Here is a 102,507-nt window from a genome sequence, read left to right as displayed (position 1 = left end):
CCGGATCACAATAAGCGTCAGTGCCCGGACCAGAAGGTGTTTGCATTGATGGCGGCGCGACCTGAAGATAAGTCAACGATTTGATATTGTTCTGTCCGGCCGCGGAATAAGAGCATGAGGAGACTTCAACGAACTGTTCCGTATCCATTTTTCTGTCCACCAAAGCCTGCCCGTATTGATCGGGCAAAGTGCCGTAGTAGAACGCAAAATCCGAATCGCTTGGAGACAAGCCATTGATCTGCTTCGAATATACATCCATGTTTTGGTATTTGTACAATTGATCGGTCCAAGCCTTGTCATTGCCGAAATTGTCTTCGAATTCTCCCAACTGATCGCACAGCATCTTGCCTTCGGCCAAGTACACCTCGTCTTTGGCCGCGGCTTCGGTCAGGCGTTCTATCGAAGTAATGGCATTACCGGTCTGATTTGACGGGACTTGCCATTCATGCAAATAAGTCTCGATATAATCGGCTATGCCCACCGGACCGGACGCACCATTCGCTTGACTATTGGCCAAAACCAAATAATTATCGATGATCGGAGTTTTTTGCACGCAATATCTGTACAACGGGACAAGGAAATCAAAATTTTTATTTTGCCAGCCATGCTCGGCGTCAGCTATGTTCCAAATCTCGTTTATCTTAACCCCATCCTTATATTCATCAAGCGCGGTTTTGTCCGAATCCAGCACTACCGTCTTGTTTCTCAAATCCCAAAAATATCCATTTGTGCCCATCTGACTTCTGCTGAGCTGGAACAAATAATTGGTTATTGTTTCTTTTTTATTCGAATAATTCGGCCAAGGTTCAGCGCTATCTTCCAACTCTCCGGGATTGGCAACGGCAGTTGGGTAACTGACATTAAAACCAAAATCGACAGCTGTGACCAAGTCGTAAACGGTATCTACCCGAGTGTCATTGGCGACTGAACACAAACCCGTGATACCGTTCGACGCGGAATTATCAAAACACGCGTTGTTCCAAGAATTACTGCCCGACGAGGATTCTTGTCTGACGTTTTTGGCCACCAACTGCGCTCCGCGCGTAAAATGAGGTTTGCATTCGGCGCCATTTAAATCCATGATATTGTTTATTCCATATGAACTTTGCCATTTCGCGGCTTCGTCCGTAGAAATTTGAATTTCGGAATTGAACGGCACGCAGATGACACCCGATCTTTCCTCATTGCTGGTGGAATATTCGTAACCCGGATAATCTTGCCAAGCTCCGCAGGGAGCAAAGACCGGGAAATACCCTTCCGGACAAGACGACTTGGATTCATTGCCGTCAACGTTCGTAATATAATAACTGACCAAGGATCGATGCACCTCGAGTCTGTCACCGCCGACGTGAAGATCTATCGAACCTGTTGGAGTGTCAAAACCATTTATAATAACTTCCGAATTTGAGAAAAAGTTGCCGAATTCCTCGGCGATGGCAAATAATTTTTCATCCGGAGTTTGAGCGTCCGTGGTCGGCGAATCAACCGCTTCATCAATAATGTCTCTCATTTTTACGGTCCAGACTTCCTTGTTTCCCGTGCCTTGACTGTTGCAATTGCCATAATCGCCAGCCGCGCCCCAAGAATAAGTGCCGCCCAGATAACCGCCATCGGAAAAATAAGCCTTTTCCTGCAAATACGGCCTCGCGGTCAAGCAATAAAAAGGCTGGTCCCCGCTGTTGTAGCCGGCCGTGACGTATTGATTGAAATAATCCGACAAACCGGCCGCCAAATCAAGCGGATACCAGCTCAAGCACGGATTTCTTTTATCGTCATTGTACAAACCTATTGATTCATCTGTTTCCAAACAATAGCCTTCCCAACCGTAGATGGTCGAGATGCTCAAATCTTGTTTCAAACAAGAATCTCCGCCCGGACAATCCGAATTGGTGCAATACGCTTTGGTCAAATCCTCGCCGGTGGCGCATTCGCATTCCAAATGACTGTCTTCGCAAATTCTCTGCGGAGCGGCTTTGGACAAAGGCAAATGAATTGTCACTCGCTTGCCGCCGTAGGTGTAATCTTTGTAATTACAGCCGTAATCGGTTTTTCTTTCCGTCTCGTTCATGTCATTGAGCAAATCAAAACCGAAATATTCGGCATAACGATATTTTTCCCATCTTTCTTCGGAGACTTTTTCATCGATATTGGAAATGGTTTTGAAAACCGCGCTGGCCGGAAACGGCGTGTTCTCGCGCGGATAAGCGCGGCAACTCTTTGAATCCGGCAAACTCGTAATATCTTGAGTCCTCAAATTTTCCTTATTGCTCTTCGGCTGATAACACTGGCCGCCCACGCACAAACCTTTGGCGCCGCAGGCGGTATCCTCGGAGCAAGCCACCCCGTCCGGCACGGCCAAAATATAATAATCGTCCGTCAATTGGCTGACGTTCTTTTCGATATTGACCGGCTTGATGAATTGCGTCGGATAATAATCCGGAATGGCCAGACCCGCGTATTCGGGCGTGTAAAGATCGTAATATTTATCCAAAAAGTCGAATTTGAGAGAATGCCTGCTAATGTAATCGTCGGCCGTGAAATAATCTTTTTGGCTCATCGGCGAAGAATCCTCCACCCCTTCGACCACCACTTTGCTGCAATAAGCGGCGCCGCCCTCGCGTTCGTATTGACTGCACAATCCGATGTATTCGCAGACTTGCGTCCAATTGCTTTTGTTCTCATCCCAAACCATGCTCGGTCCGATGCAAGTGTACCAGCGAGAGCATTGCCTGTCCTGAACGACTTTCAGCACTTGATTGGAATCATTGAACATGGTGTAAGCGTCCGTATTGGGATCATTGTCATGATCGATCAAAGCGACATATTGGCCGGCTTCGAAAGAATTGAATCTTTCCGAAATATCGACCAAGCCGCTGATGTTCTGTCCCGAACCCTGCGCCACCGAAGCTTTTACCACCGTAGTGGCCTGCGATAAATCCTCGCTGCTGTGCTCATCTATCAATCGACGAAGATCGGTTTGCTTTTCCGGTTTGATGACAATCGGGTCAACGCCCCTTCCCAAACTGGACGCTTCCAGATACGTGGCGTCCGCGCTCCAAGTGGACAGCTCGTCTTTGGACATATCCTGAAACAGCATGCAGCCTTCCAGCGGATTTACCACGCCATTGCACGAATCGCGGTCTATTTTGTCGTTGTTTTTATAATAATAAGTCTTGCCGATCGGATTATCGGCTTTGTCCGCGGGATCAATGAACGCGGCGCAAGTGTTTTGATTGTTCGGGCATTGAGCCGACCAGCCGAGAGTCTCGCTGGCTCCGTACAAGGGAGTGTTCACATAACCCGTGTAATAATAAGGCAAAACCTTTTTATTGCCGTCTCCATAAAGGTCAATCGTATCGCATAAAACGAGAGGATCCGAACCCGCCTCATACCAAGCGTCGCCATACGGCCCGGGTTGATACACGCAGTATTTAATGCCCGGGTTTTTGAAATAATAAACGTTTTTACTCGAATCAACGTACTGCTCGCAATTCAATTCGGAATTTTTGCAAATCTTGTTGTCCAAATTATCCGGATCTATTTTCAAATAAGTTTGCGCCCAATCGACAATCGCTTCATCCGTATTGAACAGCGCCTGACCCACTGCGGTACAGCCTTTGTCCTGAGCCGAACATTGATACTGCTGCGAATTGACCAAATAAATGTAATCATCGGCCGCGACTTGATACCAATCGAGCGAGCTCGACGGCACGCACCCAACGCCATCTTCCCACTGCGCATCCATGTTGGACACGGCTTGCAATTGATTACAGACATTTTTTTCAAGCTGGCTGTCATCCGTTTCATAGCCGTCAGCGCAAGATTGCGTATCGCAAAGCATATTAACCATGCGATTTTTGCAAATGTCTCCGGAAACAGTGCGCTTAACCTCAATACTTCTCACCACCGAGTCAGCGCAAAGATCAAGGCCTTCTTTATTGTAAATCTTGGATTGATAAGTGGCTGAATTTTTCGTGTCGATCAAAGACCGGCAACCCACGACCGAACTGTCGCAAAAATTATTGAACGAGCGCAAATAATTCAAATTGCCCGCGCGATCTCGATATTCGCGGCAACCGAGCATGGCTTGCGGCAGACTTTCATCAATCGTATCCAAACGCAAATCGCAAGACTGCGGGGTGGACCATGAATTCTTGATCAAATATTCCACATCCTGAATTTTCGTCACTTTAATGTTGTCGATATAATACCCCATCGTGCCCGGATTCGGTTGCTTTGGTTTGACCGCGTTTTCAAAAGTCATTTGATACAAATCTATCGGCGCGGTCGGATCAATAATAATGCCGTAGGATTGCCAGTCCAGGCTTTCCAAACTTGTTCTGACTGTGGTGTTGCCGACGCCGATGGCCACTTCATAATCCAGCAAATCCTGCAAAGAATTGACCTGATCATTATCAACGTCAGCTGTATTTGGTTTCAGCCAAAAAGACAAGGTGTAGCGACTGCCCGGCTCCAGCGTGTAAACCGGCTCATCGGTCGATGAGACAACTTCATAGCGCACCGTCTGTTGGGTAAAAGAATTTTTGGTTACATTAAACGAATGGCCGCTCAGATTCAAAGCCTCCGAAGACAACGAGCCCGCTCCGCTCCAATCGGCGCTGTCGAAATTGGTTCCTTCAAAATCCTGATTGAGCAGAACTTGAATGTCGCCGGCCACGTTGCCCCGATATTCTCGGCAACCCGCTTCTTGAGTCGGGCAAGAGATGGCTTCGGAAGGAATTATATTGTAAATACAGCGATTGGTTAAAGAATCCCAGGTCCCGCCCGTGCCCGAGCACTGCGTTTGCGCTTCGTCTCTGGCGTCAACTTCGTAATCCACGTCCAATCTGAACGGATGGCAATCCTCCGAACAAGTGATGGTTTTCGATATCAAATGATACGAAATAATGGTGGCGCCGGCTTGGCTGGCGCCGTAAAACTGACGGCAATCGGGATTGGTTTGAGCGTTGTATTCGGCTTCATCGCAATCTTGGGTCGCTTGAATGGTCATGTCAGGCTGGCCGTCTTTCTTGGCATCGACCAAGCTGTGATTTTGTATTTGATAACCGGACACGTCCGAACCGGTCCAAGTGTAAAAAACCGCGCATTTGACGTCATCGGGTTTGGAGCATTGTTTGATGGATTTGAAATAATAAACGGATTCCGCGCCTGACGCCAAAGCGTCCAAATTGGTGTACGCTTGGCAACCGACATTTTCCGCGGAACATGAAGTCGCGGTGGACGGAATGAAATATACGGGGAATTTATCCGGTTCAAAGAATGTCCCCTCTTGGTAAAAAGTTTGATAACCGTTGCATTCGGCCGGACAATAATTTTCCCTGCCCACCACGGAATTGACCGCGTCGCCGCCGTCGGTCGGCGTGAATGTTTCGCAACCGACATCTTGCGCCTCGCACATGTGCGCGAAATTGGCGCAATTGGCATGGCTGGTGTTGGGATTGCCGTCATAGCAATTGTAATAATCCGGAGCTTTTTTCAAATACACCGCGTTGGTCGCGCCGTACGGAGTGTAAGCGGCCGCGCTGGTCGGATCCAAAACTTCTTCGAGTTGCAAATCATCGAAGTATGCGTCTCCTCCCCGCGCGTGGCAATTCACTCTCATGTTTTTGATCGCGTCTCCACCGATTTCCGGCTCCATTCTAAACAACCAGTAATACCTGTTCCAAATTCCGGAAACCGTTTGAGAAGCCGTGGCCGAAGAATTGAACGATTCCAAAGTCGTCCACGAAGTCGTGGAGCCCACGGTAGCGCTCGAAGTCACTTGCAAAGAGCAAATCAGTTCGGTTTCAGTGGCGACTTTATTGGCGAAAGAGTTCAAAATATAATAACGGTAATAATCTTTTTCCACCACGTTGATCGCCGAACCGGTAAAGCCGTTGCTGCTGGTATAAATTGGAGTATACTTCGGCGGCTGTCCGGGAACAGAATCATCTTTTTTTACGAAAGCGCTGTTGTTGCCGCTGTTGCTTACTTCCGTTGATACCGGAAAAACTCCAATAACTCCGAGAACCTCATCGCTTTGCCACTCATAAACACTCGTGCCGTTCAAAACGGAAAAAGTATCTTCAAAACTCGAATTTTTAATCAAATTGGTGCCGATTTCCGGAGAGGTGTTGATAAATCTGGAGCAACCTTCGCTCGATGGCGCGCAAGTGTCGTTTTCCGAATTTTTATTCAAAAATATCCAGCTCGAATAATCGGCCGCGACATGCTCGGACAAAGTGGACGCGACCCAGGAACCGGCATCCTTCCACAGACTGTATTGTTTGCAACCCACGCTGGACGGACTGCAACCCAAAGGATCCAAAGTATTTAAAATCCAGCTTTGCTTGCCGCCGTTTCTGTCCTGCAAAGTGGCGCAATCAGCGAACTGAGCCTCGCAAGTGTCGCCTTCGAGGCGCCAAGTTCTTTTTTCTTCCGCGCAATAACCATAGCCGCCGAGACATTCTCCGCCCGGCGTCTCGTCAACGCAAGTGCGATAATCCGCGCACACGTCCGAACGAGTGGATGTGCCGCTGCCGATCAAATCCGGTCCGCTGACCTCGGCGCGGCATTGAGTCAAAGGCTCTTTCAAAACCCAATTCGGGTCGACCAATCGATACCAAGGCGAGTTCGGCTCGTCGAACGCGGCCATCAGCTCGTTAAGAGTTTGATTGCCGTAATCGGCTGTTTTTTCCGCCGCGATTTCCCAGCCGATCGGCAAAATGCGAGCCGCGCGCAATTTTTTCAAATTATTGTAGCAATAACCTTCTTTGTAACAACTGACATTGGTGTTTTCTTCATCGCCGGGTCCGTAAAAAGGTTTGCTGCCTTTAAGCAATCCCTGCTCAACGGCTTCCGCCACCGTGAGCGGCGTGTCCGTGTCCGCTCTCTTGACCGCTTCGGCGAAATTCAGATCCATCACGCAATCGCTGACTCCCCTCGGAATGCCCGGAGTGCTTTCCTGCGGACAATTCACGAATTGATCGACCGTGCTGATATCTCGCGGTTCATAAGAAAAATCGACGCCGACGGACAAAACTTCTTTGGAAACTTTTTCCGAAGATTTTTGATATTCGTAAACTTGCTGCTGGGGATTATAGCTTTCCGATTTTTTCACCAAACCGGTCAAGACGCGCTTAAATAAAGCCGTCGCCATTCTCTTGGCGAATGACTTGGAAATAAACACGGATAAAACCGCTTCCGGAATTTCGGTAATCACATCGCCGGCCGCTTTCAATTCGTCCGTTTGCGCTGCCTGCGCTTTTTCCAAACTGCCTTCGGTCGTTTTTTGCAAAGTGCTCTTCGGCGTCAATACCACGCGGTCAACCAATGACTTCGGCGACTCGATTTCCGTGGTGATCATTCTGTCATCTTTTTGCGCCGCGTACTCGTCGGCCGCCGCGCTTAAAACATCATCTCTTATTTTCATGAACGCTCCGAAATCGTTTTCTCCCGGATTGTAATTCAAAGATACCGCTCCCAAAGCGGCGTAAGTCGCGTCGAGCGCGTCGCCGGCGGTGTTTTGAACCTGGGAAATGAAATCGTCCCAATTGCCGGAAATGGCTTTATAATTGCAACGCGGGCCGGTCTTGCCCGGACATTTTTGGCCGGGTTTGCATTTTTGATTGGCTATGTCTTTTTGAATCAGCATCTTCACCTCGAAATCGGGATCGCAAATATCGAAATTCAAATTTTTCCAAAGTTCACCCGACAAAGAATCAAGCGTTTCATTGATGACGGAACTAACCACGTCGTCTTTGTATTTCGCGAAAGTTCTCTGCTCGAACATGGGACGCTGGCCCCAATTGCCCGTGGCCAAATAATCAACCGCGTTATTGGCCGCGTTCTGCGCGATTTGCACCAAAGTGTTTTTCAACTGCACTGACGCGGTGCGCACCAATGATTTGAATAATCTATCCAAGACTTTTTCCACGTTGACATTGGTCAAAGCCGTGACTTTCTCATCAATCGCCTGCGCGATTCTGGTGCCAAGCCCCGCTTCCACGGCCGGAACCGAAACCACGCCTTGCGTTCTGCCCTCTTTTACAAAAATACCCCAAAAACCTATTTGGGAAAATATAAAAATCATTATCGCGCTCAAAATCAAAATTTTTGTTTTTTTTCTCAAAGAATCCATAGAAATTTACCGGGACTTGGAATGTTACGAATTACAATATTCTATTAAGCTTTCAGGTTATTTGTTACGTATTACAATCGACTATTAAACTTTCAGGTTATCTGTTACGTATTACAATCGACTATTAAGCTTTCAGGTTATCTGTTACGTATTACAATCGACTATTAAACTTTCAGGTTATTTGTTACGTATTACAATCGACTATTTGGCTTTCAGGTTATCTGTTACGCCTGCCTGCCGGTCTTCGACTCACGTTCGGCCACGAGCTCACGGCCGAGTGGCGAGCTCAGACTCGAGGAGCAGGCAGGAATTACATTCATCTATTATAGCTATATGCCTTAGAATCTTGTACTTCGTAACATTACTGTCCTTCTTCAACCGCCTTCAAAGCCTCATTGTACAAATCCATCAAAGTGGAGTCATCCACTGAATTGATAATATCTTCTTCCAGCCCGCCTTCTCGCAACATTTCTTTAATCTCTTCAATCGATACGGCCGCGGGATTTGAAAGTTCAGCTTCGGCAGCGTCAAATATATTGCCGGTCGTCCCTTCGGTTACGCCGAGTTCTTTGTAAACTTGAATCAAAGTTTCATCGTCAATGCCGTTCAAAGTCGCTTCATCTATAACCCCCAAAGACAAAAGTTGGGCGCGCAAAGCGATGGGGTCTATTTCCGGAATCTGAGTATTTTGAACGGCTACCGGTTCCCCTGTTTGCTGTTCGCTTTCGCCCGCAAGGTCGCTGAAACAATTTTCGCCGGCCGGACAATTGGGATCATACCCGTTTTGTATTTCCGCTTGATCACTGTATCCGTCGCTGTCCGAATCTTCCAAATACGGACTGGTCAAATATACGTAACTTTCGTCATAATCGTTTAAACCGTCATTGTCGGTATCCAAATTCTTGAGCGTGTCGTCTCGCAAGCCTTCGGTGGCCGCGACCTGAGCGTTGCTTTCATTGCCCAGTTTCGGAAAAGGCACGCCGATCGAGCCGTTGAATCTCCAAAAACCGAAAACCAGCACGCCAACACCGATCAGCGAAATGGCCGCGATCGATATTTTTTGTTGCTTGTCCAATCGATGAGATTCTTCCGCCGGAATTTCAATATTTTCCGAAGGATTTTCAAATTCCCGATAGTTCAAATCCATAAATATAATCCAAATCCTCCGAACAGAGAATTCGGGTCATTCGGATTATCTTTATTATAACATAAAATATCGTCTGATCTAAACAAAAAATAGCGGACTTATCCACTACGTTACAAATAACTACGGCTATAAGGACAAGCTAGGTTTTGGCCTTGTCTGTTTTGTTACAAATATGGGCTTCAAAATAGCTTAGCTTGGCGATAAAAACTGATGTTACAAATGACTGCCGCTATTAGGACAAGCTAGGTTTAGGCCTTGTTTGTTTTGTTACAAATATGGGCTTCAAAATAGCTTAGCTTGGCGATAAAAACTGACGTTACGAATAACTGCTGCTATGAGGACGAGCTAGGTTTAGGCCTTGTCTGTTTTGTTACAAATATGGGCTTCAAAATAGCTTAGCTTGGCGATAAAAACTGACGTTACGAATAACTGCTGCTATGAGGACAAGCTAGGTTTAGGCCTTGTTTGTTTTGTTACAAATATGGGCTTCCAAATAGCTTGGCTTGGCGATAAAAACTGATGTTACAAATGACTGCCGCTATTAAGCTATCCTTGGTTTTGGCCTTTTCGATTTTATTACAAATAGTTACAAATTAGCTTGCCTTAGCCTAAAAAAAGTTGTCATCTCGACCGGAGCGTAGCGCAGTGGAGAGATCTTTTCCTAACTGACAATGACATTGCTCCCCATAGCCTATTTTAACAGCTTCGCCTTAATCAATTCTTTATACAAGGCCACCCAATCGCCCATTTCCAATTCTTGCGCCCTTGCCTCCGGCTTTTGACCGACTTTTTCGATTATTTGAGCGATTAACGTTTTTTCCGCTTGAAATCCGCTAACAAAATTATTGCGCAGCTGTTTTCTCTTCGAAGAAAAGCCCACTCGAACCATTCTGAAAAACATTTTCTCATCGACTTTCGGCTTATCTTTGCCTATCTCGGCGAATTTGATAATGGCGCTCGAGACTTTGGGTTTGGGGAAAAAAGCGAACGGAGGCACCATCTCGATTATTTCCGGCCGGCTGTAAAATTGCGCGGAAATGGACAATAAACTGTGATCGCCGACTTTGGCGCAGATTCTTTTGGCCACTTCCAGCTGAACCATCAGAATCATTTCCTCCGGCGGAAAATCAGCGGTCAAATAATTTCTTAAAAAATGGGAAGTGATTTGATACGGCAAATTGGCCACGACTTTATAGCTTTCGCCGCTAAAATTATTTTTCAACCTATGATAATCGAATTTCAAAACATCTTCTTTGATCAGCTCCAGCTTCTTTTGGCCGAAAAATTCTTTTTTCAAAAGGAAAAAAAGACTTGGGTCGATCTCCACGGCCACCACTCTTTTGGCTTTTTTCAATAATTCACGAGTTAAAAAGCCCAAGCCCGGGCCGACTTCGAAAATATTGTCCTGAGTAGTGATTTTCGCCGCGGAAATTATTTTCGCCAAAACTTGATCATCAATTAAAAAATTCTGTCCCAAAAACTTTTTTGGAGAAAGATGATACTTCGATAATAGCGTCAGTACTTTGTTTTTCATAAAATTAAATTTAATCAGGCCGACCTGGCCAATAAGTCCGAAAGCCCTTTTTCCAGCGGTCCGGAATTCCAATACGGCTGCCAGCTCCCCTCTCGCCAGCCGTAAATCAGCCAACGAGAACCACTCTCGTCATCGATTAACAAATTAAAATCGGTTTGACCGTCATTGTTTGAGTCGGCCAAAAATATTTTGTTAACTCGCCAATCCGCGAAGCTTTGCCAGCTCAAAGCGTTGTCTTCGACAATATAGGCTTTGTTGTTTTTCAAATAAAAATATTCTGTCGCGCCGTTTTGATTGATATCCGCCGAAAGCAAATTTTCATTTTTTTCTTCAAAAACGCTGAGTGCGGTTGGCTTTATTTTTATTTCATCTCCCTCGACGCTCAGCCAAACGGACTCATCGAAATCAAAAGCCATTCTGGCCAAAACATTGTCTCGATCAATATCCGGCGCCGCTTGCGGCTGCGCGAAATCGTAAATTTTTAACGGATAATATTCCAAGCGGGAAATTTTATTTTTGTTAAAATACGCTTTAACGGCCAAACCGCGAGTCGTATCGGCCGACCACATTTGATCGAAAATGAAATTACCCAGACTGAACATGATATAGCCGTCTTTGTATTTTTCTATTTTTTGAACAACGTGCGGATGATGGCCGACAACCAAGGTCGCGCCCGCGTCAATGGCGGCCTGCGCGAAACTTCGCTGCTCGTTCGATATTTTTTCCGTGTATTCGACGCCGGCATGCATGGAAACGAAAACCTGATCAACATCTTTTTTCAAACGAACCACGTCTTTTTTCATCTGCTCGATATTCATGGGAGCCGCGCCCGGACGCGTCGAACTCGCGGTCGATGAACCGTAAGCGTACGCCAAAAAAACGATTCTAATGCCATTGACTTCAAACACCGCGCCCTGATTGTCCACGGCCTCTAGATTTTCTCCGGCGCCGACATATTTGATATTGTTTTGATTTAACACTTCAAATGTTTTTTTAAAACCCGCGTCGCCCGCGTTGGCCGCGTGATTGTTGGCCAAGGACAACACGTCAAAGCCGGCATTTTCCAAACTTTCGGCGACTTTCGGATCCGCGTCAAAGCTGAAACTTCCTTGCGGCACGTATTTGCCCGAATAAATCGGCGATTCCAAATTGCCGAAAGTGATATCCGCTTCATTCAAAAATCCACTCAATTTTTCAAAAGGATAAAAATAATTATCGTAAGCTTTCATTTTGTCATTGACCGTTCGAGACAACATGATGTCGCCGACAAAAATCGCGCTGGCTTCGGCGTTGTTTTCAGCGAAGTCGCTTACTTCATCCAAAATCTCGGAGCTTTCCCGCAAATAAAAACTTTGCGCCAAAACGTCATGGCTGGAGAGCTTTATCAAAGCGCCGTTAAACCAAGAATCAACGAACCGAATCTCCGGCAAAGGCCGGGTCGCGCCCGCGGAAAACGAAAACAGCCCGGCTTCAAGAGCCAGGGCGAAAATCACCAGTGACGCTAAAAATAATTTTATGGATTTTTCGTTTATTTGCATGTAAACAGAAATCAGTAAATGGTAATTAGTAAAAAGAAGTTGTCATCTCGACCGCCTGCCTGCTCCTCGAGTCTGAGCTCGCCACTCGGCCGTGAGCTCGTGGCCGAACGGGAGTCGAAGACCGGCAGGCAGGAAGTCGTCCGAAGCGTTAGCGAAGGATGACGAAGTGGAGAGATCTGCTATCTCCTTTTAAGCAGATTTCTCCGCTCCTCCTATCGTCGTCGGTCGAAATGACAAAAATAATTTCCATCTTCTACACCTCAACCTCAATCCCGGCTTCATAATATCACTCCTCATTCGACAAGCTTTCCAACATCGTTGATCGCTCTTGCCGAGCATTGGATTCGGCTATTCTCGAGTCCCGCCAAAAATAAACGCTGGCGCCGATCGCGGCGGCGGAAACGGTTAAGATGGAGATGACGACTATTTTTTCAATATTATTCATATTGTTACGAATTACAAAATTCTATTTAGCTTCTAGGTTATCTGTTACGAATTACAATCGACTGTTTGGCTTTTAGGTTATTTGTTACGAATTACAAGATTCTATTTAGCTTCTATGTTATTTGTTACATATTACAAGATTCTCAAACATAAAGCCATGGATGAATGTAATTTGTAACATATATTAATCGGCCCACTAGATGATTGTAATTCGTAACAATGCTACATGTCCTTCAATTCTTCAAAAATAAACCCATCCAAATCCCCATCAAGCACTTTATCCGTGTCTTCCACGGTAAAACCGGTGCGATGATCTTTTACCTGATGATACGGATGCAAAACATAAGAGCGGATCTGATTTCCCCAAGAAGCGTCCGTGAATTCTCCTCTGATTTCTTTTTTCTCGTCTTCTTTTTCCGCTTCGAAATATCGTTTCAATTTGGATTTCAAAATTTTAAACGCGGTTTCTTTGTTTTGCGCTTGAGATCTTTCATTTTGACAAGCGGCCACAATGCCGGTCGGCAAATGAGTGATGCGAACGGCCGAATCCGTGGTATTGACACCTTGTCCGCCATGGCCGCCGGATTTAAAAGTATCGATTCTCAAATCCTTTTCATCAATATCAATGTCAGCGTCGTCTTCCAACTCCGGCATCACTTGCGCCATGGCAAAAGAGGTGTGACGCATTTTTTCCGCGTCAAACGGAGAGATTCTCACCAGGCGATGCACGCCTCGCTCGGCTTTCAAATGACCGTAAGCCAGCGGACCTTCGATCAAAATCGTGGCGTATTTTATGCCCGCTTCTTGACCGGGAGAAATTTCAATAATTTCGGTTTTCCAATTTTTCGATTCCGCGTAGCGCAAATACATGCGAAGCAGCATTTCCGCCCAGTCTTGCGCGTCAGTGCCGCCGGCGCCCGCGTAAATGCTCAGCAATGCGTTGTTTCGATCATATTTGCCGGAGAACAAAGCTTGCAAACGAAGTTCTTCATATAATTCTTCAATTCGGCCGGTATTCGCCGAACTCTCGGCCAATTTTTCCAATTCAGCTATTTTATCCAAAGTCTCTGTAATAAAGCTGGCTTTCTTGGAAACCTGCGCCGCTTTTTCCCGATCAATCCAAAACGCCGGAGAAGACATTTGCTCCTCCAGCTGTTTTTTTCCAATCGCCAACTCATCGGCTTTCAAAACTTCTTTCAATTCTTCAATTTTGGCCGACCAACTTTTTTCCATAATTATTATTCTTTTCGTTCTTCAAGCTGTATTTTAACATCTTTTTCTTCGCCTTTGTGAAATATCTTTAAGGTAATCCTATCGCTTGGAGAGTATTTTGACAACTCAATCGCCAAAACATGATCCGCGTCCAATTTTTGGCCGTTAAGTTCCAAAATAATGTCATTTTCCACCAAGCCCGCCTTATCGGCCGGACTGCCCGGCGCCACGGCCAAATCAGCCGTATTTTGACCGGGCGCGATCAAGGCGCCATAGTCGTAATTTAAGCTATTTGCCTTTGAAATGGCCTGATCGAGCTGAACATAGCGCACTCCAAGCCATGGCCTTACTATTCTACCATATTGTCTGACACTTTCAATAACGCTCTTGACCGCGTTGATGGGAATTGAAAATCCCACGGACTGGCCTTGACTGTCAATGGCCGTGTTTATACCGATCACTTGGCCGTATAAATTCAGCAGCGGGCCGCCGGAATTGCCCGGATTGATGGCCGCGTCCGTCTGAATCGCTTCTTTAATCAATTCGGATTGTCCGCGGCCATCGCCGGCCGTGACTTCGCGATTGATGCCGGAAATCACGCCTTTGGTCACGGTGTTGCTGTATTCGGCCAAAGCGTTGCCGATAGCCAGCACGGTCTGCCCTATTTCCAGATTATCCGAATCACCCAATTCCACTTCGGGCAAATTGTCCGCGTCTATTTTAATCACGGCGATATCGTTCAGCGAATCTCTGCCCAAAACGGTCGCTTCATGTTCCGAACCGTCGCTTAAAATAACGGTGTAGGTGGCTCCGTCGTCCGCGACCACATGCCTGTTGGTTAAAATCAATCCATCGCTTGAAATGATAAAGCCCGTGCCGCCGCCGATCGTCTGTTTGACTTTCGGTTCATTGGGATCGATCATTCGGTTGTTGCCATTGAAAAAATTATCGAAGAAAAAATCAAACGGGCCGGTGGCATTGTAATAATTATCCAGCTCTTTGGAAATCACAATGCTGACCACGGATGGCGCCACGTCTTTGGCGACCTTTATCGTTTCCGAATCCTCGTTGATTTGCAAAGTCAAATTTTTATTTTTATTCAACAACTCGGAACCCCAAGTCGTTTTCATCAAATACGGCCCGGCCAAACGCGAGCCCCAAATCGCGCCCGCAAAACCCAAAAACGCGCCCACCGCGCTGCCGAAAAACAAACTGATGATAATCGCGATGACGATGAACTTTTTCGAGTATGTTTTCTTTTCCGTCATAAATTCAAATTTAATTGTTAATAGCAGCTTGTGGCTTATTAGCTGGTAGGTTGTAGGTGGCCAATACGCCAGCCGCTTTTAATAATACAATCTTGTTTTTGATTCCTTTCGAGAACCTGCCGGCAGGCAGGTCCGCCCAAACGCCCGTTTGAACAAATCACTCGGTGACAAGGAATTATGTCCTTTTTGGAAACGCGGGATAGAAAAGAATAATTGTTGGCGTTTAAAATCCGGCTGACCGCTCGGCACGCTTTGGACCGGCCGCAGGCTTTGGCCAAAATTTTGTAAGTGGTCTCGCGGCCGACCGGGATTTTTTTGATCATTGCCAAAACAAGCGCTGAAAAATCTTGGCCATAAATATTGATGAGCAGAGAGACAAGCTCTCTGCTGGGTTTGTAGAAAGATTGCCTATTTTTTTATCCAGCGGAGAGCTTGTCTCTCCGCTCATCGTAATTTTTTCCTTAATAAAAAGATTATTCGTAGCTTTCATCGCCAAGCTAAGCTATTTGGAATTCTGTATTTGTAACAAAACAAACAAGGCCTAAACCTAGCTTGTCCTAATTTAAATAGATATTCGCGATTTTCTAGGCCAAGGCAAGCTAAACAGCTTTAGTAATTCGTAACTAAAACAGTTAAACCTAAACATAGCTTGTCCTATCGGAAGTAGAGATTCGTAATTTCCAGGCCAAGGCAAGCTAAACAGCTTTAGTAATTCGTAACCAAAACAGATAAACCTAAACCTAGCTTGTCCTATCGGAAGTAGAGATTCGTAATATTCAAAAACCGCCAAACATGTCGGCGGTCTTTTTCTTATCGAATCAGCTTGTCGTAAAAAATTCCGCCGGCCCCGAACAACTCTTTGTATTGTTCGAAAAACTCTCTCAAAAACGACGGCAGATAAATCAAAGCCAAAATAATCGGAAGAAGAATGATCAAAAGTTTTATTAAATTTATAATTTTAATCCACAAAACATACTTCTGCGTCTTTTCCGCCAATTCCAACGCTTTTCTGGTATACTCCGTATTTTGCTTAACCATGGACTTTATCTGCAGCATTTCTTGCTCCAAATTTTTATTGTTTTTACCCTCCATAAATTTTATTTTACGCCGTATGTTATAAATTTTCTCTGATCTGACAAACTTCAAACCACTGTTTTATTTGATTTTTTATTTTTTGCAAATCAACGCTTTTGTATGACACCGCGTTTTTGTATTCCTTATCTACCATTTTAGCAAATGGTTTGAATTGTTGTAAATAGTAACGCTTGGCTCCTTTGATCTGCCGAGCCATGGCGATCAAGTCTTCTTTCTTGTGCAAGACCGGCAAAACCGTACTGCGAAACTCATAATCCACACTGCCGGATAACAATAAATGCGCGCTTTTTTTAATTTGAACAATGTTTACTTTGCGCCCGACGACCTGTTCGTATTTGTCCCACGGCGCCTTGATATCCATGGCCACGTAATCGATTTTCTTTTGATTGATCAAATCGCCGAGCATTTTGTAATTCGTGCCATTGGTGTCGAGTTTCACCTTAAAACCCATTTCTTTTATTTTATCGATAAAATCCGGCAGATCCCGCCATATGGTCGGCTCGCCGCCAGTAATGCAGACTCCTTCCAAAAACTCGCGCCGGCTTTGCAAAAAATCGAAAATTTCTTTGGCATTGAGTTTTTCAGCGGCCTCATCGCCCAAGACCAGCTCGGGATTGTGGCAGAAATGACAACGCAGATTGCAACCCAGCAAAAAAATCGTCGCCGCCACCGCGCCGGGGTAATCAATTAAGGTTAAGGTTTGCATGCCGCCGATTTTCATCATATCTCTATGAAAAACTTAAGACCGCTTGCCGCGGCCTTAAATCCATTGGAGCCTGACAGGCTCATGGTAACGGGACTCCCCGCTATTTTGACAATGTCGCGTCGTACATTTTTCTATCGGCAAACTCCGCTTTTTTACCTTTGTTCCAACGTTGCACCGGGCTAAGATACCCGACCACGCGAGTATAAATTTCACATTTCGTTCTCTCGAGCTTTTGTGAAGCCATATTTTTATTTTAATTATTTTTTATTTAAATTATTAATTTTCCGTTTTTTCAGCTTTTTTTTCACCGCTCCAATCGATCAACGGACTTTCCAAATAGCCCATTTCTTCATCGCACTTCGGACAATACTCATGTTCCCCTGACAAATAGCCGTGCTGGGGGCAGACGCTGAATGTCGGCGTGATGGTGAAATACGGCAAATGAAATGTCTCCGCGATTTTTTTCACCAAATTTTTCGTGGCTTCAATCGACGGCATTCGCTCACCTATAAATCCGTGAAAAACCGTGCCGCCCGTATATCTGGTCTGCAGATCATCTTGAATTTTCAACGCTTCCAACATGTCTTCCGTGTAATCCACGGGCAACTGGGTGGAATTGGTGTAATAAGGCTCAGCGCCTTTTTCGCAATAATCTTTTTCATTGGCGCAAATGATGTTCGGATATTTTTCTTTGTCGATTTTGGCGAACCGATACGACGTGCCCTCGGCCGGCGTGGCTTCCAGATTGTACAAATCCGAACCGCCCAATTGATACTGATGAATTCGCTCTCTCATGAAATCAAGTATCTGCGTGGCGAATTTATGGCCTTCCGGACCGGTAATATCTTCTCCCAAAAGATTTTTACAAGCTTCGTTGACGCCGTTAAGGCCGATGGTATTGAAATGATTTTTCCAAAAATAACCGAATCGCTCCTTCACCGAGGACAAATAATATCTGGAATACGGGTAAAGCCCGCCTTCGGTGAATCTTTCCAAAACATCTCTTTTGATTTTCAAACTGTCTTTGGCCAAATCCATCAGCTCCGCGACTCTTTGAAAATACGCCTCTTTGCTTTTGGCCGTATGGCCGATTCTGGCCATGTTCAAAGTCACCACGCCGATCGATCCCGTCAGCGGATTGGCGCCGAAAAGTCCTCCGCCGCGCTTTTGCAATTCACGATTGTCCAGACGCAAACGGCAACACATGGATCTGGCGTCTTCCGGATTCATGTCGCTGTTGATGAAATTCGAAAAATAAGGAATGCCGTATTTCGCCGTGATTTCCATGATGCGATCAATGATGGTCGACTCCCAATCCCAGTTTTTGCTGACATTGTAAGTCGGAATCGGGAAAGCGAACACTCGTCCGCGGCTGTCGCCTTCGAGCATCACTTCCACCAGCGCCTCATTGAACAGGTCCATTTCTTTTTGAAATTCTTTGTATGTTTCCCGCTGAGGCTTGCCGCCGATAATGACCGGCTCCTCCGCCATGTTGCCCGGCACGAACAAATCAAGCGTGATATTGGTGAATGGCGTCTGAAAACCCACCCTGGTCGGCACATTCATGTTAAAAAGGAAATTCTGAAGCTGTTGCTTGACGCCTTTGAAATCCAAGCCGTCATATCTGATAAACGGCGCCAAAAACAAATCAAAACTGGAAATCGCTTGAGCGCCCGCGGATTCACCTTGCAAAGTATAAAAGAAATTCACCAACTGTCCCAGCGCGGTGCTCAAATGTTTGGCCGGAGAGCTGGCTACCTTGCCGTGAACTCCGCCAAAGCCCCTGATTAAAAGATCCCGCAAATCCCAACCCACGCAATAAGCGGAAAGCAATTGCAAATCATGAATATGAAAATCGCCGTTGACGTGCGCGTCTCTTATTTGAGGAGGATATATTTTATTCAACCAATAATGCGAGCTGATGGTCGAGGCCACGTAATTATTCAATCCTTGCAATGAATAATCCATGTTGCTGTTTTCTTTGACCCGCCAATCCACTTTTTTCAAATAGCTTTCCATCAATTCATCCGAATTGATCATGGACTTTATTTCGCGCATTTTCGAATGCTGATCGCGATAAATGATGTAAGCTCTGGCCGTCTTGAACAAGTTGTTGGACATCATGACCTCTTCGACAATATCCTGAATTTCTTCCACGGCCGGAATGGAGCGTTCATGAAACCTTTTGTTCAATTTCTCCATCACGTCGTCAGACAAACGATCGGCCAGCTCCTGACTGCCCTCGTCCACCGCTTTCATGGCCTTAAAAATGGCCGCGGTGATTTTTTCCGGATAAAAATCCACGATGCGATCGTCTCTTTTGCGAATTTGAAGAATTTTATTGTCTTCGTAAGGCATAATAGTGGGAATAATAATAGGGTTAAAGGTTTTTGGGGGAAATAAAGAAGACTTAAATTCAGCGCCCACGCCCGAGCCGGCACTTTTTTAGTCTTCCTCACAAAAAAAATGTAACTTTTGTTTTAAGGCCTTTGCCTCGCTTTAGAAATTTCTTTCCTTGATTTAATTATAGCATGATTTCAAGATCTCCTCAAAACAAAATACTGGGCTAAAACCTGGGAAAATCAAGCGTCATAAAACCGATTCGATCCGCTGTGGATAAATTCATCTCTTCATACCGAAAAAAAAACGGAGAGTCCTGCCTGCCGGCGAGCTCTCCGCTTTTTTTCAATAATATTTTATAAGCATGAATTACATCATTTTCCTTCGAATAAACGCCGGAATTTCCAGGTCCTCATCATCGCTGTCGCTCTCTTGAGCCCGGAACTGCTCCTTGCTCTTCGGTTGAAAGATATCTTCATCAGCGGCCTGATATGTCTCCTGTTCGATAATTTTCGAATCATCCCTTCTTGTTTCCGGCTGAAAATAATTTTTGGTGACCGGCGTGACGCTGTGAGTTATCCTGTTTTTCGATTGAAAAGCCGCGTCCGGATCAAAACCCGTGGCCACCACCGTTATTTTTATTTCATCTTTCAATTCTTCATCCACCACCGCCCCGAAAATGATCTTGGCTTCAGGATCCACGCTTTCGGTAATGACTTTGGCGGCCTCGCTGATTTCATACATGGTAATGTCATTGCCCCCGACAATGTTGAACAAGATGCCTTTGGCGCCATCAATGCTCAATTCCAGCAAAGGACTGGAAATGGCCGCCTTGGCCGCCTCAATGGCGCGATTTTCGCCCGTTGCTTGGCCGACGCCCATCAAAGCCGATCCCGTGTCTCGCATGATAGTTTTCACGTCCGCGAAATCCACGTTGATCAGACCGGGCAAAGTGATTAATTCGGCAATGCCCTGCACGCCTTGGCGCAAGACCTCGTCCACCACGCCGAATGCTTCGAGCAAAGGCGTTTTTTTATCGATAATTTGCCAAATACGGTCATTGGGTATGGTGATCAAAGTATCCACCTGGCCGCTCAAATTGGCCAAGCCTTCATCGGCTATTTTTCTTCTTGGAGATCCTTCAAAAGAAAAAGGTTTGGTAACCACGGCAATGGTCAGCGCGCCTTGTTCTTTCGCCAATTCGGCGATAATCGGTCCGGCGCCCGTGCCCGTGCCTCCGCCCAAACCATAAGTGATAAAAATCATGTCCGCGCCTTTAAGCAATTCTCTCAATTCGTTCTGGGATTCTTCAGCGGCTTTACGGCCGATATCGGGATTCATGCCCGCGCCAAGACCTCTGGTCGTGGTGCGACCGATATGGATTTTCTTTTCCGCCAATGAATGCTGCAAAGCTTGCAAATCCGTGTTAATGGCAATAAATTCAACTCCTTTGATTTTTTGCTGTATCATTCTGTTTAACGCGGATCCTCCCCCTCCTCCTATGCCAAAAACCTTTATTTTGGCAAAAGTTTCAATTTCAGGTTTAACTTCTCCCATAGATTTATGATATTAGTGACTTGAACCAATTTTTTATTCGGCCTGCTGACGCCTTTATTGTCTCAAATTTATTGGAAAATCCCATTTTCTTGCCGCTTTCCTGATTCATCTGATAGCCCCATAAGACCAACCCGAGCGCCGTGGCGAAGGAAACGTCGGAGACGTTGTCCACAGCTGTGGTGAACGTCTGCAATTTGCCGATTGAGACGGGCAACATGGTTTTTTTCTTGCCCACTTCCACCAAACCCGACAATTTCGCGCCGCCGCCGACCAAAACTATACCTGCTGGTAGTAAACCACTCCTGTTTATTTTTTGCAACTCAATGTCGATTTTTTCAAACATTTCCTCGGCGCGCGCCTCGATTATCTCGGAAATATATTTTCTGGAAAATTCCTGATTGTCTCCGCCCACGTCTTGCAGATTAACAATGTCCTTTTTTTCAAAATTTTTGGGCAAAGCGCTGCCGAATTCCAGTTTCACTTTTTCCGCGATATCGATCGATGTCTGCAAGCCGATGGCAATATCGGACGTGATATGGTCCGAACCGATCGGAATAACGCAGGTATGCAAGACATCGCCTTCTTCAAAAACGATAATGTTGGTGGTGGCCGCGCCTATATCAACCAAAGCCACTCCCAATTCCTTTTGCCGGACGGACAACACCGACTCGGAAGCCGCCAAGGAAGCCAAAATTATGTCATTGATATCAAGGCCGGTGCGATAAATGCTTTTGGTCAGATTTTTGATATGAGAAGACAGTCCTCTGATGACCTGTGTCGTCACTTCGAGCCTGATGCCGGACATGCCGACCGGGTCTTTTACCCCCGATTGATTATCGATCGTAAACGCTTTGGGAATTACGTGCAAAACCTCATAATTCACCGGAGCGGCCACCGAACGAGCGGCTTCAATCACTCGATCCACATCATCATCTTGTATTTCACCGCTGGTTCTGGAAATGGCGATAACTCCGCTCGATTCCTGGGACGTGATATGCGTGCCGGAAATGCCGATCCAAGCATTATCAATCGGCAAGCCGATCATGCGCTCGGCATTTTCCAAAGCGTTTGAAATACTGGAAACCGAGTCTTCAATACTGATGATCGAGCCTTTGCTGACGCCTTGCGCCGGCACCTCAATAACGCCGATGATATTCAGCTGCTCTTCGTTCGCTCCTCTGGCCAGCTGCGCCACCACGATTCTGATGGTCGCGGTGCCAATATCGATTCCGGTGATTAAATTATCTGCCATAAATTTTTGTTTTTGCAAAACAAGCGAATATTCAAAGAAGGGATTAAATTTCCCTCCCGATCGCTTGTTCCATTATAATATAAAAATTCTCAAATTCCAAATTAAAGCCGGCTCAAAAACTCCCGCAGATACGGAACAAAAATCAATAAACCTATAATGATCGAGAAAATGGCGGCCACCAAAACGGCCGCGGACATGACATCTTTGGCTTCCATGGCCAAATTGCTCACTCTCGGCTTAAGCATATCCACCACCCGCTCGAAAACCGTATTGACGATTTCCAATAACAACACAAAAAATATCACCAATAAAAGAGCTACCCATTCCCACGGCCTGATCTGAAACGACAAACCCAAAATAATGACGATCAAAGCGATCACGAAATGTATTCTGAAATTTTGTTCTTTCAAAATAACGGTCGAAAGGCCTCGCCAGGCGTATGAAAAACTCCTTTTTAATCTTTTAAATTTGAAAATCATAATTTGGCCATTATTTTTTCCTGCAATGCTTCCATTTTAAAACGATCGTTCTTTTTTATGTGGTCATAACCCAGAAGATGCAACAACCCGTGCGTCAACAAAAATTGTATTTCCTTTTTCAAGGAATGACCGAAATCCTTGGCCTGAGCCTTTGCTCTAGGCAAGCAAATCAACACTTCCCCGATCGAGGCGTCTTCGCCGGCAAAAGACAGCACGTCAGTCACTTTATCTTTTTTACGATAAGCTTTATTCATCATTTTAATGGTCTGCTCATCAACCAAGGCCACGGACGCCTCCTTTTTCGATTTGATTTTCAAAACCGACGAAACCATTTTCGCCACTTTCAATAGCTCGCTTTTCCGTGCCGGATAAGCCGTCTGATTATTGATTTCGATATTTATCATCCTCTTTCGCTAACTATAAAATTAAAACTTTCGATCATCAATTTGAACACGTTCGGATAATCCGCCCGATCTTTCAAACCGATATTGTAATGAACGATATAAACGAATCCGTCTTTGACGAAATACGCGGTGAAACCGTCAGGGCTCATCAAACCGGACAACCCGTTTTTATTACCGAATTCGGTCAAATCATCAAGATTCGCTTCGGGCGCTTGTTTTTTGTACCAATCGGAAAGAGACAATCGACCGATGTTTTCTTCAACCCAAACGGACACGAACTCGCCGTTATCGGAAGAAAAAACAACTTCCAAGTCGGATTTGTCAGTGCCTTTGGCGAACCAAGACGCCGGATATAAAACGGTGTAATCGTAATTATCATTAACGTACGTTTTGACCGAATTGGTGTCTTTGAGCAATTTCCCGTCAGCGTCCTTTGGACTGTATAAATTAGCCACTTCATCGCCATCGGAATAACCGTCCGAATCCGAATCAATGTTCTGCACCCCCGTGCCGAACAATTTTTCCTCTTGATCGGTCAGTTTGTCGCCATCGCTGTCTTGGGAATAAGCCATATCAAGCTTCAAGTCGCCGGTCGCTCCATAATCAAAATCATTCCTCGAGCCGATCATTATTTCCGGCAGCGCTTCGCTCGTAGCCGGAGAAATTACGCTCTCTTTCGTGGCCGGAGTGGTTGCCGGTTCAATAATCTCGGATGTCGCGGGAAAAACAGCGGTTGGTTGCTCCGTCGCTTGTTCATTTTGCGTATTGGTCGCGGTATTTTCTTCTTTAGGCATATAAGCGCTATAAAGAAAATATCCGGACGCGGCCAGCAGAGCCACCAATAAAATAGCCAATACGGCCTTGGTCCAACCCTTTGACCCTTTGGGCTCTTCCAACGTCGGTTTGTCCATGGATGAGACCGGAGCGGTCGCTCGCGGCGGCATGGCCGCCGGACTGGAGGGACTGACGGTGTGAATCCCCGATGATTTGGGCATGACGTGAATTTCTTCATCAATATTGTTTGGTGTCATAGTATTCTAAATTATGTATATTCTTCCCTCCCCAATTATTTATTCAACGGCTGAAGGTAAAACCGACGGCAATCCGGACAACTTGGCGCCGGCGGCGGGATTTAGAGGATCATAACCGCCGGAAACTTCCTCGCCGTCTTTATAACCGTCATCATCCGAATCCGGATCCAGCGGATCCGTCTTATATATTTTAACCTCTTCATAATCCGTCAAAGAGTCCTTGTCGCTGTCAACGGCTTCGGGATCCGTACCTATTATCTTTTCTTCGCTATCGCTCAGCCGATCATTATCCGTATCAATTTGATTAACCGTGGCGGAAGGCGTGGCCACCGGCAAAACAACTGTCGTTTCCACAGTGGCCGCCTCCGGCACAACCGTCGGTTGGGTCGGCGTCGGGGTTGGGGTCGCTGGAGGCGCTATCGGTATCTGATTTTTTATGGGAGTTACGGCTGTTTCCGGCACAGCCAAATATCTGTCATAAACAACATATCCGATAACTATGACAATCGCCAAAAATATGATCATTAAAAAAATGACTAAAATCTTTTTTCCCCCATTCGCTTTGCCGGGCGCGGCCATTTTGGCGGGCGGCGCCGCGGGAGACATGCTATTTGAAGCCGGGACCGGCGCCGAATGATCTATTTCCGCGAATATATCCTTTGGCTGCTCGGAAGCGGCTGGCGAGTTAGTTGATGCTTCTGGCATACATTTTTTATTTTTATTAGTAAAAAGTAATGGGTAATCGGAAACCTGAAATCAGAAACTGGGGAATTGATATTTGAAACCGGAAACTAGAAACTGGAAATTGGGGCTGGAGAAGTCTATTCCGAAGATTTAGGAAAAGATCTCTCCGCTTCGTCATCCTTCGCCGCGGCTTCGGACGACTTCGGTCGAGATGACAACAGCGGCGACCTTGTTTCTTTGTTTTTCTGTCTTTCTGTTCTTTATGTTTTATGATTCATGTTTCATGATACATGATACATGATCCATGATTTATCAATGACAATCAATCTCCTGCAAATTAACACAAATGGCCGGATATCTCTTGGCTTCGGGCACTACCGTTTCAAAATTAACCGAGAGATTATAGCCGCTCGGCGAATCCGGATCCAGACTGTAATCGTAAACCTGCGCCACACTCTTATCGTATTCGTTATAAAACTTTTCGTCCAGCTGTTCGTTGAAACAAGTGTCTTGATCGTAATTGGCCGGACAGGTGCCGTTAAATCCGTTCTGCGGATCTATCGGCAAGGGAGAACCCAAGAGGTTGCTTAAAACGGTGGTCCAAGACGGCCAAGCGCTGATTGATTGACCATTGACATAAGTGCCCGGCACATAGCTTCCGGTTTCATCGAGCAAAGGCAAACGACCGTTTTTTTGAATATAATTTTTAATCAAACTGCGAATGAAAACAATATCATGCATTCTCTGCGTGTCTCTCTTCAGGCTGGCCTTGACCATGCTGCTGTCAAAATAATTGAATTTCAAATTATTCAAAAGCTGACTGTAAATGGATAAAGTTTCCGGATTGGCGTTTTCGCTATATGACAACACGTAAATATTGTGATAAATGGAGTCTCCCACAGCCAAAGTACGGCAATACTGCTTTCCGTGAATAAAATAACAACCGTAATTGACATAAACCGTAATTTGATTGGCCGCTGACAAATAGACGGTTCGACCGTCTTGAATGCCGGGATAGCAAGCTTTCGCATTATTGTTGTATTCGGTCGAGCAATCAATGCTGATATTCTGAGTGCTGCCCGGATTGGGCACATGCAAATCATACCAAATGGCCGGAGATACGCCTTCCGGATTGGTGTAAATTCTCATGGCAATGGCGTCCGGCGTCAAATTATCTTCTCTGAGCATGAAATACTCTCGAAGCACGGCGCTATCGTCTTGGCTCCAAGCGTCAGTCGGAATATCGAGCGGCGGCGCCTGAACTATTTTCAAATTGGGCAAATCATCCGTTTCTCCGGGATTGCCCGCGTCGCGACAATAAAAAGTCCTGAAAGCGAAATCGCTGTCCCGCCAAAAACCTCCGTCCGTCAAAGTGCCGGTCCAAATATTTTCGCAAAGATAAATGATGACATTGGCCGCGCCTCCGAATTCTTTATCCAAATCGCCGAATTCGCTATCGGTCACGGTGGCGATGGCATCCACTTCGACTTCGCCGTTTGACACTCCGGTCTGCAGGCTCTTTTGATCATCGTCCTCGGGATTCGCCCCGGTCGCGTCTCCGGCTTTATCAAACAACGACACATCCAAACCTCCGGGCTCGGAATTCATATTCCACGTCCAATCCCAAGCGTAAACGCCTGGCACCGGATTGAGCGAAGAATTAGCCAACTCATAACTTCCGGCATTGGCTTGAAAATCCACGGGCGCGTATTCCGCGTCGCCAAAACGTTTGCTCACCACTTGATAATCCGGGGTGATTTCCACGTAATCCATTTTACATATCTTAGCCTCCGGTCCGGTGGTGAATTCGAAAATATCGCCGGAGATCGATTCTCCGCAATGATCTTGCAAACCGGAAAAGTCCACCGTGTATTTGGTGTTTGGCGCGAGCAAACCATCAGGGAATATGGTAATAGAGCTTTCTCTCAATTCTTCGTTATACACGACGCTGATTTTTTTAATCGACAATTTACAGACGCCCGAGCTTCCCAGCGCCGGCGGCTCTTCGGCCTCAATAATTTGCAAATTATCGACAGCCATGGGCAAATAGCCTTTACTATCGGGGGTATTGGACAATAACCCTGAGATCAGCACAATCGAGCCGGTTTCGGCGTACTTTTCAGCCACGGTCCAAACCTCCGGACTGACGCTATCTTTATTAACCGTAGCCAAAACCAAGCTGGATCCGAACCGAACCAACAACCAAACATTTGAATTGTCCGGCCGGTGGTAATCCAGGACCACGCTTTCGAAAGTCGTCTGTGTAAAGGTTTCTTCTTCGCCTTTTCGCTGAGCATTAGCCGGTTTTACAAAATAATTTTTCACTTTTATTTTCGCCACGGCTAAAATTTCCAAACGATATTTTATTTTTTTAATGACTAATTTTTTAATTTTGGAAAGCAATGAAGTCTGACCGCAATCATAGGTGACGCTGATGCCGGAGCTCAAACTGGATTGTTTGATTTGCTGATTCAATTTAATCTGAATGGCCGAATTGCGACAGACATCGCTGCCGGTCGGTCCGACAATCGGATACGGAGATTCGACGGGCACGCTTTCGCAAAACGTTCTGGTAAAAGCCAGCTCGCCGCTGCCGGATACCCTCGTGCCCGCGAAATTATCGGTCATCGCTTTAATTTCCGCGGACTCGCTCATTATAAAAGGATCGATATTGCCATCGACGGTCACCAATTGCTTGGGCGAGCCTTGAAAATCCGAGCTTTGCTTGGCTTCGCAAGTTTCGCCGACTTCCAATGGAAAACCGTTTCCGCAATAAGATCCGATGTCCCAGTCGGAACCTTCGGCCAAACAAACAGCCGAACATCCGTCGCCGGAATCATTATTTCCATCATCGCAGTTTTCTCCGATATTGATAATGCCGTTGCCGCACTGTTCGGCATTGCCTTCGGCCAAACATCGGGGCGAGCAGCCGTCGCCGGACAATAAATTACCGTCATCGCAGTCTTCACCCGGCTCAACATCGGCATTGCCGCAAAGCGGAGTTTCAATAATCTGGGCCACGGAATATTTCGATCCTTCAAACAAGCAGATATTCGAGCAACCATCGCCGTTTGAAGCATTGCCGTCATCGCAATCTTCACCCGCTTCTTTTTGGCCGTTGCCGCAGACAAAACCGCTAACATCCGAACCCGCCAATTGGCAACCGGCGGTGCAGATATCCGGATCAACGGCCGGATCGCATTCTTCATGATAAGTTATACCATCGATTATTCTCGTCCCTTCCCTGACGCCATTACCGCAAGATCCCCCGTCGCTGACAGCCGGCACGGATTCGTTCAAACAATCAATGCTGCAACCGTCCCCGTCTTTTGGCTCGCAGACTCCTCCAACAATGGAACAATCCGCATTGGAAGAACAATCGGTGCCTTCATCTCCCGAGCACACTCCTTGATTATCGCATTCCTCGCCGTATTCCTGCGCGCCGTTGCCGCAAACCGCGGCAAAAGGATCACTGCCCAGATTCAAACAATTACTCGAGCAGATCTCGCTCGGAAAATCGGTGGAATGCAAGGCGTGAGTGATACTGGCCACAACCCAAGAACCAGGATTTAATACCGACCAAACCCAATCGAACTCGAACGGATTCAAAGTCTGGCCGCTGGGGTTGCACTCATCCGGCGTGCCTTTGGCCGAAACGAGGTATTGGACTTTCTCCCCCTGTGTGGTGCTTTCATAAAAATCAGGATTCACGACAGCGGTTTCCAAGTCGCAACGCGTATTATCATTTTTTGTTTTGAATGTCCATGAAAAAGCGTCATTTTTGCCGTCGTCATTGCGGTCAAAATTCAAACCGGTAAGCTCGACGCCGCTTAAACTCTCTGATCGGCTGCCGATCACCACCCGATAATAGCTGTTGGGTGAAAAATAATATGGGGTTTTGCCGGCTTGTCCGAAAACCCAGAGAGTCTTGTCGAGATCATTATATTCAAAAGTAAAATTATTCGGAGAAATTGCGGTCAAGCCCAGGCATTGCTGTCCCTGACATTTGAAAATCTGAAAATTCTTTTTTACGGAGTCCGCGTTCATGTAAGTATTGAAAGTCGAGAAGACAGCGGTATTGACGCAAGCCGCTTGGCAATTCGGACCGAATGACTTGACTTTCGGATCAGTAAAATCAATTTTCAAAGGAGCGCTGTCTTGCTGAGTCACCCCATCAACGGACACGGTGGACGCTCTGACCACGACCGGATCGGCCGGTTCGGTCTCCGCCAAACCGGTAACCTGGGATTTGTCATTTGAGATGTCTTCTATCGAAGCCTTATCTTGATTTCGATCAATCACCCAGCTCCAATCAAAGCCCGTCTTAAGGATGTTGCAATTCTCGGCCTGGCCGTAAACCGTATAATTCAATTGACCCAAATATTCTGAAATTATGCCGGCGGTCGGTTCGACGATCACATTGACCGGCTCGCACGGACCATCTTTGGTCTTGAATTGCCAAACGTAATTGACCGGCATGGGTGTGTCGTTTTCCCCTCTGATGCCGCTAACCCCGCCTTTGATGGTCACTTGATGCCAAGTATTGGAAATCAAATTGCTCTCATCTCCCCCTCCGGGCAAAGACTCGACAATGGCCGCGAATCGATCGCTCAAAGAACCGGCCGTTTCGATCGAACTCGGGATTTCAAAAACGCAATTCGAGCCTTCCTGTCCGCACTTATTGAAATCGCAAACTTCATTTTGCAAAGAGCAACGTTTGATAATTAATTTATCGGCAATGGCGTCCATTTTGACGGGCATGTTGAATTGAGCCGAGATCAAGGCGTTGACACAAGCGTCTGATGAATCTTTCCACGGAGACGGCGACTGATTGTGCTCGTCGTCGCAAGACATGGTTTCCAGCACTCTGGGCACCAGCGGCAATTTGTCCGTGCTCAGCATCCAAGAATACTCGCACTTGGCCGCGATCAGACTCGTTTCGCAAGCGCCCGACAAACGGCAAACTCCGTCAACGCAGCATTCATCGCCCGCGTCGCAAGACACGGACGTGCAGCTGCCTACATTAAAAACCATGCCGTTGCTGATCAAGTTTTCAAGCGCGAAATTAACCGGACCGGAAACAGAGGCCGGGGGCACTCCCGTGGCGATCAAATTGGCGGTCAAATTTAATTGTTGAGCCTTTTTATTTTCATTGAAAGTTAAAACTCCTTCGCTTCGAAAACCTTCGCCGTAAACATTCACCGATGTGCCCACCGGACCGTTGTCCGGATCAAGCCCGCAAATTCCCGGACTGGCCGACGCGTCCGAGATCAGAAAATTCACTTTGTTGCTTTGAGCTTCTTGACCAATCATTTGCACGGAATATTCGCCCAACAAATTTGTCTGCGGCACTTTAACCAAGACTTCGGTGTCGCTCCAGAGGCTCTCCGCGCATTCGGGCGGAAAATTCAAGTCGGCCGGCACTCTGATGCTGTCATTTGATTTATTGATGAAATAAACTTGATATAAATTGGGATTATCTCCGAAATTTCTACCCGAAATCGTCGTGTACTGGCCGATGCCGCCCGTCTCGGGATTAACCGAAATTATTTCCGGCAATTTGCTGGAAGAGACCACTTGAAAATTTACGGGGTTGCTGAGCTGACCGTCCGTTTTCACGTTAACCAAAATGTTGCTCGGGGAAACATTGGGCACCTTGATGCCTGAAATCGAATTAGACGACCAAGCGCCCGTGACCTGAGCTTTGATATTCCCGAACAAGACTTCGCCGGACTGCCCCATGTTTTCTCCGGTAGCCAGCACCGAATCTTCATACTCGCCGAGTGCCCTGCCGTCCGGATTGACGACGCTGCACAAGCCCGGCCAGAAAAGATCGGGATTAATGACAAAATCTCCCAAAAAGCCTCGATCGTTTGCAGTATTGTCCCAGTATCCGTCAACATTGGTTAATTTTATCGGACCGTCAACGGAACCTTCCGGAACCTTGACCACCACGCTGTGCTCGGACCAAGTGGAACCCTCGGCGCCGCAGGAAAATTCGGCTGAGATCAAACTTTGTTTGGGACCGGTGAATTCAACTTTGCTGGCCCCGCTTTGATATTCGCCGAAATTATAACCCCAGATCGTAATCATGTTGCCGATCGCTCCTTCAACATTGGATAAAGCGGTGATGGTCGGATAATTGACGCACACACTGTCAACGCAAACGCCGCTGGCGCAATCCAGATCGCCGTCGCATTCTTCACCGTCGCAAACTCCGCAATCCGCGCCCCCGCAATCAATGCCCGTTTCGTCGAAATCTTGACTCAAATTAAAACAATGCTCTGCTAAAATTTTGACTTGCTTGGACGCCGCGTCGGTTTTATTGGAATCCAGATCAAAAACGCGGGCGTCTATTCTGTGCAAGCCAAGCTCAAAGCCCGAATTATCCCAATCGACTTGGGCGTTGTAATTAGGTGAAATTTCGCTCGGGGAAACCGCTCCCGCCGAATTTTTGTCAACGAAAAACTCCACGATGGACACGCCACTGTCGTCATGAGTCAAAGCTTGAAGCGGGAAAATGATATTTTCGCTGATTTGCTGGCCGTTGTATGGCGAAATTATGTTGATTGTCGGATTCTCGACATCGATTAAATTGCCGGAAGAAAATTCCGCGGTACAAACGCTGCCCAGACAGCAAGATCGAGCTTGTCCCTGATTATTTTTTATGCCCGCCAGAATTTGCACGTTGTAAATCGTATCCGCGTCAAAGCAGTGTCTTTCTTGATTGGGTTCGGGACACGCGGCGCTCGGTTCGAATTCTAGAATTTTTCCATTGACGCTGATCGCGCCGTCGACTGTCTGTCCGGTCGCTTTATCGGTAATGACAAAATTGTTTTTCAATGTTTGTTCGTCCAGATTTGCGTCCAAGGTTTCATTGAAGGTCGCGCGCACGACAATATTTCTGAGAGAAACCGCGCCGATCGGCTGAACGCTCTTTGGCGTAAAACCGCAACTCGACGAGCTCGGGCCGCCTCCATCTCCGCCGTCATATTCGTATTCTCCCGGCTGACCCAAAACAGCTTCTTGCAAACTGTTGATGATAAAAGAGGTGATCGAAAAAGCCAAAAGAATAATGGCCAAACCTATAAACGCGTTGACCAGCACTTTTTTGGCTTTGGTAACTTTATCGGCGTCTCCGCCGGCGGTCATCCATAAAAATCCTCCATAAATGACCAAGGCGACCGCGACCACTCCCAGAAAACCGAAAGCGGTTCTGATGATTCTGGCGATCGCCACTCTGACGTCCGTGGTCGCTCCGATGCCGGCCTGCTCGCCCACGGTTTGCAAGCCCGTGTCAAACTGCGCGGCCGCGAAATTAAAACAAATCAAAAACCCGACAAAGGCGATCAGCATGACAAGAACTTTTTTGTTTTTGAAAAACGTTTTCATTTTCCTTGACGAATTACACTATCGATAAACTTTTTTGAAATTATAATTACTGCGGGCAAGTCGAGCCGGGCACAAGTCTTTGATTATTGAAATCCGGATCAGGGCAACAAGACTGCCCGGGCAAGGCGCCGGCGCAAGAACCAGTATCTTTGCACGGCTGATAACAATTTTGCTGTAAATCCTTTATTCCGGACGTTAAGACCGGATAATATTTCAATGAAATGGCTTCTTGCCCCTCCTCCACTTCCAGCGCTTTGTCAAAATCGGCGTGAGAGATTTGAACCGTCGAACTGTCGGTGATCGTCTGACCGTCCTCGCCCGCGGGCGTGTCCGCGAAATGAACCACGAACCAGCGCGCCCAATCGTCGCCCGTCAAAAGAGCTGTTCTGCTGTTGACCGAAGAAGCGCTGAGATTTTCGGAAAACGTCGCTTTAAGTTCCACGTCAACGGGCAGGTCTTCGGCCGCGTTTTGCGGCGAGACCGAATTGACCGTCGGCGGCAGCAAATCCAAAATACTGCCTGTTTTAAATTGCCAAGAATAATCATCTTCAGCCGGTCCTTGCGCGACCCCATCGGCATTGCCATCGAGCGAATTGCCGGCAGCGTCCACCAAACCATCAAACGGGAAGAACGATAATCCTTCGGCGTTGACGCTGGCCGCTCGAATATAAGGCTTGATCGTCGCGCCTTTGGGCAAGCATTTTGGGATTTCTCCGCAAGAATTGGGCCCGGAGTTTTCGCAATCGGCCGCCGGTAAAAATTCCATGGTTTTAAATCGGTTCAGACCGACATTGAATGTGCCTTCGACATAACCTACGGCGCCGTCTTTTTCATATTCGATATAAATGGAATTGCTTTTATCCTCCACCGATCCGGCCGTATTCAAAACCGCGGGCGGCAAAACGGGTTCGTTGAAATTGATTTGAATGAGACTGTTGGCGAAAAATTCAAACTCCGGATTATTGGAACTGGGCAATACGCTGACCACTCGCGGAGGAGTCAGATCAATGACCGTGCTCGTGGTGAAATTCCAACCGTAATCTTTATTATTGCTGAAAATCTTGGAGCCATCCTCTTTTTGAATGTCATTGGTCAAAAAAACCGAATAGTTCACGTCCACCGTATCCGAACCCAGCACCGGATCGGGCTGGAAAAAAAATATTCTTTTATCGGGAGACAAAGCCGCTTTGCCGCCGCGCACCAAAGTCGCGGAGTCGGTCGGAAAAGAACCTTCCTCACTGTCTTCGGTTCTGTAAATTTTTATGTTGTCGAAATTAAGCGTACCGCAAATGTAACCTTGATCGCCGCAATCCATCGACGTATCTTGTCTCCTGACGCTGTCAGGATTAAGCGGTTCGTAAAACTTAACCATTATAAAAGTATTTCTCGGCACATTGGTCGCGTCGCGTCCGGGGTAATGGTCTTCGATTGTTTCACTCAGCGCGCCGCCTCCCCAGCCGCCGCCGCCTTGTCCATAGCCTTCATAATAGGTGGATGGCGAACCGAAAACGCCGCCTTCATCGAGCAGTTGATTGATAATGTAGGTCACTATTGAATAAGAAAATAAAATTATGACCAAGCCGATCACGCCGTTGGTCAGCCATTTTTTAGCCTTTTCTATTTGTTCGGGACTGCCTCCGGCCGTCATCCATAAAAATCCGGCGTAAATCACAATAACGAGCAAGACAACGCCGACCACTGAAAGGACTATTCTGATAATTTTACCGATAACCACGGGTAAGGATTGCTCAAAAAACCCGACCTGCTGCCCTACGGCTTCGAGTTGCGCTTGCTGGGCAAAAGTTCCCGATGGAAACAAAAAAACAATTGTTAATAAAACAATACTCAAAAATAAAGCGCCTAATAAAATTTTTGCTCTTGGCTCTTTCTTTTTCATTTTTGTTTCAAGTCGAAAACTCCGATCATCGGACGTTTTCAGCCCGAATGTCGTTGATTATATTGTACAATATTTTGCGGTTTTAGAAAAGAATATTTTCGGAAAGTTATCAACAAACGCCGCGCGTCGTTACAAATTACATTCACTAAATAGCTCTTTATTTATATTGTTACGAAGTACAAGGTTCCATTTGGCTTAGAAACGATCGTTACGAAGTACAAGATTCTAAGGCATATAGCTATAGATGATTGTAATTAGTAACAGATAACCTGAAAGCTTAATAGTCGATTGTAATACGTAACAAATAACATAGAAGCTAAATAGAATATTGTAATTCGTAACAGATAACATAGAAGCTAAACAGAATCTTGTAATTCGTAACAAATAACCTGAAAGCTAAATAGAATATTGTAATTCGTAATATTTCCATAATGAAGATAAAAAAACCGACCCTATCCGAGCCGATTTTTATAAAAGTTTTAACTTAAGAATTTTTTTACCGCCGCTGAAACGACCTGACCGTCGGCCTGTCCTTTCATTTCTTTCATGACCAAACCCATGACCTTGCCGAAGTCGCGATCGCCTTCCTTAATTTTTTCAATAATCTCCTTGACTTTGGCTTCGGTTTCTTCAACGGACATCTGCTGAGGCAAATATTTTTCAATAATCGCCAATTCCGCCTTTTCATTATCGGCCATTTCTTGCCGATTGCCCGCTTCGAAAGCCTCGATCGATTCTCGTCTCTTTTTGGCTTCCGTTTTCAGCACGGCCGCCGCGTCTTCTTCGGTCAATTCCTTCATCTTTTCTATTTGCTTGTTTTTCAGGGCGGCTTTGATCAATCTCAATGTAGCCACGGTCAGCTTGTCTTTGGCTCTGGCGGCTTCAAGATAATCCTGTTCAATTTTTTCAATGATATTCATTTTATCTTCTCCTGTATGTTGTTTCTTCTTCGGGCAGCTGGCCGATCTTCTTTAAATATTCTCGCTGTTTTTTTCTTTCAAGCTTAACCAGCGTGCTGGCCTTTTGCAGGTTGCGGCTCTTTGATGGCTGCAGGTATTTTACTTTTTTAAATTGGAGCAACTTGCCGCTCTCCAAAGTTTTTCGGTTGAAACGTCTGAGCATCGCTTCAAATGTTTCATTTTTCTTTCTTCTTATTTCAACCATCTTAGTTCACCTTCCTTTCTTTATATGATAATATTCGTTGATTTAATTTACTTGAAATTCCGATTCTTGTCAATGCTTTTCCAATTTTCGCTTGACTTCATTGATGATTTTCTTAAAATTGACCACTTCCTGAATACCGCTGTCCATGTCTCTCATCAAAATAGTTTCATCGACTATTTCACGCTGTCCAAGTATTAAAACAATCTTAACACCCAATTTATTGGCGAGATCAAGCTGCGATTTCAGGCTGCCTTTCGAAAAATTGGCCGCCACCCTCAAGCCCGATTTTCTCAATTCTTCAAAAAATCCCATGGCGCGCCGCCTGGCCTGTTCTCCGATTTGCGCCAAAAAAATATCCGGAGTCAACGCTTCGGGCAATTGAACTCTTTTCTCTTTCAGCACGCCGAGCGCTCTTTCGACTCCGACCGCAAATCCGCATCCCGGCGTCTCCCGGCCTCCAAGCATTTCCAACAAATAATCGTAGCGTCCGCCTCCGCCGAGAGCGTTCCTTCCTTCAGTATCTTCTTTTTCCCAAAACTCAAAAACCGTTCGATTGTAATAATCCATGCCGCGAACCAAAAATTGATTCAGGTTGTAAGGAATTTGCAACTCATCCAGATATTCCAGTAATCGGAAAAAATGATTTCTGGCGTCATCCGATAAATAATCAACCATTTGCGGAGCGTTTTCTTTTAATTTGGCGCATTTGGGGTTTTTGCAATCAAGCAGCCTCAACGGATTTTTCAAAATGCGCTTTTTGCAATCAACGCACAGCGACGCCTTTTTATTTTTATAATAATCAAGCAAAGCTTTGCGATAATTTTCCCGATCGCCCAGCTCGCCGATACTGTTGACCTGCACATTGACTTCAATCCCCAAATCTTTGAATAAATTATAAGCGATCAAAATCAATTCGGCGTCAATCGCCGGCGAACCGTCGCCAATGATTTCAAAACCGGTTTGATGAAATTCTCTCAATCTGCCAGATTGCGGACGTTCGTGCCGAAACATGGAACCCGAATAATACAACTTGACCGGTTGAGGCAGATTTAACATGCCGTGATCGATGTAGGCTCTGGCTATCGGCGCGGTTCCTTCCGGCCGCAAGACCAGCTTGTCTCCTCCCTTATCGAGAAAAACAAACATTTCTTTTTCAACAATGTCCGTTTGCTTGCCGATGGCATGGGTAAATAACGAAATATTTTCCAAAATGGGAGTTTCGATGCGTCGGTAACTGTAATCAACGGCAATGGACTCCACGCGAGAGTTCAAAAAACGCCAGTATTTTTGATCGACCGGCAAAATGTCTTTCATGCCCCTAACGAGCTGGGGCGTTTTGATCGATTTGACTTTAATGGCCGTATCTTCGGTCTTTTTTCTTCTTGGCATAATTATTTGCTTATCAAAAATTAAAATCCGTAATCGATTTGGCTAAAGAGCTGAAACTTATCGAACGGCCAACCTCTCAGCCAAACTTTGCCGACGATCAAGTCCTTGTCCACGGGGCCGAATGATCGCGAGTCCAGACTTTGCGATCTATTGTCTCCCATGACGAAAAATTCGTTCTCGCCGATTTGAAAAGTTCGATCGCCCCAAGTTTTGATTTGAGGATCGAGATAAAAAGTTTCATTCAACACGTATCTTTTATCTTCGCCGTTTTCATCTTTCGAATACAGGTAAACCACGCCATCTTTCAATTCAACGATTTCACCGGACAAACCGATGACGCGTTTGATAAAAAACTGAGTCTGATCCTGAGGATATTTGAAAACCACCACGTCTCCTCTCTGCGGTTCATCCAGACGATAGCCGATTTCATTGATGATCAAATACTCATGATCGTGCAAATTCGGCTCCATCGAAGCGCCCTTTACGTAAAAAGGCTGAATCAAAAAATATCTGACCGGAATTATTATGGCCAGCGAAATGCAAGCCACCTTGGCCAAATCCCAAATGAATTCAAAAATTATCTTGCCTTTTGATTTATTGGTAATAAAAGGATCTCCGCTCATATTTTTTAAAATAATAATAATTTATAACACGGTTATTATAGCACCGCCGCCCGATTTTAGCAAATCAACAATTACACACAGTTGTCAAACACGGATTATTCTCTTATAATAATTCCATGGAGAAAAAGATTTATGGCGCAAAAAGAAAATATCGACAAAACAATCAAAGTTAACTTGCTCAATAAAGACGACAACAAAAATCCGAAAGGCAAAAAAATATTCAAGGTCAGCCGGTTGATTTTATATTTATTCATTGTTTTATTTACGGTCTTCGCCGTTTTCACCTTTCAAGTGATTCTATCGGGAGGAAAAAACGCCAGTTTCCAAAATTTTAATTTTTTCAAAAACGTCGGCCAAATGATCAAAGGCTATGAAGATCAAGTGATCGGGGAGCAAGACGACCGCATCAACATTCTGTTGCTAGGCAACGGCGGCAGCGGGCACGACGGCCCGAACCTGACAGACACCATCATGCTGATCAGCATCAAACCGTCCGAAAATCGCGTGGCCATGATGTCGGTCCCCAGAGACTTGCTGGTGCCTTTGCCCGATTTCGGCCAAGGCAAAATCAATAACGCCTATGCTTTCGCCGAAGCCCAGACGAACGGCACCGGCGGCATCTATACCACCAAAGTCGTCAGCGATGTCTTGGACATTGATATTCCCTATTTCGTCAGAGTGGACTTTGACGGCTTCGAAAGTCTGGTAAACGATCTGGACGGCATTGACGTTTACGTGGATCGTTCTTTTACGGATTATCAATATCCCGCGCCAAACGATAAATATCAAGTGGTTCGTTTCGAAGAAGGCTGGCAGACCATGGATGGCGACACAGCTCTCAAATACGTCCGCTCCCGCCACGGCAACAACGGAGAGTCCGGCGATTTCGCCAGAAGCAAACGGCAACAAAAAGTACTCGAGGCCGTGCAGAAAAAAACCTTATCGTACAAAACCTTTCTGAGCCCGAAAAAAATATCCAAGGTCATGGAAACATTGAGCGAAAACATCTCGACCAATTTGGAAATTTGGGAAATCGTTCACTTGGCCAAAATCGCCCAAGAAGTGGACATGGAAAACGTCAGCACTTTGGTGCTCGATGACAGTCCCAACGGACTTTTGTACGGCACCAAATACGGAGAAGCTTTCGTGCTTAAACCAAAAAGCGAAAATTTTTCGGATATCAGATTCGCGGCGGAAAACATTTTTTTGAAAGAACAAGCCATTGAGCAAAAAGAAACGGCCAAAATAGAAATTAAAAACGGCACGGGCGTCAACGGGCTGGCGAGCAGAACCTCGGACAAATTCACTTCTCTCGGTTATGAAGTCATTAAAATCGGCAACGCGCCGTCGCAAGACTATGAGACAACCGAGCTATACGATCTGACCGGAGGAGAAAAATCCGGAGTGACCGGCGTGCTGGAAACAATTCTTAAAGCTAAAAAATCGGAGGAAATACCTGATTGGATAAAAAAACTGGCCGCGCCTGGTACTGATTTTTACATTATTTTGGGCGCGGATAATAAGGATCTTTGATCACGTATCATGAAGCATGAAACAGAGAAGCCGGGGAGTCGTTACGAATTACATTCACTAAATGGCTCTTTATTTGTATTGTTACAAAGTACATTAACTTATAACTTTATGCCTGAGAATATTGTAATTCGTAACAAATAACCTGAAAGCTGAATAGTCTATTGTAATTCGTAACCATTTGTAATTATTCGCAATAAACGTTAAGGTCTAAACACAGCTTGTCCTGCCAGACGCAACTATTTGTAATAGGTTGTAGCTTATTAGCTTTTTAAGTAGCCATCAACTTTCCCGCCTCATTCGTAATTATTTGTAATAAGTCACCTAAACCAAAGCCAAGATTGTCCTATTCGATGCAATTATTCGTAATTTCAAGGCAAAGGCAAGCTACATAGAAGCAACAATTCGTAGCAAACAGATAAACCTAAACCAAGCTTGTCCTATTCGATGCAATTATTCGTAATTTGTAATATGTCAAAGATAAAACATCAAAATCCGCTCGTCGTTTTGGTCGGCCGAGTCAATGTTGGAAAGTCCTCTTTATTTAACAAATTGACCGAAACCGAAAACGCCATTGTTTCCAATATCGCCGGCACGACCAGAGATCGCCAATACGGCGACTGTGTTTGGCGCGGCAAAGTCATGACCATGGTGGACATCGCCGGTCTGGATGTCGAGGATCCGGACTTGATTGAAAAGCAATCGCTGATCCAAGCGGAAAAAGCCATCAAGCGAGCCGATTTGATTTTGTTCATGGTCAATGCCAAAGAAGGACTTTTGCCCGGAGACAAAAAATACGCCGGCATGCTTAAGAAAAAAAATAAAAAAAACATCGTTCTGGTCGCCAATAAAACCGACGCGGCCAGAGACGAGGTCAATTTATCCGAATTTTACAAACTGGGTTTGGGAGAACCGATCGCGATATCCGCGGCCAGCGGTCGCGGCACCGGAGATCTTTTGGATGCGATGCTGTCAAAGATGAATTTTAAAAAACCCGCAGTGAAAGAGACGAAAGAAAAAATCGAAAAAATTTCCATCGGCTTGATCGGCAAGCCGAACGTGGGCAAATCGTCTCTCTTTAATCAAATTTCCGGCGAAGAAAGAGTTATTGTCAATGAACGTCCGCACACCACCAGAGATCGGCAGATGATCGACATTGATTTTTCGGCCGATTCCGGGAAAAATTACAACTTGCGCTTTTTCGATACCGCGGGCGTGACCAAGAAAGGTAAAATCAAAGGCAAGTTGGAAAAACTGGGCATTGAACAAAGCTTGGACACCATTCGTGAAATCGACGTGGCCATTTTCATCACCGATTGCAGCAAAAAATTATCCGTTCAAGATAAAAACTTGGCGCAGGTCATCATGGACGAGCATCCCAGCCTAATCATTGTCGCGAACAAATGGGATTTGATCCCCGAGAAGGATGAAGACACCCAAAAAAAATATATTGAATATTATCAGTCGCTTTTGCCGCAATTAAAGTGGGCGCCGATTGTTTTCACCAGCGCGAAAACAGGCTTCAAGGTGAAGCGGCTGCTCGACATGATCATTCAACTTTACGAAGATCGCAAAATCATCATCCCGCAAAGACAGCTGGATAAATTTTTGTCCAAGATGATTAAAAAACAATCCCCTCCTCCGAAAAATCACATCACCAAACCGGCTTTCATTTATGAAATCAATCAAACCGATATCAATCCGCCGACTTTCGCTTTGATTATCGATAAACCTCAAGATTTGATTTTTTCTTATCGCCGATATTTGCTCAACAATCTGAGGGAAGAATTCAATTTGTCCGGCAGCGGCGTCAAACTGGTTTTAACGAAAAGAAGCAGACAGTTGCCCAAAGAAGCGATTTTGTCGAAAAACAAAAAATTAAGCGGTAAAAATATGACCAAATTGATTGTCGGCCTGGGCAATCCTGGCAAAGAATATGAATCGACGAGGCACAACGCGGGCTTTACGGCTTTGGACGAATTAAAGAAAGAAGCTCAATATGATTTTGGAGGATGGATTTTGGATAAAAAAAATCAAAGCTGGCTATCCGCGGGCAGGCTCGACGGCAATAAAATCATTTTGGCCAAGCCGCAGACTTTCATGAACAATTCCGGCGAAGCCGTTCAAAAATTGGTCAAATACTACAACATTGATTTGGACAACTTGCTGGTGATTCACGACGACGTCGATTTTTTACTGGGCGAATACAAAATTCAAAAAAGCAGATCATCAGCCGGTCAAAAAGGAGTTCAATCGATCATTGATTTTCTTGGCTCAAATGATTTTCATCGCTTGCGCCTCGGCATTGCCCGCGAAGATAAAAAGAAAATGGGAGACACGGCTGATTTTGTGTTGAAAAAATTCACCATGGCGGAAAAGAAAAAATTCATGGAAACCGTCGTGGCGGCCATTGTTGATTTGAAAAATTTCATGTGATATGGCGCGGCCGCGGGCATACGCCCGCGCGTAGAGACGCGCCGCGGCGCGTCTCTACCATCGGCGTCGCCGCCGATGACCGCGCATTTAAAACGAAAAAGGACGCATAGGGTAAGACCTAGCGTCCTTTTGTTTTCCTCCTTTCCTTTAAACGTTGATGGAACTACCGCACCACGGCGTAAGCAGCCGGATGCATGAGGTAGCTACGCCGCGCCTCGACCAGATACCTGTCCGAGACGGGGTAGCCACCCGGGTTCTTGTTGATCAAGAACGGGTTGGGCCCCACGATGTACCACAGGCCGTTGCCGACGCTGTAGTAGTAGTGGGAGCCGCTAAACGAAAAGGGTCCGGCCGGGGCGCAGTTCCACGGCTCATCGTACGAGCACGCGGAGACCACGACCACGGGCTGCGGCGCCACGTACACAGTCCGGGGCTGCAGAATGCCGAACCCGAACTCGACGTGGAAGCCGACCCCGCCGCGACCATACACCGCCGGGCGGTAGGCGCCGCCACGACGGTAGGATCCGCCGCGGACCTCTCCACGAGGAGCGCGGCCGCGAGCCACCTGTCCCCGAGGGGACTGACCGCGCGGGGTGTTGCGGTAGCTCGCGCGCTCGGCGGTCTGGCCGCCACGAACGGTCTGGCCACGAGGGGTCTGACCGCGTGGCCGGCTGCCGCGGGCAAAAGAGTCCGAACCGGCCAGGGCGACCACGAGGGCCGCCACAACGATCAACGTCGTCTTCATGATCAGGACCTTTCCCCCCTTGTCGGGGGATTGTTAAACTTTCTCTCGGGGCTTTAAACAAATAAAGCCCGGAATCTTGCTTATCAGCTTAAAGCACAGACAGCAGAGGAGGGGCTGCTAACATGGCTCGGGGCCGATAAGCAAAATTCCAGGCATTATCGATATATAGATGTTATCTCCCCATTTGATACTGACCTTGCATTATATCACAATTCATACAAAAAGTCAATACTTGAAGAGATTTTTCATCTAAATTTACGTGTTTCCTGTAAATTGCTGTTCTCTATATATAAAGGAACCAATGTCGATTTCAACTTAGCTCGATTTTTTTGTTCTGTCAATTGGCGGGATGAGCGGAAAGGCAAGCTTTCCGCTAGGAAATAAATAAACCAACAAAACACCTTTTTTATCTATCCCAGCAGAGAGCTCGACTCTCTGCTCTTCTGTGTCATTTTGACGGCTTACTGTTTACCGATTACTGACAAAACAGTTAAACCAAAACATAGATTCTCCTCTTCGACCCAATTATTTGTAATTTAAAAGACAGAACCCGCAAGACATGAGAGTCGAGCGGGTTCAGAAGGCCGAGGCCCCAGAGGGAAAAACGATGTGGGTAGAGGCGGATGTTTGCGGCGCTGGCGCAGCTTGCGAATCGTCCTCGGCCGATTCGCAGGAAAGCTGACATCGCGCACCCAGCCGCGTGCGCATGATTAAAATAGCACAAGCTTATTGGAATTGTCAATACAAACGCTTCAGCTTAGATAACTCAATTCGTAATTATTTGTAATTTCAAAAATTTGTGATAAATTAAAATAACTTTATGCTGAAAGAAGAACTCAAATATTTACTTGGCATTGTCAGGTTCCAAAAAATCGGCGCGGCGCGTCTGAAATGTTTGATGACGTATTTTCCGTCTTACAAAGACGCGTTCCAAGGCGAACTGTCCGATTTGATTTTCTCCGGCCTGGCGCCAAACATCGCCGAAGAATTCGTTATTCAAAGAAACTCGATTGACCCGGACAAAGAACTCGAACTTTTAAATAAAGAAGGCCTGAAAGTCATCACCTCGAACAGCGAAGCTTATTCGGATTTGCTCAAAGAAGCTCATAATCATCCGGCTCTTTTATTTTACAAAGGCAATCTGAATTTACTAAAAACCAACTGCCTCGCCGTGGTCGGCACCAGAAGAATATCCAATTACGGCAGGCAAATCCTGCCGGACTTGATTGTTGAATTGATAAAAAATGATCTGACCATTGTCAGCGGACTCGCTCTGGGCATTGACTCACTGGCGCACAAAACCACCATCGATCATGCTGGAAAAACCATCGCGGTTTTGGGATCGGGTCTTGACAAAGCCAACATTTATCCGACATCAAACAGATATTTGGCCGAACAGATTTTGGAAAACAACGGCCTGATCGTTTCGGAATTTCCCATCGGCACTTTGCCGCTTTCGCACAATTTCCCGGCCAGAAACAGAATCATTTCCGGTTTGAGCTTGGGCACTTTGGTGGTCGAAGCGGGCGAAACCTCGGGCGCCTTGATCACGGCCAAATACGCCTTGGATCAAAATCGGGAAGTTTTCGCCGTGCCCGGTCCGATCAATTCGCCGACCAGCTTGGGGCCGAACAACCTGATCAAGCAAGGCGCCAAGGCCACCACCTCCACCAAAGACATTCTCGATGAATTGAACATGGAAAAAATAGAAGAATTGGTCGAACGAAAAAAAGAAATCGATTTGTCCGTTGAAGAAAAACTGATTTGGAATATTTTAAAATCCGAACCGATTCACATCGATAAAATTTCCAGACTGACCGGCCTGCCCGCTTCCAAAATAAACGCGAATGTGACTATAATGGAAATGAAAGGCTTGATCAGGGATTTGGGCAATCAGATGTTTGTTAAATCATGAATCATGAATAATTAAGCCAGAGCTTGTAGGTTATTAGGTTGTTAGGTAAGCCAAGAAGTCAATAAGACCTAAGAACCTACTCGACTAATAACCTAATAAAAATATTTATTACCCATGACTCCATACAAAAAATACAATCAAGCGCTAGATTACCTCATCTCCTTGTCCAACATCAAGAAAGACGCTTTTTTTTCGGGCTGCGCCGATCCCAAACATTATTTGAAGCGAGCGCAAACTCTTTTCAAATTGGCCGGCAATCCGGAAAAGTCAGCGAAAAAAATAATCGTGGTCACGGGCACCTCGGGCAAAGGCTCGACAGTCGACGCCTTGCGCCAAATTTTGTTTGAAGCGGGCAAAAACGTCGGCGCCTATTATTCTCCGCATTCAACGACCGCCATTGAACGAATCAAAGTCGGCGACAAATACATTTCGCCCGATGAATTCGCGCGGCTGGTTGAAAGAATGAAACCGATCATTGAAAAATGTTTTCAAAAATTTGATCTGCCTTCGTTTTTTGAAATTTTCACTTTGCTGGCCTTAATGTATTTCAAAGAAAAAAAATGCGACTACATAATCGTCGAAGTCGGCTGCGGCGGACGTCATGACGCGGCCAATGCCATGAGTCGAATCGACATCGCGGCCATCATCAATATCGGCCATGACCACCTCCACATCATCGGCCCGACTTTAACCGACGTGGCTTTCGAGAAAGCGGGCATCATTCACCGAAACACTTGCTTTACGACAGAAAAGAATCGAACGTTTTTGAAAATTTTTGAAAACGAAGCAAAAAAAACAAAGTCAAAATTGATTGAAGTAAAATTCAAAGACAAGCCCAATCAAGCGCTGGCATCTTCAATCGCCAAACATTTGAAAATCAATGACGAGTTCATTGAGAAAGGCTTAAAAAAATCCGGACTGCCTTGCCGATTTGAAATCATACAAAAAAATCCGCTCGTCATCATTGATTCGGCGCATAATCCGGAAAAAATAAAATATTTGTCTAAAAAATTAAACACTCAAAAAGCCAAACGGCTCAAAATTATTTTTGCTCTGTCTTCTCCCAAAAATATCAAAGCTTGTTTAAAACCGCTTTTGGATAATTTCGACTGCGAGATTTTCGCCACCAGATTTTTGGTCGAGCAAAGGCAGGCCATTAATCCTTTTGAAATTCAAAGAACCGTCAAAAAAGTTTGGCCGAAAACAAAGTGCCGCGCGTTTCTCGATCCATGGCAAGCTTTTGACGCCGCGAAAAAGAATCTTTCAAAAAATCAACTTCTGCTGATCACCGGCTCCACTTTTCTTTGCGGCGAGCTGAGAAAGTCCTGGATATCGGAGGAATGGATTTTGCAAAACCGAAAAAGCTTTTAACCCTCCCCCCTTGTCCCCCCTCCCTTTTTATTGCTTATTTTAAAGGGCGGGGGGCAGGTTATGGCCTGGCGGCCTGGCCCACTTCGTCGTCCCCTTCCATTCGTCAGGGTCCTCCTCAGCGTCATTTTTTTATTATCAGTGAAGCGCCAAATGCGCGAGACGAAACTCTCCATGTTTATTTATCAACAATCCCTTAATTTGACAACTTTCCAAAATAATGGCAGTATCAAAAGCATATTGCATTTATAATTTTTTTTCTTAATCGTAATTTGTAACTCATTTGCCTGCCCTGAGCGAGCCCGAGGCTTCGCAAAGGGCGAGTCGAAGGGTAATATTTGTATTTATTTGTAATTTGTAACATATGAAGAATTTAATCATAGTCGAGTCCCCGACCAAAGCCAAAACCATCACCAAATTTCTGCCTCGAGCCGAATACACCATTCTGTCTTCTTTCGGACATGTCCGAGATTTGCCGAAAACCAAGATGGGCGTGGACATCGAACATAATTTCGAACCTCAATACGTTATCCCGCCCAAAGCCAAAAAGAATGTGGGAATATTAAAGGAAGCGGCCAAGAAAGCGGACATGATCTATTTCGCGACTGACGAAGACCGCGAAGGAGAAGCCATTGCTTGGCATTTGGCGCACATTTTAAAACCCAAAAAAAACAAATCGGAAAGAATAACATTTCACGAAATCACCAAAGCGGCCATTGAAAAAGCTTTGCAAACGCCCAGAACCATTGATTTGAATCTGGTGAACGCCCAGCAAGCGCGCCGAATTTTGGATCGACTGGTCGGCTATGAGCTCTCCCCTTTCTTATGGAAAAAAGTGGCCAAGGGATTATCGGCCGGACGCGTTCAGTCCGTGTCCGTCAGATTGATCGTCGAACGCGAACGAGAAATTCAAGCATTTAAAAAAGAAGAATACTGGACGATCGAAGCTATTTTCAGCAAAGATAAAAACGAATTTCCGGCCAAGCTTCATATCATAAATGGCAAAACATTGAAGAAGCTGGACATTAAAAACGAAAAGCAAGCCAAAGAAATCCTGGACAAACTCAAAGATCAAAATTATAAAGTTTCGAAAATAGAGCTCAAAGAAACAACGAAAAAAGCGCCGGCGCCTTTTAAGACTTCGACCTTGCAGCAAGACGCCAACAGCAAACTGCATTTTTCCGCCAAGCAAACCATGATGCTGGCCCAGCAGCTCTACGAAGGAATCGAGCTCGGCTCCGAGGGATCAGCCGGTATGATCACTTACATGAGAACGGATTCCTTGAATTTGTCGGAAGAATTCAAATCAGACGCCAAAGATTTCATTTCCCAAAAATTCGGCAAAGAATATCTCGCGGTAGGAGCCAAAACTTACAAAAAATCAAAAGGCGCGCAAGAAGCGCACGAAGCCATCAGGCCGACAGTAGCCGGACGCGAACCCGAGACAATCAAGAATTTTTTAAATAATAATCAATACAAGTTGTACAAATTGATTTGGGAACGGGCGCTGGCCGGCCAAATGGCCGACGCCAAAATCAACCAAACTTCGGTGGACATCGAAAGCAAGGACGGCGAATATGTTTTCCGAGCCAGCGGCGCGCAGATCAAATTCGACGGCTGGCAAAAAATCTACGGCGCGCAAGCCCAAGAAACTCTGTTGCCCGCGCTCAGCGAAGGCGACGACCTGGACGCCAAAGAAATCTCGCCGCTCCAGCATTTCACTCAGCCGCCGGCCCGCTACAGCGAGGCCACTCTGGTCAAAGCGCTGGAAGAGCGCGGCATCGGCCGGCCTTCGACTTACGCGCCGACGATTGCCACCATCCAAGACAGAAATTACGTCATCAAAGAAGACCGCAAACTGGCTCCGACGGACATCGCTTTCGTGGTCAATGATCTTTTGGTGGCGCATTTTCCCCAAATTGTTGATTACGACTTTACCGCTCATATGGAAGAAGACTTGGATAACATAGCCGAAGGCAAAAAGGAATGGCAGCCCTTGATCGAAGAATTCTACACGCCGTTCAAAGAAAATCTGACCAAAAAAGACAAAGAGATTTCCAAAAAAGAAATCACTGAGGAAGAGACTAAAGAGGTTTGCGAAAAATGCGGCTCGCCCATGATCATTAAGATGGGCCGCTTCGGCAAATTCCTGGCGTGCTCGAATTATCCCGAATGCAAAAACACGAAAAACATCGTCTCTTCGAACGGTACCGAAATAGTTCAGGAAGAAACCGAAGCCACGAATGAAAAATGCGACAAATGCGGAGCGCCCATGACGGTCAAGCACGGCCGCTATGGAAAATTTTTGGGCTGCTCGAAATATCCGGAATGCAAAAACATCAAACCCATACTCAAACCGACCGGAGTCAAATGTCCTAATTGCGGCAAGGGAGATATTATCGAAAGAAAATCCAAACGCGGCAAGACTTTCTACGGCTGTTCCAATTATCCGGAATGCAAAACCGCGTTCTGGTCAAAACCGGTTGACAAAAAATGCCCGGACTGCGGCTCCCAGCTGGTCTTCGGCGCGAAGGGCACCATCAGGTGTTCGAATAAAGAGTGCAAGCATACGGAAATGGCGGAGTCATAAATCATGGATCGTGAAGCATGAAACAGGGAAGCGATGAAACAATGAAGCAATTTTCTTCTCCATCCCCAGTTTCAGATTTCTAATTTCCAGTTTCTTTTTTCCAAATCAAGGGGCCTTCTTGGCCTCTTTTTTTATTTCCAATTCCGAGCCCCTTTCGTCATTCCCTTTTTTCAGTCATTCCCGACTTGATCCCGCCTGAGGCGGGCAGGCGGGAATCTCAACATGGCAGGGCTCGGTTTTGACGTTGGGTTAGGATTTTGGTAATCTATAGACACAAAATCACAAATAATAAATCAACTATGTTTAAATCAACAATGAATAATAACTTGCTTTCATTTTTAACAATTCTAATTTCCCGCTATGAAAAAATTCTGTTAAAAAACCATATTATTGACCAAAGCGAAATCACCATTACAAGAGTGGCGTTAGAGAATGAAATAAATCAACGGGATCTATCTAAAATCAAAGAAGCTTTTGTTTCGAGCGATCCGGAATATTTGATGGCCTTAACTGCTCTCATCGAAAAAGAGTACGACAACAAGCGGGATTTTAAAATCAAAAAAGAAGAATTGATTAATATTTTCTACTACAAAAATTACAGGATGTTAAAACGCTTAATGAAAGAGGTTGAAAGTAAAAACATTGAAGAATCCAATGAAAGTGCGGATAAATGGCTGGAAGACAAATATGGAAAAAATTTCTTTAATGAGGAATAATGAAATTATGCTTTATTTAATCGGAGTAGATCATAAATATCAACATATTTCAACATTGAACGCACCTTTTGAGAAAACCATTAAAAACCTCGTCAAACAATACCAGATTCAAGTATTGGCGGAGGAATTTAATCAAGAGTCTCTCAGCGACGGGGAAAAAGAATCCACATGTCAAAAGATTGTAAATGAGTTAATAAATAATGGCACGGACATCAAACATCTTTTTTGCGAGATGGACAAGCAGGAAAGACAAAGAATAGGAATGCTCATTGATCCTAATGAAATTTCAAAAGAATATAACACATTTAAAAACGAACTCCGTGCTAAAAAAATTTATATCAAAACAACGAATGAATTGATTTATCAATATCAATCCAAAAAAGGATTCTGGTCTAAGAGAGAAAACCATTGGCTTAATCAGTTAAGCAAGTCACTAAATGAGAACAAAATAATTCTATTTATTTGCGGCTCATCCCATATTATAAACAAAAGCTTTACTAATTTGCTTAAATCTAAAAATATTGATAATAAAATTTTGATTGAGGATATTGATGAGTATCTCGATAAACTATCACAACCCCATACTGCTTTTAAGTTTTATTAAGATTATTACAAAAAATTTCAATATAAAATATTTCACCTTTCCCACAAAACTCCTATGCACCGCGGCAGCATGTCCGCGTCCAAACAAATGCTGGACATTGCCGAACAACTGAATCAAATGGGCCATCAAACGACTCTGCCGCGGGGCGCGGAAAAATACGCCGGCGGCAAGCCCGGCGAGACCAGCCATGAATCCATCCAAAATAAAATCGATCACGACCTGATCAGGCATTATTATAATGAAATAAAAAAAGGCGACGCCATCTTGGTGGTCAATGCGGATAAAAACAATATCAAAAATTACATCGGCGGCAATTCGTTTCTGGAAATGGGCTTCGCGCACGTATTGAACAAAAAAATATTTTTACTTAATGACATTCCCGAGACGAGTTATGCCGACGAAATCAAAGCCATGCGACCGATTGTTTTAGGCGGGGACTTATCAAAAATTTCTTAATAAAAAAATCAGAGGCAATCGCCTCTTTTTTATTTCCCGAGCCCCCTTTCCGTCATTACAATAAAAATCCGCCAACAGGCGGGCGGGAAATCGCAAAGTGGCAAAGCGTTTAAAACTCCTCTTTCCATTTTAAAAACAAAAAAGTCCCGCCAAGGGACTCCAATTTTTTTATATTTTATTTTTTATTTTTTATTTTGAAAGTGAGGGTGCCGGATAGTAACCCCAATGACATTGTTGATGCTAGGGTTTCCGGCGGCCCTCGCGTATATTTTAGCAAATCATTGATTGAAAACCAATCGCCGTGTTGATAAAACGCGATTCATGAAAAAAAAATGAATAAATCTTTTTAATCAAGATGGAAAAGCTCTCTCCACTTCGTCATCCTTCGCCGCGGCTTCGGACGACTTCCTGCCTGCCGGTCTTCGACTCCCGTTCGGCCACGAGCTCACGGCCGAGTGGCGAGCTCAGACTCGAGGAGCAGGCAGGCGGTCGAGATGACAACGCCTACGCCCATTATTTGTAATTATTCGTAACGATTCACAAAGCCAAAAACCAAGGCAAGCTTATCAGCTGCTGGAATTTGTAACGTATTTGTAATAAATATGACGCTAAGGATAGCTAAATAGCCGCAATAATTCGTAACGTAAACGTATTTGTAATCATTCGTAACGACTCACAAAAACTAAAACCAAGGCTAGCTTATCAGCTGCTGGAATTTGTAACGTTTAAAACAAAACACTCCTTGCAGGAAAACGCACAAGGAGTGTTCGCGTCATTGGGAACTGTCCCAAAACATCAACATATGTATTATAGCAAACATTTTTAATTTTGTCAATGTTTATAAATCGCAAAACAATGCCTCCCATCGATTTTAAGCTGTTTTTTAATAATTATTGACTTTTCCCTTTGACATCTCTGTAAATTTGTTATAATGGAAACATAAATATGCAAAGCAAAATACTCTCGGAATATATCGAAAGAAAGCCGGAAGGGCACGAAGCTCTCTCGGCAATGTTTGAATATTTCCAAAACGCGGCCGGAGAATTGAGCTTTGACGATAAATCTCAAACAATCGAATTGGCGAACCGGCTGGCGGCCGGCAGAGCCGGCGCGGGGTTCATTGGCGCGGCGCTGGCGCATAAAATATTAAAAAATCATCCCGATAAGGAAAAAGAAATAAAGACCCTCATCGGCGAAGAAAACGTTAAAATAGCCATGGCCTTGAATCTGGCCGTGGCTCTTTTCTCGGAAATACAAAAGATCGAATACATGCGGCATTCCCTGAATACCGCCGAGATATTAAGCCGAACCGGCATGGATCATTTGACGATTATCACCGGTCTTTTGCACCATGTCTCTCGGCTCAATCCCGAATCCGACAAAATCGTGGAAGAGAAGTTGGGAAAAAAATTAGCGGACATTTTGCAAACGTACAAAAAAATCAATCACTATGCCAACAAAACCAAAAGCTTCAACAGCAATGTACGCGAAATCCTGCTGGTGATGTCTCAAGACGTGCGCATAATTTTGGTGAAAATGGCCTCGGCCATTGATTCTCTGATCAATTACGAAAGAATACCGGATGAAGATCGCTATCTCGTGGCCAAACAAGCCAAAGAAATTTTGGCGCCGATCGCGGACATGCTGGGCGTGTGGCATCTTCGCTGGCAACTCGAAGATTATTCCTTCCGCATACTCCAGCCGGAAGAATATCAAAAAATCGAAAAACGTTTCGGCGAAGAAGACAGAAAAACACGAGACAAATACATTGCCAAACTCGCCAAAACCGTCAGAAACGAGGCGGAAGAAAAGAAAATCAAATGCGATGTCAACGGCCGATTCAAACACTACTACAGCATTTACCGAAAAATGAAAACCAAACAAAAAACGTTCAATAATATTTACGATGTGTTTGCTTTGCGCGTTATTGTCGATTCGGTCGACGACTGTTACTTAATGTTGAGCTTGATTCACGGATTGTGGCCGCCCGTGCCCAAAAGAATAAAAGACTATATCGCCTCTCCCAAATCAAACGGCTATCAAACTTTGCACACAACGATCATCGGGCCCGGCAATCAATTGACCGAATTTCAAATCCGAACGAAGGACATGCACCGCTCCGCTCAATTCGGCATTGCCGCCCAGCTTTTTTATAAAAACAAGGAATCAGAGGACGACTGGACGAAAAAAATTCTCCACACGGGCAAATCATTGTTTCACAAAAACGTTTGGGAAGACGAGGTCAGCAAAATATTTCAAGAAAAAATTTACGTCTATTCGCCCAAAGGCGACGCCGTTTCCCTGCCCAAAGGCTCGACCCCCGTGGACTTCGCTTATCAGATTCACAGCGACCTTGGCAATTACTGCAAATTCGCGATTATCAACAATCAACCGGCGGAATTGAACAGAAAACTGCAAAATGAGGACGTGATTGAAATAATTCCCGATATCAATTCGGAAGGCCCGGATCTGGACTGGTTGAATTTCGTCAAGACGCCGCAAGCGGAAAAGCAGATAAAAAGATACCTTAAACTTAAAGGTCTGCTATAATGTATTTATGACCATTAGAAAACTGCTCACAACCATAAAAAAGTACAATCCCAAAGCCGACCTGGAAATGGTGGAACTGGCTTATGAATTCGCGAAAAAAGCGCATGATGGCCAGCGCCGCGCCACGGGCGTGGATTATATCGATCATGCCTTGGCCACAGCGCAAAACCTGGCCGATCTGAAAGTCAACACCAACATGATCATCGCCGGCCTGCTTCATGATGTGCCCGAAGACACGACCTACACGCTGGAAGATGTCAGAAAGAATTTCGGGGACGACGTGGCCGGCATGGTGGAAGGCGTCACCAAACTGGGCACGGTCAAATACCGAGGCATGAAGCGATATGTCGAAAATTTGAGAAAAATGTTCGTGGCCATGGCCAGAGACATCAGAGTCATTGTCATCAAATTCGCGGATCGTCTGCATAACTTGCGCACTCTCTACGCCCTGCCCGCCAACAAGCAAAAAAGAATCGCCATGGAGGTTTTGGAAATTTACGCGCCCATCGCCAACCGCCTGGGCATCGGAGAATTGCAAGCCAAACTCGAAGATGAATCTTTTAAATACGCCTTTCCCGATGAATACATCTGGGTTGAAAATTTGATCAAGAAAAGATTGCAATTCAAACAGCGCGCCATGGACGCCATGCTGAAAAAATTAAAACGAAAATTGATCGAAAATAAAATAAAATACATTGACGCTTACGGCCGCACCAAACATTATTACAGTTTGTACAGAAAACTGATGAAAAGCAACAAAGACATTGACCGCATTTACGACCTGGTGGCCGCGCGAATCATTTTAAAAGACGTCGCCGACTGCTATGCCACGCTCGGCATCATTCACAGTCTCTGGAAGCCGATCAAAGGCAAAATTAAGGATTATATTTCCCAACCCAAACCCAACGGCTACCGCTCGCTGCACACCACCGTCTTCGGAGACAATCAAGAACCGATCGAATTCCAAATCAGAACTCAAGAAATGCACAATCAGGCCGAATACGGTATTGCCTCTCATTGGCATTACAAAGAATCAAAAGGCATCAAGGAAAAAGACATCGCCTGGGTCAAAGAATTGGCCAATTGGCAAAAAGAAATAAAAGACGACGATAAATTTTTGGAAACATTAAAAATCGACTTTTTCCAAAATAGAATTTTCGTGTTCACGCCCAAAGGCGATGTCATTGATTTGCCGGACGGCGCCACGCCGATTGACTTCGCTTATCAAATCCATTCGGACGTCGGCAATAAATGCGGCGGCGCTTACGTCAATGACATTCACGTGCCTCTGGAAACCAAATTGAAAAACAGCGATGTGGTCGAGATCACTCTCGATAAAAACAGAAAAGGCCCCAATCCGCAATGGCTCAAATTCGTTAAAACCAGAAACGCCAAGGCTCACATCGGCAGTTTCAAAAAACAAACTTGGAAAAAAATAATTTCAACTAAGAAATCAATCTAAATATGGCAAAAACAAAAATAAAAATCATTCTAAGTCTGATGCCGCTTTTATTCATTCCCCTTTTCGCCTTGGCGCAAACCTCTCCTCCCATTGAAACAGTGCCGCCCGCGGAGACAGTGCCTCCGGCGGAAACGCCTGTCAATACTTCGCTCGAATTGCCCAATCCGCTCGGCGCTGAAGCCACTGACCTCAATGTTGTTGTCGGCAGAATCATCAAGTCATTGATCGGCATTGCGGGCACGGCCGCTTTGGCCGTCTTCATTTACGGAGGCGTGCTCTGGCTGATTTCCGGGGGCAATCCCGAGCAAATCAAAAAAGGCAAAAATGCCATGCTTTACGCGACCATCGGCTTGGTAATCATCTTTACCAGTTACGCCTTGGTTTCCTTTATTATCGGGGCTCTGCAGCAATAAATTGTTACGAATTACAAGATTCTAATTAGCTTTTGGTTATCTGTTACAAATTACAATCTTCTATGGCATAAGGCTATAAGTGAATGTAATTTCGTAACAATACAAACAGGAGCTAAATAGTGAATGTAATTTGTAACACCCAATTTAATATTCAAAATCCACCCAAAAAGTGGGTTTTTTTGTTGTTTTATACGCAAATATTGACTTTTTTGACTAAATATGATATAATAATATGGTGACTTTGTGAACTTTGACAACTAAAAGCGGGATTTTCCCGCAAAGATTTTTACGTTTTCGTTTACGGGAGGATTAGATTAAGATGGAAGAGTATTACTGGCTATTGGGGCTCGTCATGGGTCTGGGCACGATCGTTCTCATCCTGGGAGCGATCTTTCGCATCCACTTTCTCCGGCCCAACGACATCATGATCGTCATGGGCCGCGGCGGCATCGAGGCCGTCAAGCACGCGGGCATCCGCGTGATCAACAAACTGCTGCTCCAGTCGCTCGAGAGGTTCTCGGACGACAAGCCGTACTTCACCCGCGAAACGCAATCAAGGGACTACTCTTCGCTCGAGGCGCGCGCGAAGGTGAACGATGAATCTGACAAACAAGTCGGCTGGATGGACGTTCTGGCTGAGATCATCTCGGTCAACTGGCGTTTGGATCCACAAAAATGGGCAACCAAACACGGGTTGTCCGAGATCGAGTGCGTCAAACTCTTTCTATCAGTTCACGGTCGGCTCGAGGACGAGCTGATCAAAGACGAGGTACAGGGGGAATTTAGACGCCAGGCAGCCGCAACAAGCTACGACAAGATGATTGGCGCGGGCAAAGAGCTTGCCAAGGCCATCCTGGATGAACTCAAAACAAAGGAAAGCGAATGGGGCGTCCTGTTCGAGGGCGTCACAGTCAACGTCATTCGGGCAGCCGACGAAACTATTCGTCAGGCGCTCGATGAGGTGCCTCGAATTCAGCTCCAGCAGAAAGCGGAGCTGGAAAAGGCTGCGCTTGGCGTGAAAATCGCCGAGAAAGAGCGCGAGCGAGCGATCATCGACGCCGAAGCGGCCAAGCAGGTCGCCATAAAGGTGGCCGAGGGCAAGGCCGTGGCCATGATGACAGAGGCCGAGGCCCTCGAGGCGCTAGGTCTGCTCGAGAGCGGAGGCCAGAAAGCCGAATACATGAAGGCCATGGCCGCCATCGAAGCGGCCAAGGCCATCGGTTCCAGCGGCAGTTCCAAGTTGGTGCTGTCGCTCGATATCGCCGGCATTCTTCAGAACGCCCTCAAGGGGCTTGGAGGGAAGAGCTGATGAAAGCGGGAAGAATTCTGTTGCTCATCGGCCTCCTCCTCCTCCTCGCTCCGCTGGCCATCATGGTCTCGGGGCGCTGGGAGGCCGGCCTGGCCGCGGCCGGTCTGGTGGCCGCGTTGGCGATCGCGCTCATCCCGAGCCGAAAGCCCGCCGCTGCGACCACGGCGGCGCCAACCCCGGCGCCAAGTGAGTCCACTCCCGCCGCAACGACGACGCCGACAGCGGCGCCGGCACCGGCGAAAAAACCGGCCAAGGCCTTCGATACGGCCGGCGAGTCGTTGGACATTGTAACCGCGGTATGCGCGATCCTGGCGGGGCTTGCCGCGCTGGGATTCGTGGGCTACCTCGGTTACGGGATGATCTCGTGCGGTGGCGAGATCCTCGAAAGCTTCCGCCGCCCCAACCCCGCGGGAGCGACACCGATCGCGCCCGCGGAACGGACTCACCCCGGCATGCCGCTCCTGCTCGACCAGGAAATCCTGCCGGGCAAGCAGGTCATGCTCAAAGCCGACGGCCGGCAGCTCGGCATCCTGGTGGACAATGTTTCACCGAGCGATGCCGTAATCCATGTTGGATTTTCCAACACGGAGTCCAGCCTTTGGCCGGTGTCTCCAAAAAAATTCGGCGCGACCTGCCTTTGGGGTCCTACCCAAAGCGGCGAGGTCAAGGACGGCGTGTTCAACGCGTTCGTCCTCAACGCCGGAGACAAACCCGCGCGGCTCAAAGTCTATCGCTGTCGAAAGCGATGAGCGATGACCGCGAGTCGCGCACACGTTCGTTTGGCCGAGGTTTCTAACAAGGAACCTCGGCTATTTATTTTAAATAAATCCATGAGCGGAGAGTCAAGCTCTCCGCTGGTAAGGGAAAAAATACACACCAATAAAAAGCCTTTGCGCCTGCTAATAAAATTTTTCATTGGGCAAAAACCCAAATCCAATCCCAGCGGAAAAATTGCCTCTCCGCTTTTTCCGCTAAAGAAATTCTACAAAACAAAAATTCAAATCCATCCCCAGCGGAGAGCTTGACTCTCCGCTTTTTCATTCGACAACAAAAAAATCCGACGCTCGGTCGGATTTTTCAACATCGTCTTTGAATCAATAAAAATACATGCTGCTGATGATGTTGGTCAAGACATCATATGACCCGTGAAGCTCAATGGCCACTATGCTGTCTTTGGTATCCACCACGATCACGTCAATGAATTGATCTTTTTTGAGTTCAACATTTTTGAATCTCATGGCGTAGTAACCTCGAAATTCTAATTCCTCCCTGTCCGCCGCGTTGCTCATTTGATAATAATTGTTAACGGCTTTGGTTTTTATGAATTCATCCAGCGGCAGATGTTCCTGCCAATTCGTATAGCCCAAAATCCTCAAATCCCCCAAATAATCTTCGGTGATGGCGTTTTTCTCCGGATAGAATCTGACATCCTCTCCGTCTTTATTGACATCGGAAATCGTCCAGTCTTTCGGAGAACGAAGTTCATAGCGATAAGCCGGATTGGTGAATACCACCCAATCTCTGACCGCGTCTTTAACGTCTTCGCGTTCCTTGATTTGAAAATCGGCGATATTCGAGGTATTGTTTTTCGAGCAACTGCAACCTGAAATCACCAAAGGAATAATGAACGCCGCCAAAAAGATTTTTGATGCTGTTTTCATAAAATTGAATTATTTGCGAATTTTATTGATTATCTCTTTTAATTCTTCTTCGGAATAAAATTCAATGACGACTTGTCCTTGGCCATCGCGCTTTTTAATATCCACTTTCGTGTTGAGCGCCTGCCTGATTTCATCTCTCTGCGCTTCAGTAACCGGATCTCTCAGACTCTGCAACTGCCTCGGTTTTCGCGGCGAAACTCTTCGGCTTTCACTCTCCGCGTCTCTGACCGTAAAATTATATTGCAATATTTTTTTCAAAAAATCAAGCTGTTCTTTTTCCGTGGGCAAACCCAAGATAACTCTGGCGTGACCTTCGCTGATTTTGCCGTCCACAATGGCGCGCTGAATTTCTTGCGGCAAATTAAGCAGTCTGATGGTGTTGGCGATATTCGATCGGCTTTTGCCCAGCCGCTTGGCGATTTGTTCCTGCGTCAAATTGAATTCATCGGTCAATCTTTGATAACTGGCCGCTTCTTCGATGGGATTCAAATTCTTCCTTTGAATATTTTCAATCAATGACAATTCCAATTTTTCCTGCTCGCTGGCTTCCCTGACGATAACCGGCACTTTTTCCATTCCCAATATTTTCGCCGAACGCCAGCGGCGCTCGCCCGCGATCAATTGATAGCCGTCCCCCGCTTTCGTGACGATCAGCGGAGAAATAATGCCGTGCTCTTTGATTGATTCCATCAAATCTTCCAAATCCTGATGATTGAACACTTGCCGCGGCTGCATGGGATTGGGTTCTATTCTATCGGGAGAAATTTCAATCACTTGCTTTGATGACGGCGACAATACCAAATCTTTATTTTCTTCTTTAACCATGGCCGGCGAAACTTTTTTGGGGATCAACGAGCTCAGCCCGCGGCCCAAGCCTTTTTTTTGTATCATATTTTATTTTTATTTAATACAGGTCAACTGATTGGCAACGGAAATTCAGCCCAGGATCTGTGGCATCCATTGACAATCCGTTGATCCGTTTTACTCCAAATCGATAATTTCCCTGGCCAATCTTTCATACGCCTTGCTGCCGCTGGACGCCGGGTCGTAATGAGCGATGGTCAGGCCGTGGCTGGGAGCCTCGGTCAGTCTGACGTTTCGCGGCACCACTGTTCGAAAAATTTTATTGGGAAAATATTGATAAAGTTCGTTCATGATTTGATCGGACAAATTGTTGCGCTTATCGAACATGGTGATCATGGCTCCCATGATACCGAGTTCCGGCTTGAGATTCTCTTTGACCAAATCGATCGTGTACAAGAGCTGTCCCAAACCTTCAAGCGCGTAATACTCGGCCTGAACGGGTATTAAAACTTCGTCGGTGGCCACCAAACTGTTTAAGGTCAACAATCCGAGCGAAGGCGGGCAATCGATAAATATATAATCAAAGTCTCCCTGCACTTCAAGCAAGGCGTCGCGGAGCCGATATTCGCGGCGATCCATATTGACCAATTCCACGGCCGCGCCCGCCAGATCCGGCGTGGCCGGAGCGATCTTGAATCCCTGATGTTTGGTGGGTAAAATGATGTTATTGAAATAATTTTCCCCGATCAAGACCTCGTACATGCCGCCGGACAAGTTTTTATAATCAATGCCCAATCCGGATGTCGCGTTGGCCTGAGGATCCATATCCACCAGCAAAACAAATTTGCCCATTTCGGCCAAATATGCGCTCAAATTGATGGCTGTCGTAGTTTTGCCGACTCCCCCTTTTTGATTTACAATGGAGACGATTTTAGCCATACTTAAAAAGAATAATTGAAATTATATGCAAATTTATTATAATACATTCCATGGTTTTTGACAATTTTCATCATTTACTGTATAGTATCCATATTGTTTGCAGGCCGCCGTGGCGAAATTGGCAGACCTGCCTGCCGGTCTTCGACTCCCGTTCGGCCACGAGCTCACGGCCGAGTGGCGAGGTCGCTCCCTTCGAGGGCCTGAGCGGCCCCTCAGGGCCGTCGAAGGCAGACCCGAGGAGCAGGCAGGCGCGCACGACAATAAAATATGCGAGATTGCTTTACTTACGCTATATCCAGTTTATCAAAATCTTATATCTATGTAGGTACGGCAATCAATCCACATAAAAGAATACGGCAGCATAATACCGGAAAAAGCAGAACCACCAAACCGTACATGCCATTTGAAATTATAACCATAGAAAAATTTGCGAATCGAAAGGAAGCGAGAAAAAGAGAAAAATATCTAAAATCAGGAATTGGCAAAGAATATTTAAAATCATTATGCCGCCGTGGCGAAATTGGCAGACGCGCACGACTCAAAATCGTGTGAACTAACGTTCATGTCGGTTCAACTCCGACCGGCGGCACCATTCGACTCACTCCGCTCGCTCATGGTGTTCCACCTCCAGCACAAGCAGGGACGAGGCGAATCATTTAAAAATCATCGCGGGATAGAGCAGTTGGCAGCTCGCCAGGCCCATAACCTGGAGGTCGGGGGTTCGAGTCCCCCTCCCGCTACCAATGTAAATTTAAGATTAAATATAAAACATTAAGGATTCCATTTTCATCTTTTCCAAGAAGTGATCGTTTACAACAATATTATCGCTTATTTCGAAAACTTTGAATGGCCCGCCGTCCGAAGCTTTTCGAAAAAAGCGTAGGACGGCAGGGTAGCTCAGTTTGGTTAGAGCGGAGGAATCATAACCCTCAGGTCGTGGGTTCGATCCCCACCCCTGCTACCATTCGACTCCCCCTCGACTTCGCTAGGGGTCGCTCATGGTCTACGACCACACATGAGGCGAGTCGAATGTCTTAAGCGAACTCGATGGACAAAAAATTTCGATTTTAATTTTTGAACATGTTGCTCTACGTATTTGAAATAATCATCTTCGGCTGGCTGATTGCCGCCGCTATTATCGCCTATCATTTGATCAGGTCTTTTTTTTATAAAAAAAACGAGCGCAAAATAAGTCGTCTGTTAATCGCGGGCTTATTGATTTTAAGCTGGCTGATTGTTTTTTACGGCAGTTTCATCGAACCCAGAGAACTGTGGGTGAACAATGTGGAGATCAATATAAATAAAACGGAAAGCGCGCAAAGAATAAGAATAGCCGCCGTCTCCGACTCGCACTTTGGACCTTTCAAAAAATACAAATACAGCCAAAAAATCGCTGACGCATTACGCGCTCAAAATCCTGACGTCATTGTCTTGCTCGGAGATTATATCTATGGCGATGAAGGCAATCACAAATATTTGGCGCCGATTTTGGAATTAAGCAAAGATTACCCGATGTATTTGATTTCCGGCAATCACGAATATCATCTGCCCGGCTACAACGATCCCAAATACAAAGATAAAACCGGGACGCTCAAAGAATTGCTTGAAAATTATCCTGCCAAACTGCTCGAAAATGAAAATGAAAAAATTGTCATCAATGGCGAAAGCTTTTATCTGGCCGGTGTCAAAGAATATTGGACGGGCAATGCCGATATTAACGCCGCGCTGAAAGGGACCAATCGGACAGAGCCGATTATCCTGCTGGCGCACAATCCCGATTTTATCGCCGCCGCGCAAGATAAAGTTGACTTAATGCTCAGCGGTCACACGCACGGCGGGCAAATCAGGCTGCCGCTGATCGGCCCTGTCTCTCCGATTCCGGATGAGCTGGGGAGACAATACGATCAGGGACTTTTTGATTTTGATCAAACTCAGATTTTCATCACTTCAGGCGTTGGTGAAATCGGACCGCGCGCCAGATTATTCGATCCGCCCGAAATAGCCGTGTTAAATATTGATTTGTGATATAATGTTCATGAAACATGAAACATATAACATAGAGCAAAGATAAAACCGGAATTGATATGTGATTCATGATCCCCGCCTTCGCTATTAAGCTTCCGCCTCCGCTGAAGCTACGCCGGACAGGTCGGCGGGCAGGCATGATCCATGATATATGCTACTAACCGTCCACGCCGCAGCCGGCGTATTCATCGCGCAAAAAATAAAATTCTGGTGGCTGGCCTTCATCATCGGCTTAATTTTCCACTTCCTGATGGACATGATCCCTCACGGCGATCAACGCATTATTGAAGGCTATCGCACCAAAGAAAAGCCCAAGCAAGTGGTGCAGTTGATTTTGGTTGACTTGGCTCTTTGCATCGCTTTCAACTTGTTCTGGCTCATCAAGTTCTACAACGACATCGATAGTTTCTTTTTATATTTCATGGCCTTGGCCGGCTCTCTTTTGCCCGATTTTTTGGTGGGCGTGCATGAAATATATCCCCGCATGTTTAAACGCTTCGCCAAATGGCACTTTTGGGTTCACGATCGATTTCCCACAAAAAAAATAGGCCTGCCGCTGGGCCTAATGATTCAAATCGCAATGCTGGTTATTTTACTTTCCTTGTATAATTTTTAACAATTTTTGAGCGGAATATCGCCAGCTGAAATTTTCCGACCATTTTTTCTGCTTTTCTATAATATTGCGACGAAGCTCCTGATCCGCCAGGAGATTTTTTATTTTTTGAGCAATATCATTGATATCTCCGGGCGCGGCGATCTGTCTGTTGTCGGAAATCAATTCTCCGAGCCCGCCGGCGGCCGAAGTGACAATGGGAACGCCGACCTTCATGGCTTCCAAAACGGGCATGCCAAAGCCTTCGTCCCATGACAAAAAGACAAACACACTGCAATTTTTCATTAAAACCAATTTTTCCAAATTGGTGACAGCCCCCAGAAACTTAATGTTCGATTTGCCGCGAGCCGAAGCCGCGGCTCCGATTATTTTTTCATAATGCCAGCCGACATTGCCGGCCAAATACAAATCCACGTCAGGGAATTCACGTAAAACTTTTTTGAACGCTTTAATCAAATTGACCAAATTCTTTCTGGGCTCGAGCGTGCCCACGAAAAACAAATATCTTTTTTCCAAATTGAATTTCTGTTTCGCCTTTTCTTCCGCGCGCGGATCGATTTCCGGATAAATATCCACTGACGGGTAAACAACTTCAATCTTCTTGCCCTGAGCGCGGAACAATTGAATCAAATCTTTTTTTGTCGCTTGTGAAATGGCAATTATCTTTTCCGCCTTTTTCAAGCTGAGCGGCACCAACACTTTTTTCGAAAAAAATTGGCCGGTAGGAAACCATTCGGGATGTTTGTAAATGATCAAATCGTGCACGAAAACAAATGAACGCTTGGCATAGCCGATGGGAATAATGTTGGCGGGAAATAACGCCAAATCGAGCTTTGCCCGATACAATTGAAAAGAAAATTTCAAATGGCGGGACCAAAACGGCATTTTGCCGGACCGGATTTTCCTCACCTGGGCGCGTCCGCCGTCTTTGATCAAAATATCCAAAGCATTTTTTGAATACGCAGCCGGTATAAATAAAACATAGTCGTTTTCTTCATCGAGTTCAATCAAGTTTTTAACCAAATTAAAGGTATACCGCTCCACGCCGGCGCCGGTATTTTTTATCGGATCGAATATTTTGCGGCAGTCAATGCCTATGCGCATATGGGTGTGAATTGGCAATTAGCGATCGTAAAATGGTAATGAGTTTGTAACTTATTGGCTTTTTGGGTTGTTAGTCAAGTAGGTTCTTAGTGTCTTATTGGTTTGCCTAATAACCTAACAACCTACAAGCTCCGTTTTTACGTGCTTCAGGTTATGTGTTCTGTGTATGTGCTTACATGACCGAAATCACGCCCAGACTAAGCAGTGTAACAATAATCGCCGACATAATCAAACCGAGAAAAATAAACAGCAGCGCCCATTTTTTCTTAAACCCGAAAATAAAAGCCGCGATTGCGCCCGTCCAGGCGCCGGTCAGAGGCAAAGGAATTCCGACAAAAATCAGCAAGGCGACGCGGCCATATTTTCTGTATTTGCCCTCAAACTTTCTGGCCGTCCGCTCAAAAAGCCAAGTCTGAAATTTTTTGTACCAATTTATTCTGGCCGCCAAAAAATCGCTCAGCCAGTCCAAACTAAATAAAATTATAACCGCGGGAATCATGTTGCCCGCGATTGAAAAAACGATCGCCTCCCAGACCGGCAATTTATACCCCAACAAAGCTATCGGCAACGCGGCTCGAAGCTCCGTAAAAGGAATCATGGATAGCCAAAAAGTGGCCCAGCGAGGCTCGACATTACTGAAATAATCAATTATGGTTTGAATCATAAATTATCCCAACTGTAATTTAAAAATCCCCAATCAATCAAAGCTTTCGTGTCCTGAAATCTGGCTTGCGAAGAATTACTGCCCAGAACAACCGAGAGCAACCGATGATTGTCTTTTTCCACCAAAATAGCCAGACAACCCCCGGCCTCGGGCAAATATCCCGTCTTGCCTCCTATTATTTTATAGCCGTATTTTTCCGAGTTCAAAAAACTATCAAAAAGCGCGTCGGTCGAATAAACATTTCTGACTTTCTTGGAATTTTTTATTTTAAAATTGTACGCCGGCAAAGACAGCCCTGCCGAGATATCTTCATTCTTCAGAGCGAGCTCGAATAGTCTCGCCACTTCCGCGGCCGTCGAAACATTATTTTTTGATAAACCGATCACGTCATGAAATTCAGTGTTTGGCATATTGTTTTCCCCAGCGAAAACATTCATCTTTTCGACAAATTCAGTCTCGGACAGGCCGGAGACTCGCGCCAGCGCCTTGGCGCAATGATTATCGGAAGACACCAGCATCGTATTGAAAACGTCTCTGAGCGAAACCGTTTCACCGCGATAAATGTGCGGATAAGCGCCGGGAATCTCATCGCTTTGCTGCATGGTCACTTCCGCTTCCCAATTCACTTCGGGGTTTTCCCGCAAAAAAACCAACGCCGTCATCAATTTAGTGAGACTGGCGATCGGAGTCTGCTGGTCTTTGTTTTTACCGTACAAAAATTTTCCGGTATCAATATCTTTTAAAATAAAATTTTGAGATGTCGGCAATACTCCTCTGTTATCATTTTCTATTTTACGCGGCAAACGCAGATCATTGTAAAAATCATCTACCGCAACTCTATCAATGCTCGAAAATATCGGATTGATCATTAAAATCGCCGAAACCACAAATTCGATCATAGCGGTCTTTTTATTTGGTTAAACTTTCTTCTTTATTCGCCAAAAAATCAACCAGACTCTCCAATTGATGCAAACGCGAGTAATCGGGCAAATCCTCGACCGTATTCAGGCCCAGATATTGCAAAAATTCGACGGTGACGCTGTATAATTCCTGCCCGTTGTTTTTATCGATCTCGAAATCCGCCAAACCTCTGATCATTAAATTGCGCAAAATCAAACTGCAATTCACGCCTCTGATTTTCTCTATCTCGGCCTTGCTGATCGGGCCGCGATAAGCGATGATCGTCAAGGTCTCGATTGACGGCTGCGTCAATTCTCCCGATCTTTCCTGTTTGATCAATTGCTCGGCCAATTCCTTATTGGCCGGATTGGAGACCATTTGATAGCTATCATTTGAATAAACGATATTGATGCCGCTATTCGGCGCGTTATGCTTGAGCACCAATTCATCAAGCGCTTTTTTGATTTCTTCTTTTGAAGTCTTTTGGCCTGACTTTTTAAAGAACTTAATCAAATCGGACACGCCGAGCGGCCGCGGAGAAACTAACAACAAACTTTCCACTTGAGATTTATCCATATTTTTATAATTTCTAGCGAGGTCGCTGCGAAAATTTATTTTCATGGCGACCGAGCGACGGAATTTCAAGCGTTGTCACGCCCCGTGACAACGCTTATATTTTTTTTACTTGAATATTGCCGAAAATTTCATTTTGCGAAACAAAAACGCTGCGACGCTTGATCAATTCGAGCAAGGCGAGAAAATTAATAATGATTTCCGTTTTCGATTTGGCGTTTTTCGTCAATTTGCTGAAATCGATATTTCTGAATCGAGACAAAGCTTTTTGCAAGGACATGATTTTCTCTTGTATGCTGATCGTTTTTTCAATGGCCACTTTCGGCAAAGATAAAAGAGGATCCAATCTCTTCAAAATTTTCAAAAAAACTTCTTTAAGCGAAGCCGAATTAACATTTTCCGGAGGATGAAATTCCACTTCCATTTTTATCGGCGATTTTTCGCGGCCGAATGAAAAATTCTCTTTACCCATCATGGCGTCAATGACTTTGCTCGCTTCGTAATATTCCTTGTACATTTTCAATTGCTTTTCCAGCTCGTCCGGCTCGACTTCTTCCTCGACAATCGGTAAAATGGCTTTTGATTTGAACAACAATAATTTCGCGGCAATGACCAAAAAATCGGCCAATTCCTCAGCCGGCTTATTCGTTAATTTTTTAATATGTTCCAAATATTGATCAGTCACCTGCGACAACGAGATTTCGGTGATTTCCAATTCTTTGCCCTCGATCAATTGCAGGAGCAAATCCAGCGGTCCGGAAAATTTTTCTATTTTTATCTTATACATAGCTATTTTGTTTTCAAGGGCAGGCTCATTTGTTCCCCCAACAATTTTTTCGCCTCTTTTTTCCCTTTCGATGTCAATTTTATTTCCTTAATGAACCACTTATGCGGCGTGCGCATGCCATAGCCGATCATCAATTCCTTATCGATCAAGCTCTCCAAACTTCTTGAAATGATTTTCGTCTGCAAATCCGATTTCGGGGCTCGCTGAACATGTCCGTAAAACTCAACCAATCGATCGCGATGCAATCGCTCGCCCTTATATTGATCGCTCTGGATCAAAATATATTTTTGCAATTTCGATAATCTCATTTTAATAAATCCCAGACAATAAATCCAAAATTCCAATATTCAAAATCACAAATGTTTGTTATTTCGTATTTGGAGCTTGTAATTTATTTGAAATTTGGAGTTTGTCATTTGTTATTTTCCACTCAAAGGCAGGTCAATCCTCACATCATCTCTCGGGAAAAGCGTCGCCTGCTTGATATTATCCAAGCCGAGCAATTTTTGAGTCACCCGCTCCAGCCCCATGCCAATCCCGCCTTCGGGCGGCATGCCGTATTTGAAAGCCTCCAGATAAAACTCGAACTCCTTGGGATCCATTTTGAATTTTTTAATATTTTCAACCAGCATTTGATAATCGTGAATGCGCTGGCCGCCGGTGACGATTTCGCAGCCGCGAAAAAGCAGGTCAAAACTTTTGGTGAAACCCTTATCGTTTTCGTCTGGCATGGTGTACATCGGCCTTTTTTCCACCGGATAATGAGTGATGAAAAGAAAATCCGAATCGAATTTGCGTTTGGCGTATTGGCAGATCAATTCTTCCTGGTGAGGTTCGAGATCCGGTTCGCCTTCGCAATTTTCGCCGAATTCATCTTTCAAGATTTTCTCGGCTTCTTTTAATTTCATTGAAGGGATGGCCGCCGGCACCTCGGGAATGGCCGCGTCCAGCAATTGAACTTCCTTGTCGCACGTTTTCGCCACCTTGTTCATCATGGCGGTTAAAGCGCGACGCGTCATATCCATGACATCGGAGTGATCTTTAATAAATCCCATTTCAAAATCAAGCGACGTGTATTCATTGACATGCCTTGAAGTATGATGAGCTTCGGCTCGATAAACATTGCCGCAGGTGAAGACGCGCTCAAAAACGCCGGTCATGATTTGTTTGTAAAATTGCGGACTCTGGCCCAAATACGCGGCTTTGCCGAAATAATCGATTTTGAAAACATTGGCTCCGCCTTCGGTCGCCTCGGCCACCAGTTTCGGCGCTTGAAATTCGGTAAAACCTTCATCAATCATCAATTCTCTGAATCCTTGAATCAAAGCGGATTGGACTTTAAAAACAGCTCTGGATTTTTCATCACGATAATTGAGCGGCGCATTGTCCAAATACGTATCCATTTTCATTTCAGACCCGAGCTCATACGGCAGTGTTTCCGCTTCAGCTAAAACTTTGATGCTTTTGGCCAAAACCTCAACCGACCCGCTTTCCATCAGCGGATTGGCGTTCTTGCCTTTTCGTTCATTGACCACGCCTTGGATTTCCAAAACAAACTGCGGCCTGATATTATCCAAAATGCCTTTTGAAGCGTCATCCAATTCGTTTGGCACCAAAACGACCTGCAAAATTCCGGTTCGGTCGCGCATGTCGAGAAATACGATTTTACCCATGTTGCGCCTGACATCGACCCAACCGTTTATGATGACTTCCTCCCCTTTTTTGTTTACAACCTCCAAATTAAGCGTTCTTGCCATATTTTTGTATAAAAAATAACCATTAGAATTAAACAAATGTCATTATAATCATACATCATTTGACGCGGCATTTCAAGTATTCGGCCTGCTTATAAAACAAAAACCGGCGCTCGCGCGCCGATTTAAAATAAATTTTGACTTTTCACACTATTATTATATTCCAATATCTTGTAGCATCTCGTAACCAATCATAACGTCGTTATCGGCCTCGATTGCGTGATATAAAACTTACCTCCCTCAAACGCCCATTCAATGTCGCAGGGAAATTTATAATGCTTTTCAATATCAAAACACAATTTCGCCAATTCAATGATTTGCTCGCCGGTTAATTTTTGTTTTTCCTTTTTATCAGCCGGCAAATCTTTCCAGACATTGCCGCCGGCCGGCACCCTGATCAATTGCTTCGCTTGCTCGGCGACATTGATGTCGATGATATTCCAAGTGTCTTTTTCTATCACATAACTGTCAGGCGTGATACTGCCGGAGACGATCGCCTCACCCAAACCAAAGCCCGCTTCAATGATAATTTGGTTCGGGTCTTTGGTGACCGGATGCACCGTAAAGGTGATGCCCGCGATTTCGCTGTTAACCATTTCTTGAATGACAACGGCCACCGAAACTTTACTTTTAATCAACCCTTTTTCAAAACGATAAAAAATCGCTCTGGGCGTAAATAAAGACGACCAGCATTTTTTGACTGACTTTAATAAATTATCTTCTTTAACATTTAAATAGCTCTCTAGCTCTCCGGCCCAGGACGCGATTGAAGAATCCTCCGCGGTCGCGGAACTTCGCACGGCCACATATTCCGCGCCCAGCTTTTTGTGCTGATCTTGAACTTCCTTGGCAATGTCTTCAGGGAATCGCGCTTTGTCAATCAAAAGCCTAATCACTTTCGACGCCTGATCAACCGATTTCACGTTTTCAAAATTAATTTTATCCAGCTCTTTTTCCACTTCAACATCCAAATCTGTTTCTTTCAAAAACTTGTCAAAAGCGGGCGCCAAAACCACAAATCCCGGCGGGATCGGAATGCCTGCCTGAAACATTTCACCCAGCGACGCGCCCTTGCCGCCGGCGATGTCGACGTTTTTGTAAGATATTTGTTTAAAAGTTTTGGTAAACATAGTATTATGATTTTTTAATTATGGTCACTTTGCCGTGCGTGGCGTCCACCTCCACCTCGTCGCCCGTCTTCAAAACCTGCGTGGCGATTTTCGTGCCGATGACGCAGGGCTTTTTCATTTCTCGGGATACAATCGCCGCGTGGCAAGTAATGCCGCCTTCATCGGTAATAATCGCTTTGACATTTTTCAAATAAGGAATAAAATGCGGCGTGGTTTGAATCGTAACCAAAATTTTCCCCGCCAAATCCGCTTTTTCCAATTCACGTTTATCTTTTACAACAACAACCTCTCCCTTGATATTTTCTCCGGAATTGAAAGCGACCTGCCCCTTAATGCCCGCCTCTTTAGGCGCTGATAATTTTCCAAAATATTCTTTTATCTGCCCGATCAAAATCGGATCATCCAATACAGTGTCTTGATAGCGTTTGTCTCTTAAATACAAATAAACATAGCCGCTTTGCTTTCGATGCTCGGTTTTTTCCGCCGCTTCTTGCCCGTCAAGCGCGCCATCAGCCAAATTCACAATCTCTTGGGCAGTTAAAAAAGTCATCAAATCTTTTTCTTTTGCATCTGATTTTTTCTCCTTTTTCAAAAATTCAAAAAAATCAAACAAGTTTTCACCCATTTTTTCCTCTTTAAATGCAATCTCATTTCTCCATTTGTTATGGGCCTCCAAAACTTGTCCAGCGTTTTCAATTTCTTTTTTATTTTCCTCGAGCATCATGCCCATTGAAAAAATAAATAAAAAATAAGCGCCATGTTCGCCGTATTTTTCAAGAATGTCCTGAAAACATTTTTTTGCCTTTTTTAAATCTCGCTTTTCGATAAACTTTTCCAATCTTTCGGAAAGCTTGGAAATTTTTTTCCAAAGTTTATCATCGTGGTCAATATATTTTCGCAAAAGCTCCGGATTTCGCAAAACCTTTTTCTTTGATTCTTGATGAAAGAGTTTTGATTGATCCAAATTAAAAGCGCGGATTACCTCATTATCCTTTTGAGGAAAAATTATTGATTCGACAAAATTATTTTTATAATTTTTTAAAGTGAATTTCTCTCTGTCCATAAACTTGGCCGAATAAAAAAACAGTGATTCTTCCCGACGAATGCCAAGAAACCATTTCCGCCGCTTAATTTGCTCGAAAACATCATTCATATCTCTAAAATTACCATAAAATCAATTATTTTACAAATAAAAAATGCCCGATCCGAGCATTTTTTATTTCACGATTTCCTGCGCTCTTCCCACCTGCCCGTCTTCAAGTCTGACTTTTATGCCGCGCGGGTGAAAAGCGGAATTGGTCAAAATTTCTTTAACGACTCCTCGAGTCAAGTCGCCGGTGGGCTGATCTTTTTTCAAAACAATCATCACCTCCATACCCGGCTTGATGTCGTCTCTGTTTTCTATTGGCATAAATTATCATGAATCATGAAACATGGAGCATGAAGCATGGATCACATATCATGTATCACGTAACAATTGAGTAATGGAGCAATTTTTTTCTTCATCCCCAATTTCCACTTTCCAATTTTTTAAGAAACCGATCTCGTAATATTTCGTACGAAAATCTCGTACATCTCGTAACTCACTATGGAGTCAACCTATTAATCATCCTCGGGAACGGAACCGTTTCGCGAATATGCTGCAAGCCGCAAATCCAGCGAACCAACCTCTCTAAGCCGTAACCAAAGCCGCTGTGCGGCACTGATCCGTATTTTCGCAAATCAAGATACCATTGAAATGACTCAATGGGCATTTTTTGCGCTTTCATTCTCTTCAAAAGCAAATCATAATCGTCTTCTCTTTGCGAGCCGCCGATAATCTCGCCCGCGCCTTCGGTGGCGATCAGGTCAGAGCCCAAAACCAAGTCTTTGTTTTCCGGATCAAGCTTCATGTAAAACGCTTTAATTTTCGCCGGCCATTTTTCAACGAATATGGGCACGGCGCTGTCTTTGGTCAGCAAAGTCTCGTCATCGGCTCCCAAATCATCGTCTTCTTTAATGTCCGAGCCGAGCGACTGCAATTTTTTAACGGCCTCGGCGTGAGTCATTTTACCGAACGGCGCTTTTATTTTTTCCAGCAGTTTAACATCTCTTTCCAAAACGCCAAGTTCGTATTGATTTCTCTCGAGAACTTTTTCAATGATAAAGCAAATCAATCCTTCCTGCACTTTCATATTCTCTTCATGCTCGACAAACGCGGCCTCAGCGTCCATCATCCAAAACTCGGTCAAATGCCTTCTGGTTTTTGATTTTTCCGCTCGAAATGTCGGGCCGAAGTCAAAGCATCTGCCCACGGAAAATATGGCCGCTTCAATGTACAGCTGGCCTGATTGCGATAAATAAGCTTTGCCCAAATCAAAATAATCGGTTTCAAATAAAGTGGTGGTGTCTTCGCAAGACACGGGCGTTAAAATCGGCGAATCAATTTTTATAAAACCTTCTTTATTCAAATATTCGTAAGTCGCGTTGATAATGGTGTTTCGAACGCGCAAAACAGCCCATTGTTTGGGAGCGCGCAGCCACAGGTGCCGGTTGTCCAAAAGAAATTCAGGGCCGTGCTCTTTTTTTCCGATCGGGTATTCGGCGGCGATTTGAATAATTTTAACTGCTGAAACTTGCAATTCGAAAACCCCTTTTTGCTTGGGATGCTCGGTCACTTTGCCGGTCAATTCAACCGAACTTTCCGTGGTAATCTTTTGCGCCTCTATCCAAACCTTGTCGTCAACTTCTTTTTTGGACACCACGGTCTGAACAAAGCCCGAGCCGTCTCGAATCTGCAAAAACATAATCGCGCCCGATGAGCGCAGATTATAAACCCAGCCTTTGATTGAAACCTGTTTTTCGATGAATTCTTTGAAGTCTTTAATGAATGTTTGAGTCATATTTTTCTTTGATTTATTCAATGATATCATTGTCATCTCCAAAAATCAAACTTTTTTCTCTTTCTCGAATTCCTTGGCACCGGCCCAAGCCAGCTCAAAAATCATGGCCATCATGTCGTGAATGTCTTGATCTTCTATAATAACGCCGACATACGCTCCTTTTCTGAAATTTATCAAAGAGACCTTATCTTTGCCGTAAATTGTAACTTCGCCATGATAAGGAAACATCTTTGCCGGAATATAGCGGATCTTTGGCCAAATGCTTTTTTCGATTTTAGCGTAAGCGACTTTATTGTAACTTTTATCAATCACCGTATCCGGCACAATGCCTCTTGTTTTAATTTTCAATTTCTCCTTTTTCTTCGTATATGCTTCCTGGTCTTTTTTGGGAATGAATTTCAAATACTCGGCGGCGTTTGAATAAGCCAACATCTCATAAGTTTCTTTCACTTCAACATGATCGGCGTAAACCTTGAGCACGCCGTCAAGCCCTTCATAAAACATTACCTTTGGTTTATGAGGAGTCAAGGTAAACAATCCTTCTATTTCCGGCAATATCTTTTTGGCATTTTCCAAACGATTTTCCGCGAGCCTGATCTGACTGTCGGCGAACCTAACCAATTTTTCGGGTTTTTCAATCTGATAGTAAAGTTTTTTTCCTTTTCGCAATTCAGAAACCAGGCCTTTAATGGCCAATTCCTCCAAAATTTTATAAGCCGTGCTTCTGTTCAATTTCGTGTATTCCGCGATTTTGGACGGATAAGCGCCGCCCAATTCCAAAAGAGCGGCATAAATCTCCGCTTCTTTTTGCTTTAATCCCGCCTTTTTCAATTCGCTGATCAGTTTGATTTGTTCCGCTTTAATTTCCATGCATTTATTATATCAAATTAATAATTTTTGTCAATTTTTACGAACAATATTTTTATATTTCGAGCATTTTATTTAATTTTAGACAAAATAAAGACAAATATCAATAATTAAATTTAACATATTAATGACATCATTTTTTAAATTGTTATAATGCTTCCTTACATGTTCATTGATAACTTAAAAACCCGCGGAGACAAAGGAGCTCAAGACATGGACATTAACGTAAGAAAAGAGCTTATTAACTATTTTTCACACAAGAATCCGTGGGAAATCAATGGAGAAGCCATCATTAGCGCTTTGAAAAGACGAATCGAAAACGCGGCCGGCAACCCAAGCAAGGCTGTCCATTTCTTCACCGCTCAGCCATGCTATGAGTGCAGGAGTCACTACTATATCATCATGAAGTTTGCCGGCGACTTCATCAAAATCTGCCCGCATTGCCACTTATGCTACCTTATTCTGGGAGATTCGCTAAAAGACCACGTCAAGACTTCAGTCATTGATGACGATGATGTCATTCGTGAGCTGGGGCAATGCGACTCATGGCTATCAGTCCAAATCGTCATCGATGCTCTCATGGAGAGCATTCTTTCGCGGCAAGACAAAGAGAAAGCCCTCAGGAAGAATGGGGGCAAGGAGAAGGGAACCAAGAAGGAGGAGAAGAAAGAAAAAAAAGAGGATGCGGTAACGGAAGGAGAAAATTAATGAGCAGTGTCAAGGATGTCAAAAAAAGAATCGCCGAAGCGCTCGGCGAGGCTGCAGGAGAGGACGCAGCCCAGGCGCTCGGCGAAATACCGCAGACCGATAAACAAACCACCACCCAAGGAGAAACCACCATGTCCAGCATGACCGACAAGCCCAATCAGACTCTCCATGCTGTCACAGTCAACCTCAAGCACGGCGCCAAGATCGCCGGATCCGAAGAAGCGTGCGACTTGATGATTGGCATCTTGCGCCGCACCTTGGGCGACACCTACCCCAAGTTCTTCGACACCGCGCTCGGCCACATGCTCGAGCCGCTGTTCGTGGCCAGCGCGGTGCACTACCTGTCCACGCAGTACGGGTTCATCCCCAACTGCGAGACCGTGGCCAAGGTGGCCGAGTACTGCATGCAGGGCACGGGCCGTGAAATGATGGCAACCCTGCTCCAGCAGCTCGAGCCGGCCTTCGAGGCCATCACCAAGATCAAGGTTCTCGAAGAGGCTCCGGAAAAGGACGCCGGCCGCAAGAAGGAGTAATCAATGACATGAGGCGGTTTGGACAATCCAAGCCGCCTCTTTTCTTGAAAAGGAGATAAAGTCATGCGCTTCCAAAAAAGAATCAGGCTCGGCCGCAATGCGCGCTTGAATATTTCAAAAAACGGCGTCAGCTTCTCTATCGGCATCCCAGGCATATCGATTAACATTGGCAGAAAAGGAATTTTTCTCAATACGGGCATTCCGGGCACGGGTGTTTCTTCGAGAAAAAAAATCAAAAAATTCAAATAGCTCAAGCGGTGATTGTCTTATCAATCCGCCGCTTTTAAACGGAGGCAACATGAATTTCAGAACACACGTCAGACTTGGCCGTAACTTGTGGCTGAGTTTTTCACGTAACGGCATCAGCGTTTCCTTTGGTATTCCCGGATTGTCGCTGACCATCGGGAGAGGAGGAATGTTCCTAAGCTCGGTAATTCTCGGCACGGGGATTTCTTCCAGAAAAAAAATCAAAACATCCAAATAGCTCAAGCGGCGATTGTCTTATCAATCCGCCGCTTTTAAATTGACAAAACCCGACCGGCCAAGTAAACTTCCTTTCAGAACAAAGGAGGAAACGATGGGCGCAACGAAACAAACACTGTTAGGAGGATGCCTCCTCGTCTGCTCCCCCAGCCACTCCTACCCTAAAATAGACGACGGGCCGGATGGGCTCCCGTCGATTCAAATGATCTCTCCCGGCACTCAATACGCCGACGGAGCCTACAATGAAGGAGAAATGGCTTTTTTGACGGTCACCGGCGGAAACAACAGCGTCGTTGTGCATCTCTGGGACAAAGATGGAAATCACCAATGTGTCGCCATGCCCCCAAAGAAATTAGATAACGACAGCATTTGTCAGTTGAGTCTGGCGCCGGATGTATGGCACAGCATTCAAGCAGGAGAGAACTCCGTCGCCACTTTGGCGGTTTACGGCAATGGCCATGGCAGGATAACCGACATGGCGAAATTCTTTCGAACGCCGGAAAGCTTCCTCGCCTTCAGAAGGTCATTGTCTCAAGCCATCAATCCCAATCTGCCTCCCGGATTTTAAGCCAGCTTCACCAAGCCGGCTTTTTTTAATTATGGATTCATGCTAACTTATCTGTACGGCAAAAAGGAGGGGGACATGGATTTGGCGATACTGAAAAAAACTCTGCGCGAAGCGGACAGACTGGCGAAAAAACACCCGGCAAATATCGCCAGAATCGATCAAACCCTGCTCGCCGGCCTGGGTTTTTCCAAAACCCCGGGGTCGCTTGAAGAGAAAAGGCGAAACATCGAGATCGTCAATGACCTTTTCGCGGCCGGCTGGTTCGACGCCAAGATCGTGCGCGCCTTGCGGCACTCCGCCATTGAGAAAAAATACCTGGTGGAACTGCTTATGGTCGCAAATGGCTTGTATTTTCTGCACGATAGTTTTCTCCTGTGCTACCAGATCGGCTTCACGGAGGACAAGCCGGGCACGAAATTGCCGGACAAGACGCGAAAAAAAGCCTTGCGTCGGATCTGCAAAGCCTTGTCGCGAGTCTGGACGGACGACGAGCTAGTTGCCAACATTTGGAAATTCGACACCTTTGACATCATTGTTTCCATCCTTTCGATCATCGGCTGGGGCGACATGCGGATCGTCAAGGCGTTCGGGGACACGAAAATCGGTCCGGATCAAACGTTCCGAGCGCTGCAAGCGGCCGGCTGGAAAGATTCGAGAATAATCCGCGCCCTGGAGAGCGCCAAGTGGAGCGACTACAATATCGCTTCGCACCTCTATCGCCAGCTGTTCGGACCGGCCAAGTGGACTGCGGGCAGAATCGTCGTTTCATTGCTGGCAAACAACTGGAACGTGGACAGAATTTGCGACGCCCTGCTTTCCATCAAGCAAACCAGCAAATGGATTCTATCCGCCTTCATGGCCGCCGTGGGAGAAGACAAAGAGACTCTGCTCAAGGCCATGTCCAGTCTGCGCGGACAAGGTATCCTAAGCAGGAAGGAAGCGAAAGAGATTCTCGCAAGTAACGGACTCGACAACCAGACCATTCTAAGGCTGGTCAATCAGTCCGGGGAAGGCCTGATCCCTCGAGCGGACATCGAAAAGCAAATTTTCGATTTTGCCGCCTAATAGCGACGATTGTCTCACGATCGTCGTTTTTCAATTGAAAAAATTCAGCGGAAATGATAGACTGGATTCATGAAATATAAGATAGACGAACAATTCCACGGTTGGCGCCTGGATAAATTCCTCAATAAAAAGCTGACTGAGTCGACCCGCAGCCAAATAAAGAAACGTATTTTGGCCGGTTTGATTGAGGTTAACGGAAAAAAGGCGACCGCTCACCGCTTTTTAAAGGCGAGAGACCTTGTCGAAATAAAAAAAGAAACGGCGTCCCGGCCGGCGGACGTATTGAAAAAACCGCCGAAAGAAAATCAGAACGCGGGGATTCTCAAAAAAATTAAAATTCTCGACCAAAAGGATGACTGGCTGATCATTTACAAACCGGCGAATCTTTTGGTTCATCCGACTAAAACGAGCGCTGAAAAAACATTGGTCGACTGGCTGATGAAAAAACATCCTTCCATCGCCAAAGTGGGAGAAGACCCGAATCGCCCCGGCATTGTTCATCGCCTAGACAAAGAAACTTCCGGCCTGATGGTCATCGCCAAGAATCAAAAAATGTTCGAGCATTTGAAATCGCAATTCAAAAAAAGGCTCATCACCAAAAAATACTACGCTCTCATTTACGGCCGACCGGATTCGCTCGAGGATGAAATGTCTTTTCGCGTGGGCAGAAGCGCGCAAAGCGGCGCCATGGCGGCTCATCCGTTTAATTCAACTCTCGGCAAAAGCGCTTTGACCGAATATGAAGTCATCAAAACCAGCCCGAAATACTCGCTGGTCGATGTCTCGCCGAAAACGGGCCGAACGCATCAAATCAGAGTGCATTTTCTGGCGCTAAACCACCCGGTGGTCGGCGATCCGCTGTACAAAACGAAAAAATACAAGCCGGCCAAAATAGTCCGCATGTTTTTGCAAGCCTATTATTTGTCGTTTGAGGATTTGAATGGAGATAAGTTGGAATATAAAATTGCTCTTGATGGGGATTTAGATGATTTTTTTAAAAAACTCTAATTTCTGCCCGACTTTCAGTCGGCTTCGTTGCCATGCCCACTCCCGCCTTCGCTAACGCTACGGCGGACAAGAAAGTGGGGTGGAAATTATATGAAATTCTTCGAAAATATTTTTAAAAAACAAGAACGAATCGAAGACAAACTCCGTCAAAGAATTTTGGACGAGCCGTCCGTAAAAAGAACTATCGATGACCTCATTACCAATCCCGAACTTCCCGAATTAAAAATTTACATGGTCGGAGGCATTGTCAGAGACTCGTTTTTGGACAGACCGTCCAAAGACTATGATTTTGTTTTGGGTAAAATCACGCAAGCGCAATTGGAAAAAGCTCTGACCAAAGAAAAAGGCAGCCTAGATCTGACCGGAAAAAACTTCGGCGTCAACAAATTCATGCCCGCGGACTCGACCTTGACCGAAGCCATGGACTTTGCTTTTCCGCGCACTGAAATGTCCACCGGCGGCGGCGGCAAAAGAGATTTTGAAGTCCAATATGATCCGAACTTGCCGATTGAAACCGATTTGAGCCGCAGAGACCTGACCATCAATGCCATGGCTTTTGACGCGCGCGAAGGAAAATTAATTGATCCTTTCGGCGGCCGAAAAGATTTGGAAAATAAAATCATTCGCGCGGTCGGCGACCCCAACGAGAGATTCAAAGAAGATTATTCCAGAATTTTGCGCGCCATTCGCGTTGCCTGCCAGCTTGATTTTCGAATAGAACCGAAAACCTGGCAAGCCATCGTGGAAAACGCCAAACATTTAAATGACACCAGAACAAACAATGAGGGGCAAACCGAAAGAGTCGTGCCCGAAGACACTATCAGAAAAGAAATGCTCAAAGCCCTTGAAACCAATCCTTCTCTCGCTTTTGAACTTTTCGACAAAGCCGGCGTCTTTGAACAAATAATCCCAGAAATAGACAAACTCAAAGGCTGCGAACAGCCGCCGGAACATCACTACGAAGGCGATGTCATCGAGCACACTAAATTAATGATTGAAAAAATAAATTCTCCGGAATTCAAAGCGCAATTTCCGGAAGCCAAAATCGACGGGTCGTTCATCATGGCAGTTTTATTGCATGATGTGGGCAAACCAGCGACCAAAAAAGAAATAGAAAAAGATGGCAAGAAAAAAATCGTTTTTTACGGCCATGAGAATGTCGGCGCCAAAATGTCGGAAACCATTTTACGCAAATTAAGATTTTCCAGAAAACAAGTCGAGCGCGTCAAATTTCTGATTGAAAATCACATGATCGCCACCGCTGGCGACCCGGCAACGCTTAAAGCAACAACGATTGAAAAATATTTCATGGGTTCCCGAGGCCAACGCCTAATGATGCTTCATTATTTGGACGCGCTCGGCTCGCTCCGCCCCGACGGCTCGCCTTCCACGGATAAATTCAAAGCGCTGATAAAAAGAATGGAGAAAATCAAAGCGACTCTGGCGGCCAGAATCGACACTCCGGTCGAATTATTGAATGGCGGCGAAATCATGGAACTTTTTGAAGGCAAAAAAGGAGGGCCTTGGATCAGCGAGATTAAAAAGCGTTTGCGCGAAGAGCAACTCAGCGACAAAATATCCTCAAAAGAAGAAGCCGCGGCCTTTATTCAAGCTCATAGAAAAGATTTTTTGGATTTATGAAAAAATTGATCTTGATTTCCGGCCCTTCAGGCTCGGGAAAAACAACCATTGTCAACAAACTCCTAAAAAACCAGCCGGACGAATTGGCGCGGCCCATGACTTACACCACCAGGCCTCGTAGAAAGTCCAAAGAAGTAGCGGGCGAGTATAATTTTATCTCCGTCAAGGATTTCAAAAAATTGATCGATAAAAACGCGCTGCTGGAATGGGATTTGGTTTACGGCAATTATTACGGCAAAGCTCTCAAGGAAATTGAACAAATTTGGCAGGCCGGCAAAACACCGTTGATAACCATTGACCCTTTATCCATTGATAAAAACGAATTTTCACAAAAGAGCATAATCAAAATTTTCCTTGAGGTTCCCAACTCGGAAATTTTGAAAAAAAGGATCGAAAAAAGGAATATGGATCCCGAAAAATTGAAAAAAAGATTGGAGCAACTGCCTGCCGAGCTGGCCATGGCCAAACATGCCGATTTCATTGTAAAAAACAAAGAAAACGAGCTCAAACAAGCGGTCAAAGACTGCGAAAAAATCATTTTTGAGAATGCTTGACAATTTCTCTCCAAAAAGCTAAAATCATATCTGTTAGTTACAAGATGTACAGGCTTTAGCATACGAGATAAAATTTATAATAAACTAAAAATTATTTGTAAATTCGTAACCATTGGTAACCTTTTTACAAAACATTCGTAATTTGTAACCCTATGAAAAAAGATATTTACCCTGAAGTTCAGCCCGGCAAAGTGGTCGCGGTGCATCAAAGAATCAAAGAGTTAACACCCAAAGGAGAAGAAAAAGAAAGAGTCCAGATTTTTGAAGGCTTGGTTTTGGCCAGAAAACATGGCTCTGAAATCGGAGCCACGATCACGGTCAGAAAAGTCTCGGACGGCATCGGAGTTGAAAAAATCTTCCCCTTGCATTCACCGGTTATTGAAAAAATAGAGACAGCCAAAGAATACAAAGTCAGGCGGGCGAAACTTGGGCATCTTAGAACCACTCATAAAAGACTTAGAGAAATCAAATAACTCAAAAAATTGGCGACTTGCCAATTTTTTTTATTTATCATAAGCTCTTTTTATCGTCCCCAAAAAACAAGGAGGTGGCGGCATGGGAGATCCGAAAATAAAATGGGTACAAAGGGTTGTCGCCGGAGCAATTCCCGCCAGCATCCTGGTGGCTGACGATGACCAATTTCTGGTAGACATGATGGGAACCATCTTTAGTCGCGCCTTCCCCGAGGCAGAGCTGCTCAAAGCTGCCGACGGATGCGAAGCGGTAACACTCTACCGCGAGCATTGTCCGGATATCGTCCTTCTGGACGTGATGATGCCCGCCATGAACGGCTGGGAGGCATGCAAGAACATCCGTCTGGAAGAAAAAAAGGATGGACAAACTCCGGTGATCATCATCATGACCGGCATTGGACCGGACATCAATGCTCTGACCTCGCCGCTGTTTGAGCCCGACGCTTACATCGACAAGCCCCTGCGTCCGGCAAGATTGATCGATTTGATCATAAGCCTTTTCTCGAAAAAAAGGAAAACCACGAAAAAAGCTGTCTAAACATAGACAGCTTTTTAAATACGTTACAAACACGTTACGAATTATTGCGGCTACTTAGCTAGCCTTAGCGTCATATTTATTACAAACACATTACAAATCATAGCGTCTGAATGGCTTGCCTTGGTTTTTGGTTTATGGGTTTGCCACAAATGGCTGCGAATAATCATTAATCAGTCTCTCATTTTCTTCAAATACTGCCCGGTCACGGATTTTTTAACCTTGGCCACCTGATCGGGAGAACCCTCGGCCACCAAGTAGCCGCCTTCTTCTCCTCCTTCGGGTCCCAAATCTATCACCCAATCCGATTGCCTGATGACATCCAAATTATGCTCCACGATTAAAACCGAGTTGCCTTTGTCAACCAGCTTATTCAAGATCAATAACAAACGATTGATATCGTCGAAATGAAGTCCGGTGGTGGGCTCGTCCAGAATATACAATGTTTTGCCTGTGGAATATCTCGATAATTCCGTGGCCAATTTGATTCTTTGCGCTTCGCCGCCGGATAAAGTGGTGGCCGGCTGACCGAGCGTCAAATATCCCAAACCGACTTCTTCGAGCACTGACAACTTTTCATTTAAAATCGGAATGTCTTGAAAAAATTCCTTGGCTTGAGAAACGGTCATGTCTAAAACATCGGAAATATTTTTGCCGCGATAATGAATTTCAAGAGTCTCTTTATTATATCTTTTCCCTTTGCATTCTTCGCAAATCACGTAAACATCGGGCAAAAACTGCATCTCTATTTTAACCAGTCCATCGCCGCCGCAAGCTTCGCACCGGCCGCCTTTGACATTGAAGCTGAATCTGCCCGCGTCAAAACCTTTAATTTTCGCTTCCGGCATTTGAGTGAACAAATCTCGAATATAAGTGAATAAACCGGTATAGGTCGCGGGGTTTGACCTCGGCGTGCGGCCGATCGGCGATTGGTCGATGGTAATGACTTTGTCCAAATATTGAATGCCTTCTATTTTCTTATGCTCGCCCGGCATTTCCTTGGAGCGATAAAACGTTTTGGCCAGGGCTTTGGACAAAATATCGCTCATCAAAGTGGATTTGCCCGAACCGGAAACGCCGGTGATGCAGACGAACTTGCCGAGCGGAATGTCAACGTTGATGTTTTTTAAATTATTGGCGGTCGCGCCTTTGATCGAAATTTTCTTGCCATTGCCTCTTTTTCGGCGATCGATTTTCAATGTTTCGATTTTAAGCTTGCCCGACAAATATTTGCCGGTCAAAGATTTCGGATTCTTTTTTATCTGCTCGGGCGTGCCCTGAGCGACCACTTCCCCGCCGCCCACGCCGGCGCCGGGTCCGATATCGATTATCTGATCAGCCGCCATCATGGTGGTTTCATCATGTTCGACCACAATCACCGTATTATCCTGCGCTTTTAATTCCAAAAGCGTGCCGATTAATTTATGAATGTCCGCTTGATGCAAACCGATGGTCGGTTCATCCAACACATACACGACTTCCGCGAGTTTGGCGCCCATCTGAGTGGCCAGCCTGATGCGCTGGGCTTCGCCGCCGGACAAAGTGTTCGCGCTGCGATCCAAAGTCAAATAGCTCAAACCCACGTCTTCGATAAAACCGAGCCTCCGCTTTAATTCCTTAAAAATTTGCTTGCCGATAAAGATGGATCTTTCAACCATTTTTTCTTTGATCAATTTTCCTCTGACCGAAATCTTAGCGCCTTTTTTGACGGCCGTGTCCACCAATTCATTGATGTACAAAATTATTTTACTGATCGGCAAATCAGCCACCTGCGAAATATTCAACCCGCCGATCGTTATGGCCAGAGATTCGGGTTTTAGCCTTTTGCCCTCGCATGACGGGCAAATATGCATGCGCATGTATTTTTCGATTTCTTTTCTGATATAATCGGAATCCGTAATCTTATATTTGTTTTCCAAATACGGAATCACTCCTTCAAACGACATTGATTTGCTGCCGATCTGATATAATTCTCCGCCCGTGCCGTATAAAATCACCTCTTTGGCTTTTGAAGACAGCTTGCCGGCCGGAATGTTAAGCGAAAACTTGTGTTTTTGCGAAACTGCCTCGAGTAATTGCCAATTCGTGGTTTGCGTGGAAAATATTTTAGTCCATGGCTTGATCGCGCCTTCGGCGAGCGTCAATCTCGGATTGGAAATCACCAATTCCGGATCCACTTCCTGCTTAATGCCCAGACCGCTGCATTCGGCGCAAGCGCCATTCGGAGAATTGAATGAAAAACTTCTCAAATCGATTTCCGGCAAACTGATGTTGCAAACGGGACAATTATAATATTGACTGAATATTTCATCTTCTTCTCTATCCGATCGCTGAATGATCACCAGCCCGTCGCCCAAATCAAGGGCGATTTTCACGGATTCGGCCAATTGTTTTTTTTCTTCTTTGTCGCCGCTTAAAACGACTCGATCAACCACCGCTTCGACGGTATGCCTTTTTTGTTTATCCATGATCAGATCCAGCGCTTCTTCTATATTATAAACAATGCCGTCCAATCTGACTTGATAATAATTGGCTTTTTGCAATTCTTCCAGGACATTATGATGCTTGCCCTTTTGATCCTTTATGATCGGGGCCAGCACCATAATATTCAAATGATGGTCAATATCCCAAATTTTATCGACTATTTCCTCAACTGTCTGACGGGACACTTCCCGGCCGCATTTGGGACAATGCGGAATGCCTATTTTCGAATACAACAAACGCAAAAGATCATAGGTTTCCGTGATCGTGCCCACGGTCGAACGAGGATTTCTCGAGGAAGATTTTTGATCAATGGCGATCGCCGGAGACAGGCCTTCGATCTGATCCACATCGGGCTTGTCCTGCACATCCAAAAATTGCCGGGCATAAGACGATAAACTTTCCACGTAGCGTCTTTGTCCTTCCGCGTAAATCGTGTCAAAAGCCAAAGACGACTTGCCCGAGCCGGACAGTCCGGTGATGACCACCAATTTATTTCTGGGAATCTCCAAGCTGATGTTTTTTAAATTGTTTACTCTGGCGCCTTTTATTTTTATGGTTTTGCTCATAGAAAACGCGACGAGTGAGGCGAAAAGTTTTTTGAAATTTTTCGTTTTTTTTCTCGTCGGGAAGTTAAACACCTTGCGAATCAGTTTAACACAATTTTTGAAAGGCGTCAAAAGGCGGCCGCGGGCGGCGATGCCGCCATTGTAGAGACGCGCCGCGGCGCGCCTCTACAATAAAACGACGAATTTTCATTCGTCGTTTTCGCGGCCGCCGCCTAATTTATTTTATTTCAACAACCCGTACTTTTCCACATTCTCATCCGCCAACGTTTGAATCGCTTCAATGCCGCTCTGGCACTTGCCGCTTTTGGAAAACAAATGCTTGAACCTGCCCTGCGGCTTCAAATATTCTTCCACTCTCGGCCGATCCTTGGCCACTTTTTTCACATTGGTTAATTTACCGTATTCATATTCGAGAACCGGATAAATGCCCGTCTGCTGAGCCAGCCTGGCCAAATTGATCGACAATTTCGGCTCCACGTTCCAGCCGGGAATGCAGGTCGTTAAAACCTGAATGTATTTCGGCCCTTTTATTTTCGCCGCTTTTTTAACTTTATTGGTCAAATCGGTCAAATCGCCGATGGTGGCCGTGGCCGCGTACGCTACGTCATGCGCCAAAGCGATCCTGATCATGTCTTTTTTCAAATTCGCATTGCCGCAGGATTTTTCGCCGGACGGCGTGGTCATGGTATAAGCGTCAAGCGGCGTGGCGCCGCTGGACTGAATGCCCGTGTTCATGTATGCCTCATTGTCGAGGCACACCAGCAAAAAATTTTCCCGCCTCTCCCATGCGGCGGAAATAAAACCGATGCCAATATCAAAAATGGCGCCATCCCCTCCCCAAGCCAACACATTAATGTCTTTATCTTGACCTCTTTTTTTCAAAACAGCCTCAATGCCCGTGGCCACGGCCGCCGGATTTTCGAAAACCGAATGAATCCAGGGCACCTTAAATGCGCTTTGCGGATATTTGCTGGTGGTCACTTCGCTGCAACCCGTGGCTCCGACCACAATGGTGTTCGGCCCGAGCGCGTCGAGAACATTAATCATGGCCACCATCAAACCGCAACCCGCGCAAGCCGTGTGGCCGGGATTGATCAGGTGTTGAAATGGAGAATGGTATGAATTATTGGCTGTCATAATTACTGAATTTTTTTAATTAGATAATTTCTTTCATCGCAAATATATCCTCCGGCCAGCGGCGTGTCTTTGTCCGTATCGCACCTAGCGCCCTCGATAACCGAAGAGCAATAATTCAAACCGTCCGTATTACATAACTCCGCATCCGACCATTTCTCATTGTCCGACCCGCATTGAAGATTCGCTTCACAATCGCAAAGGCCATTTACGTCATTATTTTTCGCCGGATCCCAACAAATTTTTCTATTATTAGTGCTGCTACCATAATTGACGTCTTCCCATGAACCTCGCGCGGCTTCAGGAAAACTTTCCGGAAATGTGCCGCAACCGCCATTATCCGAATCAATATAAGCAGGATATAAGCATTTCAATGAACCGCCGCAATCAGCATCACTCGAACATGCTTGCCACTGCTGCCCGGCGCCGTTCTTAACGCAAGCCTTCAGATCCATATTGCAAGTAAAGCCGGAACTAGTGTCGCAGTGAATATCGCTGGCGCAATAATCTCCCCAGACGCCGAATTGACAAGTCTGCGATGACATATTGCAAATCAATTTTTGACCGTTGAACGGGAAGCAAGAAACACCGCCAATGCATTTTGAACCCGGCGTAGACGAAACCTGTTTATCCGGTCCCAAACATCTGCCCGAACAATAATAGACATCCCCCGTAGTTTTTTCGCAACCCACCGCGTCCCAAGCTCCTTGCGCGTCCAACCAAGTCGGTTTGGTGCCGTCAACGCAAGACACGGTCGGTAATTGAGTGCCAAGACTCGCATATCGACTATGCAATTCCACGCCAAAATGTTGCACATCTTTTGGATTAACCAGGTTAGAGTTATCAATGGCCTCTCCTTCCTTGCCGCCGGACCATTCATATTGACCCACACCGCCCGCCGGCAGGCAAACCAATGGATTGCCGTCAGGATCATTTTTGGTGGTCCAGACCTCGTTTATTTGACAAGAACCGCCGCCGACAGTCTGACCGGCTGACGATTTCGCGGCTGCTTCGCATTCGGCTTTGGTTTTTTTCGGATCATACTGCGTATATGCGCTATTTTCTTCGTATTTCAAATCGCAGCCATAGATCGGCCCGCAAGGCATGGTGTTGTAAATAGCCAATTCATCCGCTTCAACCTTCGTATAATCTTCAGGGAAATCATCCGTGTCGAAATTCACTCTGATGCCCAGTCCGCCGTTTGCCCCAATGATGCCCAGCACTTCTTCGGCCGTCCAAAACTTGCAAAACGGCTTTGCCGTCCAGTGCTGCCAGGTCTCCGGATCTCTTTCAAAAACCCTGCAAGTCTCGCAAGCTTTGCCCAGAGCCTGACTAAGTTCTACGGGAATGGGCAGAGCCGTGCCCAATATCGCCTTATTGGAATCTTTATAGCTTCTGACAGCGGGAACGTCATCATCCCATGTAGGGGTAAAGGCTCCGGCAATTCTGTCTCCGATCAAATCCATTAAGCTTTGATTTTTGGTGGCTTGGAATTTCGCCCAATACGCCCAATTGTCGGTATCATTGATTTCAATCAAAAAGAAAAATTTTTGCGCGTTTCTGACCTTGGCGTCGATATCTCCGGTCAACGGAATAATATATGAATCCGTGCCGCTGATCGGATATTCTTTAATCGTCACCACTTCATTATCCGAAGTTATTCCCATCAAGGTTATTTTATCAATAATTCTGCCCAAACCCGTTCTCTTGATGGTTCCGTAAAAAAGCGCGTTAACGCACTGGGTATTGCCTTCAAATTCAACGCAACTGCCGGTCGGACAAAAATCTCCGAGACATGATCCTCCGGCCGAACCGGCCGCGCCCGCGGCCACGGACACCGGATAATAAGAGCCGCACAAATATTTACTGTGATTGGAAGCGTTACTGGGATCGGTCGTTTCAGCGCCGACCTGCACTAAAAATTGTCCACCCAAACTGCTGCAACTTTGACCCGTGGCCAGCTGCTCTTCGAGCACGGTTTGTATTTCGATCGGGCTTAATTTCACCAGTTCAGGATTGATCAAATTTAAAAAGACATAAGAAAAAATAATAATGGCCATGCCCGAGATGGCGCCGATAATCATGTTTTTAGCCGTGCCGATGCGCTGAGGATTGCCTGCCGATGTCAGGTACAAGACGCCGCCGATCATCACGGAAATCGTGGCCATTATCGCGGCCAGACCGAGCGCGTATTTGTAAATGGCGCTGACATACTGCGCGATCCACGGAATCGAAGCGAACGCCTGCTTCTCGTTTGGCGCGCAATTGGGTTTGTCCTTGGGACATTTGCTGATCACCACCGGCTGTTGGAACCCTTCCTGCAAAGTGGGAATGGAAATTTTCAAATTCGGAATGGCTTCGCGCAAGTCGGCGGCTTTGGCCAACTCCGAAAATCCAAACATCGCGGACATGATGACCAGTAATAATATGGCGAGAGTTGTTTTTTTTATTTTCATAATGAGCTTGTTAGCTGATTAGGTGGCTTTAGACATAAAGCGACGACGTCATTGAATTTAATATTTTCATAATCTCCTCTAATAAATCAGCAGCGACATTATAAACGATATCTTCCGAAAAATTTAATCTTTTCGCGATTTCAAGTTGAGTTTCAAGCTCAGCTCCCGATGAATACGCGACAATTAAGAAGTGCCTGTACTCTCTTCTTGTTCCGCGCCTTCTTCCTTCCGCAATATTTGAAGGAATGGAAATGGAGCTGCGTCGCATCTGAGAAGTAAGCCCGTACGCTTCTTCTCTTGGGAACTTATCCGTAAGCTTATAAACGGCAACCACCAAGTCCATGGCTTTCTGCCAAACAATCAAATCCTTATAACTGTTTATTACTTGTTTTTCCATATTTTGCCACCTACAACCTACAAGCTAAAAAGCTACAAGCTCAGAAACAAATCCCATGGTCACATCTCTGCCTCCCAATCCCTCCACGACTCCCTTCACTTCAACCTTTGATCCTGACAAACATTGTTTGATTTCATTGAATAAAATTCCGCCGCGACCGAGAGAAATCGACTTGTCCAAAACAATGACTTTTTTTCTGTTTTTTAAAATATCAAAAATTTCTTTTTCCGGGAAAGGCCGAAACATGGTAATTTTCAAAACGCCGACTTGGCCGCTTTTTTTATTCAGCTCATCAACCGCTTCTTTTATGGTGCCCAAAACCGAACCCATGGAAACAATCACGGTCTTCGCGTTTGCCGGGCCGTAATACTGACAGACATTCAATTGTCGGCCGAAAATCTGTTTGAATTTTACGGCTTCCGATAAAAAAGCTTCTTTTGTTTTCAATAAATCTTCGTGCAATTCCAGTCTGATTTCCTGATAATCGTCCGGCGTGGCAAAACACCCCAAACTTACCGGCCGAATCACGTCCAAAGCCGAATTTTTTTTCGGAGAAAATCGCGGCAAAAATTTTTTAACCTCAGCGCTTGAAGGCAAATCAACGGTTTCAAAGGTATGCGTTAATACGAAGCCGTCCACGCAAACCATGGCCGGCAAAGAAAATCTTTCCGCTATTTTATAAGCCATCAAATGAAAATCAACCGCTTCCTGATTGTCTTCCGCGAAAAGCATCAGCCAACCCGCGTCCCGAAACGGCATGACATCTTGTTGATCATTCCAAATGTTCAGCGGCGCCGAAATGGCTCTGTTGGCCGCGGTCATGACCACGGGTAAACGCATGCCCGCGATATTGTAAATCACCTCAGTCATCAAAAGCAGTCCTTGCGAACTGGAAGCCGTGTAAACGCGGGAGCCCATGGCGGCCGCGCCCAAAATAATGGAAGCCGCGGAAAACTCGCTCTCCGCTCTGATATATTCATAATCAGCGTCTCCGTCCGCTTTATATTGAGCCAAATGCTCTATTATATGAGTCTGCGGCGTAATCGGAAAAACAGCCACCACTTCCGGCCGGCAGAGTTTGATTGTTTCGGCTATGGCCTCGGAGCCTTCGATGCATTTTTTCATACGTTACGAATTCTTAAAACTAATTAGCTTGCCTTTGCCTTATTTTTTTACGCCTGCCTGCCGCAGGCAGGAATAGTTACAAATGTGATGTATGGTAATGAGAAACCGGAAACCGGAAACCGGAAATTATCCGCCCGAGGCGGATCCGCCTTTGGCGGAAAAATTGGGGTTGGAGAAATCTATTCCGAAGAATTAGGAAAAGATCTCTCCGCTTCGGCCTGCCCCGAGCAAGGTCGAGAGGTCGAGATGACAACAGCGTCGGCCTTGTTTCTCTGTCTTTCTGTCTCATATTCTTTCGTTTCATGATCCATGATTCATGATTTATCCCGAACCATCTCAATGCACTTGACCGGACACTCTTCCGCGCAAATACCGCAGCCCTTGCAATAGTCCAAATCGTGTTCGAAAAAAACTTTACCGCCTTTTTGAAGCATTTTTTCTCCCACTGAAAAAATGCACCCTTCCGGACAAACGCGGGAACAAACGCCGCAGGCGATACAACGCTTATGATCAACCACCGGCTTATAAGTCCGCCAATCGCCCGTATTGTTCAATTTGGTTGTGCCGGGTTTTGTGGATAATTTGTTCTTCATAATATTAGCTTGTAGCTTATTAGGTTATTAGGTAGCCACCTAACCAGCTACACCCTACCAGCTACAAGCTCTCCTCAATATATTTCTTCGCCACCTTCATGGCAATGATATTTTTTTTAATCACCTCTTCGCCTTTATGCGCGAGCCTGTCTTTGACCGCTTCGACCAAAGAATCGAATTTGACCAAACCGGTGATGGCGGCGAAAGCGGCCATTAAAGAAGTGTTTATCAAAAGCGGATTGCCCATGGCTTCCAAGGCAATGGACGTGGCCGGCACATTAAAAACTTTGAAATTTTTTAATTTCAATTTTTTTTCGCTGTTGACCAAAACCATAGCGTCTTTTTTCACTCCATGAAACACTTGCGGCAATTCGGCCAAACTCATATCCATAATTATTAAAAAACAGGGGGCATAAACCTGACTGCGCAATCTGATCGGCTTATCATCTATTCTAACGTAAGCTTCAACGGGCGCGCCTCGGCGCTCCACGCCAAAAAATGGAAATGCTTGGGAATATTTGCCGTCATGAAAAATCGCCATGGCCAAAAGTTCCGCCGCGGTCACCGTGCCTTGTCCGCCTCGACCGTGTATTCTTATTTCTCTCATATTAATTTTCTTCATATAAGGAGATCAGCTCATCCAAAAGACTTCTCCAAATTTCGGCGTCCGGGACGCCTTTGACTTTTCTGCCGTTAATGAAAAAAGTGGGCGTGCCTTCAATTTTCAAAGCTTCTCCGTCATTGAAATCTTCGACCACCTCGCTTTTATATTTCTGTGTTGTCAAACAATTTTTAAATCTGTCCGTGGCTAAGCCTACGCTTTTCGCCAAATTATAAATGGTTTCTTCACTGACCTCTCCTTGATTTTGAAAAAGCTTGTCCGAGAAAGCCCAAAATTTATTCTGCTCGTCAGCGCAATCCGCGGCCATGGCCAGCCACATCGACTCGGTCGTCACCACCGGATAATCCCTGAATTGAAAAAAAACCTTATCCTGATACTCGGCCATCAATGATCGCATGATCGGCGCGGCCTGCCGGCAATACGGACAAGCGAAATCTCCGAATTCGACTATTTGAATTTTGGCTTGTTCATTGCCCAGGAAAGGATCGCTTGAAGTAACTACGCTCGTCATGTCGAGAATTTCCTCATTCGACGATTGATTTATCAATTTGATTTTTTCGAAAGGATTATGCAATTTCAATTCGACAAGCATGATGACTAAAAAAACGCCCAATACAATCATGGCCAACTTAAACCACTGTCTGTCACGCAATTTTTGTTCGGTATTCATCAGTTGATATTATAGCACTTTTTAAAAAGTTCCCCAAAACCGTTTTTTCACCTTATTGACAAAAACGCGTTTTCAATATATGCTGTCAATATCATATGAATTACTCAAACATAATCATTATCTCGCAAATGGTTATCAGCGTTTTGCTGATGATCGTTATTTTATTGCAAAATCGCGGCAGCGGCCTTTCCGGAGTATTCGGAGGCAGCGGCGCCGTGTACAGAACCAAGCGAGGCATTGAAAAAACTTTATTCAATCTCACCATCGCTCTATCGATACTGTTCCTGGGAACATCTTTCCTTCAAATCATTCTCTAAAAATAAACTGACACTTTGTGAATGTTTTTTTTCACAAATTTTATCGTGGTAAAAACGATAAAAAACGCCGGGAACGGCTGAAACAAGCGCAATATCAAACCCAGATCGATCAAAAGCTGGTGCAAGATTTGAATAAATCAAAAGCGGTTCCGTCTTTAAAACAATTGAAATACATCTCCAAGTTTTTTTCCAAAAAAGAATCAATGGCGATAAAAATTCTTCTGGGCGTTTTGACGATTTGCGGGCTGACTTTGGCCGGCAACGTTTATATGACTCATTCAGAACTGGTCGCGGCTCCCGGAGGCGAATACACGGAAGGATTGGTGGGAGCGCCGAAATACATCAACCCGATTCTCGCGCAGACAAACGATGTCGACCTGGATCTTTCTTTTTTACTATTTTCCGGACTTTTGAAATTCGAACCCGGACAGGTCCTGGCCAATGACTTGGCAGAAAACATGACAATCAGCGAAGATCAAAAAGAATATACTCTTAAATTAAAACCTGACTTATATTGGGATGACCGCGAAAAACTCACGGCCGACGACGTGATTTTCACCATTGAAAGAATCAAGGATCCACAAACGAAAAGCCCTCTGATTTTCAACTTTGCCGGCGTCACCACGGAAAAAATAGATGACTCCACCATAAAATTCAAGCTGGAAAATCCTTTCGCGCCCTTTGCGGAATCCCTGACTTTCGGCATCTTGCCCGAACATGTCTGGCTGGACATTCCCGCGGGCAACACCAATTTGGCCGAGGCGAATTTGAAGGCGGTGGGCAGCGGGCCTTACAAAATAAAATCTTTGACCAAAGAAACCAACGGCTCGCTCAAAAGCGTCAGCTTGATCAGAAATGACTTGTACCATGGGACTTCGCCTTTGATCGATAAATTAACTTTTAAATTTTATCCGGATTTCAATTCCGCCATTGACGCGATCAACAACAAAAAAATCGAAGGCATCAGCTACTTGCCCGAAAAATACAAATCCGAAATTTTCAATAATCGAGGGCTTAATTTCAATGAGTTCGCATTGCCGCAATATGTTTCCATTTTCATAAACGTCGGCGGAGACAACAAAACGTTGAAAGAAAAAAACATCAGACAGGCGCTGGCCTATGCCATTGACAAGCCGCAACTGGCCGAAGCGGTTTACGCCGGCTCAGCCGTTGTTATTGACAGCCCGATTCTGCCCGGCTATATCGGCTATACCGAAGATATCAAAAAATACGACTTCAACATCGAGCAAGCTAAAAAAATCCTGGATGACGCGGGTTGGGCGCTGACCGATTATCAAAACGAGGATTCCGAGCAAGCGTATCCGTTTCAAGTCAGAAAAAAAGGCGCTGAATACCTTGAATTTACGCTCACCGCGCCCAATCAAACCGATTTCGAAAAAATCTCCAAGCATATTCAACAGTATTGGCAACAAATCGGCGTCAAAGTAAACCTCAATATTCTGGACGTCAATGAAATTCAAAAAAACGTCATCAAAGATCGCTCATATCAAATGCTGCTTTACGGAGAAATTCTGGGGCAAGACCCCGATCCGTTTCCGTTTTGGCATTCGGACCAATGCAAGCATCCGGGACTTAACTTGTCTTGCTTTAAAAACGCGAAAGCCGACAAATTCCTGGAAGACGCCAGATCGGTAACGGATCCGAAAGAGCGGGAAACAAATTATATTGAATTCCAAAAAATACTTACGGAAGAAGCTCCGGCGATTTTCTTGTTCAATACCACCTACACTTATCCGGTAAGCAAAAAAATCAACGGGCTGACCACTCATCAAATTATCACTCCGGCGCATCGCTTCGCTAAAATCAGCGAATGGTACGTCAACACGAAGAGGAAATGGAAATCTTCAAACCAGTAGCTTCTTAGCTTTTTAGATAGCCACCTAAACAGCTACCACCTTTTCAATTACTTATTACTTTCCTAATTTATAAATTTGTTTGTTCGTAACTATTTGTAATTAATTCTTAGAACCAAAATCAAGCTTGTCCTAACGGATTTAATTATTTGTAATTATTTAACTTCCATAAAAAACATTATGAGACAAAAAACAACACAGGCCCCTTCTGCCAGAAAAAGATGGGTCCCCAGACCCAGCTTAAACAAACTGCGGCTCATCGTGCTCGGCGGACTCGAAGAAGTCGGCCGCAACATGACCGCGATCGAGTACGGCAATGACATTATTATCATTGACCTTGGTTTGCAATTCCCGGAAGAAAACATGCCGGGCATTGATTTTATCATTCCCGACATCACTTATTTGAAAGACAAAGTGAAAAAAATCAAAGGAGTGATAATCACTCACGGCCATTATGATCACATTGGGGCCGTTTCTTATCTTATTCCCGAGCTCGGCAACCCCACCATCTATACGGCCAAGCTCACGGCCGGCATCATTCAAAAACGGCATGAAGAATTTCACACCGGCAAACTCAATATTCAAATGGTGGATCCGGAAAAGGACGCCATTCAGCTGGGCAAATTCAAAGTCGAATTTTTCAGAGTCAATCACAATATCCCGGACAGCTTCGGCGTGTTCATTTCGACGCCGGTCGGCAATATCATTCACACGGGAGATTTTAAAATCGACTTTAACCCGATCAACGACAAGCCCGCGGATTTGAACCGCATCGCCCAATTCGGCGCCAGAGGCGTAATGGCGTTGATGGCGGACAGCACCAACGCGGAAAAACCGGGTTATCAAATTTCCGAAAGCAAAGTATCGGAAGATATCAGCAAAATATTCGCGGACGCGCCGGGCAGAATTATCGTGGGCACATTCGCTTCGTCATTAAATCGCGTTCAGCAAATCATCAGTATTTGCGAAAAGCTCGGCAGAAAAATTTATCTCGACGGCCGCAGTATGATCTCCAACGTCGACATCGCCACCGAACTTGGCTACATGAAAATAAAACCCGGCACCATTGTCGAACAAAATGACTTCATGAAATTGCCGCAGAGCAAGCAAGTGATCGTCGGCACCGGCGCGCAAGGAGAAAGCAATGCCGTTTTGATGAGAATCGCCAACAACGATCATCGATTCCTGACCGTGGCCAAAGGCGATACGATTATTTTCTCTTCTTCGGTCATTCCCGGAAATGAAAGGACCATCCAAAGCTTAAAGGATACCTTCGCCAGACAAGGCGCCAAGGTTTATCATTACCAATTGATGGATGTCCACGCCGGCGGACACGCCATGCAAGAAGACTTGAAAATGATGATCAGATTATTGAAACCCGAATATTATATCCCAATCGAAGCCAATCACTACATGCTCAAAGCCAACGCCGACATAGCCGAACAACTGGGCATGCCCAAAGAAAACATTCTGGTGGCCGATAACGGCCAAGTGATTGAATTCGCCAGACAAGGCGGGCAAGCCAAGGGAAATCTGACCAAAGAACGAGTGCCCACCGAATACGTCATGGTTGACGGACTGGGCGTGGGCGACGTCAGCAATATAGTTTTGCGCGATCGCCGACAAATGTCGGAAGACGGCATGTTTGTCGTCATCGCCACCCTCAGCAAAAGATCGGGCGCGCTGATCGGCAGTCCGGATATTATTTCCAGAGGCTTCATTTACATGAAAGAAAGCAAAGAATTGGTCGAAGCGGCTCGCGCGCTGGTGAAAAAAATAGCCAAGGACAACAACGACAACACTCCGGCAGATGCCAATGACATAAAGAACAGGCTGAGAAATGAAATCGGCGCGTTTTTGTTCAAAAAAACCAAACGCCGACCCATGATTTTGCCCGTGGTCATTGAAGTTTAATTTCCTCGACAAATGAGGCTTGGATTTGGTAAAATATTATTACGAGACGTTACCATAGATCATGGATCACGTATCATGGAGCATTTTTCCAAATTACATTCACCTATAGCTTTATGCCTGAGAATATTGTAATTCGTAACAAATAACCTGAAAGCTAAATAGAATATTGTAATTCGTAACATAAACGTATTTGTAATCATTCGTAACGATTCACAAAACCTAAAACCAAGGCTAGCTTATTAGAAGTAATAATTCGTAATATGAAAAGAGTCTTCAGCGGCATTCAGCCGAGCGGCGTAATTCATCTGGGCAATTATTTCGGCGCCATCAAAAATTGGATCAAATTCATCAATGAGTATGATTGTTTGTTTTGCATCGTTGATTTGCATGCTTTGACGGTTTATCAAGATCCGGAAAAGCTGAAAAGAAATACCTATAATTTGGCAAAGCTCTATCTCGCCGCCGGCCTTGATCCTAAAAAATGCTCACTGTTCATTCAATCGCAAGCGCCTGAGCACGCCGAGCTGGCCTGGATATTAAACACCATCACGCCAATGGCCGAGCTGGAGCGCATGACGCAATTCAAAGACAAGTCCCAAAAGCACAAAGAAAACATCAATACCGGCCTGTTTGATTATCCGGTGCTGATGGCGGCCGACATTTTACTCTATGGCACTGATGTCGTGCCCGTGGGAGAGGACCAAATCCAGCACGTGGAATTGACCAGAACAATCGCCAAAAAATTCAATAAAATTTACGGCGACACCTTCAAAATTCCCGAACCGATCGTGCCGAAATTAGGCGCTCGCGTCATGGGACTTGACGATCCGACCCAAAAAATGAGCAAGTCCGCCAAATCCGAATTGAATTACATCGCCATGACCGATACGCCGGAAGTCGTCAGAAAAAAAATAATGAAAGCGGTCACTGATTCCGGTTCTGACATCGTTTATGCCAAAGACAAACCCGCGCTTTCAAACTTGCTGACCATTTACCATCTGGTTTCCGGGGAAGAAATCAAAGAAATTGAAAAAAAGTACAAAGGCGCGGCTTATTCGGAATTCAAAAAAGATTTGGCTGAAAAAATCATAGAATTCCTGGTTCCGATTCAAGAAAGAATGAGAAACGTCGATGATAAAGAAGCGCAAAAAATTCTGGGACAAGGCTTGCGCGAAGCGAAAAAAATATCCGAAAAAACATTAGCGAGAGTCAAAAAAAACATAGGGTTAATAATTAACGAATAAACTATGAAAAAAGCAATTTTCGTTTTAGCAATGGCGGCTCTGGTTCTTTCGGGAGCGGCTTGCGCCGAAAAAACTCCGGTTGTAAACAAAACAGCGCAACCTGAAGTGGTGACTCCGGGAAAAACCATGATGACCATCTTGGAAGCCAAAAAAGTCGCCGACCTTGAAGCGAAAAAATGGGCGTCCGACGCGGTCGTGGAAAAGACTTTTCAATCGCCGCTCAATGAAGAAGGCACGAGCAACGCTTGGTTCTTCTACTATTGCTCGCCATCGCAAAACAAAATCAAATATCTGACGGTCAAGCAAGAAATGGTCGTCAGCTCGACCGATCAAGGCGAATGTTCTTATGAACAGCAAGGCGGCGAAGCCTTAAAGACCGACAGCCCGGCCATCTATAATCTGGCTAAAAGCGAAATCGACGCTTTCAAAGCGGCCAACCCGGACGCGATAGTGATCGTTTCTTTGCTGAGATATAACGGACTTGATTATCATTACATGTGGGAAGTTCAAGCCTTTCCCAATGACACTGACATGGAGCCGACAGTCATTATCTTAATGGATGACGACGGCAAAATAATCGATATCACCAAATACCCGGAAGCGTAAAAAAAGCTCAATATATCAAAAACAGGCCCTAAAATAGGGCTTGTTTTTTAATTGCGCAATGATTGACTTTTCTCCTCAAAGCTTCTAAACTTTCCATGGGCAATGACATACAAAGAAAGAGAGGCCATGATGCCTAATCTTCGCGGCAGGTTCATTTTACTCTCCGATTTGACGTTCGGAGACAACGGCAAAGGGTCTGTCTCTCTGCGTCTGGCTCAGCTGATGAAGCAGAGCCACAACCCGCGCATCAAATGGGCCATTCGGCCCAATGGCGGCGGCAATGCCGGCCATTCGTACAGAGACAGCTTCGGTCGACTCCAAAAAAGCCATTACCTGCCGCTGGCCGTGTTCGATCCCGACATCACGGCCATTTTGGCAGCTGGCATGGTCATCGACCCAGTCGCGCTGAAAAAAGAAATGACGGACCTGCGCGCCCAAGGAGTCAACGTCTCGCCAACCTTGATCGACGGTCGCGCTCAAGTCGTTTTGCCGATCTATCGTTCGGTCGAAGCGGCCATCGAAATTCTCATGGGCAATGACCGTATCGGCACCACGGGCAGCGGCATCGGCCCGACCTACGCCATGCAGGCATTCCGGGTCGGACCGACATTCTTTGAACTGCTTGAGAGCGGCGACAAAGCTGAACAGAGGCTCAAGCTGGCGTACGACCTCGCCAACGCCATCTTGCGCGGCTGCGGCCGGCCCGAAGAAAAATGCGAAGTGGACAATGTCATTGACTCCGTCCGAAAGCTGGGCGGTCGCGTCACGGACACCTTACGAGTAATCGATGAAATCAAACGCAACGGCGACATCGGCCTGATCGAACCGGGCCAAGGAGCTCTGCTTGATCGGCTGTTCGGGACGTACCCGTACGTCACTTCGTCATCAACGACCGCAGCCGGCCTGATCGCGCAAGCGGGATTGACGATAATGGACATCGCGTTCACGATCGGAGTATCCAAGCTCTACGCCACCAGAGTCGGCGGCGGGCCTTTTCCCGGCGAAGACAAATCCGACACCGGAGAGTCTCTGCGACAACGCGGCGCGGAATTCGGCGTCACCACCGGACGCCCTCGACGTTGCGGCCCGCTCAATCTCCCGCTCCTTCGACAAGGAATTCGGCTCTGCGCGCCGAACTTCCTGTGCTTTACGAAACTGGACGTGCTCGACAGTCAACCTAAAATCCCGGTCGTGGATACCTGGCAACTTCGCGGCGAGCGCTTCGCGTACCCGCCCGCTCGCATTGCTGACTGGGACCTGTGCGAGCCCGACGTTGTCAATTTCAACGGCTGGAAAAGCGGGACGGGCGCGGCCAGAAGTTTCAGTCAACTGCCGGACGAGGCGCAGGACTTCCTGCTTGGAGTCACAAATTCCTCGACCTCACACTTCCCGGACGCGCAGCTTGGCATCATCACTTGTGGCGAGCGCCTCGAGCAGATGGTCGTGACCGACGCTTTTCGTAACTTCCTCAACCGCTAGCCATGCTGGCGGTTTTTAAATTACCATTGACATTTCATCATTTTTTTGCTATAATTTCATTGATCTGAATAAGCCGGATGACCGCTCTTCTTCGCTCCTTGCTTTGTTTGAAGCCAAGAACGGCAACCCCCCTCGCAAACTAAGAGGGCTTGCCCTTCGAAGCTCGAGCGCAGCAAGGAGCGAAGGAGGGAGGAAAGTCCGAACACCATAAAAAATGATACCGGATAACGTCCGGGCGATGCCGAGATAACAAGACCCTATCTCAGACATAAGTTTCGTAATGAGATTGAGCGAATTTAGAGCGAAAATTGTGAAAGACGAAGAAGCATAATATGATTATTATGGTGACGAGTTTTGAACAATTTGCAGCCTAAATTCGCCAATTGAATAGAAAATTATTTCTGAGATAGGGTCGAAAGAAACTCGGCCGACGGCCAGTGCCACAGAGACTATACTAGTCGCGAAGCGACTATCCTGAGCGAGCATAGCGAGTCGAAGGATACATCTACACCCTTCGATTCGTCGCACTGCTCCTCACTCAGGGTGGCCGCTTCGCGGCCAAAGGTGAAAAGTGAGAAGAAAAAAAGTTAAATTGTTCACGTGACCATTTAAATCATACTTCTCTCCTTGGACGGCAACGTCCAAGCGTGGTAAACCCTATCAGGTGCAAGAGCAAATTTGGTAGCTCGCTTGAGTCCGGCAGCAATGTCGGACCTAGATAGATGGTCATCGACCTTCGCCAAGGCTTCGGCCGACAGGTTCTAAAATCTGCCGTTCGAATTCTTGGCGGAGGCCACAGAATTCGGCTTACAGGCTTATTTAGATCATTGGAAGCCAAATGACATTGCCAGACACCGATAAAACTGGCATAATGATAGTAGTCATTTATCTTCCAATAAAACCCATGCTATGATAAAAAAATCCGAATTAATTTTCGTCCTTATTAGGTTGGCGACAGACTATATTTTATTGTTGCTGGCCGCCATTACCGCGTATTTTTTAAGATTCAAGCAAGAAATTACCGAGATAAGACCGGTAATTTTTGATTTGCCTTTTGACAAATACATTATCGCGGCGCTCGTCGTCTCCGTCGTCTGGATTCTTTTCTTCTTTATAAGCAGACTTTACAATTTCAAAAAACCGACCTTGACCGATGAATTGGCGCGCATTTTCATGGCTTGTTCCACGGGCATGGCCGCCATTATCATTTACATGTTTTTCGTGCGAGAACTCTTTGAATCCAGATTCATTGTTCTGGCCGCCTGGATATTGAGCATTGTCTATATCGTGCTGGGCAGATTTATCATCAGAATGATTCAAAATCATTTGTACAAAACGGGCTGGGGCACTAACAAAGTCGTGCTGGTAGGCTATAACGCGTACACCCAGACGATCAAAGACACGATAAACAAGGAATCTTCGCTCGGACTCAAAATCATCGGACAAATCAAAGAAATCGATTCGACGGCCTTCGACAAGTTGGTCGAATGGCACAAAAAATATTTCATTGACGAAATCATTCAATCCGATCCCAACATTTCCAGAAAAGATTCCATCAAACTTTTGAATTTCGCCAAATACAATCACATCGTTTTCAAATACGCGGCAGGCCCTTTTGAGGCCAGGTCCACGAACATCGAATCCCACATGATCGGAGGCATTCCCGTGATTGAAATCAAAAAAACTCCGCTCGACGGCTGGAGAAAAATCATTAAGCGAACCGCGGACATTGTTTTCTCATTCATTTTATTGCTACTGCTTTCCCCCATTTTATTGTTGACAGCTCTGGCCATTAAAATCACGTCGCGCGGCCCGATAATTTACAAAAATGAAAGGGTCGGACAATACGGCAATAAATTTTTCGTTTACAAATTCAGATCCATGTACAATGAATTCAGCACGGATGAAAATACCAAGGCCGGAAAAAAGGCGCTTGAGTATGAAAATAAATTGATCAAGGAACAACGGGCGTCGCGGGGCGCGTTGTATAAAATCAAAAAAGATCCGCGAGTGACCAAGGTCGGCAAATTCATCAGAAAGTTCAGCATTGACGAATTGCCGCAATTTTTCAATGTGCTGATCGGCAACATGAGCCTGGTCGGCCCGCGTCCTCATCAGCCCCGAGAAGTGGCCAATTATTCTCAGGAGCAAACTCGAACCTTGGATATAAAACCCGGATTAACGGGTCTGGCTCAAATCAGCGGACGATCGGATCTGCCCTTTGACGAAGAAGCAAAAATGGACATCTATTATATTGAAAATTGGTCATATCGCCTTGATTTGTGGATTTTCTTGAAAACGCCATGGGTGGTGCTAAAAGGTTTATCGGCCATTTAATAATAAACGTCAATTTCAAGCCGCCCCGAATGGGGCGGCTTTTTTTATGCCATGAAACCTCATAATTTTAACCCTCCCCCCTTGTCCCCCCTCCCTTTTTATTGCTTATTTTAAAGGTCGGGGGGCAGGTTATGGACTAACGTCCGGTTCGCTTCGTCGTCCCCTTGCATTCGTCAGGGGTCTCCTCAGCGTTCCTTAATTTCTCAAAAGCAGGTAGCCGGCTACCTGCCTCTTTGGCCGGTTAAAATCGAACCTTGGTAAAACAATGAGGCAGATAAAAGGCAAAAGTCCTAATATCGACGAATCACGCGCGGATAGCACCGGGGGTCTGGGGGAAAATGCTGAGCCGTCGCGAGATTGTTAACATTAAATTGTCGCTTTACGAATCATTTTCCCCCAGCGCTTTCCTGCCTGCCGGCAGGCAGGTTGCCCACTTTTTGGCGTCAAAAAGTGGGTCGTCGAAGCGCCAAATGCGCGAGACGAAACAAGCCATCTCTTAATAATCCTTCTTGATTTATGTAATTTTAGATAAAATATGAATCCTTTTTACGTCCACGCTTGACAAATTCATTAAATTATGATATAATACCAAGTCACAATGAAACTTTGAAAACCAAGCGGACTTTTGGGAGAGAGTCAGCCAAGCCCTGAACAAAGCATAATTTTCGTTCAAGGCTATCGCGAAGCTGTGATTCGCGATCTGGCAGAATCTTTTCTGTCTATTTTTTTCCTTAAAGAGTCGCTGAAACCGGGATGTAGAGGAGAGAGAAAGCTAAAAAAGACAAGGGTAATTATTAATTTATATGACCCTTCAAATCTTTCTTTAGCACGCTCATCTACATCGTAGTTTCAGGGACACACAACCACCCCACCCCAAGGAGGGAATGAACATGGTTGCGATCACGAAAGAATCCGATCCCACCCCGACCCAGACGAAATGCGTGCTCGTCTCCGTGGAGCCACCACCGCTCGTGCTCAAGCGCATCGAGGAGTGCAACCGACGATCCTCCGTCAGCTCCCCCTGGGGCAGTTGGAGCGGGGGCCGAAAAATGGAATTCAACCGCCCCGGCGGCGTCCGCAAGGGACGGCCGGCGGACCAGGAGGCGCGGCGCAAGGCGCGGGCCGACAACGATCGCGAGATCCGACTCCAGAGCAAGGGCTCCGAGTCGGGCCAGACCGGGCTGCAGTCCCAGGCTCGTAAGGAGAAGGGCAAGAAGAGCAAGAAGAAGTAACCCTTTCCCCCACCCCACCCCTCCTCGTTCTTTCCCCCATCGGAGACAACCTCACCTAGGACGTCTCCGGCCAACCTGATTTTCGAAGATTAACTTGGAGACTCAGGCTGGCTGAGCGCGTACGGCGGCTCCTTCGGCCAAATAGGCTAAGGGAGCGCGCGCTCATTCTTTATCACCGAGAAAGGAGAGTATCAGTGCTCATAAAGAACGCGCCCAGCTAGCCGGGTGCGCCCAGAACGAGGCTAGCCGGCCATCAGGATGGCCGGACCGGAAACGGCGGATGAAGCGTCGCGCGACACGCGACCGCAGGACCCAGGAGCTTTCAGCTCCAACGCCAAAAAGGGTCCATCGCTCATCCGCCACAGGGGATCTCTCCCTGAAGAGTCCCCACCCCTTGCAACGCTTCGAACAAGCCGGACCTATTTGAAAAACGGCCGGCCATAGGAGTTGTGTAACAAGATAAAAAACTTGGGGGACGGTCTTCACTAATTTCGAAGACCGGTTCCATGGCAAGGGCAATCTACAAGGAGATGGAGTAGAGATGCTCATAATGAGGCAGCGTTGGGTATGACCGTGATGGGCGCCCGACGTGAAGAAGGCGCGACAGCGCTGATTGTCCATCCGGGGGACTTTGCGCAGCGGTTGGCTCCAACGGGCTGGTGAACCTTTCGGGGAGTAATCCTTGGGGTGTAGCCTTTCTCTGGAGTGACGGAGAGATCCGTTAATAACCGCTCCCGGGCATACGTGTGTCCGGCCCTCGTCAGCCTCGCCAGCAAAGCAAGGCGGTGTAACCTACCGTAAGTGGTGAAGCCGGTGGGAAAAACAAACTAGTTTTTCCCGCCTACCCGAATTTAATTAACGATTTGAAGTTACAAGTAATAAGTCATACATCGTATAGTTAAATTCGGGTAGGATTCGCGAGCGATTTACCCTGTCAGCATACTGTTTGCCAAAAACGAGATAGATGTTCTTTAAATCTCTCTCCAACTATCCAGTTTTTTGGCAACAGCATCTTGATCGGGTAAAATGGCAGGTTGATGCTAATCTAAAAGCGGCTTTCATGGCCGCTTTTTGATTTGGCGCGCGGACGAACGCGCGAACGCGCGTTGTAGAGACGCGCCATGGCGCGTCTCTACGTCCGAGGGCGGCCGCCCCCGGACGCCCGCGCGCCGAAAATAAATTCATGATATAATTAATTCAACAAAACAAAAAATTTTATGAAAAAGAAAATCATTGTTAAAATTTACGATTCTCCCGGAGAAAAAATCAAAAGCCTTCGCCGAAAAACCCGCAAAAAATCCGGCGTTTTGCATCGGCCGACGAAAAAGATAGCCAGCAAAAAAACATACAATCGCAGGCAAACCAAATTGGAAGTAAAAAAACAATTATCATAAAATAGCGAAAAGACAAGCTTTCCGCTATTTTAATACATTTGATATTTGGAACTTGGAATTTATTTTGCGTTATTCTATTTCTTGTATCACCACTCCCTTTTCCTTGCCCTTGTCATCGAATTCCAAATTGCTGGTGATCGGATTAAGCGACATGACGATCGTTTCCCCGGTCACCGCGTCCTTGGCTTCAATGGTGGTCGTCTCGGTCAATTTCATCAGCTTGCTGATGTCTTCCGAAAGCGGTCGCAAGCCGATTCTGAAATTGGCGTGGGACTCATTGATATTTTTGGGCAACCGGTTTATTTCCCAAACCACTTCACCTGTGTCCGCGTTAAAATTCATTTGTCCGACGCCAATTTTTTGCTCGCCCACCCAGCTGACTTTCTCGGCCAATTTTGTTTT

84 protein-coding genes, 3 tRNA genes and 1 other RNA gene (1 of these 88 cut by a window edge) are annotated in these 102,507 nt (G+C 45.7%); 38 read left to right on the top strand and 50 right to left on the bottom strand.

Going from position 1 to position 102,507, the window contains the following annotated elements; genetic code table 11:
- From VMX18_04935 to lepB, 24 genes are all read right to left on the bottom strand, one after another.
- Window positions 1-8,140 (bottom strand): hypothetical protein (locus VMX18_04935; GenBank protein HUT22704.1); only part of this gene is annotated, 8,140 nt, incomplete at its 3' end.
- Window positions 8,141-8,501: 361 nt separating this feature from the next.
- On the bottom strand, window positions 8,502-9,287 hold the full coding sequence (locus VMX18_04930) for a hypothetical protein (protein HUT22703.1): 786 nt from the start codon (window positions 9,285-9,287) through the stop codon (window positions 8,502-8,504).
- A gap of 691 nt (window positions 9,288-9,978) precedes the next feature.
- The gene (gene rsmA / locus VMX18_04925; GenBank protein HUT22702.1) at window positions 9,979-10,821 is read right to left on the bottom strand and encodes a 16S rRNA (adenine(1518)-N(6)/adenine(1519)-N(6))-dimethyltransferase RsmA; all 843 of its coding nucleotides are present in this window, start codon (window positions 10,819-10,821) and stop codon (window positions 9,979-9,981) included.
- A gap of 14 nt (window positions 10,822-10,835) precedes the next feature.
- Window positions 10,836-12,359: a CapA family protein gene (locus tag VMX18_04920; GenBank protein HUT22701.1), complete on the bottom strand. Its 1,524-nt coding sequence runs from the start codon at window positions 12,357-12,359 to the stop codon at window positions 10,836-10,838.
- Window positions 12,360-12,645: 286 nt separating this feature from the next.
- The gene (locus VMX18_04915) at window positions 12,646-12,804 is read right to left on the bottom strand and encodes a hypothetical protein (protein ID HUT22700.1); all 159 of its coding nucleotides are present in this window, start codon (window positions 12,802-12,804) and stop codon (window positions 12,646-12,648) included.
- Window positions 12,805-13,025: 221 nt separating this feature from the next.
- A complete protein-coding gene (gene prfB / locus VMX18_04910) occupies window positions 13,026-14,036 on the bottom strand; it encodes a peptide chain release factor 2 (protein HUT22699.1) in 1,011 nt (336 codons plus the stop codon).
- Between the two features lie 5 nt (window positions 14,037-14,041).
- Window positions 14,042-15,283: a trypsin-like peptidase domain-containing protein gene (locus VMX18_04905; protein HUT22698.1), complete on the bottom strand. Its 1,242-nt coding sequence runs from the start codon at window positions 15,281-15,283 to the stop codon at window positions 14,042-14,044.
- A 38-nt stretch (window positions 15,284-15,321) separates the two neighbouring features.
- On the bottom strand, window positions 15,322-15,642 hold the full coding sequence (locus VMX18_04900; GenBank protein ID HUT22697.1) for an MGMT family protein: 321 nt from the start codon (window positions 15,640-15,642) through the stop codon (window positions 15,322-15,324).
- Window positions 15,643-16,093: 451 nt separating this feature from the next.
- The gene (locus tag VMX18_04895) at window positions 16,094-16,375 is read right to left on the bottom strand and encodes a hypothetical protein (GenBank protein ID HUT22696.1); all 282 of its coding nucleotides are present in this window, start codon (window positions 16,373-16,375) and stop codon (window positions 16,094-16,096) included.
- A gap of 22 nt (window positions 16,376-16,397) precedes the next feature.
- Window positions 16,398-17,102, bottom strand: a complete 705-nt coding sequence (locus tag VMX18_04890; protein ID HUT22695.1) for an anaerobic ribonucleoside-triphosphate reductase activating protein — start codon at window positions 17,100-17,102, stop codon at window positions 16,398-16,400.
- 82 nt (window positions 17,103-17,184) lie between these two features.
- On the bottom strand, window positions 17,185-17,328 hold the full coding sequence (nrdD, locus tag VMX18_04885) for an anaerobic ribonucleoside-triphosphate reductase (GenBank protein HUT22694.1): 144 nt from the start codon (window positions 17,326-17,328) through the stop codon (window positions 17,185-17,187).
- Window positions 17,329-17,360: 32 nt separating this feature from the next.
- Window positions 17,361-19,442, bottom strand: a complete 2,082-nt coding sequence (locus VMX18_04880; protein ID HUT22693.1) for a ribonucleoside triphosphate reductase — start codon at window positions 19,440-19,442, stop codon at window positions 17,361-17,363.
- Window positions 19,443-19,793: 351 nt separating this feature from the next.
- A complete protein-coding gene (gene ftsZ, locus VMX18_04875; GenBank protein HUT22692.1) occupies window positions 19,794-20,981 on the bottom strand; it encodes a cell division protein FtsZ in 1,188 nt (395 codons plus the stop codon).
- A 4-nt stretch (window positions 20,982-20,985) separates the two neighbouring features.
- Window positions 20,986-22,233: a cell division protein FtsA gene (gene ftsA / locus VMX18_04870; protein ID HUT22691.1), complete on the bottom strand. Its 1,248-nt coding sequence runs from the start codon at window positions 22,231-22,233 to the stop codon at window positions 20,986-20,988.
- A gap of 101 nt (window positions 22,234-22,334) precedes the next feature.
- Window positions 22,335-22,712 (bottom strand): diacylglycerol kinase family protein, encoded by a 378-nt coding sequence (locus VMX18_04865; GenBank protein ID HUT22690.1) that lies wholly within the window; start codon window positions 22,710-22,712, stop codon window positions 22,335-22,337.
- On the bottom strand, window positions 22,709-23,116 hold the full coding sequence (gene ybeY / locus VMX18_04860) for an rRNA maturation RNase YbeY (GenBank protein HUT22689.1): 408 nt from the start codon (window positions 23,114-23,116) through the stop codon (window positions 22,709-22,711). Before ybeY ends, VMX18_04865 begins: the two co-directional genes overlap by 4 nt.
- Window positions 23,113-24,147 (bottom strand): hypothetical protein, encoded by a 1,035-nt coding sequence (locus tag VMX18_04855; protein ID HUT22688.1) that lies wholly within the window; start codon window positions 24,145-24,147, stop codon window positions 23,113-23,115. The genes ybeY and VMX18_04855 overlap by 4 nt, the downstream gene beginning before the upstream one ends.
- A gap of 39 nt (window positions 24,148-24,186) precedes the next feature.
- A complete protein-coding gene (locus tag VMX18_04850) occupies window positions 24,187-24,852 on the bottom strand; it encodes a thrombospondin type 3 repeat-containing protein (protein ID HUT22687.1) in 666 nt (221 codons plus the stop codon).
- A gap of 291 nt (window positions 24,853-25,143) precedes the next feature.
- Window positions 25,144-32,223 (bottom strand): IPT/TIG domain-containing protein, encoded by a 7,080-nt coding sequence (locus VMX18_04845; protein HUT22686.1) that lies wholly within the window; start codon window positions 32,221-32,223, stop codon window positions 25,144-25,146.
- Window positions 32,224-32,269: 46 nt separating this feature from the next.
- The gene (locus tag VMX18_04840; protein HUT22685.1) at window positions 32,270-34,120 is read right to left on the bottom strand and encodes an Ig-like domain-containing protein; all 1,851 of its coding nucleotides are present in this window, start codon (window positions 34,118-34,120) and stop codon (window positions 32,270-32,272) included.
- Window positions 34,121-34,599: 479 nt separating this feature from the next.
- A complete protein-coding gene (locus VMX18_04835; GenBank protein HUT22684.1) occupies window positions 34,600-35,040 on the bottom strand; it encodes a GatB/YqeY domain-containing protein in 441 nt (146 codons plus the stop codon).
- Between the two features lies 1 nt (window position 35,041).
- Entirely contained in the window at window positions 35,042-35,284 is a 243-nt protein-coding gene (locus VMX18_04830) for a 30S ribosomal protein S21 (GenBank protein ID HUT22683.1), read from the bottom strand.
- A 69-nt stretch (window positions 35,285-35,353) separates the two neighbouring features.
- Complete coding sequence (gene hisS / locus VMX18_04825) at window positions 35,354-36,673, bottom strand: histidine--tRNA ligase (GenBank protein ID HUT22682.1); 1,320 nt, start codon at window positions 36,671-36,673, stop codon at window positions 35,354-35,356.
- Between the two features lie 20 nt (window positions 36,674-36,693).
- Complete coding sequence (gene lepB / locus VMX18_04820) at window positions 36,694-37,296, bottom strand: signal peptidase I (GenBank protein ID HUT22681.1); 603 nt, start codon at window positions 37,294-37,296, stop codon at window positions 36,694-36,696.
- Between the two features lie 132 nt (window positions 37,297-37,428).
- Here lepB and VMX18_04815 point away from each other — a divergent pair, with 132 nt between their 5' ends.
- Window positions 37,429-38,829 (top strand): LCP family protein, encoded by a 1,401-nt coding sequence (locus VMX18_04815; GenBank protein ID HUT22680.1) that lies wholly within the window; start codon window positions 37,429-37,431, stop codon window positions 38,827-38,829.
- A 468-nt stretch (window positions 38,830-39,297) separates the two neighbouring features.
- Window positions 39,298-41,262, top strand: a complete 1,965-nt coding sequence (der, locus tag VMX18_04810; protein ID HUT22679.1) for a ribosome biogenesis GTPase Der — start codon at window positions 39,298-39,300, stop codon at window positions 41,260-41,262.
- 163 nt (window positions 41,263-41,425) lie between these two features.
- On the opposite strand, the gene VMX18_04805 is transcribed toward der, so the two are convergent.
- On the bottom strand, window positions 41,426-42,007 hold the full coding sequence (locus tag VMX18_04805) for a hypothetical protein (GenBank protein HUT22678.1): 582 nt from the start codon (window positions 42,005-42,007) through the stop codon (window positions 41,426-41,428).
- Window positions 42,008-42,827: 820 nt separating this feature from the next.
- On the opposite strand from VMX18_04805, the gene dprA reads away from it, so the two are divergent.
- The 11 genes from dprA (at window position 42,828) to VMX18_04750 (ending at window position 56,139) form a co-directional block, all read left to right on the top strand.
- A complete protein-coding gene (dprA, locus tag VMX18_04800; protein ID HUT22677.1) occupies window positions 42,828-43,922 on the top strand; it encodes a DNA-processing protein DprA in 1,095 nt (364 codons plus the stop codon).
- A gap of 114 nt (window positions 43,923-44,036) precedes the next feature.
- Window positions 44,037-45,293: a Mur ligase family protein gene (locus tag VMX18_04795; GenBank protein ID HUT22676.1), complete on the top strand. Its 1,257-nt coding sequence runs from the start codon at window positions 44,037-44,039 to the stop codon at window positions 45,291-45,293.
- A gap of 361 nt (window positions 45,294-45,654) precedes the next feature.
- The gene (topA, locus tag VMX18_04790; protein HUT22675.1) at window positions 45,655-47,880 is read left to right on the top strand and encodes a type I DNA topoisomerase; all 2,226 of its coding nucleotides are present in this window, start codon (window positions 45,655-45,657) and stop codon (window positions 47,878-47,880) included.
- A gap of 299 nt (window positions 47,881-48,179) precedes the next feature.
- Window positions 48,180-48,596: a hypothetical protein gene (locus VMX18_04785; GenBank protein HUT22674.1), complete on the top strand. Its 417-nt coding sequence runs from the start codon at window positions 48,180-48,182 to the stop codon at window positions 48,594-48,596.
- Window positions 48,568-49,200, top strand: coding sequence for a hypothetical protein (locus tag VMX18_04780; GenBank protein HUT22673.1), 633 nt, complete (start codon window positions 48,568-48,570; stop codon window positions 49,198-49,200). The genes VMX18_04785 and VMX18_04780 overlap by 29 nt, the downstream gene beginning before the upstream one ends.
- A 54-nt stretch (window positions 49,201-49,254) precedes the next feature.
- Window positions 49,255-49,656, top strand: coding sequence for a hypothetical protein (locus tag VMX18_04775; protein HUT22672.1), 402 nt, complete (start codon window positions 49,255-49,257; stop codon window positions 49,654-49,656).
- A gap of 945 nt (window positions 49,657-50,601) precedes the next feature.
- On the top strand, window positions 50,602-52,206 hold the full coding sequence (locus VMX18_04770; protein HUT22671.1) for an HD domain-containing protein: 1,605 nt from the start codon (window positions 50,602-50,604) through the stop codon (window positions 52,204-52,206).
- A 7-nt stretch (window positions 52,207-52,213) separates the two neighbouring features.
- Window positions 52,214-53,668, top strand: a complete 1,455-nt coding sequence (locus tag VMX18_04765; GenBank protein HUT22670.1) for a RelA/SpoT family protein — start codon at window positions 52,214-52,216, stop codon at window positions 53,666-53,668.
- 2 nt (window positions 53,669-53,670) lie between these two features.
- Window positions 53,671-54,081 (top strand): pilin, encoded by a 411-nt coding sequence (locus VMX18_04760; GenBank protein ID HUT22669.1) that lies wholly within the window; start codon window positions 53,671-53,673, stop codon window positions 54,079-54,081.
- 319 nt (window positions 54,082-54,400) lie between these two features.
- Window positions 54,401-55,390, top strand: coding sequence for an SPFH domain-containing protein (locus tag VMX18_04755; protein ID HUT22668.1), 990 nt, complete (start codon window positions 54,401-54,403; stop codon window positions 55,388-55,390).
- Window positions 55,390-56,139, top strand: coding sequence for a hypothetical protein (locus tag VMX18_04750; GenBank protein ID HUT22667.1), 750 nt, complete (start codon window positions 55,390-55,392; stop codon window positions 56,137-56,139). Before VMX18_04755 ends, VMX18_04750 begins: the two co-directional genes overlap by 1 nt.
- A gap of 345 nt (window positions 56,140-56,484) precedes the next feature.
- Here VMX18_04750 and VMX18_04745 read toward each other — a convergent pair whose 3' ends face one another.
- From VMX18_04745 to VMX18_04735, 3 genes are all read right to left on the bottom strand, one after another.
- Window positions 56,485-57,051, bottom strand: a complete 567-nt coding sequence (locus VMX18_04745; GenBank protein HUT22666.1) for a hypothetical protein — start codon at window positions 57,049-57,051, stop codon at window positions 56,485-56,487.
- 9 nt (window positions 57,052-57,060) lie between these two features.
- Window positions 57,061-57,942, bottom strand: coding sequence for a ParB/RepB/Spo0J family partition protein (locus VMX18_04740; GenBank protein ID HUT22665.1), 882 nt, complete (start codon window positions 57,940-57,942; stop codon window positions 57,061-57,063).
- Window positions 57,943-58,032: 90 nt separating this feature from the next.
- The gene (locus VMX18_04735) at window positions 58,033-58,794 is read right to left on the bottom strand and encodes a ParA family protein (GenBank protein HUT22664.1); all 762 of its coding nucleotides are present in this window, start codon (window positions 58,792-58,794) and stop codon (window positions 58,033-58,035) included.
- 267 nt (window positions 58,795-59,061) lie between these two features.
- On the opposite strand from VMX18_04735, the gene VMX18_04730 reads away from it, so the two are divergent.
- The 6 genes from VMX18_04730 to VMX18_04705 all read left to right on the top strand — a co-directional run bounded on the left by VMX18_04730 (window position 59,062) and on the right by VMX18_04705 (window position 61,435).
- On the top strand, window positions 59,062-59,346 hold the full coding sequence (locus VMX18_04730; GenBank protein ID HUT22663.1) for a GIY-YIG nuclease family protein: 285 nt from the start codon (window positions 59,062-59,064) through the stop codon (window positions 59,344-59,346).
- A tRNA-Leu gene (locus tag VMX18_04725) sits at window positions 59,300-59,386 on the top strand. The genes VMX18_04730 and VMX18_04725 overlap by 47 nt, the downstream gene beginning before the upstream one ends.
- A gap of 75 nt (window positions 59,387-59,461) precedes the next feature.
- Window positions 59,462-59,537: transfer RNA gene (locus VMX18_04720), tRNA-Met, on the top strand.
- 143 nt (window positions 59,538-59,680) lie between these two features.
- Window positions 59,681-59,758 (top strand) — tRNA-Met (locus tag VMX18_04715).
- A gap of 116 nt (window positions 59,759-59,874) precedes the next feature.
- Entirely contained in the window at window positions 59,875-60,819 is a 945-nt protein-coding gene (locus VMX18_04710; protein HUT22662.1) for a metallophosphoesterase, read from the top strand.
- Between the two features lie 151 nt (window positions 60,820-60,970).
- On the top strand, window positions 60,971-61,435 hold the full coding sequence (locus VMX18_04705) for a hypothetical protein (GenBank protein ID HUT22661.1): 465 nt from the start codon (window positions 60,971-60,973) through the stop codon (window positions 61,433-61,435).
- Here the strand turns inward: VMX18_04705 and VMX18_04700 are convergent.
- The 12 genes from VMX18_04700 to VMX18_04645 form a co-directional block, all read right to left on the bottom strand.
- On the bottom strand, window positions 61,412-62,536 hold the full coding sequence (locus VMX18_04700) for a glycosyltransferase family 1 protein (protein ID HUT22660.1): 1,125 nt from the start codon (window positions 62,534-62,536) through the stop codon (window positions 61,412-61,414). The genes VMX18_04705 and VMX18_04700 overlap by 24 nt on opposite strands.
- 172 nt (window positions 62,537-62,708) lie before the next feature.
- On the bottom strand, window positions 62,709-63,200 hold the full coding sequence (locus tag VMX18_04695; GenBank protein HUT22659.1) for a small multi-drug export protein: 492 nt from the start codon (window positions 63,198-63,200) through the stop codon (window positions 62,709-62,711).
- Window positions 63,197-64,099 carry a serine hydrolase gene (locus VMX18_04690; GenBank protein ID HUT22658.1) on the bottom strand — a complete coding sequence of 301 codons (903 nt, stop codon included), beginning with the start codon at window positions 64,097-64,099 and terminating at the stop codon, window positions 63,197-63,199. Before VMX18_04690 ends, VMX18_04695 begins: the two co-directional genes overlap by 4 nt.
- A gap of 10 nt (window positions 64,100-64,109) precedes the next feature.
- Window positions 64,110-64,676: an SMC-Scp complex subunit ScpB gene (gene scpB, locus VMX18_04685; GenBank protein ID HUT22657.1), complete on the bottom strand. Its 567-nt coding sequence runs from the start codon at window positions 64,674-64,676 to the stop codon at window positions 64,110-64,112.
- Between the two features lie 94 nt (window positions 64,677-64,770).
- Entirely contained in the window at window positions 64,771-65,460 is a 690-nt protein-coding gene (locus VMX18_04680; protein ID HUT22656.1) for a ScpA family protein, read from the bottom strand.
- A gap of 2 nt (window positions 65,461-65,462) precedes the next feature.
- Window positions 65,463-65,768: a hypothetical protein gene (locus VMX18_04675; GenBank protein HUT22655.1), complete on the bottom strand. Its 306-nt coding sequence runs from the start codon at window positions 65,766-65,768 to the stop codon at window positions 65,463-65,465.
- 111 nt (window positions 65,769-65,879) lie between these two features.
- The gene (gene aspS / locus VMX18_04670; protein HUT22654.1) at window positions 65,880-67,217 is read right to left on the bottom strand and encodes an aspartate--tRNA(Asn) ligase; all 1,338 of its coding nucleotides are present in this window, start codon (window positions 67,215-67,217) and stop codon (window positions 65,880-65,882) included.
- A 188-nt stretch (window positions 67,218-67,405) separates the two neighbouring features.
- Entirely contained in the window at window positions 67,406-68,344 is a 939-nt protein-coding gene (locus VMX18_04665; GenBank protein ID HUT22653.1) for a PEP/pyruvate-binding domain-containing protein, read from the bottom strand.
- 4 nt (window positions 68,345-68,348) lie between these two features.
- Entirely contained in the window at window positions 68,349-69,497 is a 1,149-nt protein-coding gene (locus VMX18_04660; protein ID HUT22652.1) for a PEP-utilizing enzyme, read from the bottom strand.
- 63 nt (window positions 69,498-69,560) lie between these two features.
- On the bottom strand, window positions 69,561-69,755 hold the full coding sequence (locus VMX18_04655) for a YwbE family protein (protein ID HUT22651.1): 195 nt from the start codon (window positions 69,753-69,755) through the stop codon (window positions 69,561-69,563).
- Window positions 69,756-69,930: 175 nt separating this feature from the next.
- On the bottom strand, window positions 69,931-71,226 hold the full coding sequence (gene asnS / locus VMX18_04650; GenBank protein HUT22650.1) for an asparagine--tRNA ligase: 1,296 nt from the start codon (window positions 71,224-71,226) through the stop codon (window positions 69,931-69,933).
- Between the two features lie 45 nt (window positions 71,227-71,271).
- Window positions 71,272-72,096, bottom strand: a complete 825-nt coding sequence (locus tag VMX18_04645; protein ID HUT22649.1) for a helix-turn-helix domain-containing protein — start codon at window positions 72,094-72,096, stop codon at window positions 71,272-71,274.
- A 150-nt stretch (window positions 72,097-72,246) separates the two neighbouring features.
- On the opposite strand from VMX18_04645, the gene VMX18_04640 reads away from it, so the two are divergent.
- Both VMX18_04640 and VMX18_04635 read left to right on the top strand, forming a co-directional pair.
- A complete protein-coding gene (locus tag VMX18_04640; protein ID HUT22648.1) occupies window positions 72,247-72,801 on the top strand; it encodes a hypothetical protein in 555 nt (184 codons plus the stop codon).
- Entirely contained in the window at window positions 72,801-73,334 is a 534-nt protein-coding gene (locus tag VMX18_04635; GenBank protein HUT22647.1) for a hypothetical protein, read from the top strand. Before VMX18_04640 ends, VMX18_04635 begins: the two co-directional genes overlap by 1 nt.
- A 114-nt stretch (window positions 73,335-73,448) precedes the next feature.
- On the opposite strand, the gene VMX18_04630 is transcribed toward VMX18_04635, so the two are convergent.
- A complete protein-coding gene (locus VMX18_04630) occupies window positions 73,449-73,814 on the bottom strand; it encodes a hypothetical protein (protein HUT22646.1) in 366 nt (121 codons plus the stop codon).
- Between the two features lie 97 nt (window positions 73,815-73,911).
- On the opposite strand from VMX18_04630, the gene VMX18_04625 reads away from it, so the two are divergent.
- From VMX18_04625 to VMX18_04595, 7 genes are all read left to right on the top strand, one after another.
- Window positions 73,912-74,385 (top strand): hypothetical protein, encoded by a 474-nt coding sequence (locus tag VMX18_04625; protein HUT22645.1) that lies wholly within the window; start codon window positions 73,912-73,914, stop codon window positions 74,383-74,385.
- A 39-nt stretch (window positions 74,386-74,424) separates the two neighbouring features.
- Entirely contained in the window at window positions 74,425-75,450 is a 1,026-nt protein-coding gene (locus VMX18_04620; GenBank protein ID HUT22644.1) for a hypothetical protein, read from the top strand.
- 69 nt (window positions 75,451-75,519) lie between these two features.
- Window positions 75,520-76,458 carry an RluA family pseudouridine synthase gene (locus VMX18_04615; protein HUT22643.1) on the top strand — a complete coding sequence of 313 codons (939 nt, stop codon included), beginning with the start codon at window positions 75,520-75,522 and terminating at the stop codon, window positions 76,456-76,458.
- 90 nt (window positions 76,459-76,548) lie between these two features.
- Complete coding sequence (locus VMX18_04610; protein ID HUT22642.1) at window positions 76,549-78,099, top strand: HD domain-containing protein; 1,551 nt, start codon at window positions 76,549-76,551, stop codon at window positions 78,097-78,099.
- Window positions 78,096-78,653 carry a hypothetical protein gene (locus tag VMX18_04605; protein ID HUT22641.1) on the top strand — a complete coding sequence of 186 codons (558 nt, stop codon included), beginning with the start codon at window positions 78,096-78,098 and terminating at the stop codon, window positions 78,651-78,653. The genes VMX18_04610 and VMX18_04605 overlap by 4 nt, the downstream gene beginning before the upstream one ends.
- Before the next feature lie 152 nt (window positions 78,654-78,805).
- Entirely contained in the window at window positions 78,806-79,126 is a 321-nt protein-coding gene (rplS, locus tag VMX18_04600) for a 50S ribosomal protein L19 (GenBank protein HUT22640.1), read from the top strand.
- A gap of 82 nt (window positions 79,127-79,208) precedes the next feature.
- Window positions 79,209-79,664: a response regulator gene (locus tag VMX18_04595; GenBank protein HUT22639.1), complete on the top strand. Its 456-nt coding sequence runs from the start codon at window positions 79,209-79,211 to the stop codon at window positions 79,662-79,664.
- A 170-nt stretch (window positions 79,665-79,834) separates the two neighbouring features.
- On the opposite strand, the gene uvrA is transcribed toward VMX18_04595, so the two are convergent.
- The 8 genes from uvrA to VMX18_04555 form a co-directional block, all read right to left on the bottom strand.
- On the bottom strand, window positions 79,835-82,711 hold the full coding sequence (gene uvrA, locus VMX18_04590) for an excinuclease ABC subunit UvrA (protein HUT22638.1): 2,877 nt from the start codon (window positions 82,709-82,711) through the stop codon (window positions 79,835-79,837).
- A 222-nt stretch (window positions 82,712-82,933) separates the two neighbouring features.
- On the bottom strand, window positions 82,934-83,848 hold the full coding sequence (locus VMX18_04585) for a thiamine pyrophosphate-dependent enzyme (GenBank protein HUT22637.1): 915 nt from the start codon (window positions 83,846-83,848) through the stop codon (window positions 82,934-82,936).
- Window positions 83,849-83,850: 2 nt separating this feature from the next.
- Entirely contained in the window at window positions 83,851-86,301 is a 2,451-nt protein-coding gene (locus VMX18_04580) for a pilin (protein ID HUT22636.1), read from the bottom strand.
- Between the two features lie 28 nt (window positions 86,302-86,329).
- Window positions 86,330-86,698 (bottom strand): four helix bundle protein, encoded by a 369-nt coding sequence (locus VMX18_04575; protein HUT22635.1) that lies wholly within the window; start codon window positions 86,696-86,698, stop codon window positions 86,330-86,332.
- Window positions 86,699-86,722: 24 nt separating this feature from the next.
- Window positions 86,723-87,823, bottom strand: coding sequence for a transketolase C-terminal domain-containing protein (locus tag VMX18_04570; GenBank protein ID HUT22634.1), 1,101 nt, complete (start codon window positions 87,821-87,823; stop codon window positions 86,723-86,725).
- A 314-nt stretch (window positions 87,824-88,137) separates the two neighbouring features.
- Window positions 88,138-88,416, bottom strand: coding sequence for a 4Fe-4S binding protein (locus VMX18_04565; protein ID HUT22633.1), 279 nt, complete (start codon window positions 88,414-88,416; stop codon window positions 88,138-88,140).
- Between the two features lie 61 nt (window positions 88,417-88,477).
- The gene (locus VMX18_04560) at window positions 88,478-89,038 is read right to left on the bottom strand and encodes a 2-oxoacid:acceptor oxidoreductase family protein (protein ID HUT22632.1); all 561 of its coding nucleotides are present in this window, start codon (window positions 89,036-89,038) and stop codon (window positions 88,478-88,480) included.
- Window positions 89,025-89,708, bottom strand: coding sequence for a DsbA family protein (locus tag VMX18_04555; protein ID HUT22631.1), 684 nt, complete (start codon window positions 89,706-89,708; stop codon window positions 89,025-89,027). Before VMX18_04555 ends, VMX18_04560 begins: the two co-directional genes overlap by 14 nt.
- 95 nt (window positions 89,709-89,803) lie before the next feature.
- On the opposite strand from VMX18_04555, the gene secG reads away from it, so the two are divergent.
- The 10 genes from secG (at window position 89,804) to VMX18_04505 (ending at window position 102,105) form a co-directional block, all read left to right on the top strand.
- The gene (gene secG, locus VMX18_04550) at window positions 89,804-90,025 is read left to right on the top strand and encodes a preprotein translocase subunit SecG (protein HUT22630.1); all 222 of its coding nucleotides are present in this window, start codon (window positions 89,804-89,806) and stop codon (window positions 90,023-90,025) included.
- Window positions 90,026-90,042: 17 nt separating this feature from the next.
- Window positions 90,043-91,902, top strand: a complete 1,860-nt coding sequence (locus VMX18_04545; GenBank protein ID HUT22629.1) for an ABC transporter substrate-binding protein — start codon at window positions 90,043-90,045, stop codon at window positions 91,900-91,902.
- Between the two features lie 177 nt (window positions 91,903-92,079).
- Window positions 92,080-93,813 (top strand): ribonuclease J, encoded by a 1,734-nt coding sequence (locus VMX18_04540; GenBank protein HUT22628.1) that lies wholly within the window; start codon window positions 92,080-92,082, stop codon window positions 93,811-93,813.
- 260 nt (window positions 93,814-94,073) lie between these two features.
- On the top strand, window positions 94,074-95,057 hold the full coding sequence (gene trpS, locus VMX18_04535) for a tryptophan--tRNA ligase (protein HUT22627.1): 984 nt from the start codon (window positions 94,074-94,076) through the stop codon (window positions 95,055-95,057).
- Between the two features lie 3 nt (window positions 95,058-95,060).
- Window positions 95,061-95,663 (top strand): hypothetical protein, encoded by a 603-nt coding sequence (locus VMX18_04530; GenBank protein ID HUT22626.1) that lies wholly within the window; start codon window positions 95,061-95,063, stop codon window positions 95,661-95,663.
- 102 nt (window positions 95,664-95,765) lie between these two features.
- Window positions 95,766-97,142 (top strand): adenylosuccinate synthetase, encoded by a 1,377-nt coding sequence (locus tag VMX18_04525; GenBank protein ID HUT22625.1) that lies wholly within the window; start codon window positions 95,766-95,768, stop codon window positions 97,140-97,142.
- 65 nt (window positions 97,143-97,207) lie between these two features.
- Window positions 97,208-97,968, top strand: an RNA gene (gene rnpB, locus VMX18_04520) — RNase P RNA component class A.
- A gap of 83 nt (window positions 97,969-98,051) precedes the next feature.
- Complete coding sequence (locus VMX18_04515) at window positions 98,052-99,479, top strand: sugar transferase (protein HUT22624.1); 1,428 nt, start codon at window positions 98,052-98,054, stop codon at window positions 99,477-99,479.
- Window positions 99,480-100,369: 890 nt separating this feature from the next.
- Window positions 100,370-100,711 carry a hypothetical protein gene (locus VMX18_04510; protein ID HUT22623.1) on the top strand — a complete coding sequence of 114 codons (342 nt, stop codon included), beginning with the start codon at window positions 100,370-100,372 and terminating at the stop codon, window positions 100,709-100,711.
- Between the two features lie 1,217 nt (window positions 100,712-101,928).
- Window positions 101,929-102,105, top strand: a complete 177-nt coding sequence (locus tag VMX18_04505; GenBank protein HUT22622.1) for a hypothetical protein — start codon at window positions 101,929-101,931, stop codon at window positions 102,103-102,105.
- Between the two features lie 69 nt (window positions 102,106-102,174).
- Here VMX18_04505 and VMX18_04500 read toward each other — a convergent pair whose 3' ends face one another.
- Window positions 102,175-102,507 carry the 3' portion of a hypothetical protein gene (locus tag VMX18_04500; protein ID HUT22621.1) on the bottom strand. Its footprint extends 1,680 nt past the window's final position, so 333 of the gene's 2,013 nt are visible here — the last part of the coding sequence; its start codon lies beyond the right edge, outside the window — the gene reads right to left on this strand; it ends in the stop codon at window positions 102,175-102,177.

Source organism: Candidatus Bipolaricaulota bacterium (assembly GCA_035528115.1).
In the GTDB taxonomy this organism is placed as follows: Bacteria; Patescibacteriota; Patescibacteriia; order UBA11705; family DATKZF01; genus DATKZF01.
This window is presented reverse-complemented; position numbering and strand designations above follow the sequence as displayed.

Coding starts and splice junctions, on each gene's coding strand:
- VMX18_04930 (HUT22703.1), bottom strand. CDS start 9,287: ATGGATTTGAACTATCGGGAATTTGAAAATCCTTCGGAAAATATTGAA.
- rsmA (HUT22702.1), bottom strand. CDS start 10,821: ATGAAAAACAAAGTACTGACGCTATTATCGAAGTATCATCTTTCTCCA.
- VMX18_04920 (HUT22701.1), bottom strand. CDS start 12,359: ATGCAAATAAACGAAAAATCCATAAAATTATTTTTAGCGTCACTGGTG.
- VMX18_04915 (HUT22700.1), bottom strand. CDS start 12,804: ATGAATAATATTGAAAAAATAGTCGTCATCTCCATCTTAACCGTTTCC.
- prfB (HUT22699.1), bottom strand. CDS start 14,036: ATGGAAAAAAGTTGGTCGGCCAAAATTGAAGAATTGAAAGAAGTTTTG.
- VMX18_04905 (HUT22698.1), bottom strand. CDS start 15,283: ATGACGGAAAAGAAAACATACTCGAAAAAGTTCATCGTCATCGCGATT.
- VMX18_04895 (HUT22696.1), bottom strand. CDS start 16,375: ATGGAGGGTAAAAACAATAAAAATTTGGAGCAAGAAATGCTGCAGATA.
- VMX18_04890 (HUT22695.1), bottom strand. CDS start 17,102: ATGATGAAAATCGGCGGCATGCAAACCTTAACCTTAATTGATTACCCC.
- nrdD (HUT22694.1), bottom strand. CDS start 17,328: ATGGCTTCACAAAAGCTCGAGAGAACGAAATGTGAAATTTATACTCGC.
- VMX18_04880 (HUT22693.1), bottom strand. CDS start 19,442: ATGCCTTACGAAGACAATAAAATTCTTCAAATTCGCAAAAGAGACGAT.
- ftsZ (HUT22692.1), bottom strand. CDS start 20,981: ATGGGAGAAGTTAAACCTGAAATTGAAACTTTTGCCAAAATAAAGGTT.
- ftsA (HUT22691.1), bottom strand. CDS start 22,233: ATGGCAGATAATTTAATCACCGGAATCGATATTGGCACCGCGACCATC.
- VMX18_04865 (HUT22690.1), bottom strand. CDS start 22,712: ATGATTTTCAAATTTAAAAGATTAAAAAGGAGTTTTTCATACGCCTGG.
- ybeY (HUT22689.1), bottom strand. CDS start 23,116: ATGATAAATATCGAAATCAATAATCAGACGGCTTATCCGGCACGGAAA.
- VMX18_04855 (HUT22688.1), bottom strand. CDS start 24,147: ATGACACCAAACAATATTGATGAAGAAATTCACGTCATGCCCAAATCA.
- VMX18_04850 (HUT22687.1), bottom strand. CDS start 24,852: ATGCCAGAAGCATCAACTAACTCGCCAGCCGCTTCCGAGCAGCCAAAG.
- VMX18_04845 (HUT22686.1), bottom strand. CDS start 32,223: ATGAAAACGTTTTTCAAAAACAAAAAAGTTCTTGTCATGCTGATCGCC.
- VMX18_04840 (HUT22685.1), bottom strand. CDS start 34,120: ATGAAAAAGAAAGAGCCAAGAGCAAAAATTTTATTAGGCGCTTTATTT.
- VMX18_04835 (HUT22684.1), bottom strand. CDS start 35,040: ATGAATATCATTGAAAAAATTGAACAGGATTATCTTGAAGCCGCCAGA.
- VMX18_04830 (HUT22683.1), bottom strand. CDS start 35,284: ATGGTTGAAATAAGAAGAAAGAAAAATGAAACATTTGAAGCGATGCTC.
- hisS (HUT22682.1), bottom strand. CDS start 36,673: ATGCCAAGAAGAAAAAAGACCGAAGATACGGCCATTAAAGTCAAATCG.
- lepB (HUT22681.1), bottom strand. CDS start 37,296: ATGAGCGGAGATCCTTTTATTACCAATAAATCAAAAGGCAAGATAATT.
- VMX18_04815 (HUT22680.1), top strand. CDS start 37,429: ATGGCGCAAAAAGAAAATATCGACAAAACAATCAAAGTTAACTTGCTC.
- der (HUT22679.1), top strand. CDS start 39,298: ATGTCAAAGATAAAACATCAAAATCCGCTCGTCGTTTTGGTCGGCCGA.
- VMX18_04805 (HUT22678.1), bottom strand. CDS start 42,007: ATGAAGACGACGTTGATCGTTGTGGCGGCCCTCGTGGTCGCCCTGGCC.
- dprA (HUT22677.1), top strand. CDS start 42,828: ATGCTGAAAGAAGAACTCAAATATTTACTTGGCATTGTCAGGTTCCAA.
- VMX18_04795 (HUT22676.1), top strand. CDS start 44,037: ATGACTCCATACAAAAAATACAATCAAGCGCTAGATTACCTCATCTCC.
- topA (HUT22675.1), top strand. CDS start 45,655: ATGAAGAATTTAATCATAGTCGAGTCCCCGACCAAAGCCAAAACCATC.
- VMX18_04785 (HUT22674.1), top strand. CDS start 48,180: ATGTTTAAATCAACAATGAATAATAACTTGCTTTCATTTTTAACAATT.
- VMX18_04780 (HUT22673.1), top strand. CDS start 48,568: ATGGAAAAAATTTCTTTAATGAGGAATAATGAAATTATGCTTTATTTA.
- VMX18_04775 (HUT22672.1), top strand. CDS start 49,255: ATGCACCGCGGCAGCATGTCCGCGTCCAAACAAATGCTGGACATTGCC.
- VMX18_04770 (HUT22671.1), top strand. CDS start 50,602: ATGCAAAGCAAAATACTCTCGGAATATATCGAAAGAAAGCCGGAAGGG.
- VMX18_04765 (HUT22670.1), top strand. CDS start 52,214: ATGACCATTAGAAAACTGCTCACAACCATAAAAAAGTACAATCCCAAA.
- VMX18_04760 (HUT22669.1), top strand. CDS start 53,671: ATGGCAAAAACAAAAATAAAAATCATTCTAAGTCTGATGCCGCTTTTA.
- VMX18_04755 (HUT22668.1), top strand. CDS start 54,401: ATGGAAGAGTATTACTGGCTATTGGGGCTCGTCATGGGTCTGGGCACG.
- VMX18_04750 (HUT22667.1), top strand. CDS start 55,390: ATGAAAGCGGGAAGAATTCTGTTGCTCATCGGCCTCCTCCTCCTCCTC.
- VMX18_04745 (HUT22666.1), bottom strand. CDS start 57,051: ATGAAAACAGCATCAAAAATCTTTTTGGCGGCGTTCATTATTCCTTTG.
- VMX18_04740 (HUT22665.1), bottom strand. CDS start 57,942: ATGATACAAAAAAAAGGCTTGGGCCGCGGGCTGAGCTCGTTGATCCCC.
- VMX18_04735 (HUT22664.1), bottom strand. CDS start 58,794: ATGGCTAAAATCGTCTCCATTGTAAATCAAAAAGGGGGAGTCGGCAAA.
- VMX18_04730 (HUT22663.1), top strand. CDS start 59,062: ATGCGAGATTGCTTTACTTACGCTATATCCAGTTTATCAAAATCTTAT.
- VMX18_04710 (HUT22662.1), top strand. CDS start 59,875: ATGTTGCTCTACGTATTTGAAATAATCATCTTCGGCTGGCTGATTGCC.
- VMX18_04705 (HUT22661.1), top strand. CDS start 60,971: ATGCTACTAACCGTCCACGCCGCAGCCGGCGTATTCATCGCGCAAAAA.
- VMX18_04700 (HUT22660.1), bottom strand. CDS start 62,536: ATGCGCATAGGCATTGACTGCCGCAAAATATTCGATCCGATAAAAAAT.
- VMX18_04695 (HUT22659.1), bottom strand. CDS start 63,200: ATGATTCAAACCATAATTGATTATTTCAGTAATGTCGAGCCTCGCTGG.
- VMX18_04690 (HUT22658.1), bottom strand. CDS start 64,099: ATGATCGAATTTGTGGTTTCGGCGATTTTAATGATCAATCCGATATTT.
- scpB (HUT22657.1), bottom strand. CDS start 64,676: ATGGATAAATCTCAAGTGGAAAGTTTGTTGTTAGTTTCTCCGCGGCCG.
- VMX18_04680 (HUT22656.1), bottom strand. CDS start 65,460: ATGTATAAGATAAAAATAGAAAAATTTTCCGGACCGCTGGATTTGCTC.
- VMX18_04675 (HUT22655.1), bottom strand. CDS start 65,768: ATGAGATTATCGAAATTGCAAAAATATATTTTGATCCAGAGCGATCAA.
- aspS (HUT22654.1), bottom strand. CDS start 67,217: ATGGCAAGAACGCTTAATTTGGAGGTTGTAAACAAAAAAGGGGAGGAA.
- VMX18_04665 (HUT22653.1), bottom strand. CDS start 68,344: ATGTTTACCAAAACTTTTAAACAAATATCTTACAAAAACGTCGACATC.
- VMX18_04660 (HUT22652.1), bottom strand. CDS start 69,497: ATGAATGATGTTTTCGAGCAAATTAAGCGGCGGAAATGGTTTCTTGGC.
- VMX18_04655 (HUT22651.1), bottom strand. CDS start 69,755: ATGCCAATAGAAAACAGAGACGACATCAAGCCGGGTATGGAGGTGATG.
- asnS (HUT22650.1), bottom strand. CDS start 71,226: ATGACTCAAACATTCATTAAAGACTTCAAAGAATTCATCGAAAAACAG.
- VMX18_04645 (HUT22649.1), bottom strand. CDS start 72,096: ATGGAAATTAAAGCGGAACAAATCAAACTGATCAGCGAATTGAAAAAG.
- VMX18_04640 (HUT22648.1), top strand. CDS start 72,247: ATGCTTCCTTACATGTTCATTGATAACTTAAAAACCCGCGGAGACAAA.
- VMX18_04635 (HUT22647.1), top strand. CDS start 72,801: ATGAGCAGTGTCAAGGATGTCAAAAAAAGAATCGCCGAAGCGCTCGGC.
- VMX18_04625 (HUT22645.1), top strand. CDS start 73,912: ATGGGCGCAACGAAACAAACACTGTTAGGAGGATGCCTCCTCGTCTGC.
- VMX18_04620 (HUT22644.1), top strand. CDS start 74,425: ATGCTAACTTATCTGTACGGCAAAAAGGAGGGGGACATGGATTTGGCG.
- VMX18_04615 (HUT22643.1), top strand. CDS start 75,520: ATGAAATATAAGATAGACGAACAATTCCACGGTTGGCGCCTGGATAAA.
- VMX18_04610 (HUT22642.1), top strand. CDS start 76,549: ATGAAATTCTTCGAAAATATTTTTAAAAAACAAGAACGAATCGAAGAC.
- VMX18_04605 (HUT22641.1), top strand. CDS start 78,096: ATGAAAAAATTGATCTTGATTTCCGGCCCTTCAGGCTCGGGAAAAACA.
- rplS (HUT22640.1), top strand. CDS start 78,806: ATGAAAAAAGATATTTACCCTGAAGTTCAGCCCGGCAAAGTGGTCGCG.
- VMX18_04595 (HUT22639.1), top strand. CDS start 79,209: ATGGGAGATCCGAAAATAAAATGGGTACAAAGGGTTGTCGCCGGAGCA.
- uvrA (HUT22638.1), bottom strand. CDS start 82,711: ATGAGCAAAACCATAAAAATAAAAGGCGCCAGAGTAAACAATTTAAAA.
- VMX18_04585 (HUT22637.1), bottom strand. CDS start 83,848: ATGACAGCCAATAATTCATACCATTCTCCATTTCAACACCTGATCAAT.
- VMX18_04580 (HUT22636.1), bottom strand. CDS start 86,301: ATGAAAATAAAAAAAACAACTCTCGCCATATTATTACTGGTCATCATG.
- VMX18_04575 (HUT22635.1), bottom strand. CDS start 86,698: ATGGAAAAACAAGTAATAAACAGTTATAAGGATTTGATTGTTTGGCAG.
- VMX18_04570 (HUT22634.1), bottom strand. CDS start 87,823: ATGAAAAAATGCATCGAAGGCTCCGAGGCCATAGCCGAAACAATCAAA.
- VMX18_04565 (HUT22633.1), bottom strand. CDS start 88,416: ATGAAGAACAAATTATCCACAAAACCCGGCACAACCAAATTGAACAAT.
- VMX18_04560 (HUT22632.1), bottom strand. CDS start 89,038: ATGAAGAAAATTAATATGAGAGAAATAAGAATACACGGTCGAGGCGGA.
- VMX18_04555 (HUT22631.1), bottom strand. CDS start 89,708: ATGAATACCGAACAAAAATTGCGTGACAGACAGTGGTTTAAGTTGGCC.
- secG (HUT22630.1), top strand. CDS start 89,804: ATGAATTACTCAAACATAATCATTATCTCGCAAATGGTTATCAGCGTT.
- VMX18_04540 (HUT22628.1), top strand. CDS start 92,080: ATGAGACAAAAAACAACACAGGCCCCTTCTGCCAGAAAAAGATGGGTC.
- trpS (HUT22627.1), top strand. CDS start 94,074: ATGAAAAGAGTCTTCAGCGGCATTCAGCCGAGCGGCGTAATTCATCTG.
- VMX18_04530 (HUT22626.1), top strand. CDS start 95,061: ATGAAAAAAGCAATTTTCGTTTTAGCAATGGCGGCTCTGGTTCTTTCG.
- VMX18_04525 (HUT22625.1), top strand. CDS start 95,766: ATGACATACAAAGAAAGAGAGGCCATGATGCCTAATCTTCGCGGCAGG.
- VMX18_04515 (HUT22624.1), top strand. CDS start 98,052: ATGATAAAAAAATCCGAATTAATTTTCGTCCTTATTAGGTTGGCGACA.
- VMX18_04510 (HUT22623.1), top strand. CDS start 100,370: ATGGTTGCGATCACGAAAGAATCCGATCCCACCCCGACCCAGACGAAA.
- VMX18_04505 (HUT22622.1), top strand. CDS start 101,929: ATGAAAAAGAAAATCATTGTTAAAATTTACGATTCTCCCGGAGAAAAA.